General features: G+C 60.3%; 102 protein-coding genes and 2 pseudogenes (2 of these 104 cut by a window edge). 64 read left to right on the top strand and 40 right to left on the bottom strand.

Annotated features, from left to right (window positions below):
- Nucleotides 1–367: the 3' portion of a tetratricopeptide repeat protein gene (locus ASE04_RS15495; RefSeq protein ID WP_056818741.1), read on the top strand. 119 nt of this gene lie to the left of the window's left edge; the window shows 367 of its 486 coding nt (coding positions 120–486); its start codon lies beyond the left edge, outside the window; its stop codon occupies nt 365–367.
- A gap of 169 nt (nt 368–536) precedes the next feature.
- Here the strand turns inward: ASE04_RS15495 and ASE04_RS15490 are convergent, their stop codons facing one another.
- Nucleotides 537–2,195, bottom strand: a complete 1,659-nt coding sequence (locus ASE04_RS15490) for a phosphoethanolamine transferase (protein ID WP_056819117.1) — start codon at nt 2,193–2,195, stop codon at nt 537–539.
- A 300-nt stretch (nt 2,196–2,495) separates the two neighbouring features.
- Between ASE04_RS15490 and ASE04_RS15485 the strand changes: the two genes are divergently transcribed.
- A complete protein-coding gene (locus ASE04_RS15485) occupies nt 2,496–3,227 on the top strand; it encodes a phosphatase PAP2 family protein (protein WP_056818739.1) in 732 nt (243 codons plus the stop codon).
- A 153-nt stretch (nt 3,228–3,380) separates the two neighbouring features.
- Here the strand turns inward: ASE04_RS15485 and ASE04_RS15480 are convergent, their stop codons facing one another.
- Complete coding sequence (locus ASE04_RS15480) at nt 3,381–4,559, bottom strand: ROK family protein (protein ID WP_056818737.1); 1,179 nt, start codon at nt 4,557–4,559, stop codon at nt 3,381–3,383.
- A gap of 172 nt (nt 4,560–4,731) precedes the next feature.
- On the opposite strand from ASE04_RS15480, the gene ASE04_RS15475 reads away from it, so the two are divergent.
- The 6 genes from ASE04_RS15475 (at nt 4,732) to ASE04_RS15450 (ending at nt 13,226) form a co-directional block, all read left to right on the top strand.
- Nucleotides 4,732–6,006: an ABC transporter substrate-binding protein gene (locus ASE04_RS15475; RefSeq protein ID WP_056818735.1), complete on the top strand. Its 1,275-nt coding sequence runs from the start codon at nt 4,732–4,734 to the stop codon at nt 6,004–6,006.
- A 69-nt stretch (nt 6,007–6,075) separates the two neighbouring features.
- Nucleotides 6,076–6,960 (top strand): carbohydrate ABC transporter permease, encoded by an 885-nt coding sequence (locus tag ASE04_RS15470; RefSeq protein ID WP_056818733.1) that lies wholly within the window; start codon nt 6,076–6,078, stop codon nt 6,958–6,960.
- Nucleotides 6,960–7,811: a carbohydrate ABC transporter permease gene (locus ASE04_RS15465; protein ID WP_056818731.1), complete on the top strand. Its 852-nt coding sequence runs from the start codon at nt 6,960–6,962 to the stop codon at nt 7,809–7,811. Before ASE04_RS15470 ends, ASE04_RS15465 begins: the two co-directional genes overlap by 1 nt.
- A 52-nt stretch (nt 7,812–7,863) precedes the next feature.
- Nucleotides 7,864–9,006 carry an ABC transporter ATP-binding protein gene (locus ASE04_RS15460; protein ID WP_056818729.1) on the top strand — a complete coding sequence of 381 codons (1,143 nt, stop codon included), beginning with the start codon at nt 7,864–7,866 and terminating at the stop codon, nt 9,004–9,006.
- Nucleotides 9,003–11,162 carry a beta-galactosidase gene (locus ASE04_RS15455; protein WP_056818728.1) on the top strand — a complete coding sequence of 720 codons (2,160 nt, stop codon included), beginning with the start codon at nt 9,003–9,005 and terminating at the stop codon, nt 11,160–11,162. Before ASE04_RS15460 ends, ASE04_RS15455 begins: the two co-directional genes overlap by 4 nt.
- Nucleotides 11,163–11,210: 48 nt before the next feature.
- Nucleotides 11,211–13,226, top strand: a complete 2,016-nt coding sequence (locus ASE04_RS15450; RefSeq protein WP_056818726.1) for an aldo/keto reductase — start codon at nt 11,211–11,213, stop codon at nt 13,224–13,226.
- Between the two features lie 36 nt (nt 13,227–13,262).
- Here the strand turns inward: ASE04_RS15450 and xth are convergent, their stop codons facing one another.
- Both xth and ASE04_RS15440 read right to left on the bottom strand, forming a co-directional pair.
- Nucleotides 13,263–14,048: an exodeoxyribonuclease III gene (xth, locus tag ASE04_RS15445; protein ID WP_056818724.1), complete on the bottom strand. Its 786-nt coding sequence runs from the start codon at nt 14,046–14,048 to the stop codon at nt 13,263–13,265.
- Nucleotides 14,049–14,202: 154 nt separating this feature from the next.
- Nucleotides 14,203–14,646, bottom strand: a complete 444-nt coding sequence (locus tag ASE04_RS15440; protein WP_056818721.1) for an SRPBCC family protein — start codon at nt 14,644–14,646, stop codon at nt 14,203–14,205.
- A gap of 318 nt (nt 14,647–14,964) precedes the next feature.
- Between ASE04_RS15440 and ASE04_RS15435 the strand changes: the two genes are divergently transcribed.
- Nucleotides 14,965–15,492 carry an invasion associated locus B family protein gene (locus ASE04_RS15435; RefSeq protein WP_056818719.1) on the top strand — a complete coding sequence of 176 codons (528 nt, stop codon included), beginning with the start codon at nt 14,965–14,967 and terminating at the stop codon, nt 15,490–15,492.
- Between the two features lie 71 nt (nt 15,493–15,563).
- Nucleotides 15,564–17,848: pseudogene (gene bamA / locus ASE04_RS15430) on the top strand (outer membrane protein assembly factor BamA).
- A 42-nt stretch (nt 17,849–17,890) separates the two neighbouring features.
- Here bamA and ASE04_RS15425 read toward each other — a convergent pair.
- Entirely contained in the window at nt 17,891–18,775 is an 885-nt protein-coding gene (locus tag ASE04_RS15425; RefSeq protein WP_056818717.1) for an MBL fold metallo-hydrolase, read from the bottom strand.
- 198 nt (nt 18,776–18,973) lie between these two features.
- Between ASE04_RS15425 and ASE04_RS30735 the strand changes: the two genes are divergently transcribed.
- Entirely contained in the window at nt 18,974–19,120 is a 147-nt protein-coding gene (locus ASE04_RS30735) for a hypothetical protein (RefSeq protein WP_156408804.1), read from the top strand.
- A gap of 23 nt (nt 19,121–19,143) precedes the next feature.
- A complete protein-coding gene (locus tag ASE04_RS15420; RefSeq protein ID WP_056818715.1) occupies nt 19,144–20,463 on the top strand; it encodes a solute carrier family 23 protein in 1,320 nt (439 codons plus the stop codon).
- An 87-nt stretch (nt 20,464–20,550) separates the two neighbouring features.
- Here the strand turns inward: ASE04_RS15420 and ASE04_RS15415 are convergent, their stop codons facing one another.
- The gene (locus tag ASE04_RS15415) at nt 20,551–21,456 is read right to left on the bottom strand and encodes a DUF1003 domain-containing protein (RefSeq protein WP_056819116.1); all 906 of its coding nucleotides are present in this window, start codon (nt 21,454–21,456) and stop codon (nt 20,551–20,553) included.
- A gap of 171 nt (nt 21,457–21,627) precedes the next feature.
- Between ASE04_RS15415 and ASE04_RS15410 the strand changes: the two genes are divergently transcribed.
- The 3 genes from ASE04_RS15410 to ASE04_RS15400 all read left to right on the top strand — a co-directional run bounded on the left by ASE04_RS15410 (nt 21,628) and on the right by ASE04_RS15400 (nt 23,893).
- Entirely contained in the window at nt 21,628–22,053 is a 426-nt protein-coding gene (locus ASE04_RS15410; protein ID WP_056819114.1) for a GFA family protein, read from the top strand.
- Between the two features lie 131 nt (nt 22,054–22,184).
- The gene (gene chrA, locus ASE04_RS15405; protein WP_244490419.1) at nt 22,185–23,372 is read left to right on the top strand and encodes a chromate efflux transporter; all 1,188 of its coding nucleotides are present in this window, start codon (nt 22,185–22,187) and stop codon (nt 23,370–23,372) included.
- Between the two features lie 110 nt (nt 23,373–23,482).
- Complete coding sequence (locus ASE04_RS15400; protein ID WP_056818710.1) at nt 23,483–23,893, top strand: type II toxin-antitoxin system VapC family toxin; 411 nt, start codon at nt 23,483–23,485, stop codon at nt 23,891–23,893.
- Nucleotides 23,894–23,954: 61 nt separating this feature from the next.
- Here the strand turns inward: ASE04_RS15400 and ASE04_RS15395 are convergent, their stop codons facing one another.
- Nucleotides 23,955–25,433 carry an MDR family MFS transporter gene (locus ASE04_RS15395; protein WP_056818707.1) on the bottom strand — a complete coding sequence of 493 codons (1,479 nt, stop codon included), beginning with the start codon at nt 25,431–25,433 and terminating at the stop codon, nt 23,955–23,957.
- Between the two features lie 287 nt (nt 25,434–25,720).
- Here ASE04_RS15395 and ASE04_RS15390 point away from each other — a divergent pair, with 287 nt between their 5' ends.
- Both ASE04_RS15390 and ASE04_RS30120 read left to right on the top strand, forming a co-directional pair.
- Nucleotides 25,721–25,987 (top strand): hypothetical protein, encoded by a 267-nt coding sequence (locus ASE04_RS15390; RefSeq protein WP_156408803.1) that lies wholly within the window; start codon nt 25,721–25,723, stop codon nt 25,985–25,987.
- 16 nt (nt 25,988–26,003) lie between these two features.
- A complete protein-coding gene (locus ASE04_RS30120; protein WP_082597359.1) occupies nt 26,004–26,450 on the top strand; it encodes a response regulator in 447 nt (148 codons plus the stop codon).
- A gap of 45 nt (nt 26,451–26,495) precedes the next feature.
- On the opposite strand, the gene ASE04_RS15380 is transcribed toward ASE04_RS30120, so the two are convergent.
- Nucleotides 26,496–27,782, bottom strand: coding sequence for a GGDEF domain-containing protein (locus ASE04_RS15380; protein WP_056818700.1), 1,287 nt, complete (start codon nt 27,780–27,782; stop codon nt 26,496–26,498).
- Nucleotides 27,783–27,952: 170 nt separating this feature from the next.
- Nucleotides 27,953–28,963, bottom strand: coding sequence for a YeiH family protein (locus tag ASE04_RS15375; RefSeq protein ID WP_056818698.1), 1,011 nt, complete (start codon nt 28,961–28,963; stop codon nt 27,953–27,955).
- Nucleotides 28,964–29,065: 102 nt separating this feature from the next.
- Here ASE04_RS15375 and ASE04_RS15370 point away from each other — a divergent pair, with 102 nt between their 5' ends.
- The 4 genes and pseudogenes from ASE04_RS15370 to ASE04_RS31620 all read left to right on the top strand — a co-directional run bounded on the left by ASE04_RS15370 (nt 29,066) and on the right by ASE04_RS31620 (nt 34,019).
- Nucleotides 29,066–29,938 (top strand): LysR family transcriptional regulator, encoded by an 873-nt coding sequence (locus tag ASE04_RS15370; RefSeq protein ID WP_056818696.1) that lies wholly within the window; start codon nt 29,066–29,068, stop codon nt 29,936–29,938.
- Nucleotides 29,939–30,207: 269 nt separating this feature from the next.
- Nucleotides 30,208–32,187: a methyl-accepting chemotaxis protein gene (locus ASE04_RS15365; RefSeq protein WP_056818692.1), complete on the top strand. Its 1,980-nt coding sequence runs from the start codon at nt 30,208–30,210 to the stop codon at nt 32,185–32,187.
- A gap of 271 nt (nt 32,188–32,458) precedes the next feature.
- A pseudogene (locus ASE04_RS15360) lies at nt 32,459–33,471 on the top strand (aldo/keto reductase).
- A gap of 293 nt (nt 33,472–33,764) precedes the next feature.
- Nucleotides 33,765–34,019 carry a hypothetical protein gene (locus ASE04_RS31620; protein ID WP_082597376.1) on the top strand — a complete coding sequence of 85 codons (255 nt, stop codon included), beginning with the start codon at nt 33,765–33,767 and terminating at the stop codon, nt 34,017–34,019.
- A 3-nt stretch (nt 34,020–34,022) separates the two neighbouring features.
- Here the strand turns inward: ASE04_RS31620 and ASE04_RS15355 are convergent, their stop codons facing one another.
- Nucleotides 34,023–34,496, bottom strand: coding sequence for a hypothetical protein (locus tag ASE04_RS15355; protein WP_056818690.1), 474 nt, complete (start codon nt 34,494–34,496; stop codon nt 34,023–34,025).
- A 158-nt stretch (nt 34,497–34,654) separates the two neighbouring features.
- Between ASE04_RS15355 and ASE04_RS15350 the strand changes: the two genes are divergently transcribed.
- On the top strand, nt 34,655–35,416 hold the full coding sequence (locus ASE04_RS15350) for an exonuclease domain-containing protein (protein WP_056818687.1): 762 nt from the start codon (nt 34,655–34,657) through the stop codon (nt 35,414–35,416).
- A gap of 51 nt (nt 35,417–35,467) precedes the next feature.
- Nucleotides 35,468–35,947, top strand: coding sequence for a hypothetical protein (locus ASE04_RS15345; protein ID WP_056818685.1), 480 nt, complete (start codon nt 35,468–35,470; stop codon nt 35,945–35,947).
- On the opposite strand, the gene ASE04_RS15340 is transcribed toward ASE04_RS15345, so the two are convergent.
- Entirely contained in the window at nt 35,944–36,933 is a 990-nt protein-coding gene (locus ASE04_RS15340; protein ID WP_056818683.1) for a potassium channel beta subunit family protein, read from the bottom strand. The two genes, ASE04_RS15345 and ASE04_RS15340, sit on opposite strands and share 4 nt — an antisense overlap.
- A gap of 301 nt (nt 36,934–37,234) precedes the next feature.
- Between ASE04_RS15340 and ASE04_RS15335 the strand changes: the two genes are divergently transcribed.
- From ASE04_RS15335 to ASE04_RS15325, 4 genes are all read left to right on the top strand, one after another.
- Entirely contained in the window at nt 37,235–37,762 is a 528-nt protein-coding gene (locus ASE04_RS15335; RefSeq protein WP_056818680.1) for a hypothetical protein, read from the top strand.
- Nucleotides 37,763–37,838: 76 nt separating this feature from the next.
- Nucleotides 37,839–38,000 (top strand): DUF1328 domain-containing protein, encoded by a 162-nt coding sequence (locus ASE04_RS30110; protein WP_082597358.1) that lies wholly within the window; start codon nt 37,839–37,841, stop codon nt 37,998–38,000.
- Between the two features lie 255 nt (nt 38,001–38,255).
- A complete protein-coding gene (gene katG / locus ASE04_RS15330) occupies nt 38,256–40,439 on the top strand; it encodes a catalase/peroxidase HPI (protein WP_056818678.1) in 2,184 nt (727 codons plus the stop codon).
- A 333-nt stretch (nt 40,440–40,772) separates the two neighbouring features.
- Nucleotides 40,773–41,246, top strand: coding sequence for a YbaN family protein (locus ASE04_RS15325; RefSeq protein ID WP_244490418.1), 474 nt, complete (start codon nt 40,773–40,775; stop codon nt 41,244–41,246).
- 930 nt (nt 41,247–42,176) lie between these two features.
- On the opposite strand, the gene ASE04_RS31615 is transcribed toward ASE04_RS15325, so the two are convergent.
- Complete coding sequence (locus tag ASE04_RS31615) at nt 42,177–42,338, bottom strand: hypothetical protein (RefSeq protein WP_244490417.1); 162 nt, start codon at nt 42,336–42,338, stop codon at nt 42,177–42,179.
- A gap of 259 nt (nt 42,339–42,597) precedes the next feature.
- On the opposite strand from ASE04_RS31615, the gene ASE04_RS31610 reads away from it, so the two are divergent.
- A complete protein-coding gene (locus tag ASE04_RS31610; protein WP_244490416.1) occupies nt 42,598–43,368 on the top strand; it encodes an adenylate/guanylate cyclase domain-containing protein in 771 nt (256 codons plus the stop codon).
- Nucleotides 43,369–43,403: 35 nt separating this feature from the next.
- Here ASE04_RS31610 and ASE04_RS15315 read toward each other — a convergent pair whose 3' ends face one another.
- Complete coding sequence (locus ASE04_RS15315; RefSeq protein WP_056818674.1) at nt 43,404–44,591, bottom strand: ROK family transcriptional regulator; 1,188 nt, start codon at nt 44,589–44,591, stop codon at nt 43,404–43,406.
- 230 nt (nt 44,592–44,821) lie between these two features.
- On the opposite strand from ASE04_RS15315, the gene ASE04_RS15310 reads away from it, so the two are divergent.
- From ASE04_RS15310 to ASE04_RS15285, 6 genes are all read left to right on the top strand, one after another.
- On the top strand, nt 44,822–46,063 hold the full coding sequence (locus tag ASE04_RS15310; RefSeq protein ID WP_056818672.1) for an ABC transporter substrate-binding protein: 1,242 nt from the start codon (nt 44,822–44,824) through the stop codon (nt 46,061–46,063).
- A 62-nt stretch (nt 46,064–46,125) separates the two neighbouring features.
- The gene (locus ASE04_RS15305; RefSeq protein ID WP_056818670.1) at nt 46,126–47,025 is read left to right on the top strand and encodes a carbohydrate ABC transporter permease; all 900 of its coding nucleotides are present in this window, start codon (nt 46,126–46,128) and stop codon (nt 47,023–47,025) included.
- Complete coding sequence (locus ASE04_RS15300) at nt 47,022–47,888, top strand: carbohydrate ABC transporter permease (protein WP_056818668.1); 867 nt, start codon at nt 47,022–47,024, stop codon at nt 47,886–47,888. The genes ASE04_RS15305 and ASE04_RS15300 overlap by 4 nt, the downstream gene beginning before the upstream one ends.
- 2 nt (nt 47,889–47,890) lie before the next feature.
- On the top strand, nt 47,891–49,399 hold the full coding sequence (locus ASE04_RS15295; RefSeq protein WP_244490415.1) for an apiosidase-like domain-containing protein: 1,509 nt from the start codon (nt 47,891–47,893) through the stop codon (nt 49,397–49,399).
- 9 nt (nt 49,400–49,408) lie between these two features.
- Nucleotides 49,409–50,458 (top strand): ABC transporter ATP-binding protein, encoded by a 1,050-nt coding sequence (locus tag ASE04_RS15290; protein WP_056818664.1) that lies wholly within the window; start codon nt 49,409–49,411, stop codon nt 50,456–50,458.
- 417 nt (nt 50,459–50,875) lie between these two features.
- Entirely contained in the window at nt 50,876–52,477 is a 1,602-nt protein-coding gene (locus ASE04_RS15285) for an inorganic phosphate transporter (RefSeq protein ID WP_056818662.1), read from the top strand.
- 69 nt (nt 52,478–52,546) lie between these two features.
- Here ASE04_RS15285 and ASE04_RS15280 read toward each other — a convergent pair whose 3' ends face one another.
- Nucleotides 52,547–54,364 (bottom strand): chloride channel protein, encoded by a 1,818-nt coding sequence (locus ASE04_RS15280; protein WP_056818659.1) that lies wholly within the window; start codon nt 54,362–54,364, stop codon nt 52,547–52,549.
- 3 nt (nt 54,365–54,367) lie between these two features.
- Between ASE04_RS15280 and ASE04_RS15275 the strand changes: the two genes are divergently transcribed.
- From ASE04_RS15275 to ASE04_RS15265, 3 genes are all read left to right on the top strand, one after another.
- Complete coding sequence (locus ASE04_RS15275) at nt 54,368–54,898, top strand: MarR family transcriptional regulator (protein WP_244490414.1); 531 nt, start codon at nt 54,368–54,370, stop codon at nt 54,896–54,898.
- A gap of 106 nt (nt 54,899–55,004) precedes the next feature.
- A complete protein-coding gene (locus ASE04_RS15270; RefSeq protein WP_156408818.1) occupies nt 55,005–55,355 on the top strand; it encodes a MarR family winged helix-turn-helix transcriptional regulator in 351 nt (116 codons plus the stop codon).
- 136 nt (nt 55,356–55,491) lie between these two features.
- Nucleotides 55,492–57,900: a glucan 1,4-alpha-glucosidase gene (locus ASE04_RS15265; protein WP_244490413.1), complete on the top strand. Its 2,409-nt coding sequence runs from the start codon at nt 55,492–55,494 to the stop codon at nt 57,898–57,900.
- A 62-nt stretch (nt 57,901–57,962) separates the two neighbouring features.
- Here the strand turns inward: ASE04_RS15265 and ASE04_RS15260 are convergent, their stop codons facing one another.
- A complete protein-coding gene (locus ASE04_RS15260) occupies nt 57,963–58,757 on the bottom strand; it encodes a TIM barrel protein (RefSeq protein ID WP_056818651.1) in 795 nt (264 codons plus the stop codon).
- Between the two features lie 153 nt (nt 58,758–58,910).
- Between ASE04_RS15260 and ASE04_RS15255 the strand changes: the two genes are divergently transcribed.
- Nucleotides 58,911–59,564, top strand: a complete 654-nt coding sequence (locus tag ASE04_RS15255) for a glutathione S-transferase family protein (RefSeq protein ID WP_056818649.1) — start codon at nt 58,911–58,913, stop codon at nt 59,562–59,564.
- Nucleotides 59,565–59,587: 23 nt separating this feature from the next.
- Here ASE04_RS15255 and ASE04_RS15250 read toward each other — a convergent pair whose 3' ends face one another.
- Complete coding sequence (locus ASE04_RS15250; protein ID WP_056818647.1) at nt 59,588–60,499, bottom strand: helix-turn-helix domain-containing protein; 912 nt, start codon at nt 60,497–60,499, stop codon at nt 59,588–59,590.
- Nucleotides 60,500–60,551: 52 nt separating this feature from the next.
- Here ASE04_RS15250 and ASE04_RS15245 point away from each other — a divergent pair, with 52 nt between their 5' ends.
- Both ASE04_RS15245 and ASE04_RS15240 read left to right on the top strand, forming a co-directional pair.
- Nucleotides 60,552–62,111 (top strand): 4-hydroxyphenylacetate 3-hydroxylase N-terminal domain-containing protein, encoded by a 1,560-nt coding sequence (locus ASE04_RS15245; RefSeq protein ID WP_056818645.1) that lies wholly within the window; start codon nt 60,552–60,554, stop codon nt 62,109–62,111.
- 11 nt (nt 62,112–62,122) lie between these two features.
- Nucleotides 62,123–62,635, top strand: coding sequence for a flavin reductase (locus tag ASE04_RS15240; RefSeq protein ID WP_056818644.1), 513 nt, complete (start codon nt 62,123–62,125; stop codon nt 62,633–62,635).
- Nucleotides 62,636–62,724: 89 nt separating this feature from the next.
- Here the strand turns inward: ASE04_RS15240 and ASE04_RS15235 are convergent, their stop codons facing one another.
- A complete protein-coding gene (locus ASE04_RS15235; protein ID WP_056818642.1) occupies nt 62,725–64,203 on the bottom strand; it encodes an aldehyde dehydrogenase in 1,479 nt (492 codons plus the stop codon).
- A gap of 59 nt (nt 64,204–64,262) precedes the next feature.
- Nucleotides 64,263–65,714: an APC family permease gene (locus tag ASE04_RS15230; protein ID WP_056819112.1), complete on the bottom strand. Its 1,452-nt coding sequence runs from the start codon at nt 65,712–65,714 to the stop codon at nt 64,263–64,265.
- 276 nt (nt 65,715–65,990) lie between these two features.
- Here ASE04_RS15230 and ASE04_RS15225 point away from each other — a divergent pair, with 276 nt between their 5' ends.
- The 6 genes from ASE04_RS15225 to ASE04_RS15200 are packed head-to-tail and all read left to right on the top strand — an operon-like array spanning nt 65,991 to nt 72,328.
- Nucleotides 65,991–66,776 carry an IclR family transcriptional regulator gene (locus ASE04_RS15225; protein WP_056818640.1) on the top strand — a complete coding sequence of 262 codons (786 nt, stop codon included), beginning with the start codon at nt 65,991–65,993 and terminating at the stop codon, nt 66,774–66,776.
- A complete protein-coding gene (locus ASE04_RS15220; RefSeq protein WP_056818637.1) occupies nt 66,776–68,029 on the top strand; it encodes a Tm-1-like ATP-binding domain-containing protein in 1,254 nt (417 codons plus the stop codon). Before ASE04_RS15225 ends, ASE04_RS15220 begins: the two co-directional genes overlap by 1 nt.
- Nucleotides 68,026–68,685, top strand: a complete 660-nt coding sequence (locus ASE04_RS15215) for an HAD family hydrolase (RefSeq protein ID WP_056818635.1) — start codon at nt 68,026–68,028, stop codon at nt 68,683–68,685. The genes ASE04_RS15220 and ASE04_RS15215 overlap by 4 nt, the downstream gene beginning before the upstream one ends.
- A gap of 13 nt (nt 68,686–68,698) precedes the next feature.
- Nucleotides 68,699–70,060 (top strand): aspartate aminotransferase family protein, encoded by a 1,362-nt coding sequence (locus ASE04_RS15210; protein WP_056818633.1) that lies wholly within the window; start codon nt 68,699–68,701, stop codon nt 70,058–70,060.
- Between the two features lies 1 nt (nt 70,061).
- Entirely contained in the window at nt 70,062–71,345 is a 1,284-nt protein-coding gene (locus tag ASE04_RS15205) for an aspartate aminotransferase family protein (RefSeq protein ID WP_056818631.1), read from the top strand.
- The gene (locus ASE04_RS15200; protein WP_056818629.1) at nt 71,345–72,328 is read left to right on the top strand and encodes a phosphotransferase enzyme family protein; all 984 of its coding nucleotides are present in this window, start codon (nt 71,345–71,347) and stop codon (nt 72,326–72,328) included. The genes ASE04_RS15205 and ASE04_RS15200 overlap by 1 nt, the downstream gene beginning before the upstream one ends.
- Before the next feature lie 2 nt (nt 72,329–72,330).
- Here ASE04_RS15200 and hpaR read toward each other — a convergent pair whose 3' ends face one another.
- Nucleotides 72,331–72,810 (bottom strand): homoprotocatechuate degradation operon regulator HpaR, encoded by a 480-nt coding sequence (hpaR, locus tag ASE04_RS15195; protein ID WP_056818627.1) that lies wholly within the window; start codon nt 72,808–72,810, stop codon nt 72,331–72,333.
- Nucleotides 72,811–72,942: 132 nt separating this feature from the next.
- Between hpaR and ASE04_RS15190 the strand changes: the two genes are divergently transcribed.
- Genes ASE04_RS15190 through hpaI form a run of 7 tightly spaced genes read left to right on the top strand, consistent with a single transcriptional unit; the run spans nt 72,943 to nt 79,902 of the window.
- Nucleotides 72,943–73,335 (top strand): 5-carboxymethyl-2-hydroxymuconate Delta-isomerase, encoded by a 393-nt coding sequence (locus ASE04_RS15190; protein WP_056818624.1) that lies wholly within the window; start codon nt 72,943–72,945, stop codon nt 73,333–73,335.
- 53 nt (nt 73,336–73,388) lie between these two features.
- On the top strand, nt 73,389–74,903 hold the full coding sequence (gene hpaE / locus ASE04_RS15185; RefSeq protein ID WP_056818621.1) for a 5-carboxymethyl-2-hydroxymuconate semialdehyde dehydrogenase: 1,515 nt from the start codon (nt 73,389–73,391) through the stop codon (nt 74,901–74,903).
- A 56-nt stretch (nt 74,904–74,959) separates the two neighbouring features.
- A complete protein-coding gene (hpaD, locus tag ASE04_RS15180; RefSeq protein ID WP_056818619.1) occupies nt 74,960–75,940 on the top strand; it encodes a 3,4-dihydroxyphenylacetate 2,3-dioxygenase in 981 nt (326 codons plus the stop codon).
- A gap of 45 nt (nt 75,941–75,985) precedes the next feature.
- Entirely contained in the window at nt 75,986–77,392 is a 1,407-nt protein-coding gene (locus ASE04_RS15175; protein WP_056818617.1) for a pyridoxal phosphate-dependent decarboxylase family protein, read from the top strand.
- 9 nt (nt 77,393–77,401) lie between these two features.
- Complete coding sequence (locus tag ASE04_RS15170; RefSeq protein WP_056818615.1) at nt 77,402–78,277, top strand: fumarylacetoacetate hydrolase family protein; 876 nt, start codon at nt 77,402–77,404, stop codon at nt 78,275–78,277.
- Nucleotides 78,277–79,080, top strand: coding sequence for a 2-oxo-hept-4-ene-1,7-dioate hydratase (gene hpaH / locus ASE04_RS15165; protein ID WP_056818613.1), 804 nt, complete (start codon nt 78,277–78,279; stop codon nt 79,078–79,080). The genes ASE04_RS15170 and hpaH overlap by 1 nt, the downstream gene beginning before the upstream one ends.
- A 9-nt stretch (nt 79,081–79,089) precedes the next feature.
- On the top strand, nt 79,090–79,902 hold the full coding sequence (gene hpaI, locus ASE04_RS15160) for a 4-hydroxy-2-oxoheptanedioate aldolase (RefSeq protein WP_056818611.1): 813 nt from the start codon (nt 79,090–79,092) through the stop codon (nt 79,900–79,902).
- An 84-nt stretch (nt 79,903–79,986) separates the two neighbouring features.
- On the opposite strand, the gene ASE04_RS15155 is transcribed toward hpaI, so the two are convergent.
- The 8 genes from ASE04_RS15155 to ASE04_RS15120 all read right to left on the bottom strand — a co-directional run bounded on the left by ASE04_RS15155 (nt 79,987) and on the right by ASE04_RS15120 (nt 87,214).
- Nucleotides 79,987–81,138, bottom strand: a complete 1,152-nt coding sequence (locus ASE04_RS15155; protein WP_056818609.1) for a M20 aminoacylase family protein — start codon at nt 81,136–81,138, stop codon at nt 79,987–79,989.
- Between the two features lie 8 nt (nt 81,139–81,146).
- The gene (locus ASE04_RS15150) at nt 81,147–81,911 is read right to left on the bottom strand and encodes an ABC transporter ATP-binding protein (RefSeq protein WP_056818607.1); all 765 of its coding nucleotides are present in this window, start codon (nt 81,909–81,911) and stop codon (nt 81,147–81,149) included.
- 24 nt (nt 81,912–81,935) lie between these two features.
- Nucleotides 81,936–82,637: an ABC transporter permease gene (locus ASE04_RS15145; RefSeq protein ID WP_056818605.1), complete on the bottom strand. Its 702-nt coding sequence runs from the start codon at nt 82,635–82,637 to the stop codon at nt 81,936–81,938.
- Nucleotides 82,637–83,350: an ABC transporter permease gene (locus tag ASE04_RS15140; protein WP_056818603.1), complete on the bottom strand. Its 714-nt coding sequence runs from the start codon at nt 83,348–83,350 to the stop codon at nt 82,637–82,639. The genes ASE04_RS15145 and ASE04_RS15140 overlap by 1 nt, the downstream gene beginning before the upstream one ends.
- A 182-nt stretch (nt 83,351–83,532) precedes the next feature.
- Nucleotides 83,533–84,330: a transporter substrate-binding domain-containing protein gene (locus tag ASE04_RS15135; protein ID WP_056818601.1), complete on the bottom strand. Its 798-nt coding sequence runs from the start codon at nt 84,328–84,330 to the stop codon at nt 83,533–83,535.
- Nucleotides 84,331–84,360: 30 nt separating this feature from the next.
- Nucleotides 84,361–85,164 (bottom strand): dimethylarginine dimethylaminohydrolase family protein, encoded by an 804-nt coding sequence (locus ASE04_RS15130; protein WP_056818599.1) that lies wholly within the window; start codon nt 85,162–85,164, stop codon nt 84,361–84,363.
- Between the two features lie 40 nt (nt 85,165–85,204).
- Nucleotides 85,205–86,167, bottom strand: coding sequence for a citrulline utilization hydrolase CtlX (ctlX, locus tag ASE04_RS15125; RefSeq protein WP_056818596.1), 963 nt, complete (start codon nt 86,165–86,167; stop codon nt 85,205–85,207).
- 3 nt (nt 86,168–86,170) lie between these two features.
- The gene (locus tag ASE04_RS15120) at nt 86,171–87,214 is read right to left on the bottom strand and encodes an ornithine cyclodeaminase (protein ID WP_056818592.1); all 1,044 of its coding nucleotides are present in this window, start codon (nt 87,212–87,214) and stop codon (nt 86,171–86,173) included.
- 128 nt (nt 87,215–87,342) lie between these two features.
- Here ASE04_RS15120 and ASE04_RS15115 point away from each other — a divergent pair, with 128 nt between their 5' ends.
- Nucleotides 87,343–87,768 (top strand): Lrp/AsnC family transcriptional regulator, encoded by a 426-nt coding sequence (locus tag ASE04_RS15115; RefSeq protein ID WP_056818590.1) that lies wholly within the window; start codon nt 87,343–87,345, stop codon nt 87,766–87,768.
- Nucleotides 87,769–87,790: 22 nt separating this feature from the next.
- Here ASE04_RS15115 and ASE04_RS15110 read toward each other — a convergent pair whose 3' ends face one another.
- Genes ASE04_RS15110 through ASE04_RS15085 form a run of 6 tightly spaced genes read right to left on the bottom strand, consistent with a single transcriptional unit; the run spans nt 87,791 to nt 93,523 of the window.
- Nucleotides 87,791–88,678 (bottom strand): MurR/RpiR family transcriptional regulator, encoded by an 888-nt coding sequence (locus ASE04_RS15110; RefSeq protein ID WP_056818588.1) that lies wholly within the window; start codon nt 88,676–88,678, stop codon nt 87,791–87,793.
- Between the two features lie 24 nt (nt 88,679–88,702).
- The gene (locus ASE04_RS15105; RefSeq protein WP_056818586.1) at nt 88,703–89,770 is read right to left on the bottom strand and encodes an ABC transporter ATP-binding protein; all 1,068 of its coding nucleotides are present in this window, start codon (nt 89,768–89,770) and stop codon (nt 88,703–88,705) included.
- Nucleotides 89,767–90,513: a glycerophosphodiester phosphodiesterase family protein gene (locus ASE04_RS15100; protein WP_056819110.1), complete on the bottom strand. Its 747-nt coding sequence runs from the start codon at nt 90,511–90,513 to the stop codon at nt 89,767–89,769. Before ASE04_RS15100 ends, ASE04_RS15105 begins: the two co-directional genes overlap by 4 nt.
- A 24-nt stretch (nt 90,514–90,537) precedes the next feature.
- Nucleotides 90,538–91,347, bottom strand: a complete 810-nt coding sequence (locus tag ASE04_RS15095) for a carbohydrate ABC transporter permease (RefSeq protein WP_056818584.1) — start codon at nt 91,345–91,347, stop codon at nt 90,538–90,540.
- Nucleotides 91,337–92,206 carry a carbohydrate ABC transporter permease gene (locus tag ASE04_RS15090; protein ID WP_056818582.1) on the bottom strand — a complete coding sequence of 290 codons (870 nt, stop codon included), beginning with the start codon at nt 92,204–92,206 and terminating at the stop codon, nt 91,337–91,339. Before ASE04_RS15090 ends, ASE04_RS15095 begins: the two co-directional genes overlap by 11 nt.
- Before the next feature lie 57 nt (nt 92,207–92,263).
- Nucleotides 92,264–93,523: an ABC transporter substrate-binding protein gene (locus tag ASE04_RS15085; RefSeq protein WP_056818580.1), complete on the bottom strand. Its 1,260-nt coding sequence runs from the start codon at nt 93,521–93,523 to the stop codon at nt 92,264–92,266.
- A gap of 233 nt (nt 93,524–93,756) precedes the next feature.
- Between ASE04_RS15085 and ASE04_RS15080 the strand changes: the two genes are divergently transcribed.
- The 6 genes from ASE04_RS15080 (at nt 93,757) to ASE04_RS15055 (ending at nt 98,941) form a co-directional block, all read left to right on the top strand.
- Nucleotides 93,757–94,665 (top strand): DMT family transporter, encoded by a 909-nt coding sequence (locus ASE04_RS15080; RefSeq protein WP_056818579.1) that lies wholly within the window; start codon nt 93,757–93,759, stop codon nt 94,663–94,665.
- 152 nt (nt 94,666–94,817) lie between these two features.
- Nucleotides 94,818–96,044: an MFS transporter gene (locus ASE04_RS15075; protein WP_156408802.1), complete on the top strand. Its 1,227-nt coding sequence runs from the start codon at nt 94,818–94,820 to the stop codon at nt 96,042–96,044.
- Nucleotides 96,045–96,164: 120 nt separating this feature from the next.
- Nucleotides 96,165–96,581, top strand: a complete 417-nt coding sequence (locus tag ASE04_RS15070) for an ACT domain-containing protein (protein WP_056818575.1) — start codon at nt 96,165–96,167, stop codon at nt 96,579–96,581.
- A gap of 114 nt (nt 96,582–96,695) precedes the next feature.
- Nucleotides 96,696–97,274, top strand: coding sequence for a flavin reductase family protein (locus ASE04_RS15065; RefSeq protein ID WP_056819108.1), 579 nt, complete (start codon nt 96,696–96,698; stop codon nt 97,272–97,274).
- Nucleotides 97,275–97,503: 229 nt separating this feature from the next.
- Complete coding sequence (locus tag ASE04_RS15060) at nt 97,504–97,806, top strand: hypothetical protein (RefSeq protein ID WP_056818573.1); 303 nt, start codon at nt 97,504–97,506, stop codon at nt 97,804–97,806.
- A 103-nt stretch (nt 97,807–97,909) separates the two neighbouring features.
- The gene (locus ASE04_RS15055; RefSeq protein WP_056818571.1) at nt 97,910–98,941 is read left to right on the top strand and encodes a substrate-binding domain-containing protein; all 1,032 of its coding nucleotides are present in this window, start codon (nt 97,910–97,912) and stop codon (nt 98,939–98,941) included.
- A gap of 6 nt (nt 98,942–98,947) precedes the next feature.
- Here ASE04_RS15055 and ASE04_RS15050 read toward each other — a convergent pair whose 3' ends face one another.
- The 5 genes from ASE04_RS15050 to ASE04_RS15030 are packed head-to-tail and all read right to left on the bottom strand — an operon-like array spanning nt 98,948 to nt 103,990.
- Nucleotides 98,948–100,213, bottom strand: a complete 1,266-nt coding sequence (locus ASE04_RS15050) for an ABC transporter substrate-binding protein (RefSeq protein ID WP_056818569.1) — start codon at nt 100,211–100,213, stop codon at nt 98,948–98,950.
- Nucleotides 100,214–100,238: 25 nt separating this feature from the next.
- Complete coding sequence (locus ASE04_RS15045; RefSeq protein WP_056818566.1) at nt 100,239–101,078, bottom strand: carbohydrate ABC transporter permease; 840 nt, start codon at nt 101,076–101,078, stop codon at nt 100,239–100,241.
- On the bottom strand, nt 101,075–102,001 hold the full coding sequence (locus tag ASE04_RS15040; protein WP_056818563.1) for a carbohydrate ABC transporter permease: 927 nt from the start codon (nt 101,999–102,001) through the stop codon (nt 101,075–101,077). Before ASE04_RS15040 ends, ASE04_RS15045 begins: the two co-directional genes overlap by 4 nt.
- Nucleotides 101,994–103,157 (bottom strand): ABC transporter ATP-binding protein, encoded by a 1,164-nt coding sequence (locus ASE04_RS15035; protein ID WP_056818561.1) that lies wholly within the window; start codon nt 103,155–103,157, stop codon nt 101,994–101,996. Before ASE04_RS15035 ends, ASE04_RS15040 begins: the two co-directional genes overlap by 8 nt.
- Entirely contained in the window at nt 103,154–103,990 is an 837-nt protein-coding gene (locus ASE04_RS15030) for a metallophosphoesterase family protein (protein ID WP_056818559.1), read from the bottom strand. The genes ASE04_RS15035 and ASE04_RS15030 overlap by 4 nt, the downstream gene beginning before the upstream one ends.
- A gap of 244 nt (nt 103,991–104,234) precedes the next feature.
- Between ASE04_RS15030 and ASE04_RS15025 the strand changes: the two genes are divergently transcribed.
- Nucleotides 104,235–106,217 carry an ABC transporter ATP-binding protein/permease gene (locus tag ASE04_RS15025; RefSeq protein WP_056818557.1) on the top strand — a complete coding sequence of 661 codons (1,983 nt, stop codon included), beginning with the start codon at nt 104,235–104,237 and terminating at the stop codon, nt 106,215–106,217.
- 113 nt (nt 106,218–106,330) lie between these two features.
- Here ASE04_RS15025 and ASE04_RS15020 read toward each other — a convergent pair whose 3' ends face one another.
- On the bottom strand, nt 106,331–107,332 hold the full coding sequence (locus ASE04_RS15020) for an HAD family hydrolase (protein ID WP_082597356.1): 1,002 nt from the start codon (nt 107,330–107,332) through the stop codon (nt 106,331–106,333).
- A complete protein-coding gene (locus tag ASE04_RS15015) occupies nt 107,329–108,294 on the bottom strand; it encodes a formylglycine-generating enzyme family protein (RefSeq protein ID WP_056818555.1) in 966 nt (321 codons plus the stop codon). The genes ASE04_RS15020 and ASE04_RS15015 overlap by 4 nt, the downstream gene beginning before the upstream one ends.
- Nucleotides 108,295–108,507: 213 nt before the next feature.
- Between ASE04_RS15015 and ASE04_RS30105 the strand changes: the two genes are divergently transcribed.
- The 3 genes from ASE04_RS30105 to ASE04_RS15000 all read left to right on the top strand — a co-directional run.
- Nucleotides 108,508–108,735, top strand: coding sequence for a DUF1214 domain-containing protein (locus ASE04_RS30105; RefSeq protein WP_082597374.1), 228 nt, complete (start codon nt 108,508–108,510; stop codon nt 108,733–108,735).
- Nucleotides 108,736–108,767: 32 nt separating this feature from the next.
- Nucleotides 108,768–110,207, top strand: coding sequence for a DUF1254 domain-containing protein (locus tag ASE04_RS15005; protein ID WP_056818550.1), 1,440 nt, complete (start codon nt 108,768–108,770; stop codon nt 110,205–110,207).
- A gap of 1,147 nt (nt 110,208–111,354) precedes the next feature.
- On the top strand, nt 111,355–114,841 hold the 5' portion of the coding sequence (locus ASE04_RS15000; RefSeq protein ID WP_056818548.1) for a beta strand repeat-containing protein. It continues 1,241 nt past the right edge of the window; 3,487 of the gene's 4,728 nt are visible here — the first part of the coding sequence; the start codon lies at nt 111,355–111,357; its stop codon lies beyond the right edge, outside the window.

Genomic DNA, 114,841 nt, shown 5'->3' with positions numbered 1-114,841 from the left:
GGAAACCGGCAACGGGCCGGATCTCACGTCGGTGCGTGCCAAGATCGCTGCAAAGGACTACGCGGCTGCGCTCGACGAGCTGCGCGGCCTTGCCGAGGATAATCAGCAGGCGGATGTCTACAATCTGCTGGGTTACACGTTGCGCATGACGGGCCAATACGACACATCGCTCGCCTACTACAACAAGGCTCTCCAGTTGCAGCCGGATCACAAGGCGGCTCACGAGTACCTCGGCGAACTCTATCTGCAGACCGGCGATACGGCGAAGGCGAAGTTGCAGCTTGCCTCGCTCGAGCAGCTTTGCCCGGCCGGTTGCGAAGAGCTGAAAGACCTTGAGGAGGCGATCGCCGCGCATGGTGGCAATTGAGTAACGGTGCGGCAGGAGCGACCTTGCCGTGCCGAATGAGAGCGTCAACTTCGGAGCGCAGCGTCAGTCAGCCGACGCCACGCTTCGAGGCTATCCATCCGGCCCGTCTGGCTTACGTCCCATCCTCTGGTGAACACAGGGCGGCTCCGCCGACAACGGCGGAGCGACGTCATTTAATCGCTGCAGTTCTTGTCGTGGAATTTTCAGCAACGACGCCGGGAGTCCGGCAGGCAGCGAATACGTCGAGCGATCGGTCATATGCTGTGGTGGAAACGTCCATCAATCCCAGCACGCTGTGAAAGAGGTTGTCGTGGGAGACCGGTGCGGACGCGTTCTTGCTCATGCAGCTTACGTCGAAGCCGTTTGACTTCTGAACGTCGGGGGCAATCCAGGCAAGGAACGGAACGTGCGTCTGCTGGGACGGTGCGACAAGATAGGGCGCACCGTGCAGGTAAAGGCCATTTTCACCAAGAGATTCGCCGTGGTCTGAGACGTAGATGACGGATGCCGCGATCGACGTTTCCCGCGCTTTCAGCTTGTCGATAACCTGCGAAACCACGAAATCCGTGTAGAGGACAGTGTTGTCGTAGGCGTTTCGGATCTCTTCCTCCGAGCACTTGCCGAAGTCGTCGGCGCGGCAGTCCGGGACGAAGCGGCGGAATGCGTCCGGATAACGGGCGAAGTATGCCGGTCCATGGCTGCCGAGCTGATGAAGTACCAGCACGCTGTCGCCGTGGATATTGTTCAGCCACTGGTCCATCCTGTCGAGCAGGATTTCATCATGGCATTCGCCTCCGCTGCAGAAGCGCGGATCGGCCGACGGCGGCAGAAAATCATACGCGACCCTGTCTGTCACGTTGTAGCTGCCGGTGTCGTTGTCCAGCCAGGATACCGACACGTTGGCGTGCTTCAGGACATCGAGCAGGTTTTCCGTGGAAAGCGCCTTGTCGTGTGAATAGCTCTGCCTCGTGTAGATGGAGAACATGCACGGGAGCGACACCGCAGTCGACGTTCCGCAACTCGTCGTGTTCGGGTAATAGACGACGTCCCGCTTTTTCAGTTCGGGATTGGTGTCGAGCTTATACCCGCCGAGCGAGAAGTCTTCCGCGCGAGCGGTCTCGCCCGCGACGATGACGGTAACGCGTGGCTTGGCGCCGGCAACTCTGCGGGCATCCGTGCCAAGAGGCTCCGGCGCGCCACGCGGTCCCTTCATAACGGCAAGACCATAGCGAACCGCGCTCGTCATCGGAAAGAACGGTGTTAACGGCTCCATGATATCGGGGTGCGCGCGTCCGACGCCAGCGATGGTCTTGTAGTCGCCAATCGCGGAGCCCGCCAGAACGAGCAGGCACGCCACGATGATCGCGGTGTTGTGGAGAAGCTTCGACAGGACCGGGCGGTGAACGATGCGCACCCACAGGATCAGGGCGACCGGAAGAACACCCGTCAGAAGCAGATGAATCACGAACCGAAGCGTAATGAGATGGCCGGTTTCCGCGGCATTGGAATCCATCATGTTCCGGATCATCTCACGATCGACGATCACGCCGAACTGATCGGTGAACCATGATGCCGCAGAGGCTGTCAGCACGAAGACGATCAGGAACGCCTTCGTCACATACTTTGCGGAGACCATCGTCAGGATTGCAAGCGCACCTGCGGATATGCCCGTTATGAAGAGGATGAGGGCGAGGCGGTCGTTCCGAAAGTAGTCCGCTGCGCGCGTCCAGAATGTTTGGTTCGCGATCAGCAGAAGATACGCCGTTGTAATCGCACATATCGTAAAGCTGCCGACGCTCGGGCGGGATTTCCAGAAAGCTTGCTTCATTGCCTGATTGTATCTCTTGATGCTGGCCTGACGGGTTGCTCGGGCGAGTCTTTCAGACCGAGCCAGTTCGAACCGCATCGCTGATGAACCTGACAGCTACCTGAATAACGCCGACCCCTGTGGACACTGGAAAACAACCGGTACCGGCGTGCGAACGTTTTGGATGGCCTCTCATCAGGAGAAAACGACGGCTCTTGCGACCCGGTCGGCTTCCCCGCGCACTTCTTCCCCATGGCCGTTCAGGCCCCTGTCAGGGAAGGGCGGAATAAGGCCCGAGAGAATTTCATTGAAAGTTTCGAAATGACCACGTTATCCGCGGTTTCAAACCAGCGCACTTATGCAGACCGATTTTTCATCCTTGCCTCGCTATGGGCGCTGCTGTTGTCGATCTTCCATGCCTGGCCGATGATCGACGTCCGCATATCTGCATATTTTTTCAGTGGTCCTCTGTGTGTCGGCACCACGGCTGCTAAGCCCTGCGGTTACTTCGCCCTCAACCAGTTGCCATCGATCACGGCGCTTCGCTGGTTCCTTTACGCATTGCCTTTCGCCGCCGCCACGATCATCGTGGCATGCTTGATCGCGGCGCGCGTCTCGCGGCAGTTTCGCGATCGACTTGCAATCCGGCGACTGTGGCTGTCGCTGATAAGTCTGGTGCTTGGCACGGGACTGATCACCAACCTCATCTTGAAGGGCCATTCGGGCAGGCCGCGGCCGAGCGGAACCGACCTGTTCGGCGGTGGCAACCGGTTCATGCCGGCCGGGTCCTTCCACGGCACATGCCAGGCCAATTGCTCCTTTGTCTCGGGGGAGGCGTCCGGAGCAGGCTGGCTGATCTGCTTGCTCATACTGCTTCCGCCCCGCTACCGTGCCTGGATCGCCCCGCCAGCAATCCTTGCATCGCTTTCAACCGCATTTCTCCGGGTCGCGGTCGGTGCTCACTACACCTCCGACGTGGTTCTCGGGTGGCTCCTCTCGATCGTCATCTTCGCGGGTCTGCTTGCTCTCGAAGAGCATTTCACTGGCTGTTGAGGGCGATAGCTTGCGCTGTGCGATATGCCGATCACAAAGAAAACCCGCTGTTGAGGCGGGGACGCGTTAGGTGCGGACTTTAAACGAGAGCGAAGCAGTCTGTCGGATCAGTTGCCGCAGGTATCATTTCCTGGATGCTCTCTTCGCCGCTGCCTAACCGGCACTTGTGACACCGCCTGAGGATTCGAAATCGAACATGCGTTGGGTTACGAGTGCCGCGGCACCGCGCGCCCACGAATTGTCTTCCCAGTCCGGAAGGATCGCGGGGGGCGTGCGAAATGTGCGGCGGGCCAACGCTTCGCGTAGCGGTACCAGGAAGTGCTCCCCGAGGGAAACTGCTTCTCCGCCCGCCACGATGACTTCGGGGTCCGTCACGTTCACGAGATTGGCGAGCGCCGTGCCGATTGCGCGGCCGGACTCCTCGACGATCTTCACCGCGGTCGGATCTTCGGCGGCGAGCGCATGACGTAGGTCACGCAAACTGAGGTCCGGCCCTTCGCCATTCGCCTCGCGCCAGCGTCGCAGCATGGAAGCTTCGGAATGATAGGCCATCAGACAGCCGCGCTTGCCGCATTCGCACGGACGGCCATTCTCTTCGTAGAGAGTGTGCCCGAATTTTCCGGCTGCGCCGTTCGCGCCTCGATAGAGCTTGCCGTCGATAACGAGCGCGCAACTTATTCCAACGCCGACGGCCAAGACCGCCATGTCGCGATGCTGTCGTCCAAGGCCGAATAACTGCTGAGCAATCGCATAGGCATTCGTATCGTCCTCGAGCCAGACGGGAACATTGACGCGCGCCGCCAGCAGCGATGCCAGGGGCACGTCGTTCCAGCCGAAGCGGTGGCTTTTTATGCAGACGGTCTGCTCATGATTGATGACGCCAGGCATCGATATTCCTATGCCTGTGAGCCTTGCGTCCTGGCGCCCGGCGAGGGCGACGAGTTTCGGCACCGTTGTCGCAAGCAGATCGGCGACGTCATCGGGAGCCTTGCTCGGCATCGGAACCCTGAGGGCGGCGAGGGGATTTGTTGCGAGATCGGTTGCCACGCATTCCACGGTATCGGCCATCAGCTTGAAGCCGATCGCGAGCCCATGTCCGTAATTGATTTGCACGGGAATGGGCCGTCGGCCGGTATAGCCCGAAACGGCTTCGCCTTCGGTGACGACGCCTTCTTCCACGAGGTCGGCAACCACGAACGTCACGGCGGCCGGGCTCAGCCTCGTGATGATTGCCAGTTCCGCGCGGCTCTTGGGCCCGTCCTGACGGAGCAGGTTCAAGATCAGGCGGCGATTGAGAGCACGGGCAGTCGTTGGATCGCCTTTGAGCTTCACGACCGAGTTCCTTTATTTTGTAAATAAACTATTGCGACGTTGTTTGATCTATGCATAACTTCGCCCCGTCGATCAACTCGTAAAGACGCGATCGGCACGTTGAATGCTCGGTATCACCGTTTTGGAGGACGGTCGCCGAGACGTGTTGATCAGCTCAACTGGGAGGAGTTCAATGGCATATTTCAAGCAGTTCCCGGCGCCTACGCGCCGCAGTTTTCTGAAAGGCGCGGGCCTCGCGTCCGCCGCCGCTATCTCGGGAAGCTTTCCGATCCCCGCCATCGCGCAAGCTCAAGAGATCAATGTGATTTCCGCCGAGAGCAATGGCAAGGCGCTTGAGGCGCTGAAGAAGATCGCCGAGGATTTCAGCAAGGAGGCGGGCACCAAGGTTGTGATCAACAACATGGATCACGAGGCCCACAAGACCGCGATCCGGAATTATCTCGTGGCAGGAGCGCCGGATGTCTGCTTCTGGTTTTCGGGCAATCGCATGCGGGCATTCGTCAAGCGCGGTCTGTTCGACGACATCTCCGACCTGTTCGAGAAGGAGAAGTACAAAGACGTTCTCGGTGCAAGCGCGGGCGCGGTAACGGTCGACAACAGGCAATATGGTCTGCCGACAGGTGGGACGCTCTGGGGCATGTTCTACCGCAAGGATGTCTTCGATCAGAACGGGCTGACCGTGCCGACGAGTGCCGAGGAGTTCGGGGCCTATTGCGATAAGGCGAAGACCGCGGGACTGACGCCGGTCGCCATCGGCACCAAGGAACTGTGGCCGGCTGCCGGCTGGTTTGACCAGATGAATCTTCGCATCAACGGCCTTGAGAAGCACATGGCGTTGATGGATGGCCAGATGAGCTATCTCGACCCGGCACTGACACCGGTCTTCGATCAGTGGGAAGCCATGATCAAAAAGGACGTGTTCACGCAGAATCACACCTCCTTCGGCTGGCAGGAAGCGGCGGCTCTGCTTGCGCAAAAGAAGGCCGGGATGATGAATCTCGGGGCCTTCCTCCGGGCGGCCTTTACGGAGGCGGATCTGCCGCAGCTGTCCTTTGCACCATTCCCCATCCTCGATGCCAAGGTTCCAAGGTTCGAGGAATTCTCACTGAACTCGGTGCATATTCCGGCAAATGGCAAAAACAAGCAGGGCGCCCGCGAGTTCCTCGCGTATTTCTACAAGCCGGAAAACCTTGCAACATATCTGGAGCCGGGCGGCAACGTTCCGCCGCGCAACGACCTTCCGCCGAGCAAGGACCCGCTGGTGAATGCCGCGGTCGAATCGCTAAAGCAGGTCAAGGGAACCTCGCAATATTACGACCGCGACAGCGATCCGGATATGGCGCAGGCGGGCCTCGTCGGGTTCCAGGAGTTCATGGCAAAGCCAGAGCGACGCCAGGCGATCCTTCAGCGGCTCGAAGGTACTCGCAAGCGTACCTACAAGATCTAGCTCTCCTCCCGGCGACCGGGGAGCGGAATCGCGGTTCCGCTCCTTCTCCCCCATACGAGGTTCCGGACAATGTTGATGTTATGGCGCCGCCAGCGTTGGTGGCTCACCCCGACTTTGCTTATCGCTCCTGCTACTATCCTGTTCTTCACGGTCATCCTTCTGTCGGCCGTCAGAAGTCTTTGGATCAGTCTCCACGATTGGGACGGCTTTGGGCCGATGACATGGATCGGGTTCGGCAATTACGTCGAGCTTTACAATGACCCGCAGTTCTACACGTCACTTGAAAACAACCTGATCTGGCTCGTAATGTTCATGGCGGCGCCGCCGCTTGGATTGGCGATCGCATTGCTCGTCAATCAGAAGATCCGCGGCATGCGCTTTCTGAAGTCGCTGTTCTTCATTCCGCTCGTTCTCGCGTCCGTCACCGTCGGTGTGGTCTTCACCTGGGTCTACACGCCGGAGTTCGGACTTCTCGCGCTGATCTTCAAGGCCTTCGGAGCGGTTGCCCCCGCAGTGCTTTCGGACGAGCATTTCGTGACCGTCGCTATCGTCATAGCGGCGCTCTGGCCTCAGGTCACTTTCTGCATGGTCCTCTACCTCGCCGGCCTCAACAATCTTAGCGAAGAGCTTATCGGGGCGGGACGCGTCGATGGCGCGCGGGGATGGAACATGCTCTGGCATATCGTTCTCCCGCAACTTACGCAGGTCTCCTTCATCGCGATCGCTGTGACCGTCGTCGGTGCGCTCCGGTCCTTCGACATGGTGTCGGTGATGACACGCGGCGGCCCGTTCGGCTCCTCGTCGGTCCTTGCATACCAGATGTTCGAACAGTCGATCTTTTCCTATCGGTTCGGATATGGCGCGGCCATCGCATCGGTCCTGTTCGTGATCATGGCGGCATTCATCATCTGGTACCTGTCGCGGATCATCCGAACGGAAGAGAGGGGTGGCTGATGTATCCTCGTCCAATTCCAGAGGCGGCCATCTGGCGCCGCCGGTTCTATCTTCTTCTTGTGCTGGTCGTTCTGCTTCTTTGGCTCTGCCCGCTTTTCGCGATCATCATGACGTCCTTTCGCTCGACGGCCGACGTCATGGGCGGCAACCTGTGGGGATGGCCGACCGAGTTCGGCCTGATCGACAACTACAAGGCTGTCTTCACCCAGACGCCGATGACCCGGTATTTCATCAACAGCCTGACGATCACCATACCGTCAGTCCTTGGAGTCCTGGTGTTGAGCACGCTCTCGGGCTACGTCCTTTCACGCTATCGTTTTCCCGGCAACATGGTGATTTTTGCCCTGTTCGTCGGCGGCAATTTTCTGCCGCACCAGATCATGATGATCCCCGTGCGTGACCTGATGGTGCGGCTCGATCTGATCGATACGACAACGGCGCTGATCATCTTCCACGTTGCTTTTCAGACAGGATTTGCGACGCTCTTTATGCGCAACTTCATCGCAGCACTTCCCGACGAGTTGTTCCAGGCGGCACGGGCCGAGGGTGCAACGCCCTTCCAGACGCTCATCCACGTCGCGGTGCCGCTCGTGCGACCGGCTCTGGCGGCGCTCGCCATCCTGCTCTTCACTTTCATCTGGAACGACTACTTCTGGGCCGTGGTGCTGACAGTGAGTGACTCCGTCAAGCCGGTGACAGCGGGCCTTGCCAACCTCCGCGGCGAGTGGGTCTCGGCCTGGAACCTCATTTCCGCCGGCACGATCGTCGTCGCCGTGCCGCCCGTGGTGATGTTCTTCCTTATGCAGCGGCACTTCATCGCCGGCCTGACGATGGGAGCGGTCAAGGGATGAACACCGCCGGCTATTTCGAAACCAAACCTTCAAAAGCAGAGAGCCAGGAAGCATGACCAGCCTCGAACTGCGACAGATAAACAAGAGTTACGGTGCCTACCACGCGCTGCGCGGGATTGACCTCGCTGTCGAGGAAGGTGAGTTCATCGTCATGGTCGGTCCATCCGGCTGCGGCAAGTCCACTTTGCTCAAGACGATCGCGGGCCTGGAAGGGATTACGTCAGGTCAGATCCTCATCGACGGACGTGACGTCAGCCGGGAGGAGCCCGGCGATCGCGGCATCGCCATGGTGTTTCAGTCCTACGCCCTCTATCCGCATATGACCGTGGCCGAAAACATGGGCTTTGGTCTTCGTATGGCGAAGCGCCCCAAGGCCGAGATCGATGCGGCGGTTGAGCGCGCCGCTCGAATCCTGCGGATCACGGATCAACTGGAGAAGAGGCCGAAGCAACTGTCCGGTGGGCAGCGCCAGCGCGTCGCGATCGGCCGGGCGATTACACGCTCACCTGATGTCTTCCTGTTCGACGAACCTTTGTCCAACCTCGACGCGGCATTGCGCACACAGATGCGCGTGGAGCTCTCCAGTCTGCATGCCGAGCTTGGTGCGACCATGGTCTACGTAACGCATGATCAGGTCGAGGCGATGACGATGGCGAGTCGCATCGTGGTGCTAAACCAGGGCGTGATCGAACAGGTCGGATCGCCGCTGGAGCTCTATCGCAATCCGGACAATCTGTTCGTGGCCGGTTTTCTCGGCGCTCCGAGAATGAACTTTCTATCCGTAACCGTCGACGAGGTTTCCGGTCGTGCCGCGCGCGTGTCCGCGCCCGGTCTGGCGCCGGTCACGGTTGAGTTGTCACATCCGGGACCGCTGCAAAAAGGCATGACGGTGACGCTCGGCGTGCGCCCGGAAAACATCTCGGTCGTGACCGACGGTGCGGCCGGTGCGCTCAGCGGCGTAATCCGTCTCGTTGAACATCTCGGACGGGAAACGATCCTCTATGTGGATGCCGGCGACCTCAGGACGGTCGCTTCCGAAAGCGGCACCGGCAACATCACTGTTCAACTCAGCTATGTCGCGCCCTTCAAGCACGACCAATCGGTGACGCTGAAGCTCGACCCCGCTGAACTCTATCTCTTCGCGCCTGACGGCGGACGCACGATCAGCGCCCGCAAGGCAATCATCGACAAATGATATCAGGATTGACGACCGTGTCTGAACAGAAATCTGCGACCCTATCCGCCTGGAAGCCGATCAAGACCGACAGGTTTCTCGTTGGCGTTCCACACTATCCAGAGCATGTGGACGAAACCTACTGGGAACGAGATGCCGAGCGCATGGCCAAAGCCGGCTTCAACGTGGTCAGAATGGCCGAATTCGCCTGGCACATATTGGAGCCGGAACTTGGCCGCTTCGATTTCGACCTGTTCGACAGGGCGATCGCGGTCCTCGCGAGGCGCGGCATCGACACGATCATGTGCACCCCGACCGCCACGCCGCCACGCTGGCTGACCGTCGCTCATCCAGACGTCCTGCGGGTGGATGGCAAGGGACGGCCAATGAGCCATGGATCGCGCCAGCATTGCGATACGGCAAGTCCTGTCCTGCGAGAGCACAGCCGGCGCATCACCAAGGCGATGGCCGATCACTACCGTGGCAATCCCCACGTGGTCGGTTGGCAGACAGACAACGAACTCAACACCAGCATGCCCGAAAGTTTCTCGAAGGCGACGCTGAGCGAGTTTCAACTTTTCCTCGCCGAGAAATACGGGACGATCGACAAGCTCAATCATGCATGGGGTGGAGATTTCTGGGCAACCGCTTATCAGAGTTTCGACCACGTGGTGCTGCCGATCGACTTCGGCCCGACCTTTCCGAGCCCAGGACACATGCAGGACTACCATCGCTTCCTGGCTTTCGCGACGGCTCGTTTTCAGCACGATCAGGTCGAGATACTTCGCGCCGTCAAACCGTCGTGGTTCATATTCCACAATCTAGGCGGCTTGCGCGACATCGACTTTCGAGGACAGTTCACGACCGATCTCGATTTCGTCGGCTACGACATCTATCCCATGCTCTATGACGAGTTTCAGCGCATCGGCAACCATGCCAAGGTCCAGGCGCTTCACTTGGACATCTGCCGCGGCTTCTCCGGCAATTACATCATCCCCGAGCAACAGTCCGGATTTGGCAGCCAGCCAGGCTTTTGCACCCTGACGCCGGAGCCTGGAGAAATGCGACGCATGGCGATGTCGTCCGTTGCGCGCGGCGCCGACGGGTTGATGTTCTTCCGCTGGCGACCGGCGCATTTCGGCGCCGAGATTTACTGGATGGGGATCATCGATCATGACGACGTTGCGCGTCATCGCTACGAAGAGGCCACCCAGTTCGCGACTGAAATGACCGCGTTGCAGGATAAGATCCTCGGCACCTACGTGCGCATGGACGTCGGCATCGCGGGATCGGATTTCGACAACCAGGAAGCCCACAAGACCTATTCGATCGGGCTGCCAAGTCCGCAGGACGACGCGGTCTTGTTGCATCAGTACTGCTACGATCGCGGGATAGCCTGCGGGTTCATCCATCCCGAGGATGATCTTTCAAAGCTCAAGCTGCTTTACGTTCCGCATTGGGTAATGTGGAAGGATAGTTGGACCGAGCGATTGAAGGCTTTCGCGGAGCAGGGTGGAACCGTGGTGATCGGCGCCCGCACGGGAACGCGTGATGAGAACAATCACGTCATCCGGGAGACTGCGCCGGGTACGTCGCTGAGCAGGCTGACGGGTGTGCGGGTTGAGGATTTCGGCAGACTCGCGGCGCCCGGCGCCAAGGGGTTGTTCGACGTCATGGAGCGATCCGGCGGTCTCGTGGTTCCTCCGAACAGACCGGCTGAATCTCATAGGCGTGAGCGTCGCTTCAAGATTGGCAACCGCGAACTGACCGCTGGGCACTTTTACGAAAACCTGGCTATCGACAGCGATGTGGAGCCGATCGCCGTCTGGTCGAACCGCTATGCCGATGGTGTGCCGATGGCAACGTCCAGGAGCGTGGGCAAGGGTCGCGTCGTCTATCTCGGAACCTATCTGACGCCCGATCTGACGGCGGCGCTGTCGGAACGCCTGTTTGCCGAAGCCGGAGTGGAGGCGCTTGTCGCCGATCTGCCTGCAGGCGTCGAAGTGACAATGCGTATGAACGCCGAGCGACGCCTGCTCTTCATTCAGAATTACACCGATCAGCACGCGGAGCTCGCGCAGGTCCCCGCTGGCGTCAGTCTCCTCGATTCCGGAAGAGCGGTGGACGGTGTGCTCGCACTCGATGGCTACGGCTGCGCGGTGATCGAGCTTAGATAGAACACGCTACCGGCGGCAGTGGCCGGGGCCGACAGGCAGGAAAGCACTATGACCGATGAGAACAAAGTTCGCTGGGGCATCCTTGGCCCCGGCCGGATCGCCGATGACTTCTTTGCTGGCGTTGCCCAGTCGCGAACAGGGCGCGTGGAGGCGATTGCGACCCGCAATCCCGATAAGGCCGGCCTCGCAGAACGCTTTCCGGGCGCTCGCATACTCCGCGGCTACGAGGCACTGTTGGCGGATGAAAGCGTAGACGCCGTCTACATCTCGACGCCGCACCCGACCCATGCGGAATGGGCGATCAAGGCGGCAAAGGCCGGAAAGCACGTGCTTTGCGAGAAGCCGCTCGGCCTATCCGCCGCAGAAGCAGATGCGATGCAAACCGCCGCGCGGGCCGCCGGGACATTTCTCGGCGAAGCCTACATGTATCGGCTCCATCCATTGACTCTGAAGCTGATCGAACTCCTGAGCGACAAGGCGATCGGCGAGGTCCGGATGATCAAGTCAAGCTTCGGTTTTGCGAAGCCGTTTGACAAGGATCACCGGCTCTATGCCAACGACCTCGCCGGCGGCGGTATCCTCGATGTAGGCGGTTATCCCGTTTCGATGGCTCGGTTGATCGCTGGCGTTGGCCATGCCGGCGGCATTCTGGAACCCGATCAGGTTTTCGCTGTTGGCCATCTCGGCTCGACTGGGGTCGACGAGTGGAGTGCCGCAATCTTGCGTTTCCCGAATGGCATCGTCGCCGAACTCGCCTGCTCGGTCGCGCTCGCTCAGGACAATGTTCTTCGCGTTTTCGGGACTGCGGGGGCGATCGAGATCGATCATTTTTGGTTTGCCGCAGGCAAACAGGGCGGCACCGCCGTCATCCGGTTATCAGATGCGAGTGGGTTACGCAGGGATATTCCGGTAGAGGAGCCTCGGCACGTCTACTCGTTCGAAGTCGACGCTGCGGGGCAGGCAATAAGGGCAGGGCGGCGCGAGTTCGCCTATCCCGGCATGACGGCGGCCGACACGCTTGGCAACCTCAAGGTCATGGACAAATGGCGCGCTGGTATCGGGCTTGAATATGCCTTGGAAACACCCGCGGTTCGGACCAGGACGATCACGGGTGAAACCCTTCGGCGCGGGGAGCAGATCGTTCCTCAAGGACATATTCCGGGCATCGACAAGGAGACATCGATGCTGGCGCTCGGCATGATGCTCTTTTCAACCTTCCCGGCAGCTTCGATCGCTCTCGACGCGTTCTTCGAGGCAGGTGGCAATCTTATCGATTCAGCCTTCCAGTACGGTGGCGGGACGCAAGACCGTCTGATCGGCGAATGGGTCCGCAGTCGCGGTGTCCGAAACGACGTCGTGATCATCGAAAAGGGTGCCCACTCTCCTCTCTGCTATCCGGATGTTATCGCGAAACAGCTTACCACCAGCCTTGAGCGGATGCAGACCGACTATGTCGACGTTTATTTCATGCACCGCGACAATCCCGACATACCGGTTGGCGAATTTGTCGATGCGATGGACGCCGAAGTCAGGGCGGGACGAATCCGCGGTCCTATCGGTGGGTCGAACTGGACGCGTGAACGCATGGATCAGGCGATCGACTATGCTGAACGTACCGGAAAGACGAGGCCGAGCGTCCTTTCCAACAACTTCTCACTGGCGGAAATGGTCGATCCGGTCTGGCCGGGATGTATCGCCTCTTCGGATAGCGGCTGGAAGCAATGGCTGAAGGAGCGCAAGGTCGTCAACTTCGCCTGGTCCAGCCAGGCGCGCGGCTTCTTTACCGACAGAGCAGGGCCTGAAAAACTCTCGGACAAAGATCTGGCGCGAGCCTGGTACTCGGATCTGAATTTTCAGCGCAAGGCGCGCGCCGAAGAACTTGGGCGCCGCCTCGGCAAGGATCCGATCCAGATTGCCCTTGCCTATGTTCTCCACCAGCCATGGCCGGTTATCCCCCTGATCGGGCCGGCAAATCTCGGCGAATTGCGGCACAGTCTGGCAGCTTCAGCCATTCGCCTGTCGCCTGAGGACGTGCGTTGGTTGGAGGACGGAAAGCAGATGTAACGCAGTTGGGTTCTGACAGAAAATAACCGACCGGGCTCAACTGCCATCAACGTCGCCAAGTTCAATCCATACGGGAGCATGATCGCTGGTATGTTCCCACGCGCGCACATCCTTATCGACGCCTGCTGCCTTCAGGCGCTCGGCAACGGTCGGGCTGAGTAGGAAGTGATCGATCCGCAGGCCTGCGTCGCGGGCGAACGCGTTTCGGAAATACTTCCAGAATGTGTAGACGCGTTTGTCTCCCTTGAGGCTTCTGAGAGCGTCGGTCCAACCCTGGTCGACCAGCCCCCTATATGCCTTACGCACCTCGATGCGAAAAAGTGCATCGTCGCGCCATCGTTTGGGATCGTAGACGTCGATATCTGTCGGCATGACATTGTAGTCGCCGGCCAGGACGATGGGCACACCAAGGTCGAGGAGTTCGCCTGCGTATGCGTTGAGCCGACGAAACCAGCTGAGCTTGTATTCGAATTTGGGTCCGGGCCACGGATTGCCGTTTGGCAGGTAGAGGCACCCCACCAGGATCCCTTCGATCGCCGCCTCGATGTATCTGCTATGCGTATCATCGGGATCGCCGGGAAGCCCCCGCCGGGTGAGAATGGGCGTTGCGCCTTTGGCAAGGATTGCGACGCCATTCCAGGATCGTTGACCATGCCAGACCGCTCCGTAACCGACAGATTCAAGCGCCTTGACCGGAAACTTTTCATCGGGAGCCTTCAGCTCCTGCAGGCAGACGATGTCGGGTGAGGCTTCGCCGAGCCAGCGCAGCAGAACGGGAAGCCTGCCGTTGATGCCGTTGATGTTGTAGGTGGCTATCTTCATCAACACTGCCTGCGAGAAAACGCGTTGGCGAACAACTCGGATCTCGGTTTCCAGTTCTGCCTCTATGCGGACTTGCGGCAAGCATTCTATGCATGCCGCAAATTTGGGAAAGTGGGATTGCGGAGGGTGCTCGCACGGCGTTCCCGCAGGCGGGCTATTGGTTGATCTCCGGTTCGACAAGGCGTGCCAGGTTGCGCAGCGACTCCTGCCAGCCGAGATAGCATGCCTCCGGCGGGATCACGTCGGGGATGCCGGCCTGGACGATTTCAAGTTCCGTTCCGACCGAGACTTTCTTGAGCGTAACGGTAACCTCCATTTCGCCGGGCAAGTTGGGATCGTCGAACTTGTCGGTGTAGCGAAGCGTCTGGCCGGGAACGAGCTCGAGATAGCTGCCGCCGAATGCGTGGCTGTTGCCGGTCGTAAAGTTTCGGAAGGAAATCCTGTGGGTGCCGCCGACCGCCGCCTCCAGATGATGCACCGTGCAGGCAAAGCCGTTCGGCGGAAGCCATTTGGCCAGCGCATCCGGTTCCAGAAATGCTCTATAGATCTTGTCGGGGCTGGTCGTCAAAACGCGGTGAAGTCGAACTGTGCCTGGCATGGTCTTCTCCTTTGGCTTGAACACTACGAATGTGCCTAGGACGAACGGGTTCTTGTCAATCCTACAATCAATCGGATTCCAAGGGGAGAAAAGGCGTCTCGCCAGCGCCAACCATCAAAAATGACAGACGGGAAATAATTCGTAACGCGCCCGCCGGATTCTCGACGCGGTGCTACGGGATTTCGAAAACACAGATCCCCGCCGATCTGCGAGGGCTTGGGCGTCGCTACGGACGTTCGGTTTCTCTTCGTATCAGATAGCGCCCTTCCGGGCTAATGAGGTGCCGAGATGTTCGAGTTCACGTTACTGGCGATAGGGATGGCCACAACCTTCGCCGAGCCGGCGAAGACCTATTCGGTCGGTCTTGAGCGACCGCAGAGCGTAGTGTCCCAAAGGCAGGAGGACTACTACGATTGGCGCGTTTCATGCGTTGAGACAGACGGCGAAACGCGATGCATCCTGCAGCAGCAACTTCTCAACATGAAGACGAACCAGAGTATCCTTTCGCTCGAGCTTGAGATGCCTTCGCATGGGCCCGGCGAAGGAACCATCGTCATGCCGCTCGGCATGGCTGTTGATCGCGACAGTTCGCTGCAGATCGATGATGCGGAGGACTTGCGTCGCTTGAAAATCGAGACCTGCGTACCTGCCGGCTGCATCTCGCATTTTGAGATCGACGCGGATTTTATGCGCGCTATGCGGCGGGCGAGAACACTGAAAGTGCAGTTGTTTTCGGCAACGGTCGAGGGCCGCCAAGTCACCTTTCCGCTTTCACTGGAAGGCTTTCCGCAAGCTCTCGATCGGAGCGCGGCCCTGACAGCGCGTATCGACACCGATCGGCAATAGCCGGGCGGCCATCGGCTCAATTCCACTGTCTCAACGCGGCCGCTCGGCCTGCCTATCGTGAAAGTTCAAGCATGTCATTTCGATCCAGAGTCATTGCTGGAGGGCGGGCAAGCGCGCTCGCATTCTGGACCGCGGCGCTCGGCTCTCTGCCGGCCTACGCGGCCGAAGTGCACGACATTGAAATCCACGGCGCCCACAGGGTTTCGAAGGAATTCATCGAGGCGAACCTGACGATCTCGCGCAACAGGGAGTTCGACGGTGCCGAGATCGATGCATCAGTCAAGCGCCTCTATTCGGTCGGTCAGTTCGAGACGGTCAATATTCTCGTCTCGGGCGGCAGCCTCATCGTTTCCGTGAAGGAGACGAAGATGGTGAACCAGATTGTGTTTAACGGCAATCGCAAGATCAAGGATGACAAGCTCGCGGGCGTCGTCAAGACCAAGGCATCGTCACCCTATTCGAAGCCGCAGCTCGATGCCGATATCGCCGCCGTGAAGGCAGCCTACGCTGCAATCGGACGCGACGATGTCCAGATCCATGTGCAGCAAGTTCCGGTCGCCGACGATTTCGTCAACATTGCCTTCGTGATCGACGAAAGCGAGCGGACAAAGATCAAGTCGGTCGATTTCGAAGGAAACACCGCCTACAGCAGTTCCAGGCTCGCGGCCGTCATCAGCACCAAGAAGTCGAACTTCCTGTCCTTCCTGACACGCAAGGACGTTTACGGCGAGGAGAGACTGGCCGCCGACAAGGACGCTCTCCGCAAGTTCTATGTCGACCAGGGGTACGCGGACTTTCAGGTCACCGCTGCGGACGCCGTTTTCGATGCGGCGGATAAAAGCTACACGTTGAAATTCAGGTTGGTCGAAGGCTCGCGATATCGCTTCGGACCGGTCACGATCTCCTCGACCGTTCACGGTCTGGACGAGCTCTCCGTCGACAAGCTGACGGGGCTCGAGAGCGGCGCGGCCTATAGCGAAAAGAAACTGCAAAAAGCCGTCGAAACACTCTCCGACGCGGCAACCAATCGTGGCTTTTCGTTCGCACGCGTTCGCCCAAGAGTGACGCATAACATCTCGACCAAAGAGATCGAAGTCGAGTTCCAGATCGACGAGGCCGAGCGGCTCTACATCGAGCGCATCGTCATTCGCGGGAACAGCCGAACCAGAGACTATGTAATACGGCGTGAATTCGACGTCAGCGAGGGCGATCCCTATAACCAGCAGCTCATGGACAAGACCAAGCGCCGGCTGGAGGCGCTAGGTTACTTCAAATCGGTGAGCATCTCGACCTCCGCCGGCAGCGCGTCGGAGCGGGTTGTCGTCACGGTCGACGTCGAGGACGACTCGACGGGGAGTTTCGGTATTGGCGCGGGCGCTAGCTCGAGCGGGCCCGTTCTCGAAGCCTCGGGCGAGGCCAGTACATCAAACTTGCGGCAAGCGGGGGCTGGGATGACGACGATGATCGCAACTACAGCCTTGCTTTCACCGAACCCTACTTTCTCGGATATCACCTGGCCGCAGGTTTCGACCTTAATTACTCGCAGAGCTCGTACGACGACTACGATGTGGATCAGGCGGGAGCGACGTTCCGTATCACTGCACCGATCACGGATGATCTGGCGTCCACCTTCCGCTATAGCGTAACTCGGCTGAACTACAGCGGCGACAGTGACGACCTTTCGGCAACCTATGCCCATCTGGTGGACGATGGCCCATGGGTCAAGTCCGCCATCTCCAACACGCTCACCTTCGATTCACTTGATGATGCGAAGCAGCCGCATGGGGGCGTTTATGCCACGCTGACGCAAGAGGTCGCCGGGCTTGGCGGTGACTCGGAATACTACAAGATCAGCGGGAAGCTGCGCTACTATCAGCTCCTCAACGAGGACGCCGATCTCGTCGGCTCGCTCACGTTGGGCGGCGGACAGATGTTCGCCTTCGGCGACAGCCTGAACACGTTCGACCAGTTCACCCTTGGTGGAAATGAGATTCGCGGTTTCGAAAAGGGAGGGATTGGCCCACGGATTGCTGGTGTCGACGACCAGACGCTTGGCGGGACAAGCTATTTCTATGCCTCTTCCGAAGTCACCTTTCCATTGCCCGCCGTTTCTCGCGACTTCGGCTTGCGTGGTGCCTTCTTCGCCGATGCGGGCACACTGTTTGCGAACAAGGTCGATGTCCTGGGATCGGATGTGGCTGAAGGTACCAGCGGCTCCATCCGTGCCTCCGTCGGCGTCGGCCTAATCTGGGATTCTCCCTTTGGAGCGCTGCGCGTCGACTATGCCGTTCCGATTGCGTACGAAGAATCCGACGAGATCGAACGCTTCAAGATCGGTGTGAACAATCGCTTCTAGAATGGCGACGCGGCAGCAGAATGTGCGCCGCGTCGGTGTTGCTTACTTTCCGGAGCTCAGGGTCGGCTCCCACTTGAAGTGGTCGCCGTCGGCCTGGATGTGGCCGACACCCGGAAACGGAAAATGCGGCGCAAAGATTAGTTCGTTCGTCTGGGCGAGCTTCTTCAAGGTCTCGACGCGGTTCTTTTCCCCGCCGGTCGCGTCACCGTCGAAACCGACGGGCCATTCGGGCTTCGCGAGAGAAATGATGGAGCTGTGTACGGTATCGCCGATGTCGAACAGCTTTTCCTTGTCCGATACGATCTGATAGCCGACGTGACCCGGCGTATGGCCCTTCAATCCGACCGAGGTTATGCCGGAAGCGACCTCGGCGCCGGGCTTGAATGTCTTCACGTGGCCGTCGATCACTTTGACGATGCTTGCAAGCTGATCGTTCTTCTTGGCAAACGTCCACTCCGCCGCGGACATGCGAATGGTGGCCCTGGGGAAGGCCAGCTTGCCGTCCTTGACGAGGCCGCCCATGTGGTCCGGGTGCGAATGCGTAATCAAGATGTCGGTCACGTCTTCGGGCTTGTAGCCGGCCTGAGACAGAGACTGCTGGAGCGCGCCACCCACGCCCGTATCAATGAGGATCAGTTTCTTCGGCTCCTTTACCAGCAGCGCGTCGACGCTGAGCGTCACCGTATCCGTCGGAGCGCCTGCTGCCTTGAGCACGTCGGCGACTTCCTCCGGCGTGTGGCCGACGCCGAATATCTTGTTGTCGTTTGGCCTCACGAATTGGGCGTCATGGAGTGCGACGACGTCGAGTGAGCCGACCTTGAAGCTCCTGGAATCCGGCTGTTGAGGCGGCATCTGCGCCGATGCGGTGCCGGCCAGGGCAAAGGCGAAGATAGACAGGAGGGCGAGAGAGGCTTTGGGGGGAAGCATGGACACGGTCCTTTTTCATGTGGCGGATGAGTTCTACTTATTCCGACATTGCTTTCGCCGTCACATCGAATTCTTGTGAACGGCGGCGTGGCACCGGCTACGGACACCAACAGAGATACGCCAAGCAAATTGGTAGGATTGCCAGTCTCGGCAAGACAAAGCCCGGAATTACTTCTGAGTGTTGTGGAAAGCCGTCCGATGGCCATGACAGCAGCAACGGTTCGCAGTATCGACGGCGTTGGTGCCCGATACGAGGGCCGGCGGTCGCCGTCGAGCAAGTATTCGGGCGATCACAATTCAATTTACTCCTCCGACCTATCGGAAATCCTGAAGGTCGTGTGGTGAAATCAAAAGAAACGGGACGAGCGATGAGCGAAACGGGTGGGTATTTTCCGCGTTGGCGGCTGAAGACGGAAGGGCGCATTCAGCCCGACGAGCGGTTGCCGGCGGCACAGACGGTCGTGCTTGGTTTCCAGCACGTCGTGGCGATGTTCGGCTCGACCGTGCTTGCCCCGATGATCATGGGATTCGATCCGAATGTCTCGATCCTGTTTTCCGGCATTTCGACCCTAATTTTCTTTATTGCTGTTGGCGGTCGCGTGCCGAGCTATCTCGGCTCGTCCTTCGCTTTCATCGGCCCGGTTCTTGTTGCGACGGCCGCCTCGGCAGGCGCTCCCAATCCGAACATCGCTCTGGCGCTCGGCGGCATCATCGCCGCCGGCGCTCTCTACACCCTGATCGGCGTCATCACGATGCTCGCCGGACACCGCTGGATCGAGCGGCTGATGCCGCCGGTTCTGACCGGCGCGATCGTGGCTGCGATCGGGCTTGTACTCGCGCCGATCGCGATTTCCAGCGCCTCCGGCACGGGGGCCGCGAGCCCGGATGGCAGCCAGCTGTCGCGTTGGGTGGCACTGCTGACGGTTGCCGCGGTCGGCCTAATCGCCGTCTATGCGCCGGGAATGACGCGTCGCCTGCCGATCCTCCTCGGCGGGGCGCTCGCCTATGTCGCCTACCTGGTACTCGCGAACGGCTTCGGTTTCGGAACGCCGGTTGATTTTTCGGGCGTTACCGCCGCCAGCTGGTTCGGCCTGCCACACTTCACCTCGCCGGTGTTTTCGGCATCCGCGATCACTCTGATTGCGCCTGTCGTCGTCATCCTCGTTGCGGAGAACCTCGGACACATCAAGGCAATCGGCGCCATGACGGGGCGTAATCTCGATCCCTATCTCGGCCGAGCCTTCATCGGCGATGGTCTGGCAACGATGTTCTCGGGCTTCTTCGGTGGTACGGGCATGACCACTTACGCGGAGAACATGGGCGTCATGGCAGTCACGCGGATTTTCTCGACGCTTGTCTTCCTGGTCGCGGCCTGCGTCGCAATTCTTCTCGGGTTCTCGCCGAAGTTCGGTGCGCTCATCCAGACCATTCCGGGGCCGGTTCTCGGCGGCCTGTCGATCGTCGTCTTCGGCCTGATTGCCGCCACCGCAGGCCGCATTTGGGTCGAAAACAAGGTGGATTTCGCCGAGCCGCGCAATCTCATCACCGTCGGCGTCGCATTGGTCTTGGGTGCCGGCAACTTCAAGCTCGATGTCGCGGGCTTTACGCTTGATGGGATCGGCACCGCGACCATCGGAGCGATCGTTCTTTACCACGCGCTCGGTCTGGCCCGCCGTCAGACCGTTTGAGAGAGCTGAAAGACTTTCTCCGCACCACCTCATGCCAGGCCCCGTGAGAGCCACAGCGGCCTGGCATTTTGCTTTGTGCTGGTCCCCCTATTCGTCGGCCTCATCCGCCTTGGGGGTACCGAACAGGTTCTTCAGCGCGTTGGTCTTGGTCCTCTGCGCCTTGCTCATCTTCAATGCCCGATTGGCGGCTTTGGCCTGTTCGAGCATCATCTCGATCTGGATCTGCTGGATCTCGGTCAATCGTTCCCACTGCCGGTTCAACAGATGATCGACCTTTTCATGCAGGTGGCGGATTTCCAGTTCGGCCTTGAGGTTGACCTTGTAGTCATTGAGGGCCCGCAACCGATCCTTCGATTCCTGGCGCCGCTGGCTCATCATGATGATCGGCGCCTGAAGGGCGGCAATGGTCGAGAGGATGAAATTCAGCAGGATGAACGGATAGACGTCGAACGCTTCCCTCTCGCCAAGCACCATGTTGATCCCCATCCAGACGGCGAGGAACAGGCAGAAGGAGATGATGAAGGTCCAACTGCCGCCGAAGGTCGCGACGACATCAGCGACGCGGTCGCCGATCGAACGATGTTCCTCGTAGTCCTCTTCGATGTTTTCTGCGAGCGTGTCGTGGCTCTTCAGGCTTTCGACGACTTCGTCTTCGAGGTTCGACAGTTCGCCGCGTTCGTCGCGCAGAAGTTCGGCAATGTACTGGCCGCGATAGTCATCGACCACCTTGCGGCTGATGTAGTCGTCCGAACGAAGGCCGGGGTGTTTCTGACGCATGAAATCCGCGAGCGACGGGCGCATATCGTCAAAGTGGATCGCATCCTTTTTCTTCAGCGTGGCGCCAGTGATCGCGTCGACGAGCTTGACCGACTTCGCCTTGGCCTGCGCAAGGCTCCTGGTATAGTCGTCCATCTCGACGGTGGCGGCTTCTCCATGCCCGGCGTCGAAGTCGACGATCTCGCCTGCGAAATCCAGGGGCTTCTCTTCTGCCATCTGCTGATCCTCGTTCCCGATTTTCGCCGATCTAGCCGTCAATTCGAACAGGATTGTGACATTCAATTCGTGGCAAATCGAACCCCGTTTTGGGGATTGCCGCGCGAGTTATCGCCGCATTGTGGAGCGCGCTCGGCTTCGCTAATGATTGCTGAAACGAGCGAGGCGGTAATGAGCGATCAGAGACAGCAGCATGATGCAGCATGCCACTGCGGTGCCGTAAGGTTCCGCGTTCGGCTGGCGGACGAATTCAACACCATCCGTCGCTGTACGTGCTCCTATTGCCGGATGCGGGGTGCGATCGCCGCCTCGGCAGACCTGTCTGATATCGAATTTGTCCAAGGCGAAGATAATCTGACGCGTTATCAATTTCATACGGGCACCGCTAAACACTATTTCTGCAAGACCTGCGGGATCTATACCCACCATCAGCGCCGCTCGAACACGAGCCAGTTCGGTATCAACGTCGCTTGCATCGAAGGTGTCAGTCCCTTCGATTTTGCGGAGGTTCCCGTCTCGGATGGCGTCTCCCATCCTTCGGATACCGGCGCAGGCCCCAAGGTGGCGGGGATACTCCGGTTCGAGCGAACTGCTTGAGATCATTGGGCGGTGCTCCCGGTCGAGCTATGTCATGCGGTGTCATGATCGTGTCACGCTGCCGAAGAATAAGCTCCGCCTCAAGCGAAAGAGGAGATCGGGTGGAGACTGATGGCATACGGAGTGAGCGAGTGACGGCCGCGGGAAACCCTGGAGAAGTGTTCGGCGCCTTCCTCAAGCTTGGCTTGACGTCATTTGGCGGACCGATCGCGCATCTTGGATATTTCCGAGATGAACTGGTCATCCGGAGAAAGTGGCTGGACGAGAGAGGATATGCAGACCTCGTCGCGCTTTGCCAGTTTCTCCCGGGTCCTGCATCGAGCCAGGTTGGGTTCGCCCTCGGCTTGATGCGCGCCGGTCCACTTGGCGCACTTGCCGCATGGACGGCGTTCACGCTCCCATCCGCAATTATCCTGGTCGTGTTCGCGATGGCGGCGACTGCATTCAACAATCCCGTCGGACAGGGATTGCTTCATGGTTTGAAACTCGTGGCGGTCGCGGTCGTCGCGCAGGCGGTGTGGGGCATGGCGAAATCGCTCACCCCTGACCGGCCACGCGCGGCAATTGCCATAGTCGCCGTGTTTGCCGTCACCTTCGGCGGCGTTTTTGGACAATTGGCGGCGATTGTCGTCGGGGCATTTCTCGGTCTTCTGCTCTGTCGGCAAGTCGCTTCGCGACAGGGCGGAAGTGTTTCGTTCAACATATCGAGGTGGGTTGGCGCGATTTGCCTCGTGGCTTTTTTTGCGCTGCTGATCGCGCTTCCCGTCGTCGCCTCCTACGCCAATCTCCAGGCCATCAGCTTATTCGACGCATTCTATCGTTCGGGCTCGCTGGTGTTTGGGGGCGGTCATGTGGTGCTCCCGCTTCTGGAGGCGGAAACCGTCCAAAAGGGCTGGATTTCCAATAACTCGTTCCTCGCAGGCTATGGCATCGCGCAGGCCGTGCCTGGCCCGCTCTTCACATTCGCGGCCTACCTCGGAGCCGCCATGGACCCTTCTCCGAATGGCGTCCTTGGAGCTGCCATCTGTCTTGTTGCGATCTTTCTGCCGGGCTTCCTTCTACTCGTCGGAACGCTGCCGTTTTGGGGCGGATTGAACCGCTTTCCGCTTGCCCGGGCAGCGATGAGTGGTGCCAACGCCGCGGTGGTCGGAGTGCTTGCGGCGGCGCTCTATAACCCGGTCTGGGTCAGCGCGGTGTTGTCGCCCAAGGATTTCGCCCTCGCTCTGCTCGGCCTGCTTCTTCTCGTCGTCTGGAAGATGCCTCCGTGGACTGTGGTTATTCTCCTGGCAGGCGCGGGGACGCTTGAAGCTCTGATCTAGAGGTCACCGGATAGCGCATCGCTGAAGCGAAGAGGTTGGATTATCTAAGCGCGACGCTAGCTGACGCATTATTCGCGCAGCCGGATGATTGACTGCAGGAGGAGGGCCCAGTGAAGAAACGGTTTGCGATAACTGCCGATGTCGCGTTGCTATTGGCGAGGGACAAGGCAGAGGTGCCCGTAGACCACGCCCTGGTCGCTCCGACCCTCTTGCGCTCCCAGGTGTTGTCGCAGCTCTACTCAGCAGTTCGCAGCGGCGAGCTTGCGAAGAAGGAGGCTGATGTTCAGCTCGACTATCTTCGGGGACTGCAAATTCGGTTGCTTGGCGATCGTGTGTTGCAGCGGCACGCGTGGGAGATCGCCAGCAAGCTTGACTGGCAAGATACCTATAGCGCCGAGTACATCGCCGTGACACAGCTGCAGGCGGATGTTTTGGTGACCTTGGATCGCGATCTCGCTACAGCGGCGCGATCGTTTGTCGATGTTGCCTCACTTGAGGACTTGCTGGCCACGACCGCCTGACAATGGCGCCAAATGCGAGGACCAAGCCGACCGGCCGCAGCCGGTCGAAGCGTTCGTGCAGTCATTCGACCACGGTCGGAACATCGTTCTCGGCGCGGCCCCGCAGAGGCTTTTCCGGCATGAGGTGCAACACGAGGAGCGATAGCGCCATGGCTGCGGTACAGGCGAAGAAAATATAGGCGAAGGGCGCAGCCGACGTGGCAGTCGCCCCTGATGCCTGCAAGCTTTCGCCGCCGAGTGGCAGTCCGTTACCGAGAGCGATGGCGCCAAGAATGGCAACGCCCAGGGCACCGCCAAGTGACCGCAGGAACGTCAGCACACCAGTCGCGACGCCGAGATGGGCCTGATCCACCGCGTTCTGGACGGAAATGGTGGCGACCGGGAATGTCATGCCGGTCCCGAAGCCGGCACCGACGGTCAGGAGTTCAAGCACAAGCAACGACGACCGACCAGCCAAGAAGGCCAGCGCAGCGAGGCAGATCAGGCTGAAAAGGGCGCCCGCAATGGCGATCATCTTGTAGCGGGTGACACGCGGGATGCTGCGGCCGCTGACCGTGGCTCCAACAACGGTGCCGAGCAGCAGGCCAAGCATGGCAACGCCTGAACCACCGGCGGAAAGGCCGTGGAATGATTGCATGTAGACAGGAAGATAGACCGAGAGGCCAACGTTGGCAGCCTGCGCCGCGAACATCGATAGCGTCCCGTACCGTACGATCGGATTGGCAAGAACTTCCAGCGAGATCAGTGGTTCGACCGCTCGTCGCAGCCGCAAGCTGAATACGGCCCAGAGGGCGGCGGAAGCGCCCAGCAATCCTATTATCGTCGGGGACAGCCAGGAATAGCGGCTGCCGCCCCAGTTGAGCGCAAGCAGCAAGACGGCGGTCGCGACCACGAGGAGGACGGCGCCGGCGGCATCTATGCGGTGCTTGTGCGCAGCGATCGGCAGCTTCTTCAGCGGATTGTTGATGATCGCGAGCGCCACCAGCCCGAGCGGGAGGTTGATCCAAAAAATCAGGGACCAATGGAAATGCTCAGCGAAGGTGCCGCCCAACAGCGGTCCGGCGATGCTTGCCACCGCCCATGTTCCCGAGATCCAGGCCGCATATTTCGCGCGCTCGCGCGGCGGCACCAGATCGCCGATGACCGTTTGCGAAAGCGCGAACAAACCGCCGCCGCCAAGACCCTGGACAGCGCGGCCGATGATCAGCATCAGCATATTCGGCGCAAGCGCACTGATCAGCGATCCAATGAGAAAGATGATGATGGCGGCGAAGATGGTTGGGCGCCGTCCGCGCACATCCGAAATCTTGCCATAGAGCGGCGCCATGGCGGTCGCGGTCAGAAGATAGGCTGTCACAACCCAAGGAAGATACTCGGCGTGCCCAAGTGCCTTTCCGATCGTCGGCATGGCTGGAGCAACGATCGTCTGGTCCAGCGCTGCGAGCAACATGGAAAGAAGGACGCCCGCGATAATGACGTTCTTCTCCGACTCCGACAGCGCGGATGGCGTGACTGCTGTTTGACGGGATGCCTCGTTCATTTCTTCAGTCCCATCTTCCGTTCGCCTAGCCGAGACATCAGTCGCGACGAAGCCCTACAACGGCGGTGAGCGCCGGCCAAGCCTTTGTGAGCCTTCGTCGAACGGTTCGTGAAATTAATCCATCATCGGAGCGAGAAGTCTGCGTCACGAAATGGTTGCCCATCCAGCCTCTTTTGGCTGGGTCATGCTTTGCCATGCTTCCAGTCCTTTTGCGCCGTTTCGCAAGGGAACAATTCGGGTCAGCGATGATTGTGCTTCCGCTGAGCTTGATTACGGAAGGAGACGAGATGAGCTGGCTGATAGGCATCATTCTTGGCCTTCTTCTGCCTTGGCTGATAAGGCGGCATGCGTTGTTGCATGCCTTCTCCTTCTTCGGTGTCGGCGCCGGGTGCACGCTTTGGGCGATCATCTGCATCGTCACTGTCCCGATCATGATCTCCGGCTCCAAGGCCGCAGCGGTGCTCACCATGGTCGATATCGCATTTTCGCTCTGCGGAACACCTGTCGGGTTCGAAGTGTTACCTCCTAACCGGAGCACAACGGAGAAGATTTAACCAGCGGAGAAAACCTATGTCCTTCAATGTATTAATAGTAGAAGATCAGCCTTTGGTCGCTCTCAATCTGCAAGATACCGTCGAGGAACTTGGGCACCACGCTGTTGGCATCGCCAGCAATATGTATCAGGCCCTGTTGCTCGCCGATCACGTGGACATGGCACTTGTCGACGTGAATCTCGAGGGTGGACCCACCGGCCCGATCGTCGGGCGAACATTGGCGGAGGCGGATGTGACCGTCTTGTTCATGACCAGCGATCCAGGGGCTCTCAGAGGCGGCGTTCCGGGCGCATTGGGCGTCCTTCAAAAGCCGGTCCTTGATCTCGAACTGATCGAAGCCATCCAGTTTGCAGCCGATCGTCGTGCCGGGCGGACGGACATCCACCCACCGAGAGGTCTGTTGGAATTTCCCCAGGACGTGCCGGGCGCAAATGGAACACCTCCATTGGGGTTCTCGTCCTGATAGAGCCGCATTCAACGCCTGGAATTGCCGAAGAAACAAACGATATCAACGTTGTATCTCTCGCGCATCGGCGGGATACATAACCACGCGGTTGCGACCCGCTCTCTTCGCGAGATACAACGCCTTGTCGGCTTGGCGCTGGAGCATCTCGGACGAGACGGGCTCGCCGCCACGTTTGTACGCGGCAAGGCCGATGCTGACGGTGACATAAGGGCCAAGGGCGGAACTCGGGTTGGCCAAGGATGCAGCCTCCACCCGGCTTCTTATCTTCTCGGCGACGATTGACGCATCCTGTCCGTCGGCGTCCGGAAGAAGCACGAGGAATTCCTCCCCACCATAGCGCGCCACGTGATCATGCTCGTCCCGCAGGCTGCTTTGTATGATCCCTGCGACCTTCACCAGGCAGCGGTCCCCTTCGCCGTGGCCGAGGCTGTCATTGAGCTGCTTGAAGTGATCGACGTCGCACATCAGGATTGCAACACCTTTCATCGGCTCAAGATCCTCGCTCCAGGCCCGGTTGAGGGTTTCCATCATCCATCTGCGATTGGCGATGCCAGTGAGAGGATCGGTTCGGGCAAGCAATTCCAGGCGCGAATTGGCATCCGTCAGTTCTGCGAGGCGTGCGCGATCGCGCAGCTCAAACAGGAATGTCTTGTGGGCCAGAATATTTGCCGTTCGACGGGCGACCAGCGTCGCAATCACGCCGCTCGCGAAAAACAGCGCGCCTGCAAGGGCACTCCCTGTTCCAATGTCCGGATTTCGCAATTGGAAGACCAGATAAAGGCCGAGCGCGAAAGCCGCGATCGACATCGACCATTTGAAGGGGATGGGAAAGATGATGATCGCCGTCACCGCGACAAAGATCATGATCGTCAGGTGTCGCTCGTAATATTCGCCCCCGGCATTGACGGCAACCAGAGCGACTGACAGCAGGATCAGGAACATGCCCAACTGGATAGCGACGCCCTGCATCCACAGAGGGCGCTGCTTCAGGAATACGGCGCCGACCGCGAGTGCGGCGGGAGGCAAGATCGAAGCCGGCGCCAGCATAGGAACAACCGAGCCGGGCGATAGCAGCACTGCGTTGACGGCCAATGTCAGCACGTCGAGAACGATGACCCAGGCCATCCAGGCGCGGATGATTTTCGCTGTCGACGACCATGATCGGGCGCGGAAAAGTTCGGCGAGATCGGTGCTCAGGCGTATATCGCGCGTGCGCCCCGCGAGAAGGCGATCAACTTCGCCAACGATCGCGGGCGTCAACCGTTGAAAGGTCTTTTTCGCGGAAGTTTTGATCGTGTCCGAAGAGCTAGCTACTCGGTCAGTGTCCATCCGTTGAGATTTAGGGGCGAGCTGAGCGGAAGCAAGCACGTTGCGATGAGCGGCGATGATGTTGAGGGCGTTATCTTAACGAGTCGTGCCGCGACCACAGGCGCATAGGACGCTGTTTCATGGCGGGACGGATCGGGCGCGGCAGGAACGTCTGCGTGCGTTAGCATCGCTCAGTTCGCATGCAGGATCATCAATCCAACCACACTCATGGTGGCAAGCGCCAACATGGAGAGAATGCCGGCAAGAAGCACGCGACCGCCGGATGCGAAAACGGTTCTCATGTTCACGGACAGTCCGAGCGCCGCCATGGAGACAATGGTAAGGTAGGTCGATCCGGCCTTTGTAATGGTGAGAACGGTGGCTGGGATGAAGTCGAGACTGCGTAGAACCATCATCCCGAAGAAACCGACTATGAACCACGGCACAAGATGTGCGAGCGACGGTCGGGCTGCGCTCTGATTGCCCTTTTTCAGCCTCAACAGCAGCACGACCGGTCCCAGCATCAGCACCCGCATCAGCTTCACCAGAGTGCCGATCTGCACGCTTGCGGCCCCGATTGGCGCGGTGGCGGCAAGCACCTGCGGAACCGCGTAAACCGTCATGCCGGCCAAGACGCCATACTGCCATTCGCTGAGGTGACTGGCAGGAAAAAGGGGAGGCAGCACGAGGACGACGACGATCCCGAGCGCGGCCGTAAACGCGATCGAAGCAGCGACGTCGTCGGAGCGCGCGCCGATCACCGGAGCGGCGGCGACAATGGCCGAGTTCCCGCAAATCGAGTTTCCACAGGCGACCAGCGTGGCAAGTTGGTCATGCAGCCCAAGCAGTCTGCATATGCCGTAGCTTATCATCAGCGACAACAACACGGTTCCGACCACAACGAGGATCATCTTCGATCCAGCGTCGGCGACTGTCGAGACGCTCACGGAAGCGCCGAGAGACACGATTGCAAACTCCAGAAGAACCTTGCTCGAAAACGCAACGCCGGGCTTCAACGACGGCCGCAGGCCAAAGACTGTATGCCAGAGGGTGCCCAACAGGATAGCAATCACGAGCCCGTCAAGTAGCTCGAAACCGGTCAGGGTTCTTTCTCCGAAGACCAGGAGTTGGGACACGACAGTTACCGCGATAGCAGCAATTGTGCCGGGAACAATCTCCGGCAATTTCGAAAAGGTCGACATGAAAGCTCCAATGCAATCAGCATCTGAAGGCTATTCTTCCATTCCATTTCGATCTATCGAATAATAATGCATGGTTTATTCTGAAAATGAGAACGATTTCGCATGACGTTTGAACAGTTGACCATTTTCGTGGCGGTCGCCGAACGTGAGCATCTGACCCAGGCCGCCGTTGCGCTGCGGCTGACGCCCTCAGCAGTCAGCGCCTCGATCAAGGCGCTTGAGAACTTCTATTCCGTCGTGCTCTTCGACCGCGTTGGCCGCGGCCTCCGGTTGACCAGGGAGGGGAGGGTGTTTCTGCGCGAAGCAAAGGAAACGCTCGCCCGCGTGAAGACGACGGAGGCCGTTCTTGCCGAGTTGGGTAATCTCAGCACCGGACAGTTGGATGTTCATGCAAGCCAGACGATCGCCAATTATTGGCTGCCGCCGCTGCTTCTCGGGTTCTCCCAAGCCTATCCGGGCGTGAACGTCAATCTTACGATCGGCAACACTTCGACCGTCGCAGCAGCGGTAATCAGTGGTGACGCGGAGCTCGGCTTCATCGAGGGGACGCTGGACGAACCGGCACTTTCCAGTTCCACCATCGCCAACGATCGGCTGGTGGTGGTGACTGGTGCCGCAAATCGAAATGAGGTCCTCATCGAAGACCTCGCGCGAGAATGCTGGATCATGCGTGAGGCCGGATCGGGAACACGGTCGGTACTTGAACAGGCGCTTCGTGGCATGGGCATGGATTCCGCCGCGCTCAACGTGTCCCTTGTTCTTCCATCCAATGAGGCGGTGTTGTCGGCCGTTCGCAGCGGTACCTGCGTGACGGCGCTCTCGGAGACCATCGTGACGCCGTTTGTCGAGAACGGCCAGTTGCGCGTGCTCGACGTCGAGTTGCCACCACGGCGGTTCACGCTGCTGCGGCACAAGGAAAGGCATCGCACTGCGCCGGCCCGAGAGTTCGAGGCTTTTTGCCGGGCGCACGCCTGACCGGTTGGCTCAGACATACATCGCCATTTCATGCCAGCTCATGCCGCCATATTCATATGGAGATGGTCTGACGTGGCGGTACTCGGCGGTCTCTACTCATCTGTCTCATTTGTTGCTTCAGGCTCTACCCGCACAGCTGAAATGGCAGATCTGACTCATCAGAACTATGGGTGCAGGTTTGGACCCCGTTAAACTTTAGACTGTTACGCACGGGTACCCCTTTGGCCATGACGGCTGCATTCCGCCAACTGAAAATATCTGGAGTTCATATGAGAATCCGTGGCAAGATCTACGCGATCGTGGCCGTCATGGCGCTCGTCGCACTGCTGATCGGCTCGATCGGCATCTACACAATCAATGTCTACGACGACCGCGTCGGTGCGCTGGAAAACATTTCCCTGCGAAGCAAGATGGGCGAGAAGCTCAACCGGCTGGTGACAGCAGTCGTCATGGACCTCAGGGGCGCCTACGCCGCCGAGTCCACCCAGGCTGCACAGACCTATGCCGATGGTGCGTCGAAGTCGCTCGCCCAGATGAATGATCTTGTTGCTACCTGGAAACCCGCTGTTCCGGACTGGGAGAAAACCGAGTTCGCACAGCTCGAACAAGCTGCGCAGGCGTTCACGGTACTTCGCACGGAAACCGCGCGGCTCGCCGTAACTGAAGGTCCCGCTGCCGCTAGCAAGCAGGGCAACACCGACGAGAACCGCGCCAACCGGAAGTCGTTCCAGAAAGAAATCGACGACATCGTCGCCGCAGACGAGGCTCGTCTTCAGGAAGTAACCGAGGACCTCCGTTCTTTCCAGCAGAACGTCATGATCGTCACGCTCCTTGCGACCTTCGTCGGTATCCTCGGCGGTGTCGGCCTTGCCTTCTATATCGCGACGCATCAGGTCAGCCGGCCGATCGGCCGCGTGACCGCGACAATGAAGTCGCTCGCCGATGGAGACTATTCCACCGAGGTGCCGTATGTCGGCCGCCCGGACGAGATCGGCGACATGGCCGCCGCAGTTGAGGTGTTCAAGCGTAACGGCATTGAAGTGCAGCGCATGAATGCGCAGGAAAATGCAATGCGTCAGAAGAGCGACAACCTTCAGGCCGGACTCGCGACGGTCGTGTCGTCGGCTGCCGACGGTGATTTCTCGCGCCGCATCGACAAGACCTACGACGATGAGAACCTCGACGCCTTCGCGCGCAACGTCAATGCACTCGTGTCTTCCGTCGAGATCGGCGTCGGCGAAACGAACCGGGTAGTGAGCCTGCTGGCCGACGGCGACCTTACGCACACCATGCACGGCGATTTCAAGGGCGTCTTTGCTCAGCTGCAGCGCAATGTGAACAACACGATCTCGCGCTTGCAGGACACCATCTCCGACATTCGTTCCGCAAGCGATACGCTGAGTGGCAACAGCGCCGAACTGCGGGCGTCTTCCGACAACCTGTCGAAGCGCACCGAGCAGCAGGCTGCCGCTCTCGAGGAATCTTCTGCTGCACTCGATGAAATCACCGCCGTGGTGAAGAACTCGACGGACCGGGCGAAGGAGGCGAGCCGTATGGTCTCTAATGCGAGAGACCGTGCCGGCGAATCCGCACGCATCGTTGCGAGCGCGATCGAGGCGATGGGAGCCATCCAGCACGCCTCGCAGGAAATCACGCAGATCATCAACGTCATTGACGAGATCGCTTTCCAGACGAACCTGCTGGCGCTCAACGCCGGCGTCGAAGCAGCGCGCGCCGGTGAGGCGGGCAAGGGCTTTGCTGTCGTCGCACAGGAAGTGCGAGAACTCGCGCAGCGTTCGGCGACTGCCGCGAAAGACATCAAGACGCTTATCAACAAGTCGGCGGAAAGCGTCGGCTCCGGTGTGCAGCTTGTCGAACAGACCGGAAGTGCCCTTGGCGAGATCGAGAACTATGTTGTCGAGATCAACGAGCGCATTCAATCCATCGCCACCGCATCGCAGGAGCAGTCGACGGGTCTTGCGGAAGTGAACACGGCCGTGAACCAGATGGACCAGGTCACGCAGCAGAACGCCGCGATGGTCGAAGAGACCTCGGCTGCCACGCACAAGCTGTCGTCGGAAGCTCAGAACCTCGCAAGACTGGTATCGCAGTTCAAGCTCAGGCAGGTTGCTGCGCGGCTCGCTGCCGCGTCCGATCGCCAGGCCGAGACGCCTGCGGTTCATCGCCTGACGGCTCGCGTCGCCAAGGCCGTAAACGGCCGCGGCTCCGACAGCTGGCAGGAATTCTAAGGAAATCTGCTTGAACAACGGGAGGCGGTTGCAAACATTCGAAGCCGCCTCCTGAACGATCTGCCCAGATAGAAATGGTCGAAGGCGTAGCCCGTGTGATCCGGCAGTTCGTCCTTCTCGTGAGGCTTCCACCTAACAGCTTGACCATCTGTGAATTTCCTTCTCATATCCTGCGAACCTTCACCGGCTACCGCCGCTGCCACCTGCATTCTATCTCTTCTTTCAACAGGGGCCGGCCCTGGTCACGTCGCCGGCACGAAAGGATAAGATAATGACTCTGAAGGATATTCTGCCGAGCAAGCTCGGTTTCGGTGCCGCTCCGCTTGGCAACATGTTTCGCGACATTCCGGAACCGGAAGCGATCGAAACAGTCGAGGCTGCATGGAAGGACGGCATCCGCTTTTACGACAATGCGCCCTTCTACGGCGCCGGTCTCGCCGAGATCCGCATGGGCGAGGCGCTCGCGGACAGCCCCGCGATCAATATGTCATCGGCACCAAGGTCGGCAGGGTCATTCTCGATGAGATCGAGGACGTCAGCGCGCGCGATCTAGGCGAAAAGGGCGATGTCTTCAAGTACGGTCGCCCCAACAAGATCGTCAACGACTACTCGGAAGATGCCACCCTGCGCTCGATCGAGGACAGCCTGAAGCGGCTGAAGACGGATCGTATCGAGATCGCCTGGGTTCATGACGTTGCCCAGGATTTTTATGGCGACGAGTGGCTCAGTGTGTTCGAAAGTGCGCGCAAGGGTGCCTTCAAGGCGCTGGACCGGTTGCGCGACGAAGGGGTGATCAAGGCCTGGGGCCTCGGCGTCAATCGCGTCGAGCCTATCGAGTTGCTGCTTGCACTTGACGGTCCTCGTCCGGATGGTTTCCTGCTGGCGGGCCGCTACACGCTGCTCGATCACGATCGAGCGCTTCAGCGCCTCATGCCTCAGGTTGCCGAACGTGGTCTCGGCATCGTCGTTGGCGGCCCGTATAGCTCGGGCGCGCTGGTAGGCGGCCCGAATTTCGAATATGCGCCGGCGACACCTGCAATCCTCGACAGGGTGGCACGGATCAAGGCGATCGCGGATCGTCACGGTATCAGCATGAAGGCAGCGGGCCTGCAATTCTCGCTTGCGCATCCGGCGGTCGCGGCCGTCATCCCCGGCGCCAGCAAGCCTGGGCGCATCGCGGAGGATCGGGCGGCTCTGGACGAGGTTGTTCCCGCCGATTTCTGGCGCGAAATCCGTCAGGCCAGCCTCGTCAACCCGGATGCGCCTCTGCCGTTCCTGGGCTGACAATAAAAGCCCCGTTCACCTTTGTGTGGGCGAGGCTTTACCGTGAAATCGAGGTAGGCGCACGCGCCGGCATGAATTGCGTACCGCGATAGAGTGGATTGGGTCACAGCAGGTACATGGCGTCCGAATTCCTTCAGCCAGGAAGGGAAATCAGGTGCGACAGCAAAGCACTATGACGACGGGTTCTGAGGCGTATTGTAGGTAGACTGCACCGTTGAACTTCCACGTCGAAGCAACGATGGCGTCTTGAGGACGAGGAGGCGGGTTCGATGGCACGCCGAGCGCGAATTGAGATGGCAATTGTAATCGCAGCGTTGGCGGCTGGAGCTGCCGGCTGTACCACTTCATCCGCAGAAATCCAGCCCCTGCCAGGTAGTCTGACATACAATGGCAGGGTAATCCATTCTCCTTACAGGCCGGGTGCCGTGGTAAAGCACACCTTCCTCGGAAAATTTGGTTATCGGGTATCGGAACGCTATGTCGTTCAGCCCGATGGGACTCTCAAGCTGACCTACCAAAACGTTGGTCAGGACTATTATATCGAGTAGCGACTAGTTATCGCTCGCGAAATCGACAGACGAGATTTCGACCGACCATTCCAGATCTTTTGGCGACGGCCCGCCTGGTAGTGTTTCAAGACCTCTATAGTGGTTGAGAGCCCAGCATGTTCCGTAGGTTCCACGAGGCTCGATGATCTTGTAGCTGGTGAGATAGTCGGAATATGCCTCGATGCTGAAGCCCGGGCGTTTTGCGAGCAACCGGAAACGTATCACATTCGCCTGACGTTCGGAGCCGTTGGTGAACTGAACAAAGACAGGCTTCGCTGGATCGAGGCAACCGTCGGTCCCCTTGCTCGTACCCACGACCAGGCTAGCCGAGTCGTTGCGGTCGGATTGCTGCAGATAGACATATGTCGCGACGACGGCTGCCACGAAGATAACGACGATCAGGGCAAATAACGTTGGGCGGGGAAACAGGAAATAGCATACCAGCACGATCGGAACTGCGAGTAACAAGAGGATCATTTGGCCTGCTCCATTCCAGTCATGAGCTAATGCACGGATCGTCCGCATGCAAGGTCGGCGGGTCGTGGTCGTGCTTTTGAAGGTGTTTGGTTCGGCTTTTTTCGGGAAGATGGCACGCCGGCGTGCGCTATCGCGCCTGGCGCACTACATAACTCGTCATGCTGAGCACGACCGAAAATCCACGCATACGCGTTATCGATCTCGAAACCGGCGGAAACGGCGCGAACGACGTTTGCGAGATCGGGTGGCAGGATGTCGCCCTTGGTGCAGATGGACGCTGGCAGGTCGGCGAGGATCGCGGCGCGCGGTTCGTCAACCCGGGTCGTCCGATCTCTCCGGATACGATGGCGGTACACCACATCCTCGACGAGCAGGTCGCAGACGCACCACTGTGGAAGCAGGTCGCTCCGAGTGTGCTTCGACCGGTCGGCGGCGTTACGGCCCTGGCGGCCCATCGCGCAACGTTCGAACAGCGTTACTGCAGACCGAGCATGACCGGAGGGTCTCCGTGGATCTGTACATGGAAGTGTGCGTTGCGCGTATGGCCCGATCTTCCCCGCTTCTCGAACCAGATGCTGCGATACCAGCGCATGCCGGTCGGGCTGGTGCACGAGATCGGTCTTCCAGCGCATCGTGCGATGCCTGATGCGTATGTAACTGCCCATCATCTGCGTGACCTTCTGAATGAGGCGTCACTTGAGCAACTGCTTGCCTGGAGCCTCGAGCCCGGATTGCTGCCACGGGTGCCATCCGGACCAGACCGCGGAAGATCGTGGGATCGGCTTACGTCGGATGCCTTGATCGAGTTCACCCGGAACAAGGACATTGATGTCAGGTTCTCGGCGAACAGCGAACTTCGCCGTCGTGGTGAAAATGTTTCCGGACAAGCGATTGAGGTGGTGCAGGACCGACTTCTGTGATTGTGCTGCGCTTTCAATAGTGGCGGGAATGCCAATGGAGAACAAAGAGCGATGACACCGGCACCAAGTGAAGCTGAACTGGCGACAGCCCCGATCCTTGAAGGGTGGCTGCTGGAACAGCCCGCAGACAGCGAGCCGTGGCTGTACGCGTGGTTCTTCGGTGATCCTGATGTCGAGGATGGAGACCATAGTCATACATCCGCTGTGCTCAAGATCGACGGGAGTTCTCCGCCAGCCTGGGCGAGGACCGAATATCGGCTCTATCGTCTGGGCGCTTGGTATCCTCCAGCCGAGCGAGAAATCCGTTACTGGGCGCAGAAGCTGCGACAGCGACGTGCCCTGCCATTGGGAGATGCTCCCGGAGGCGGCGACGACATCGATGAGATGATTGCCTTCATCCGGGAGGAGAGGCCCTTGCCGGAGCGAAGGTTGATGCGCATGGAGCGCGCGTATCGGGAAGAGTGCGAGCGATTGACCGAAGTCGATGCGCTACGCGCTCCTGTCCCGACCGCCGAGATTCCGATCCGTTAGAAGCGCTGCGGTGCCGCAGGCTTGTTGCCGACAATGGCGTCAATCCGCGCGAGCACGTCCGCAGTGACCTTTTCCTTGTTCGCCAGTGCAGCCAGATTGTCTTCCAACTGGCTTTTCCGCGATGCGCCGAGGATGACGGTCGAGACACGGGGGTTCGCCAGGCACCAAAGCAAGGCAAGATGCGTGATGGAAACTCCGATCTCATCGGCGAGCTTCGCGAGCTGACGAACATGCTCGAGTTGAGTACGGCCCGCCGGGCTGGACAGTTTTTCCTTCAGCCATTCGTAGCCGGGAAGGTTCATGCGGCTGCCATCGGGGACGCCGCTGTTATATTTCCCGGTCAGGACGCCTGATGCGAGCGGCGACCAGATCGTCGTTCCCAAGCCGAGCAGGTCGTAAAGGGGCAGATAATCGGCCTCAACTTTCTGGCGCTCGAAGATGTTGTACTGCGGCTGCTCCATCGTCGGTGGGGTGATGCGCAGGTCACGCGCCACCGCGTAGGCTTCTGTCAGCTGCTGCGCGGACCACTCGGATGTTCCCCAGTAAAGAACCTTGCCCTGCGTCACGAGATCGTGCATTGCCCGCACGGTTTCCTCGATCGGAGTGTCGATGTCGGGGCGGTGGCAGAAGTAGAGATCGAGATAGTCGACCTGCAATCGCTTCAGAGCGGCGTGTGCGGCGTCGGTGACGTGCTTTCGCGAAAGCCCGCGCTGCGTCGGTTTTTGTCCTCCCCAGAAAACCTTGCTCGAGACGATATAGCTGTCGCGGCTCCATCCGAGCGTCTTGAGCGCATTGCCCATGACGACCTCCGAATTGCCGCTTTCATAGCCCTCGGCATTGTCGAAGAAGTTCACGCCGTTGTCATAGGCGAGTTTCATCAGCTCGACTGCATCCCCGCCATCGACCTGCTTGCCGAAGGTCACCCACGAGCCAAATGAGAACTCACTGACCTTGAGGCCAGATTTTCCGAGACGACGATATTCCATGATGAAACCTCCATAAAACAAATCAGCTAAAACGGTTGATTGGGTCAATCTAGGAGTCTGCAGCGACTGCGCAAGCCCGATCTGCATGCTGAAGCATGATGGAAATGCGTCGCCCCAAAACGTCGCTAAGCATTAACCCCAGTCGCTGGCGCCCTTTTGGGGACGTCCGCTCCGGAAGCTGAAGGTGCTTCGGATGCGCCCGGTCGCCAAAACCTTGCGCAGGTTCCAAAACGATCGACCGCGCCACGCTCATGCCGGAATTGTCTGGTTGTTAGCCGCGCGGGCGAGCGAAGGGCACGTTATGGAATTCATCAATCGTTTTGTTGATCAGCCGATGCTTCAGGCAGCGTCGTGGATGCTTCAGGTCTGGCATCGGCGAAGCGGTCGTTCTCCTGAAGCGCTTGGGCCGATATGGAACCTCGTGGTTATCCTGTTCCTGCTTGGCGTGAGCTGCTGGTTTCTTCCCGGAACACCGGGTCTGCTCGCCGCCGGTGCGCTCTTGATGCTGTCGTTTCCGCCTGCGTGGAAACTTCTGACGAAACCCGAGAGCGGCGAATATGACGCGCGCAAGTATCGAGCCATGGCCGCGCTTGCGATCAGAAAGCGGGAGACCGAGTGGGTCGTGCGGATGATCGTGCTCATGATCTCCGCCTGTCTGCCCATGCTGGCCGGCGGTGGCGATGAGGTCGGCCAACTGTTCGTGGTTGGCGCCGGGCTCTGGTTTTCCTTGACGGTTCCCGCGAACGCCTACCTTGCCGCGGCGGAGCCGCCGAATCCCTATGATGGCGACAGTGCATTCACACGCCGCCGCGCGGTCGCAGCGACCTAGCGACGCTTCCGGGACCTGTCTCGGAACCAATCGCCGGCCTCCCCGTTTCCCTGTGGTCAGAATGACGGAGGTGGAAATGCTTTACTATGCTCTCGTATTCCTAGTGGTTGCACTCATTGCCGGCGTGCTCGGTTTTGGCGGTATCGCCGGTGCATCAGCATCAATCGCCCAGATTCTGTTCTTCATTTTCCTGGTTCTCTTTGTCGTGTCGTTGGCTATGCGAGTTCTCAGGCGCTAACGCGGCGGCATCCAAAAAGTCTATGCGGAAGGCGTCGCCCAATGGCGGCGCCAATTTTTTGCCTGCAACTTACATCGACGATAGCTTTAGCTTATCGCCTTGATCAGTAATTCCAACTTAGAGTTATGGTCCGCATCGGTTATGAAGATGGAAGTGGAGGTCGCGGGTCCGCGGTGTCTGGGGATTGCCTTGTGATCCAGGGCTGACCGGCATGTCCTCCCGCTTTCGACGCATCAAGAAACCGAGGAGAAAACAATGGACCAGAAACCCGATAGCGCCGGCAAATGTCCCGTGCCCCATGGCAATACGCCTCGCGGCAGAGGGAACCGTGACTGGTGGCCGGATCAGCTGAACATTCAGATCCTGCACCAGAATTCAGGTCTTTCCGATCCGTTGGGGGCGACCTTCGATTATGCCGAGGAATTCAAGACGCTCGACCTCGATGCGGTCAAGCAAGACCTTCATGCGTTGATGACGGACTCCCAGGATTGGTGGCCGGCCGACTTTGGACACTACGGCGGCCTGTTCATTCGCATGGCATGGCACAGCGCCGGTACCTATCGCATCACCGACGGCCGCGGTGGCGCGGGGCAGGGTCAGCAGCGTTTCGCCCCACTCAACAGCTGGCCTGACAACGTCAACCTCGACAAAGCCCGCCGCCTTCTCTGGCCGATCAAGCAGAAATACGGCAACCGCATTTCCTGGGCCGACCTTTTGATCCTGACCGGTAACGTCGCGCTCGAATCCATGGGCTTCAAGACCTTCGGCTTCGCCGGCGGTCGGGCCGATGTCTGGGAGCCGGAAGAGCTTTATTGGGGTCCCGAAGGCACATGGCTCGGCGACGAGCGCTATAGCGGCGAGCGCGAGCTAGCAGAACCGCTCGGCGCCGTGCAGATGGGCTTGATCTACGTCAATCCCGAGGGGCCGAACGGCAATCCAGACCCGCTGGCCTCAGCCCGCGACATCCGCGACACCTTCGCCCGCATGGCGATGAACGACGAAGAAACCGTCGCGCTCATTGCCGGTGGCCATACGTTCGGCAAGACGCATGGCGCGGGAGATCCGTCCTTCGTCGGCGTCGACCCTGAAGGCGGAGAGATCGAGGCACAGGGCCTCGGTTGGTCCAGCAAGTTCAACACCGGCGTCGGGGGCGATGCGATCGGCAGCGGCCTGGAAGTGACCTGGACGACGACGCCCACAAAGTGGAGCAACAACTTCTTCTGGAATCTGTTTGGCTACGAATACGAGCTGGAAACCAGTCCGGCTGGTGCAAAGCAGTGGGTCGCAAAGGGCGCCGGCGAGACGATCCCGGATGCCTTCGACCCTTCGAAGAAGCACCGGCCGAAGATGCTGACCTCCGACCTCGCCCTGCGCTTCGATCCTGTCTATGAGAAGATTTCGCGCCGGTTCATGGAAAATCCGGATCAGTTCGCCGATGCGTTCGCCCGTGCCTGGTTCAAACTCACCCATCGCGACATGGGTCCCAAGGTACGCTATCTCGGTCCCGAGGTGCCTGCCGAAGATCTTATCTGGCAGGATGTCATCCCGGCCGTGGACCACGCGCTGGTCGATGACAAGGACGTGGCAGCCTTGAAGGCGAAGGTGCTGGCGTCCGGTCTGACGGTGCAGGAGCTGGTCTCTACAGCCTGGGCCTCTGCGTCGAGCTTCCGCGGTTCGGACAAGCGCGGCGGTGCCAATGGCGCGCGCATCCGGCTGTCGCCACAGAAGGACTGGGATGCCAGTCAACCGGCGCAGCTGGCGAAGGTGCTCTCCGTTCTCGAGGGAATCCAGAAGGACTTCAATGCCGCGCAGACGGCGGGCAAGAAGATCTCGCTCGCGGACCTCATCGTGCTCGCCGGCGATGCCGGCGTCGAGAAGGCAGCGGGTACCGGCGCAAGCGTTCCGTTCACGCCAGGCAGAATGGACGCGACCGAAGCCCAGACCGATGCTGCGTCTTTCGCTGCGCTGGAGCCACGCGCTGACGGTTTCCGCAACTATGTGAACGCCAACCGCCGACAGTTCCTGAAGCCCGAGGAGGCGCTTGTCGACCGCGCTCAGCTGCTGACGCTGACAGCGCCTGAAATGACGGTCCTAGTCGGCGGCCTGCGCGTGCTGAAGGCTGGCCAGCCGGAGCATGGCGTCCTCACCGACAAGCCCGAGACGTTGACGAACGACTTCTTCGTCAACCTGCTCGACATGGCAACCGTATGGACCCCGGCGGCCGGCAAGCAGGGCGTTTACGAAGGCCGCGACCGCAAGACGAACGCCTTGAAGTGGACCAGCACTCGCGTTGATCTGATCTTTGGATCGCATGCGCAGCTCCGCGCTCTTGCTGAAGTCTATGGCTCCTCCGACGCCAAGGACAAGTTCGTGCGGGACTTCATCGCTGCCTGGACAAAGGTGATGAACGCCGACCGTTTCGACCTTGCTCGGCGGTAACAGATGACAATTGTGCCTGGGCGCCCTTTGCAAGGCGCCCAGGCTAAATCGAGATTGCTGTGGATACCGTCGACCCGCAGCGGCGCTTCGCGCTGGAGGCCGGCGTCGGTCAGCGGACGACGCTATGGCACGACGATCGCTACCGATGTCGAGGGCTTGATCTTCTCGGTGATGGGTCGGGTCGAACGCTGCGTTGTTCGACCAACAGAAAGAATGAGTTGGGAGGGTGACCCGCGACACTGGAGGCGTTAGATTGAGAGCGTCGGCGTGACGGGGGCTGCGTGTCTTTCGCGTCATATCGAGGCTGGCCGCGCTCGGGTGTCGGATTGCAGTGTGAGAAGGTTCCTATCTAGTCCGATGATCGATCCTGCTCAACCCGATATCTCCGTAACCCCGACGTCAGGCCAACCGCATTGGGTGGTGAGAGCCATTTATGTCGCGCTAGGGTGCCTCATGGCGGCGCTCGGCATCATCGGCGCAATTGTCCCTTTGATGCCGACAACGATCTTCCTTATCCTTGCTGCCTGGTTCTTCGCGCGGTCGTCTCCTCGGTTCGAGGCCTACCTTCTCAATCACCGTTGGTGCGGTCCGCCTTTGCGGGCCTGGCGCGAAAATGGGGCGATCCCGTTGAAGGCGAAGATTCTTGCGGTGTTGGGGATGTCGGGTGGCTACATCGCCTTCTTCCTCGCCGCTTCTCCAGGTGTCTGGCTTGCGCTCCTTGTCGGGATTTTGCTTTGCGGATGCGCCGCCTATGTCGTTTCCCGACCGACTGCGCGTCGATCTACAGCCGCCGAATCTGGCAACTGATGTCACGAACCGTCCATACAGCCTGTTTTAATTCTGACATCCAGTCGGCGCCACCGCTCTCTCAGAGAAACTGCGCTTGACCGGATCACTGCCTATTCGGTTATCTAGCCAATCAGCCACCAGCGCGGGATTAAGTGAGCGCGCTTGCGAGGCGTGGGCAAAGGCGGGGAGCCTATGGGGCAGGGGTATTGGAGGACGCTGAGGGGGATCTTGGTCACCTGGGCCATGCCCTTACGGCTGCATCTCAGCGTTATCATTCTCGGGCTGTTGGCCTGTACCTCGCTGCCGCTGATATTCATCACCTATAGCCAAGGAAAGTTCGCTGCAGTCTCAACGGGCGAAGGCCAGATGCGGCAGCTAGGGTTGAGGGTCATCGAGGATTACCGCAACGTCTTCCGGGAAGGCTATTCGGCAATCGTCGCGGCGTCAGCCGTACCGGAGATGACGACGCCACCTTCGTATGACGTGGATACCAAGGAAGCGTTTCTGCTGAACGTGCTCCGATCCTCTTTTCGCGTCGATAATCTCTATGCGGGTTATCCCGACGGCAGCTTTGTTCAGGTCGTTGATGCGGCTGACAATGCCGAATGGCGCAGCGACATGAATGCGCCTGCCGAGGCGGCCTACGCGGTGCGGACGATCGACCGGTCGAATGGCGGTCCCAACGCCGTCTGGACGTTTTATGGCAAGGATATGCGGCTGCTGAGAAGGGCGGCGGATCGCGATGATATCTTCGACCCACGCACCAGGCCCTGGTACACGGCCGCTGTCGGCGTGAGCAAGGCGATCTCCGTCGGCCCCTATATCTCGGCATCAACCAATTTCCTGACGATGACAGTCGCAACGCCAACGGCGGCGAACCGACACGTGGTGATCGGAGCAGACGTGATGCTCGTTACGCTTGGAGATATCGTCGATATCAGTGCCGTCTCAGAGCACGCCCGGGCATATGTTTTCGATCAGGATGTTAAACTGATGGTTCATTCGGACCGAGACCTGATGAGCGAAGTCAGGGGAAGGCTCCGTCGTGGCAGGGAGGTATCCTTGGCTGACTTCGCTCACGTCGATCCAGCCCTTCCTGCTGTTGCGCATCTGATCGAATCCGGCCGTGCGGAGGTAGGGACTGTCACTCATTTTCAGGCAGGAGCGCGCGAATATCTTGCCGAGGTCTTTCATGAAGCGGTGGCCGGGCTCGGACGAAAATACACGGTCGCGATCGTCGCGCCGTTGAGCGACCTGGTAGGACCAGTCGAACAGAGATTGACGCGAAATCTCGCGATCGCCGCAGCCTGTCTTGCGTTGGGCATCCTGGCGGCGGTCTTCATCTCGCGCCTCGTCAGCCGATCGCTTTATGATGCTCGCCGAGGAGGCGACGCAGTTGGGAAAACTGGAGGTTCGCGAAAGCCGGATCGTCCATTCGTGGATTTCCGAGGTGAATGCGCTCGCGAAAGCGCTGCGGTCGGCACGACATGCGATCAGTACCTTCTCGCTTTATGTGCCCCGGGAACTCGTACGCAGGATCGTGATTGCAGGTCAGGCGAATGTCGGCGCCGCGGTCCGGCAGGATGTCACCGTGCTTTTCACCGATATCCGCGACTTCACGACCATCTCGGAAGAGAATTCACCCGAGGAGGTCGTTGCATTGTTGTCGGAATATTTCGAGGCCCTCAACAAGATCGTCGAGCGTCACGGCGGGACGATCGTGCAATACATGGGCGATGCCATCCTCGCCATGTGGAACGCTCCCTTGCATGATCCTGATCACGTCGAACACGCATGCCATTGCGCGCTCGCCATGAAGCAAGCGGTGGATGCAATGAACCACGCGAATAGTGTGAGCGGACGCCCCGTGCTCATCACACGGTTCGGACTGCACACCGGCGCTGCGGTGGTGGGAAGCGTCGGCGCCGAGGCGCGGCTACAGTACACCGCGATCGGCGACACGGTGAACATTGCCTCCCGTCTCGAGGGACTCAATCGGCAGTATGGAACGTCGATTCTCGTCAGTGGCGCGATCCGGGATACCGTCGGCCAGCTTTTCGAACTCGCTCCGGTTGGCGTCGTCAGCGTCAAGGGCCGAAGCGGGCAGACGGAGTTGCTCGAACTCAGAGGCGCGATCTGAAGGCGGTCGTAGATTGGCGTCTGTCACTCGGTTGCTTATGGCGTGGGGCTGACGATTCGTCCGTGTTGTCGCAGCACAAGCGCGACAGCGCCCATGACTGTATCGTCATTCCCGAGGAATTTGGCCACGACGAAGCGCGGGGCGCTGACGCCGGGAAGATCGGGATGCTGCAGCGTGTGGCGATTGAAGCTCCGCTCCAGCGGTTCCAGGAAGGCTTTGCCGATCGTCGCGAGCTTGCCTGCGATGACGAAGAGCGGCGGGTTGAGGATCGACGACGTGATGCCCATGCCCCAGCCGGCCTTTACGGCAGCATCCTCGATGAAGCGCCTGTAGCCGATCCGGCCCTCGCGGGCGCGCTCCACGAACTGATCGATGGTTACGGGTTGGCCGCTGAATTCCTCGGCGCGGCGGATCAGATGGTAACCGCCGACATAGGTCTGAAGGCAGCCGCGATTGCCACAACGACAATAGGCACCTTCCGGGTCCAGGACGATGTGACCGAATTCGGCCGCGCTGCCGCTGACGCCGCGGACGACTGCGCCGTCACGCACGATCGCGCCACCGACGCCGAGGTCGAACTTGTAGAGGATGAAGTCGCTTTCGCCGACCGTCGAGCCCCAGGTCATCTCGGCGAGCGCACCGCAATGGCTCTCGTTTTCGGCATGCAGTGGGCAATCCAGCCGCGTCGAGAATATTTCCGCGAGATCGACGCCGGCCCATGTTGGCAGGACGTCGCCATTCAGCACCTTGCCGTCGTAGCTGAGTGGCGCGGAAATCGCCACGCCAACGCCGAGGAGGTCGGCGATGGTGATGCCGAGCGATTGGCATTGCGTTGTCAGGCTATCTCTAACCTGGTCGGCGGCCTCTTCCGGCGTGTAGTCGCGGCGGATCGGAATCCAGACGTCCGATAGCACCGCATGCGTCATGTCGCAGATGACAATGCGTATTTCGCCGAGGCCCAGCAGAACGCCGGCGCAGCGGCCTGATCCTGGGCTAAGCGAAAGCAGCTGAGACGGCCGCCCGAAGCCGCTGGCCTTGGCATCGACGTCTATGACGATGCCGGTGTCCCTCAGTTCGGTCAGCGCGGTTGAAACCGTTGAGCGGCCAAGACCTGTCGATTTTGAAAGCTGCCCCGCTGTCGCCGCGCCGAAGGCGGCGAGCCCTCGAACGAGCCGGCCGGCCGGCGAATCGTGGTCGAGGAAGAGTTCGTTGATATTTTGCATGAGCCGCCTCCTTCTTGCGTTTTGAACTGAACTCGCGCGTCGAGTCAACTTTTTTCAATCGGCGGAAATGGCCGATACGCACAATGCATTATGATGTACAGGTGAATTAAGTCAGGCGAAATAATAGGCGATGACCGCATAGTTAATTCTAAAATGACAAAAGTAATTGACAGTTTTGAACGCGTTTGGTTGATTGTGGTGGCGGCAGAGGACCGCTCAGGGAGGCTTCGATGAAGAATGGTTTGACCGCCACGCTGTCTGCGTTGGCGATGAGTGCAGCGCTTGTTGCGGGCGCCGCCAATGCGGGTGAGGTGAAAATCTGGACGCTCACCTTTGACAACAACTCCGCCAATGTGGCGTGGGACAAGATCATCAAGGAATTCGAAGCCGCCAACCCCGGCGTCACCGTTACGCGGGAAGGCCGCTCCGTGGACGAGCACAAGGCAGCGCTTCGCGTTGCCGCGCAGTCCAGCCAGGGGCCGGACATCTACTTCATGTGGGCAGGTCTCGGGTTGGGCGGCGAATTCGTCAAGGCGGGCCTGTCGAAGCCGTTGGACGAAGCTTACACGAAGTACGACTGGGATAAGCGTCTCGTCGGCACCGCCGGAAGCTTCTCCAAGATCTATCCCGGCGGACGTAATGGCGTGCCGTACACCTTTCACGGCGAAGGAATCTATTACAACAAGGAGCTGTTCGCCAAGGCCGGCATCGCCGCGCCTCCGACGACCTATGACGAGTTGAAGGCCGACGCTGCCAAGCTCAAGCAGGCCGGGATTCCGGCGATGACATTCGGCGGCACGGTCAACTGGCACCTGATGCGCCTGATGGACGTCATCCTTGAAGCCAAGTGCGGCGCTGAAAAGCATGACCAACTGATGGACATGAAGCTCGATTGGGGCACGGAAGCATGTGCTGCCGCAAGCTTCCAGGAGCTGAACGACTGGTCGCAGAACTACATTCTCAAGCCGTTCATGGGGATCGACAACTCGCAGAGCTTCAATCTCTTCCTTGCCAATCGCGCGGCGATGATGGTCGAGGGCGATTGGCTGGTCAGCCAGTTGGCAGAGTCCAAGAAGATCGACAATTTCGATCTCTTCCCGTTCCCGACAGGAACCGACCGTCTCTACGGCTTTGCTGAATATCTTTACGTTTCGGCGAAGAGCCCCAATTCCGAAGATGCGACAAAGTTCCTCGACTATCTGCTCTCCGACAAGGTTCAGCAGGAGAATCTCGGCGCGTTCGGCTCGATCTCCGTCAACGCGAACGTCAAGTACTCGAACGTCTCTGCGCTCGACCAGAAATGGATGGATATCTTCGGCAAGTACACGAAGATCTACATGAACGGCGACCAGGCATTCCCGCTCGACGTGACCACGGAATATTGGCGCGTCATCAATGAAGTGGCGTCCGGCAACATCAAGCCTGACGACGCGGGCAAGACCCTGCAGACCTTCATCGCCAATCGAGGATAACCTCCCAAGGCCGAGGCTCCGCGCGTTTCAGGCGGAGCCTCACATAAGGTTTGGAAGAAGAAATGTCGAAAGCGCGCCAATCTATGGGGCCGCAGATGCAGGGCTATGTCCTGCTCGCGCCCGCTCTGGTGGTCTACCTTCTATTTGCCGTCTATCCGATGTTCGACGTCATCCGCATGTCGTTCTCGTCCTGGAACGGCCTCAGTCCGGACGCGAAGTTCGTCGGCCTGGCGAACTATCGGGCGATCATGACGCAGGACCCGGTGTTCTGGGGTGCGCTCACGAATACCATCCTGTGGACGGCCTTTGCCGTGATCATCCCCAACCTTATCAGTTTCTGCCTGGCGCTTGCGCTCAATCAGAACATCCCCGGAAAATCGGGCCTGCGGGTAATCTTCTACCTGCCCGTCATCATTGCCTCGATCGCCGTCGCGACGATCTGGAAGTGGATGTACGACCCGTTCTTCGGTCTCTTCAACAGTCTGCTGACGAGCTGGCATCTGGACGGCTGGATCATGGATTGGCTAGGCGACAAGCAGATTGCCCTCTGGTCGGTCTTCGTTGCGCACGTCTGGCAATCCGTGGGCTTTTCCATGGTGTTGTTTCTCGCCGGTCTCCAGAGCGTCTCGACAACACTCATCGAAGCCGCTCGCATCGATGGGGCAGGGCGCTGGGGAGTTTTCCGTTATGTCACTTTTCCGGCGCTTGTGCCGACCATCACGGTGGTCTTCGTGCTTTCTCTGATCAACTCGCTGAAGGCGTTTGACATCGTTTACGGCATGACTGGCGGCGGGCCGGCCCAGTCGACCCAGATGCTGGCGATGTGGGCCTATACGCAGTCCATGCAGCTTGGCGTTTTCGGCCGCGGCGCCGCCGTTTCCGTCGTTCTGCTGCTGATCACGCTGGTGATTGTCCTGCCTTACATGCGGTGGATGTTCCGCCGCGAGGAGATGGTGCGATGAAGATGTTCTCGCAAGCCTTCCGGCCCGTCGATTCCGCAAAGGTCGACCCCGTTCTCGTCGCGCTGTGGATCGCGTTCATTCTGCTGGCGCTCATCTGGATCACGCCGTTTCTGTTCATCGTCTTCACCTCCCTGAAGTCGAATTCCACGGTGATGGGCTCGAGCGCCTTCATGCCGCCGACCGAACTTGCCCTCGACAATTTCGTCGCGGCCTGGAAACGCGGCAATTTCTCGACCACGGCCTTCAATGGCGTGGTGATCACGGTGATTAAGGTGCCGCTTGGTCTGTTCATCTCGGCGATGGCAGCCTATGCGCTCGCCAAGGTTCCGATGCGGATGAACAAGGCGCTCTTTGCCCTCTTCCTGTTCGGCACCATGCTTCCGTTCCAGGTCATGCTGGCGCCGATCTTCCGGCAGGTGAACGCATTCGGCCTGATCAATACCTATCCCGGGATCATCCTGCCCTACCTTGCCTTCGGCATTCCCTACCAGGTGTTCATTCTCCACGGCTTCTTCTCGGCCGTGCCGAAGGAGCTCTCGGAGGCTGCGCGCATCGACGGCGCTTCGCATTTCACCATCTTCCGACGGATCTTCCTGCCGGTGTCGCTGCCCGTTCTTTCGGCGCTGCTGATCCTTGATTTCGTTGCGACCTGGAATGAGTTCGCCATGGCGCTTGTCATCCTCCAGGATCCGAAGATGTGGACCCTTCCGCTCGGCTTGATGAGTTTCCAGAGCCAGTTCTCGAGCGACTACGGCGAGCTTAACGCCGCCATCATCATGACGGTGCTGCCAGCAGCCATCGTCTACCTCATGTTCCAACGTTATTTCGTCGCCGGTCTGACGACCGGGGCCGTCAAGGAATGATCATGACCCATCTCTTCGATATCTTTGAAGCCCGCCTCAAGGCGCCGGCTAAGGGCAACCCCTATCTTGATGTCACGCTGCATGCGCACTTCAAGCAGGGCAATCGCTCGGTGCGTGTCACCGGTTTCCATGACGGCGGCGACGAGTATGTGATCCGCTTCATGCCTGATGCGCTTGGCGAGTGGACCTACGTTACGACGTCCAACGTCGCCGACCTCGATGGCCGCGAAGGGAAACTGACCGTGATGGATGCGCGAGATGGCGTGCACGGACCGGTCCATGTCCGCAATCGCTTCCATTTCGCTCATGCCGATGGCACGCCTTATTTTCCATTCGGAACGACCTGCTACGCCTGGACGCATCAGCCGCTCGATATGCAGGAGCAAACTCTTGCAAGCCTCGAAAAGAGCGGCTTCAACAAGATCCGCATGGGCGTTTTCCCGAAGGACTATCCATTCAATACCAATGAGCCGCTGCAGCCGATGTTTCTGCAGAAGAGCGACGGTGGGATCGATTTCGATCGTCCCAACCCTGCGGCCTTCCAGCATCTGGAAAAGCAGATCGCCCGGCTGGGTGACCTTGGGATCGAAGCGGACCTCATTCTTTTTCACCCCTATGACCGTTGGGGCTATGCGACGATGACCGAGGCGCAGAACCTGCGCTACGTCGAATATGCCGCAGCTCGCCTCTCCCCCTTCCGCAATGTCTGGTGGGCGCTGGCGAACGAGTACGACTTCCTGCTCGACACCATTCCGGTCGAGACCTGGGATCGCTTTTGTCACATCCTCGAAGAGAACGATCCGGTCCAGCACCTTCGGTCGATCCACAATGGCGATCAGAACATGAACTTTGATCACCGCAAGCCATGGATCACCCATGTCTGCATCCAGAACTGGGATGTGAAGCGGACGCCGGAATGGCGGCTGGCGTATGGCAAGCCTGTGGTCAACGACGAGCCGGAATACGAAGGCAACATCATCTACTGCTGGGGCAATATCAGCGCCGAGGAACTCGTTCACCGCTTCTGGATCACGGTGATGCGCGGCGGTTATGCCGGCCACGGCGAAACCTACGTCGATCCCGACGATTTGATCTGGTGGGCCAAGGGCGGCGTTCTTCACGGCGAGAGCTGGAAGCGGATCAGCTTCCTTCTGAAGCTGATGCAGGACGACAAGCTCGAAGGCCTGGAGCCGATGGGCATGCATGACCAGTGGCCGTGGAGCCGAATTTCGGGCGCCCGGGACCTCGGTGGTAAGGTGTCGTACCTCTATTTCGGCGAGCACCAGCCGAACCAGTGGACCACCGGTCTGCCGACGGACGATGGTCGCTACGAGGTCGATCTCATCGACACGTGGAACATGACGGTGACGCCCGCCGAACGGATTGAGGCCTTCGTTCCGCATCCGCAGCGGCATGGAAACATCACGCGAGGCGGCAAGGCGGACGCGGCCTTCGGCATCGAACTGCCGGGACGTCCCTATCTCGCACTGCGCGTGCGCAAACTCGATTGAGGTGAGCCAATGGCATCCGTCGAAATCTCCAATGTGAAGAAGTCCTACGCCGCGGTTGCCGTCATGCATGGTGTCGACGTGTCGATCAAGGATGGCGAGTTCGTCATTCTCGTCGGCCCGTCGGGCTGCGGCAAATCGACGTTGCTGCGCATGATCGCGGGTCTCGAAACAGTCACCTCGGGTGATATCTCGATCGACGGCAGACGGGTCAACGACCTCGAACCCAAGGATCGCGACATCTCCATGGTGTTTCAGAACTATGCACTCTATCCGCAGATGACGGTTGCCCAGAACATGGGCTTCGCACTTGAGCTTGCCGGTAAAAGCAAGGCCGAGATCAAGGCGGAGGTGGACAAGGCGGCCGATATCCTATCGCTTACGCCGCTTCTGGAACGCAGACCCGCTCAACTGTCGGGCGGACAGCGTCAGCGCGTCGCGATGGGCCGGGCGATTGTTCGCCATCCAAAGGTCTTTTTGTTCGATGAACCCTTGTCCAATCTTGACGCGAAGTTGCGCGTCAAGATGCGCGCGGAGATCAAGGCACTCCACCAGCGCCTGAAGTCGACGATCGTCTATGTCACCCATGATCAGATCGAGGCCATGACCATGGCTGACAAGATCGTTGTGATGAATGCAGGCCGCGTCGAGCAGATCGGCACGCCACTCGAGCTCTATGATCGTCCGGCCAATCTCTTCGTTGCCACCTTCATGGGGAGTCCCGCGATGAACATCCTGCCGGCCAAGGCAACCCAGGCAGGCCTGCTGGTCGCAGGTATCGCAACCGTGCCGAACACGGCGGAGTTGCGTGACGGAACCGACGTTTCGTATGGAATTCGGCCGGACGATATCGTCATCGGCAAAGACGGCGGGGTGCCTGCGGAGGTTTTGGTCGTGGAGCCCACGGGATCGGAAACCCATGTTACGGCACGCCTTGGCGATCACGAGATCACAATTGTCTCGAAGGACCGCCTCAGCATCGATCCGGGCCAGATGATCTCTGTCAGTTTCATCTCCGAGCGAGCGCACGTCTTCGATAACGGCAGCGGGCGACGTATCTGATATCAGCAGACGGGAGGATGTCGATGTAGCGCTGGGCAGGGCACTACAGTTCGTGGACGGCCGCGACCGCCAGCGGAAGCCGTCCAGCCATTTGGCGAAGCGCCGCCGTCAGCCGGTGTGTGGCCGGGCGGCTCAATTCCTGCGACGTAGTCTGAACGTTGCGTTTGGTCCACTTGCAATCGGGCGGACCAGTTGCCCTTCCGTCATGCGGAGGCCGCAAAGGTTGACGTTTCAACGCTTCCGGCGATGAGGGAATAGCGGTGCCCACGGCGGTATCAGCTTGGTCGCCTCCCGTATTTGGGGCGCCGGCGTTGTCATCTCTGGCGCACCGCAATGGGACGACGAATTGACAACTGTCATGAGAGGTTCACGCAGCAGGCATAACTCGAAGGGACGGCTTCTGAGAGAGGAACTGAGATGGCTGACGTCACCAACGAGACTATTCGCCGGGATCACGAAAGCCACCCGTTGCACGGGGCGAGCTCGAAAAAGTGGTTTCTTCCAGTGATCATCCTGCTGCTTGTCGCCGGTCTCGGCTATGTCGCCTACGCGCTTGGGCGCGATCTCACCAGCGTTGTTGCTGTTCCCTGGATCATGCTTGGCCTGGCGCTGCTCATCGCGCTCGGTTTCGAATTCGTCAATGGCTTCCATGACACCGCGAACGCCGTCGCAACCGTGATCTATACCCGCTCCATGCCGGCCGAACTCGCCGTCATCTGGTCGGGCTTCTTCAATTTCCTCGGCGTCATGATGTCGAGCGGCGCCGTCGCCTTCGGTATCCTGGCGCTGCTTCCCGTCGAGCTCATCCTGCAGGTCGGCTCGGGTTCGGGCCTCGCCATGGTCTTCGCGCTGCTGATCGCCGCCATCTTGTGGAACCTCGGCACCTGGTATCTCGGCCTGCCCTCGTCGAGCTCGCACACGCTTGTCGGCTCCATCATCGGCGTCGGCCTCGCCAACCAGTTCCTGGCGCCTGTTGGCAGCGCCACCAGCGGTGTCGACTGGTCGCAGGCAACCAATATCGGCCTGTCGCTGCTGATCTCGCCGCTGATCGGCTTCGGCCTCTCGGCCATCCTGCTTCTGGTCATGAAGGTGCTGGTGCGCAACAAGGCGCTCTACGAGGAGCCGAAAGGCAACAATCCGCCGCCGCTGTGGATCCGCTGCCTCTTGATCTTCACCTGCACCGGCGTGAGCTTCGCCCACGGATCGAACGACGGCCAGAAGGGCATGGGCCTGATCATGCTGATCCTGATCGGCCTCGTCCCCACCGCCTTCGCGCTCAACCGCACCCCAGACGTCAATTACCTCGAAGCCTACAAGAGCGCGTCCGCCCAGGTGGAAATCGCTCTCGGCAAATATGTGAAGCAGGGTGCCACGGCCGGCGACTTCCGCGTCGAAGTCAGCAACGCCGTTAAAAACAAGGTCTGGACGGACGCGACGACGCCCGCCTTGCAGCAGTTCATCCACGCGACAAGCGCCGAAGTCGCCGCCTTCCCGACTCTGGAGGCCGTTCCCACCCATCTGGTCAGCAACGTCCGCAACGACATCTATCTGATCGGCGAGGCGCTGAAGCTGATCGACAAGCAGAAGCTTCTCGCCATGGAGCCGGCCGATCTGCAGGCCGTCACCGCCTATCACAAGGCCGTCGACAACGCGACCAAGTTCATCCCGCTCTGGGTCAAGATCGCGGTCGCCATCGCGCTCGGCCTCGGCACCATGGTCGGCTGGAGGCGTATCGTCATCACCGTCGGCGAGAAGATCGGCAAGACCCACCTGACCTACGGCCAGGGGGCTGCGGCTGAGGTCGTGGCCATGGTCACCATCGGCGCGGCCGACCATCTTGGTCTGCCGGTCTCGACCACGCATGTGCTGTCCTCCGGCGTTGCCGGAACGATGGCGGCGAACGGATCGGGCCTGCAATGGTCGACGGTGCGCAACATGCTGATGGCCTGGATTTTGACGCTGCCGGCCTCCATCGCCATCGCCTTCGTGCTCTTCGTCATCCTTCGTCAGGTGTTCTGAAGCCCGATTCCAAGAATGTCGATAATGGCGGCCGCATAATGCGCGACCGCCATTACTGTTTCAGATCAATCAGATGGCGTCGGCTTGAACGTCGCGGCCGCGTCCGAGGAATGGTTGGCGCTCGGTCTCCGTGACACGCAGCGAGTGCCGAAGGCGAAGCAGGTCCTTGCGTGCGACAAGGCCGAGGAGCTTGCCGGTTTGCGGATCGACGATCGGAATGCGCCCCGTATCCGCGGCAAGCATCAGGTCCGCGACGTAGCCGACGGTATCGTCGGGGTGCGCGGCGGGTGCGGAGCTATCCGAGGTGAGTTCGTCCAAGGTCTTATCGAAGAGGGTGACATCCTCCTGCCACCGCAAGGCCTCGGCGCGTGAGACCATTCCCTTGACGACGCCTGCGGTGTCTACGACCGGATAAACCCGGTGGGTGTGCGCGGATGTCGCGAAGAACGAGCACGCATCTCCAACTGTCATCTCGGCCGGAAGGGTGTCCACCTTGTCGATCATGATGTCTCTTGCGCGCGTCAACTCGAAGGGATCGATGCCGTATTCGCGCGTGATATGGCGCCCGCGTCTGGCGATCTTTTCGGTCAGGATGGAACGCCGAAGCAGCAAGACCGTGACGGCATAGGCGCTGACGGTGGCGATGAGGATCGGTACGATCATCGAGATGTTGCCAGTCAGTTCGACCGCGAAGAATGTCCCGGTCAGCGGTGCTCGCATCGTTCCGCCCATCATCGCAGCCATGCCGAGCAACGCCCAGAAGCCGGGTTCGCCTGGAAGTGCCAGTCCAATCAGCCATCCGAGAGCCCCGCCGAAGATGAGCAGCGGCGCGAGAACGCCGCCTGACGTCCCCGAGGACAGCGCGACGAGCCAGATTGTTGCCTTGACGATGAGGATGACAAGGACGGCTTGCGGAAGCAGCGTGCTGTGCAGCAGCCCGTCGATGATATCGTAGCCGACACCCATTGCCCGAGGTTCGATCAAGCCGCCGAGGCCGATGACGAGCCCGCCGATCGCCGGGCACCACATCCAGTGAACCGGCAGCGCTTCGAAGAGGTCCTCTACCTTGTAGAGGAGGGTCGTCAGAATGCCGGACTGCAGGCCAGCCACGATCCCCATCGCCGCGCAAAGCGCCATGCCCCACCACGGAAGCTCCGTGTGGAACGAGACCGGAAAGAGCGCGCCCGATTCGAACAGGAAGGGCCGCCAGCAGATCGAGACGCAAGCCGCAACAGCGACCGGAATGAAAGACCTCGGCTTCCATTCGAAAAGCAGCAGTTCGACCGCGAGCATCACAGCTGCAATCGGGGAGCCGAAGATTGCCGTCATGCCGGCGGCTGCGCCGGCGACGAGCAGGGTCTTGCGTTCGGCCGAACTCATATGAAAGCACTGCGCGAACAGCGAGCCGATGGCGCCGCCCGTCATGATGATCGGGCCTTCTGCACCGAAGGGGCCGCCGGTCCCGATCGAAATCGCTGATGAAAGCGGCTTCAGGATCGCCACCTTCGGTGACATCCGGCTGCCGCCGATCAGGATCGCCTCGATGGCTTCGGGAATTCCGTGTCCGCGGATTTTTTCGGATCCGAAGCGCGCCATCAAGCCGATGACCAATCCGCCGAGAACCGGGATTGCAACCGTCCAGAACGAGCGCGGTGCTTGAGCGATGGAAACGGCCGCGATGCTCAGTCGACCGAACCAGACGAGATTGGTCACGAGCGAAATCAGGCTGACGAGAACCCAGGCCGCAAAGGCGCCGCCGGTGCCAACAAGGAGCGCCATGGCGATGAGCGCGAGAACGCGTCTGTCGGTGGTGAAATCGCCCGCCTCGCGACGGGAGAGGCCCCCTGTGAAATCATGTGGGCGTTGAGTGATCCTGGGATGCGGCATCGCTTGTCCTTGCTTGAGGCTTCCGTTCGACCTCGCAAATATATCGTGATACGATATAAATCAACATGCAATCGCGGAGGTACTGCTGTGACGACAAAATTTAATGGATTGTCCGACCTGGACTACGAAGCATTGGCCAATCTCAGATACCGGATCCGCAAGTTTCGCCAGTTCAGCCTCAAGGCCGCCGGGCAGCTTGGCATTACTCCTCAACAACATCAGGCGCTGCTGGTAATCCGTGGGCTTGGTGTCAACGGTCAAATGAGCATCGCGTCGCTTGCCGAACGATTGTTCGTGCCGGTTGACGCCGCGCTCGAGCTGGCACGCTCGCTGGAGGCGCAGGGGAGCGTTGTCATCGAGGTGAAAGCGCGGCGAAAGCCGGTTGTCCGGTTGACAGAGGAGGCACAAGGAATATTGCGGCAGTTGACGCCTGCGCATCTCCACGAGATTCGAGAGATGGCGCCGGAGCTCATGCTGGCCCTGCGTGTCCTGCAGGATCATCGAAGAATGGAAATGGCTGCGTGGATGCAGTAGCGCACGAGGCAATCAGGGGGCAGGTTCATTGACGAAGAAGTCCGAAGGACTGACCGCTGCGGATTATGAAGCTCTGTCGAATTTGCGCTATACGCTGCGCCGCTTCATGGATTTCAGCAGCTCGGCTGCGCAACATGAGGGTCTGCCGACCCAACAACACCAGGCGCTTTTGGCGATCAAAGGTCACCCGGCGGAAGAGCCGATGACGATCGGCATGCTCGCTGATCGCCTGTTGATCGCACCGCATTCGGCGACCGAACTCGTCGGCCGGCTGGTGGCGGCCGGCTACGTATCGCGGCGGGCGGACGAGAACGACAGGCGTCGGCAAACAATCGAACTGACAGACAAGGCAGAGGACGTCCTGATGCGGCTCACAGCCATTCACCTTACGGAAATCAGAGAAATGGCACCGAAGCTGATCGATCTTCTGAAGAGCCTGCAGACCGACAAGGGGTGACTGCGGCGCGATCGGGTAACAGGGGCAGCGATGCTGCCGAGAAGCTGGAAACTCGCTGCTCTATATGACGTACGCTTGATTTCACCGCGGGTATGGCTCACTGATGAGGCCAGCCATCTGGGCGGAGGATCAGCAAGTGGCCGTTCCGACAGTAGCATCACGTTCCATCGTGCCGCCGGGTGCGCCCGGGATCGAGCCCCGCTGGACATCCAGTGACAAGAGCGCCGTTGGCACCGCCGTCAGCCCGGCAAGCCGCGTCTGGTTCACGACAAGCCACGGTATTCTCAACGAGATCTATGCGCCCCGCCTCGATATGGCCTGCGTGCGCGATTTCGGTTTCCTCGTTACCGCAGCCGGTTATTTCTCCGAGGAGAAGCGGGATGCGGATCATTCGGTGCAGGCAATCGAAGATGGTGTTCCGGCGTTTCGCCTCGTCAATACGGCAAGGGACGGTCGCTATCGGATCACCAAGACGGTGTTTGCGGATCCCGATCGAGAGGTCGTCCTTCAAGACCTGCACTTCGAAGCATTGGTCGGGTCCTTGTCAGACTACCAGCTCCATGCGCTCGTCGCGCCGCATCTGGTCAACGGCGGCGCCGACAACACTGCGTGGTATGGGGACTTCAAAGGCAGGCCAATGCTTTTTGCGCAAGGCTCCGGCCGCTCGCTTGCCGTCGCATCGACGGTTCCGTGGATTGCGCGATCGGCAGGCTATGTCGGCATGTCCGACGGGTGGCAGACGCTCTCACGCGGCCAGGGCCTGAACCAGGAATACCGCCTGGCCACATCCGGTAATGTCGCTTTGTCCGGCACACTCGACATGGAGGCGGGAAAGGGGCGGGCGCTGGTCGCCATTGGCTTCGGTACACAGCCGGAGGAGGCGGCGTTTCGGGCCGTCCTCAGCCTCGATCAGGGGGGAGTGCCGGCGCTGAAGCGTTATCGCAAGGGCTGGCGTGAATGGCAGGCAACCCTGCTTCCGCTTGACGAGCCGCATGATCCTGAAACGCTAAATCGATACCGGGTCAGCACGGGCGTGCTTGCCACCCACCGCGACGACACGTCGGGTGCAATTATCGCCAGCCTGTCCGTGCCGTGGGGTTTCAACAAGAGCGACGACGATCTTGGCGGCTATCATCTGGTCTGGACGCGCGATCTGGTCGAGACCGCAGGCGGGCTGCTTGCAGCCGGCGCGGAAGCGGATGCCCGTTCGGTGCTCGATTATCTTCTGGCCATCCAGGAGGCCGACGGTCATTGGGTGCAGAATGCCTGGCTCGACGGACGTCCGTACTGGAACGGTATCCAGATGGACGAGACGGCCTTCCCGATCCTGCTTTACGATATGCTCCTTCGCGCCGGCGTGATTGAGGCGTCGTCGAACGGCCGCTATCTCCAAATGATAGAGGCCGCCGCCGCCTATATCGTTCGTAATGGACCGGCGACCCAACAGGATCGCTGGGAGGAGGACGGTGGCTACTCTCCCTTCACCCTGGCAGTCGAGATTTCAGGACTGCTTGCTGCAGCGGATGCGCTGGAAGCGGCCGGACGCATGGCGCAGGCGCTATACCTGCGTGAGGTCGCGGATGGCTGGAACGAGTCCATAGAAGACTGGACATACGCCAGCGATACGGAGCTCTCCCGGCGTCTCGGCATCGCCGGCTACTACGTTCGTATCGCATCCGACAGCGATGGTTGCCCGTCTCTTGGACGTGATTTCATTCCGATCCGCAATCGTGACGATGGTGGCGAAGTTATGGAGGCGGACTTGCTGCTGAGCCCGGATGCACTGGCCCTCGTCAGGTTCGGTTTGAGAGCGGCCGACGATCCTCGCATCGTTGACACAGTCACGGCGATCGACTCCGAACTCCGGCGGGATCTTCCGACCGGAGCCTATTGGTATCGCTACAATGGTGACGGCTATGGGGAGCGCGACGACGGCCGCCCCTTTGCAGGAAGCGGTATCGGCAGGCTCTGGCCGCTGCTGACGGGGGAGCGCGCCCATTACGAACTGGCTGCCGGTCGTCCCGACGAGGCGCGGCGCCTGCTCGCCGCACTCGAAGCTTCGGCAAGCGACGGCGGTCTTCTTCCCGAGCAGGTATGGGATAGTGCGGATTTGCCGGCTCGCGAACTGTTTCTCGGTCGCCCGTCAGGCAGCGCAATGCCTTTGGTCTGGGCGCACGCCGAGCACATTAAACTCCTGCGCTCCATCCGCGACGGCGTGGTCTTCGACATGCCGCCACAAACCGTTGCTCGCTATATCGCCGGAACTCCGCCGTCTCCTCCGCTTTCCTGGCGCCCAACCGCGAAGCGGACGCGCATGGCGTCCGGTCGCGTCTTGCGCATCGAACTTCCTGAGCCCGCGCTAGTGCATTGGTCGAAAGACGGTTGGGTCACGACGGCGGACGCGGCGACGCATGATACCGGCTTCGGCACGCATATGTGCGACCTGCGAAGCGAGGGCGTCACCAACGGATCTATCGACTTCACGCTTTTCTGGACTGAGCTTGAGGAGTGGGAGGGAACCAACTACCGGGTCGAGATCATCTGAGACCCGTGGCCTTCCAGCGGCGCCTCCGCTTGATTTGATGCGTTGTCCATCGGGGAGAAACGTCAAAGAGTGAAAGCGGCTCGGAAGGCTTCGAGGGCAACGACCGGATCGCCCGCAGCCCAAGCTTCCATGCCGATTGGGCCAGCGTAGCCCATGGTTGCCAATGCCTTCGCTATCCCGTTCCAGTTAACTTCGCCGGTTCCAGGTTCGCAGCGACCGGGAACGTCGGCAACTTGAATTTCCCCGATCCAGGGCAGGCATGTCCGACAAAGCTCGATCAGGTTCCCTTCGCCGATCTGGGCGTGATAGAGGTCGAGGTTGAGGCGAAGTCTCGCATGGTCGATGCTGGAGACCAAGGCCAAGGTATCCTCAGCGCGTGCGAAGGGAACGCCAGGATGGTCAACGGGGAGATTGAGGTTTTCGAGCGTGAAGACGACGTCCTCTTCCTCGGCCATGTCGACGATCCGATTGAGCGTGTCTCGTGCCTTCAGCCACATCGCACCCGTGACAGCATGAACCGGCTGCACCGGCAGTCCGCGGTCGCCGAGGCCGGTGCCATGAAGGTTCAACCTCTGTACGCCGAGGCGTTTTCCTACTTGCACGGTTTCTCGCGCGGTTTTCATAAGTTCGGCTGCTCCCTCGTCGTCGGTGAGGCGACCGGTAAGGTAGCCGTTCATGATGGTGAAGCTCGCGCCGGTTGCCTCGAGCTTTGTCAGATCGTGCTCGGGCCAGTTCCAGAGGCCGACGCCGAACCCCATTTCCTTCAAACGGGAGGCGCGCCACTCGATCGGCTTGTCCTGCCACAGCATTTCAGCGCAGGCGGCCAATGCGAACGGTGAATTGCTGGTGTCGCTCATAGGATGATGTCCTCCCTGTACATGTCCTCCAGCGAATTCAGCATCTGTCACCTTCAAAATCTAGTCACTCCTGGCAAAGAATTTCGAGATAAGGGAATGTCGGAATCCAGGCCAGCCGATCGTCTTCAAGGCAGACAAGCGAGGAGAGAAACCATGGCCATTACGATTACTGCCTTCGAGCGATCCCCCGATCGCGGCAGAGGGCTTGCGCGGGACATGCGCGTCCGCTGGGCGCTCGAGGAAGTCGGTCAGCCCTACGACGTGCGTCTGGTCTCGTTCGAGCTTATGAAGCAGTCCGAGCATCTCGCTCTGCAGCCATTCGGCCAAATTCCGACCTATGAGGAAGGCAATCTTACCCTGTTCGAATCCGGGGCGATCATCCTGCATATCGCGGAACGCCATACCGGCCTGCTGCCCGATGATGCGGACGCCAAGGCGCGCGCTGTTGCGTGGATGTTCGCCGCGGTCAGCACGATGGAGCAGCCGATCGTTGAACTTGAGGTCGCCAACATCCTGGAACGCAATGAACCCTGGTACGAGAAGCGGCTGCCGGCCATCCTGGGACGTATCCACACTCGGCTCGGTCAACTCTCCCACCGGCTCGGTAGTGCGGAATGGCTCTATGGGGAGTTCAGCGCCGGCGATCTTGAGATGGTGTCGGTGCTGCTCAGGCTGAGAGGGCCGGGGATACTGAAGGAATATCCAACGCTCGATGCGTATGTCGCCCGCGGCGAAGCGCGGCCCGCCTACAGACGGGCGTTCGAAGATCAGTTGGCAATCTTCAAAGCCGCAAATCCGACCCGTTGATGGCCGGTTCTCGGCCTCGCCCGTCAGTGGCGAGGGTACTGTTCGCGCCATATGCTTGGCGGTTGACCGGTATGGTGTTTAAAGAAACGCGAGAAATACGCCGCGTCCTTCAGGCCGACTTCGTAGGCGATGTCCTCAAGCGAGCGCACCGTGAACAAGAGAAGTCGCTTGGCCTCAAGCAGTCGACGCTCGCTCAGGAACTCCTTGACCGATAGGCCGAATGCGGACTGGCAGGCCTTGGCAAGCAGATGCGGTGTCGCGCCGAGTTCATCGACATAGCGCTCAACGGGCCAGTTCTCCCGGAAATGGCGATCGACCAGCTGCCGGAATTGTGACGCCAGGACTGTCTGCGCCGGACGAAAATCACCTGTCCGTTCCGATCCAAAACGAGCGATCTCGGTTAGCGCGACGGTGGCGAGCGCCGTCAGGGCCATCTCCATGCCCGGTCGCCCTTCCCGATATTCGTCGGACATCTGCTGCATGATCATCGAAAGCCGTCTCCAACTTGCGGGATCGCCCGTATCGGCAACCATCACAGGCGCATCGATTGGCAGGATCGTGCGCTCGCCGAGCGGCGCCAAAGCGCTGTCGGCGATAGAGACGACGATCGCGTCCGTCTCGCTCGGTTCGACCGTGAAGCCGTGCACCACTCCACTCGGTACGAAGCTGACGGCTGGCGCCAAAAAATCCAATCTCTGCTCTTCGATGAAATAGGTGCCATGACCTTTGGTCCAGAAGGTGATTTGCGCCATCCGCGCATGGCTGTGGGCATCGACACGGCCGAGATGGACATTTTTCCGCGCCATCACCGTTTCGACGTGCATGAAGCCCGGCTCGAGCGGTCGGTCCGGCTCGCCATACACGAAGAAGCTGGGAACGGAATTCGCCATCAAGAGCACCAGAAAAAGTCCAAGCGATTTTGCAATTCTGTCCATGGAAGCCGCGCAGCGCAAGGCCTAGGCTTGGTGAAAGTCAAAGGAGGAGACAATGAATATCCAAACCCGTAGCAGCGTCCTTGCCGAGGACTGCCGCGCCGACAAGACGCGCCCGTTCACGGGGGCGGAATACATGGCGTCCCTGCGCGACGGTCGCGAGGTCTATATCAATGGGGAGCGTGTGGAGGACGTCACCACCCATCCGGCCATGCGAAATTCGGTTCGCTCGCTGGCTCGGCTCTACGATGCACTGCACGATGAAAAGACCAAGGAGCGCCTGACTTCACCGACCGACACCGGCAACGGGGGATATACGCACAAGTATTTCCGTGTCGCGAAGTCCTCCGCCGAACTCGTCGCTCAGCAAGGGGCGATCGCCGATTGGGCGCGCATGTCCTATGGCTGGATGGGCCGCACGGCCGATTACAAGGCCGCGCTGATGAACACGCTCGGGGCCAACGCGGATTGGTATGGGCCGTTCAAGGAAAACGCGCTTGCCTGGCACAAGCGCGCTCAGGAATCCGTGCTCTTCATGAACCACGCGATCGTCAATCCGCCGATCGATCGTCACAAGCCAGCGGATGCCGTCAAGGACGTCTTCGTTCATATCACCAAGGAGACGGATGCAGGCATCTTCGTGTCCGGGGCGAAGGTGGTGGCGACCTCGTCGGCCCTGACGCACTACAATTTCCTGGCCCAGAGCTCCGCGACGGTGACGGAGGATCCCTCGCTGTCGGTGATGTTCATCGTTCCGATGAACGCGCCCGGTATCAAGATGTTCTGCCGCGTTTCCTACGAGCAGACTGCCAACACCGTTGGTCACCCGTTCGACTACCCGCTTTCGTCTCGCTTCGACGAGAACGATGCAATCCTCGTGCTCGACAATGTTTTCGTCCCCTGGGAGGATGTGCTGGTGTTGCGGGACGCCGCAAAGATCCTGTCCTTCCATCCTGCCTCCGGCTTCATGCACGGCTATTGCTTCCAGGGCTGTACCCGCTTTGCCGTGAAGCTCGACTTCCTGGCGGGGCTGCTTTCCAAGGCTCTCCGCGCAACCGGCGGCGATGCCTTCCGGGGAAATCAGGCGGCGCTCGGTGAAGTCATCGCTCTCAGGCATATGTTCTGGAGCTTTTCGAATGCGATGGCCTACAATCCGCAGCCGTGGGCCAACGGCGCAGTGCTTCCGAACATGGAAGCAGCCTTGAGCTACCGGACTTTCATGTCCGAAGCCTATCCCCGCGTGATCGACACCGTTCGCAAGGTCGTCGCTTCAGGCCTCATCTACCTCCCGTCATCGGCAAAGGATTTCGGCAATCCGGAGATTGATCGCTATCTCGCCCAGTATGTTCGTGGTTCCAACGATATGGGCCATATCGAGCGCATCAAGATCATGAAGCTGCTCTGGGACGCCACCGGCACGGAATTCGGCGGGCGCCATGCGCTTTACGAGCTGAATTACGCCGGGGCGCCGGAAGAGGTGCGTCTGCAGGTGCTGAAAGGCGCCGAGAGAGGCGGGCGCCTTGCCGAAATGGAGCGGCTCGTCGATACATGCATGAGCGACTACGACGAAAACGGTTGGACCGGCGACACCTGGTTGCCGCCGCTGAATAGCTAAGGAGGACTGCAATGGAGGAGGCGGTTTCCAAGCCTGAGTTTCGCAATGCGATGGCGCGTGTCTGCGCGTCAGTCAATGTCATAACCTCGAATGGACCGGCCGGGCGCGGTGGCTTTACCGCGACCGCGATGTGCAGTGTTACGGACGAGCCACCCACCTTGCTTGTCTGCATGAACGGCCGGTCGGCGCAATGCGCGCTTTTCCTTGAGAATCGCCGCTTCTGCGTCAATGTTCTGGCGGATGACCACCAGGAGCTTGCGGGCTATTTCGCGGGCCGGCAGGCCGATATGGCGGCGAGATACGCAGCCGCGAAATGGGTGGACCTGCCGTCGGGCAGCCAGGCGCTCGCAGATGCCATGGTCTCCTTCGACTGCGAGTTGATAGAGGCGCGGCTCGTTGGCACACACCATATCTTCCTTGGGCAGGTCGTCGGTATCCGGTCGCGTACGGATGGCAATGCTCTGCTCTATTTCGACAGGGCCTACGTCAACGTGCCCTCGCAGGTGGGCAGCTTCGGAGGCTAATCAGTCGGCGGAGTATCACAGAAGAAGGGGCCGCCATCTCGTGGGAGTGGCGGCCTTCATGTACGGAGACGTCGATGGACTGCGGTTCTTCAGAGCTGGATCCAGGCTGTCTTCAAGTTCACGTATTTGTCGAGCGCATGCAGGGATTTGTCGTGGCCGTTACCGGATTGCTTGACGCCGCCGAGCGGCACGGTGTTGTCGGCGCCGCCATAGGTGTTGATGTGGACGACGCCCGCCTGGATGCCGCGCACCATGCGATGGGCACGAGAAAGATTAGCCGTCCAGACCGCCGAAGCGAGGCCGTATTCGGTGGCGTTGGCAATGCCGAGCGCCTCCTGCTCGGTCTCGAACGGAATGATCGACAGGATCGGCCCGAAGACCTCTTCGCGCGCCAGCGTCATGTCAGGCGTCACGTCGAAAACTGTTGGCCGCATGTAGAAGCCGCCGGTCTCCTGACGAATGCGCTCGCCGCCGGTGCGCAAAACCGCGCCTTCCGATAGCGCCTGCGCCACGTGCCCAAGGTTGTTCTTCAGCTGGATTTCGCTTGAGATCGCGCCGGCCTCGGTCGTCACCTGCAACGGATCGCCGACCTTCATTGCGGCGGCAATCTCCGCTACCTTCTTGGAGAATTCTTCGTGGATTGATCGCTCGACGAGCAGGCGTGATCCCGCCACGCAGACCTGGCCGGAATTGCGAAAGATGCCGTAGGCTGAAACCTTGGCCGCATGATCGAGGTCCGGTGCATCGGCGAAAACGATGTTGGGGGACTTGCCGCCGAGTTCCAGGTAGATCCGCTTGAGATTGGAGCGGGCGGAGTATTCCAGCAGGCGACGGCCGACGGGACCGGAACCGGTGAAGGCGAGAACGTCGATATCCATATGAAGCCCGATTGCTTCGCCCGTGATGGCGCCGCGGCCCGTAGCGACGTTCAGCACACCATCAGGCAAACCGGCCTCTGCGCACAAAGCGGCCAGTTTCAGGAGTGTCAGCGACGCGCCTTCGGCGGGCTTCAGGACGACGGAATTTCCGGCCGCGAGCGCGGGCGCAATCTTCCACGCGCCGATCATCATCGGGAAGTTCCATGGCACGATCGCTCCGACGACGCCAACGGGCGCGCGATGAACGAGGCCCAGGATATTGTCCGCCGTTGGCGCGATCTCACCATAGACCTTGTCGATCGCTTCGGCGTAGTAGCGGAATGTGCCGACCGCGCTGCCGGGCTCGGCCTTCAGGGCCATCGAGATCTCGGTGCCATTGTCACGGACCCCGAGAACAGCGAGCTCCAATGCGTTCTTCTCGATGAGATCAGCGATCTTCAGCAGGACTTTCTTGCGCTCGGCCGGTGCAGCCCTCGACCATGTGCCCTCTTCGAAGGCGGTGCGTGCAGCCTGCACCGCGCGATCGATGTCGCGCGGACCGGCGTCCGCGATCGTCGTCAGCCGTTGGCCGTCGATCGGCGAGATGACGTCCAGCGTCGCCGCACCCTCGGCCGCCTGCCATGCGCCTCCGATGAAGAGCGCCTGCGGTGCGACGGTTTGGCTACGCAGCTGGTCGATCTTTTCCTGCATTCTTCTGTCCTCGAAACAAAATGGCGGGCTGGATAGCCCGCCATGAGATCGTTCTTAAATCAAGCTTCCTGGCCGGCGCCAAGCCGGGCGAAGCCGATCGCGTCGACGGACTTCAGGCGCGCGGCGGCGATGAAGCCAATGATGGCTGCGACGACCACCAAGCCTGGCAGCAGCACAGCAAGGATGCCGTTGGCGCCGGCGATGGCTCCGAAGTTAGCCGAGATGTAGAAGACGAGCGCCAGCAGGATCAGACCGGTAATCACAGGCAGGATCTTCGTCACCAGCACGTTCGGCTCCAGGTACGGATTGCGTCCGAAGAAGGCGACAATCGCAAAGGCGGTGAATGCCATCAGCAGGATGATTGCGAGCGTACCGACATTGGTGAGCCACGAGAACAGGGCAAGGACCGGGTCCTGTCCGGTGAAGGCGAAGAGGGCAACGACGATTACCGCGATTACCGTCTGGATCATGGACCCGACGTGCGGGCTCTGGAACACCGGATGGGTCACGCCAACCGCTTTCGGTAGCAGGCCTTCGCGACCGGCGACGTACATGTAGCGGGCAACGCCGTTGTGGAACGCGAGGACGCCGGCAAAAAGGCTGGTTATGAAGAGGATACTCATGACCGCGGCAATCCAGTGTCCGACATACTGCTCGGCCAAGCCGAACAGGAAGGTGGTGGGATCCTGGAGGCTCTGCAGCTGCGGTACCAGCTTGTCGGCGCCGGCGCCGATGACCATCAGCCACGACGTCAGCATATAGAAGAGGCCGATGATGAGGACGGAAATGTAGGTGGCGCGAGGAACGGTCTTGTGCGGTTCGCGCGCTTCCTCGCTATAGATCGTCGTCGCTTCGAAGCCGATAAAGGCGGCAAAGCAGAAAAGGATGCCGATGGCAGGCGTTCCGCTCATGAATGCGGAGGGCGTGAAGGGCGTGGCGGACAGTCCGGCGTCTCCACCCTTCACGAAGATTGCCGCATCGATGACGAGCACGACGAGATATTCGAGGATCACGAGCACCGTCAGCACCTTGGCGGAAAGATCGACCCGCCGGTAACCGAATATGGCGACAGCCGCGATCCCGATATAGGTCCAGACCCACCAGGGCAGATTCAGGCCATAGCCTGCGAAGAAGCCTGAGGTTGCTGCGCCGAACATTCCGAAGACGCCGATCTGCATGGCATTATAGGCAAGGATGGCAACAAGGGCGGCTGCGCCCCCCATCAGGCCACCCAGACCCCGTGCGGTATAGGCATAGAAGGCGCCGGCGTTGCGGATGTGGCGGGCCATCGCGACATAGCCCACTGCAAATAGCAGAAGGATGGCGGTGACCAGGGCGAAGGTCAGTGGAATGCCCGGGCCGTTGCCGAGCAGCATGGAAAGCGGCACGCCGCCGGCCACCGCGGTTAGCGGCGCGGCCGCGGATACCACGAGAAACGTAACCGCCCCGACACCGAGGCTGTTCTTGCGCAGCTGGTTTTCCCCGCTGCCTGAAGTCGATGAGGTACTCATATCGCGCTTGCTCCCCTTTAGGCGTTGCGACTTTTCCGCCTCGGTCGGCGGTTCCCAGTAATCCTTCCGCGCGCAGATTTTGTTCTTGTGTTGCTTGCGGAACGGTAGTTCAGTTCGGTTCATTATTTGAACCAATGCTTCAAATATAGACTTGCAAACACATTGGGTTCCTGTCAAGTTATTTCGCATGTTAAGTATCTCGGTGCGGCCGAGATAGTCTTGATAGGTGGGAAACCACCCCGGGCAGGAGGTCGTCCGGTTCAGTGAGGAAGAAGAATGGGAACGATCAGCAAAGCGCTGGGATTGCTCGATACCTTGTCGCTCATGACCGAGGATGCGGGCCTTACGGAAATCGCCCAGGCGTGCTCGCTGGACAAGGCCACGGCTCGCCGCTTCCTTGTCGAGCTCGAACGTCACGGTTTCGTCGAGCAGCTGCCGCAGTCGCGGAAGTACCGTATCGGCTCTGCTCCGGTGCGTCTCGGGCGCATTCGGGAAGCACGCTATCCATTCCTGCGTACGGCAGCGCCGTTCGCGCGGGAGCTTGCCGATCAGGTCGATGAGACAGTGCATCTGTCGGAGTTCAGCGGCGGCCGCCTTTCGACCGTGCATGTCGAGGATTCGACCAAGGCCCATCGCGTGTTCGTGTCTGTCGGCACGGTTCTGCCGTTCCACGCGACGGCCTCTGGCATTGCTTTTATTTCGTCTTGTCCGCACGCCGAATTCGAAGCGGCCCTGCATGGACCGTTGCCGAGGTTCACCAGTCACACGCCGCGCGAGCCGGATAGCTTTCGCCGCCTCGTCGACGAAGCGCGGGCAAACGGCTTTTCAATCAATCGCCAAGGGTTTGAGGCAGGCGTGATCAGCGCGTCGGCGGCGATCAAGGCACCGGGTGCACGGCCGATCGGCTGCGTCACGATCGCCGCGCCGCTCGTCAGGACCGACGACGAGCGAATCCGCACGCACGGTCTTGCCGCGATCGAAACGGCGAAGCGAATTTCAGACGCATTTTTCGGCGCGGACCTGCGGAAGCGGGCCGAACCGTTGTCACGGAGGAGTGCTTGATGGGGGCAATGGCTCGCTTACCCAGGATTTTGGTGATCGGCACTGGCGACACCAAAAGCGAGGAGCTTCAGTTCATGGCGGAGATCATCGGCCAAGCCGATGCTCTGCCTGTGATGATCGACGTCAGTGTGCTGGGGGATCCCTCTTATCCGCCGGACTATTCGCGCCACGACATCGCGGCCGCCGCCGAAACCACGGTTCAGGCCATCATGGACAGCGGTGATGAAAACTCGGCGATGGCGTTGATGGCCAAGGGCGCTTCCCGTCTTGTCGCCAGCCTTTATGAGAAGGGTGAGGTCGATGGGATGATCGTTCTCGGCGGGTCGATGGGAACCGACCTGGCGTTGGAAGTCGCGTCGGTGCTGCCGCTCGGCGTCCCCAAGTTCATCATCTCCACCATAGCCTACTCACACCTTCTGCCGCCTGAGCGCATCGCTCCGGATCTGATGATGATCCTTTGGGCCGGCGGTCTTTACGGTCTCAATCCGATTTGCCGGACAGTCCTGTCGCAGGCCTGCGGCGCTGTTGTCGGGGCGGCGAAATCGAGCGTGCGGCCAGATCAAGGTCGGCCGCTGATCGGCATGACGTCGCTCGGGTCCTCCTGCCTCAAATATATGAAGTACCTCAAGCCGGAGCTTGAGCGGCGCGGCTACGACGTCGCGGTCTTCCACTCCACCGGCATGGGCGGGCGGGCATTCGAGGCGATTGCGGCGCAGAAGGGCTTTGCCGCAGTCTTCGATCTCTGCATCCAGGAAGTGACCAACCATCATCACGGCACGGTCGTCACCTCAGGTCCGGATCGCCTGGAAAACGCGGCGCGGGCCGGGATCCCGCAGATTGTCGCGCCGGGAGCCATCGACATGGTCGATCTGCCGGCATGGCAGCCGCTGCCGGAGCGCTTTGCCGGTCGCCCGTATCACGCCCATAATCGCTTGCTTGGCTCCATCACCATTCCGTCCGAAGGCCGTCGCGAGGTCGCTCGCGTGGTAGCGGGTAAGCTGTCGACAGCCACCGCTCCGGTTGTCTTGATCCTTCCATCCAGAGGCATTCAGGAGTGGGACCAGGAGGGTGAACCCCTTCACGAGCCGTCGGCGCTCGATGCCTTTCTCGACGAAATGCGCGCGGTTGCCCCGGAAACGATCCAGCTCGAGGAGGTGGATACGCACATTAATTCCAGCGAGTTCTCGGCCAAGGCGCTGGAGATCTTCGATCGATGGGTCGCGGAGGGTGTCGTGCCCAGGGGGCGGGCATGACTATCCGCAATGCCGACAAGGCGTTGATCCTTGATTTCGGTGGCGTTGTCACAAGAACGCTGTTCGAGACACACGATGTCACGGAACGAGCGCTCGGCCTGAAACCCGGCACGCTCACATGGCGAGGTCCATTCGATACTTCGACAGACCCGTTATGGGTCTCCATGCAGAACCGGGAGATCACCGAGCGCGATTACTGGACGATCCGGACGCGCGAGGTTGGGACGCTCGTTGGCGAAGACTGGAGCGACATGAAGACCTTCGTGCAGCGGGCGAGAGGTGCCGAGGCCGAACTCGTTCTCAGACCGGAGGCCCGTGATGCGATCCTGCGCACGAAGGCCGCAGGGCTGAAGCTTGCGATCCTCTCGAATGAACTCGATCTCTTCTACGGCGTGGAATTCCGCAAGCGCTTCCCCCTGATCGATCAGTTCGATGTGATCGTCGACGCCACCTACACGAGGATTCTGAAGCCGGATCCGCGAGCCTACGAACGGGTTCTGGATGAACTCGGGCTTGACCGCGCCAACTGCGTTTTCGTCGACGATCAGAAGAAGAATATCGAAGGGGCCGTCGCCGTCGATCTGCCGCATGTGCATTTCGACGTCACGCGTCCCGCACAAAGCTATGCACAGGCCCTTGAACAGCTTGGCCTTTGAAAGGAACCATCCGATGCGCGAAACCAATTTCCTCGTTGAGAACAATGCCCGGCATGTCTGGCACCCGATGGCGCACCCGGCCGAGATGCAGGCGAACCCGCCACGCATCGTGCATGCCGCTGACGGCGTCGAGATCACCGACGTGCACGGCAAGAGAGTGCTCGATGCGGTTGGAGGACTGTGGAACGTCAACCTCGGCTATTCCTGCGCACCGGTGAAGGCCGCGATCCGCGACCAGCTCGATGACCTGCCGTATTACTCCGCCTTTCGCGGCACGACGACTTCGCCACTGATCGAGCTTTCGTATGAGCTTGCCGAATGGTTCAAGGAAGACGGTCTCGTTCGCTCGTTCTTCACGTCGGGCGGTTCGGATTCGGTCGAGACGGCGTTGCGCCTGGCCCGCCAGTATCACAAGATCAACGGGCAACCGGAGCGCACCAAGTTCGTGGCGCTCAAGAAGGGCTATCACGGCACCCATTTCGGCGGCGCTTCGGTCAATGGCAACGCCAATTTCCGGCGCAACTACGAGCCGCTTCTACCGGGTGTCATCCATCTTGCCGCACCCTACGCCTATCGCAACCCGTTCAACACATCGGATCCGGCTGAGATCGCACAGGCGATCGCCCGCCAGTTCGAGGATGAGGTCGCGTTCCAGGGGGCGGATACGATCGCGGCCTTCATCATGGAACCGGTGTTGGGATCCGGCGGCGTCATCGTTCCGCACGAGGCTTTCATGCCTCTCATGCGCGCGATCTGCGATCGCCATGGCATCCTGATGATCGCCGACGAGGTGATCTGCGCCTTCGGTCGGACAGGAGCCTGGACCGGCTCGCGTCTATGGGGAGTCAAGCCGGACCTGATGTGCACGGCCAAAGCCATCACCAACGGTTATTTCCCGTTCGGCGCCGTGATGATCTCCGAAAAAGTCGCCAGCGTCTTTGAAAACAACAAGAGCCCGTTCGGCTCGATCGGTCATGGTTATACCTACTCGGGTCATCCCGTTGGTGCTGCCGCCGCACTGGCGACGCTCAGGGAAACGACGCGCCTCAACGTTGCTGCCAATGCCGCGGCGCGCGGCGCGGAACTTCTGGAGGGACTCAATAGTCTGCAGGCGAAGTACGAGCTGATCGGCGACGTGCGCGGTATCGGTCTGATGGCGGCGTTGGAACTCGTGTCGGACCGAGCCAAGAAGACGCCTGCCGGCAAGGAGACCATCGCCACGGTTTATGATGCGACCTATGAGGCCGGCGTGATCGTGCGCACTTCGGGCGCCAACGTCATCATCTCGCCGCCGCTGGTGATTACTCCGGCTGATGTCCAGCGTATTGTCTCCGCCCTCGATGCCGGCTTTGCCGCCGCAACGGGAGGCAAATGAGATGCCTGAAAATGCGGCGTTGCTGGCAAGACGTGAGAAGTTGCTCGGCAAGAATATGTCGACCTTCTATCGGGATCCCGTCCATTTGGTGAAAGGAGAGGGCGTCTGGCTGTGGGATGCCGCAGGCAAGCGCTATCTCGACTGCTACAACAACGTGCCGCATGTCGGCCATTGCCATCCCCGCGTGGTGGAAGCGATCGCGCGCCAGGCCTCGACGCTCAATACTCACACGCGCTACCCGCATGAAGGCATTCTCGACTATGTCGAGCGGCTAACCGCGACGTTCGACGATAGCCTCGATACCGCCATTCTGACCTGCACGGGCAGTGAGGCCAATGATGTGGCGCTCCGCATGGCGCAGGCCGTGACAGGCAAGACCGGTATGATCGCGACCGATCATACCTATCATGGCAACACGACGGCGGTATCGCAGTTGTCGACCAGAATGCCGCCCGTCGGAGGCTTTGGCGGGCACGTCCGGCATGTGCCGGCGCCCGATGGCTATCGTCCACTGGGTGGAATTCCGGGCGAGGCCTTCACCGCAGCCTGGGTGACGGCACTGGAAGAGGCGATAGCATCGCTTGAAGCGAGCGAGTTTGGTTTCTCGGCGCTCATCATCGATCCGTTTTTTGCCAATGAAGGGTTTCCCGATCTGCCGGACGGCTTCCTGCAGAAAGCAGCGGCGATCGTCCGCAGGGCAGGCGGCCTTCTGATCTGCGATGAGGTTCAGCCGGGCTTCGGGCGGACGGGCTCTCACATGTGGGGCCATCAGCGCGCCGGTATCGTGCCCGATGTCGTCACCCTCGGCAAGCCGATGGGTAACGGCCATCCGATCGGCGGTGTCATTGCCAATTCCGAGACATTGAACGCGTTTCGCCAGGCATTCCGCTACTTCAACACCTTCGGGGGAAATCCGGTGTCCTGCGCGGCCGGCATGGCGGTGCTTGATGTCCTCGAAGATGAAGGTTTGGTCGAGAACGCCCGCACCGCCGGGGAATACGCCCAGGCGGGGCTGCGCGATCTTGCCGAGAAGCACGATCTGATCGGCAATGTCAGGGGTAGCGGCCTGTTTTTCGGTTGCGAGCTTGTGCTTGATCGGCAAACCAAGGAACCCGCCTCAGAGATAGCCACGAGAGTGATCAACGAGATGCGGGAGCGTGGCGTCCTGATGGGGAAGCTTGGAATCCATCAAAACGCCACGAAAATCCGCCCGCCGATGCCATTCAGCAAGACGAATGCGGATCTCATGCTTTCGACGCTCGATGATGTGTTGGCGGCGCTCTGATGACATCCGCCGACGCTGATCTGCACGGCAGGGCCCGACAGGCGCTTGCAGCCTTCGGCCTGCCTGACCAGGCACCGGAACTCCTGAAATTCCGCGAGAATGCTGTCTTCAAGGTCCGTCTGCGCAGTGGTGAAATGGCCGTGTTGAGATTGCATCGGCCCGGTTACCATTCGCGAGCTGCGTTGCAGTCCGAACTACTGTGGATGGATGACTTGCGTCGTAACGGCATCGCCGTGCCACAGCCGATCGCAACTGACAGCGGAGATTTCCTTGTGCAAATTGCAGGCGAGGAAAGCCAGCACGCTGACTTGATCGGATGGGTGGCAGGGCAGCAGATCGGTGAAACCGGCAGGCCGTTTCGTCATTCGGAGCGCGAGATCGAACGGATCTATCGATCGGTCGGCGTCGCCATGGCCGAGGCGCATAACGCCGCCGATCGCTGGACCATCCCGGCTGGTTTTACCCGACATGCCTGGGACAAGGATGGTCTGCTCGGAGAAGAGCCACTCTGGGGTCGGTTCTGGGATTGTTTGGTTCTGGCAGCGGAGGACCGACGCTTCCTGACAAAGCTGCGCTTCGATCTGCAGGAACGGATCGATGCCCTGGGGGCGCTGGATTATGGCCTGATCCACGCCGATCTCGTTCGCGAGAACGTGCTTGTCGACGGAGACAATGTCGCTTTGATCGACTTTGACGACTGCGGCTACGGTTATCGCCTTTTCGATATCGCGACGGCGCTTCTTCGGAACAGACATGAGCCCCACTACGACATGCTCAGGAGCGCTTTGGTCGAGGGCTATAGAGAACGGCGTCCGCTTGGTGACGGCGCACTCAACAATCTGCCGCTGTTCCTGCTGCTGCGCAGTGTCACGTACGTTGGTTGGGCGGCCGCAAGGCTGGACCTTCCCGATGCCTCCAATCGCCTGTCGCGCTACGTCAGGGACGTGCGAGAACTGGCTGCGGCGCTCCGGAGCGATATCTGATGTCAGTCGTTTCCATTGAAGGCGGCGACTTCATCCAGCATGTCGAGCAGGAGTTCGATCCGCTCGCGTCCGAAGCGCTTCTCGAGACGGTCGTAGATCAGCCGGCTCTCGGGCGCCACTTCTTCGATAATCGCCAGACCGGCGGGGGTTATCTTCAGCAGCACTCGACGCCCGTCATTGTCGTCTTTGGCCTTGTCGATGATGCCGCGCTCTTCGAGCGAGCGGATGATGCGTGTCAGGCTTGGCGCCAGAATGAAGGCGCGGTCGGCCATGTCGGAGGCGTCGACAGTGCCCGCCTCGGCGAGGATGCGGATAACGCGCCACTGCTGCTCGGTAATGTCGTGCTCGGCAAGCATCGGCCGGAAATGGCTCATCAGCGCTTCACGCGCTCGCAAAAGCGCAATCGGAAGCGAGCGCCGCGTATTGCGGGGCAAAAGCGCATCCTGCGGGATCTTGGGCTTGGTCGCGGCGCGGTCGGTCATCGTCGATGCTATGGTCCATTTACGCTGAGTTTGCAATTGCTGCCGCCCTCAAGCCGTTCGCTGAGGGCTTGACAACGGATGCTATGTCATTAACATGTTAAATAAATAAAGGCAAAGCTTCGGGAGGAAAGGATGCCGCATTTCACGATGGAATATTCGGCCAACCTGGATGGCCGGGTGGACTTCGCCGCGCTGTGCAAGGCTGTGCACGCGACGATCATGGCAACCGGCCTCTTCGAACTCGGCGCGCTGCGTGTGCGCGCCATTCGCTGCGATTTCTATGCCGTAGCCGATCTGCTGGCAGAAAACGCCTTCATCGACATGTCTTTCCGTGTCGGTGTCGGACGAAGCAAGGCCGAGCGCAAGGTAACGGGTGACGCCATCTTCGCAACGGTCACGGAATTTCTGGCACCTCTTTTCGAAGCCCCGCACTTTGCCCTGACCCTCGAAATCCGCGAGATCGATCCGGATCTCAGTTGGAAGAAGAACGCGATCCATCCGCGGCTCCGAGCCGCGAGCGCCTGACAACCCACTGACCGCAACGATCCGAGAAGTGCGTCCCGCACCATGGAGCTGATATGTCGAAACTCGACGAAAACATTGCCAAGGCCAGAACCTATCTGTCTCAGTTCGAGAACGGCGTTCTCAATCGTATCGGCGGGGAAGACCTCCCGGCTGCCGAGGGCGCCACATTCGAGACCATATCGCCGATCGATCTGAAGCCGCTGGCGCGCGTAGCGCGAGGCGGCGGCGCCGATATCGATCGCGCCGCCAAAGCGGCAAAGGCGGCGTTTCCGGCCTGGGCGGCGATGGATGGAGATGCGCGAAAGAAGCTCTTGCATAAGATCGCCGACGCGATCGTGGCGCGTGCCGAAGAGATCGCTTTTGTCGAGTGCATGGACACCGGGCAATCGCTGAAGTTCATGGCCAAGGCCGCGCTGCGCGGTGCTGAGAATTTCCGCTTCTTTGCAGACCGTGCGCCGGAAGCCCGTGACGGCAGAACCCTGCGAGGGCCCGGGCAGGTCAACATGACCACGCGTGTACCGATCGGCCCGGTGGGCATCATCACGCCGTGGAATACGCCCTTCATGCTGTCAACCTGGAAGATCGCGCCAGCACTTGCAGCCGGTTGCACCATCGTACACAAGCCCGCCGAATTCTCACCGCTTACGGCACGCTTACTTGTCGAGATTGCCGAAGAAGCCGGGTTGCCGAAGGGTGTGTGGAACCTCGTCAACGGTTTGGGCGAAGATGCCGGCAAGGCGTTGACGGAGCATCGCGACATCAAGGCAATCGGCTTTGTCGGCGAAAGCCGAACCGGGTCGATGATCATGAAGCAGGGTGCCGACACGCTGAAGCGCGTGCACTTCGAACTGGGGGGCAAGAACCCGGTCGTGGTTTTCGCCGATGCCGATCTGGAGCGTGCCGCCGACGCAGCGGTTTTCATGATCTATTCGCTGAATGGCGAACGCTGCACCTCATCGTCGCGATTGCTGGTGGAAGAGAGCATCTACGACAGGTTCACCGCGCTCGTCGCCGAGAAGGCCAAGCGCATCAAGGTCGGGCATCCGCTCGATCCCGAAACTATCGTCGGCCCACTGATCCATCCGGTCCATGAAAAGAAGGTGCTGGATTATATCGGCATCGGCAGAAGCGAGGGAGCGACGGTTGCCGCCGGCGGCGAGAAACTCGCTGGCCCGGGCGGCGGCTGCTATGTCTCGCCGACCCTCTTCACCGGCGCCAACAACAACATGCGTATTGCCCAGGAGGAGATCTTCGGTCCGGTGCTGACCGCGATCTCGTTCAAGGACGAGGAAGAGGCGCTCAACCTTGCCAATGACGTGCAATACGGCCTGACCGGCTACCTTTGGACCAATGACATCACCCGAGCCTTCCGTTTCACCGATGCGCTGGAGGCGGGGATGATTTGGGTGAACTCCGAAAATGTCCGCCATTTGCCAACCCCGTTCGGCGGGGTGAAGAGCTCCGGTATCGGGCGCGATGGCGGCGACTGGTCCTTTGATTTCTATATGGAAACCAAGAACATCGCCTTCGCCAACAAAGCGCACGCGATCCAGAAACTCGGCGGCTGACGCAACCGTCGCCCCGGATCAGAATTGCCTGCACTGCAGGTCTCGTGGAGGAAAGAATGCCCCTGCCGAAGCCAAATCTCTATCCGCCGTTCAACATCGTTCGCCTGAGCCACGTTGAACTGGCGGTGACCGACCTTGCCAAGTCGCGCGCCTTCTATGTCGACACCCTCGGACTTCAGGTCACCGATGAGAGCAACGACACAATTTATCTCCGGGCATTGGAGGAGCGTGGTCATCACTGCATCGTCCTGAAGAAGGCGGAGAAGGCCGAAGCCCGTGACCTCGGCTTCAAGGTGTTTTCCGACGAGGATCTCGACAAGGCCGAGCACTTCTTCAAGAGCAAGGATCTGCCGGTCGAGTGGATCGAACGGCCGTATCAGTCGCGCACCTTCCGCACGCGCGACCCGCATGGCATTCCGCTCGAGTTCTATTCGAGGATGGATCGCCTGGAGCCGATCCATCAGAAATACGCCCTGTACAAGGGTGTGAAGCCGCTACGCATCGATCACTTCAACTGCTTTTCGCCAAATGTGGACGAAAGCGTGGCCTTCTATAACGAGATCGGCTTCCGTGTGACTGAGTACACGGCAGACGAGGAAACGGGACGGCTGTGGGCGGCGTGGACACATCGCAAGGGCGGCGTGCATGATATCGCTTTCACCAATGGTCGGGGCCCGCGCCTCCACCACACCGCGTTCTGGGTGCCGACACCCCTGAATATCATCGACCTACTCGATCTGATGTCGACGACAGGCTGGCTCGCCAACATCGAGCGTGGCCCGGGTCGCCACGGCATTTCCAATGCCTTCTTCCTCTATATTCGCGATCCTGACGGCCATCGCATCGAAATCTACTGCTCTGATTACCAGACAGTGGATCCGGATCTGGAGCCGATCAAATGGGACCTCAAGGATCCGCAGCGTCAGACGCTCTGGGGAGCGCCGGCGCCGAAATCCTGGTTCGAAGAAGGCAGCCTGTTCGCCGGTGCCGAACCGCGAGACTCTGTACTGAAGGCTCAACCGATCGTCGCGCCCTGAGGGCGGGGCGAGGTAGACAATATGGTGCGGTTAAGGGAGTGAGACATGGACAACGAAGCCTTCCGCCAGTGGTCGCGAACGGCTGCCGATTGGGGTGCGGACTATCGGGCAAACCTGCGCGAGCGGCCAGTTCGCGCGCAGACGAAGCCCGGCGATATCATCGGGCAGATCGCTGACGCCGCCCCCGAGGCGGGTGAAGAGATGGAGGCGATCTTCGCCGACTTCGAGCGCATCATTCCCGATGGCATGACCCACTGGCAGCACCCGCGCTTCTTCGCCTATTTCCCGGCCAATGCCGCGCCGGTTTCCGTCATAGCCGATTATCTCGTCACCTCCGTTGCTGCCCAATGCATGCTCTGGCAGACGTCGCCGGCAGCGACGGAACTCGAGACACGCGTGGTCGACTGGCTGCGCCAGGCGCTCGGTCTGCCGGATGGTTTTGCCGGTGTCATCCAGGACTCCGCTTCGACCGCGACGCTTGCTGCCGTCCTGGTCATGCGCGAGAAGGCGCTTGGGTGGAAAGGCAACAGCGAGGGGCTTGCGGCGCATAGCGCCGTGCGGGTCTATGCCTCCAAGCAGGTCCATACATCCATTGACCGGGCAATCTGGATCGCCGGTATCGGTGAGGCCAACCTGGTGCGGATTCCGACCATGGGACCGCTGAACGGCATGGATCCGGAAGCGCTGGATGCTGCTATCAGAGCCGATCTCGAAAGCGGTCACATACCCGCGGGTGTTATCGCCTGCACCGGCGGCACGTCGATTGGCGCGTGCGATCCGATCGCCGAGGTTGCCGCAGTCGTCAAGGCACACGGGTTGTACCTGCATGTCGATGCCGCCTGGGCCGGTTCCGCAATGATCTGCCCGGAGTTCCGGACGCTCTGGAAGGGTGTCGAGGAGGCCGACTCCGTTGTCTTCAATCCGCATAAATGGCTGGGCGCCAACTTCGATTGTTCGGTGCAATTCATCAGAAGCCCCGAGGATCAGGTGCGCACTCTCGCCATTCAGCCGGAATACCTGAAAACCCATGGGCATGATGGCATCATCAACTATTCGGAATGGTCCGTTCCGCTAGGTCGTCGCTTCCGCGCGCTCAAACTCTGGTTCCTGTTGCGCTATCATGGGCTGGAAGGCCTTCGCACCATGATCCGCAACCACGTGACGTGGTCGGAGCAACTTGCGGATCGGATTGCCGCCGAGGCGGATTTCGAGATCGTCAGCGAGCCGGTTCTCTCGCTCTTCTCCTTCCGTCACAAGGGCAGTGGCGACAGCGACCAGCACAATATCGCACTCGTCAATGCCATCAACGACGACGGTCGCATCTACCTGACGCAGACACGCGTCGACGGCCGCATCGCCATCCGCTTCCAGGCGGGTCAGTTCGAAATGATCCGCGACGATGCGGATGCGGCTTTCAGTGTCATCACCGAGATCGCCCGGACGTTGAAATAGGAGACCGCCGTGACCGAACGCCTTCGCTTCGCCAGTTTTTCAAACGGCGGCACATCGAAATACGGCCTCGTGAAGGCCGATGGCATCGTCGATCTCTCGGCACGCTACGGCGAGCGCTGGCCGAGCCTTCGCGAGGTCATCGAGGCCTATGCTTTGGGCAGACTGAGTGACGAGAGTTCGGCTTTGCCCGTCGACTACGCGCTCGACGACATTGCCTATGAAATCCCGATACCGTCGCCGGAGAAGATCATCTGTGTCGGCGTCAACTTTCCCGATCGCAACGAGGAGTACAAGGATGGGCAGGTGCTGCCGTCCAACCCCTCGCTGTTCGTACGGTTCCCGCGTTCGTTCACCGGCCACGGGCAGCCGTTGATCCGTCCGCCGGAAAGCCCACAGCTCGACTATGAGGGCGAGATCGTCATTGTCATCGGCAAGGGCGGACGGCGTATCGCCGAGGCCGATGCGTTGGGTCATATTGCGGCGCTGTCGCTCTGCAACGAGGGCACGATCCGGGATTGGGTGCGTCACGCCAAATTCAACGTCACGCAGGGCAAGAATTTCGACAAGACGGGTTCCATTGGTCCGTGGCTGGTGCCCTTCACGGATGAGGATCAGCTGGCCGATATCAAGCTGGAAACGCGGGTTAACGGCGAGGTGCGCCAGAGCGACCGGACGAGCCGGATGACCTTCTCGTTCCGAAAGATCATCAATTACATCTCCACCTTCACGACATTGGTGCCCGGCGACGTCATCGTCTGCGGGACGCCGACCGGTGCCGGCGCTCGCTTCGATCCGCCAATTTGGCTGGAGCCCGGGGATGTGGTGGAGGTCGAGGCCGAAGGACTCGGCATACTTCGGAATACGATCGCCGACGAGGTGTTCTGATGTTGACCGCCGCAGAAATCGAAGCCGCCGCCGAGAGCCTGGATCAAGCCGAGCGGACCCATATGCAGACCGGACTGCTTTCCCTCAAGCATCCCGATATGAACATGGACGATGCCTATGCCGTCCAGGGCGCCTGGGTGAAGAAGAAGATCGCAGACGGCCGGAAGGTGATCGGCTGGAAGATCGGTCTGACGTCGAAGGCCATGCAATATGCCCTGAACATCGACATTCCCGACTCCGGGGTGCTGCTCGACGACATGGTGTTTGAGGATGGTGCTGCTATCCGCAAGGACCGCTTCATCCAGCCGCGCGTGGAGGCCGAAATCGCCTTCGTCATGAAGCACGCCCTGCGTGGATCCGGCGTAACCGCCTTCGATGTGCTCAACGCCACCGACTACGTCACGCCGGCGCTCGAAATTCTCGATACGCGGATTTTCCGGACCGATCCGGAGACCAAGAAGGCCCGTAACATCTGCGACACGATCTCGGATAACGCCGCGAATGCTGGCATCGTCTGGGGCGGGCGGGCGGTCAAGCCTGACCAGATCGATATGCGCTGGATGGGCGCTATCGTCAGCCGAAATGCCGAGGTCGAGGAGACGGGCCTGGGTGCCGGTGTCCTGAACCAGCCCGCGCGCGGCGTCGCGTGGCTCGCCAATCGGCTGGCGCAATATGGAGATGGCATCGAGGCCGGGCAGATTATCCTGGCGGGTTCGTTTATCCGACCGGTCGAGGCGCGGCATGGCGATACGATCGTCGGTGACTTCGGGCCCTATGGCACCGTAAGTCTGTTCTTCGAGTAGACCTTCGGAATGGCCGCGCCCAGGAACACATTCAAGGAGGCGCTGCGTGCCGGACGACCGCAGATCGGCCTCTGGCAGGCACTCGCCAACAGCTACACCGCCGAGATTTGCGCGGGCGCCGGCTATGATTGGCTTCTTTTCGATGCTGAACATGCTCCGAACGACATCCCCTCGCTCGTCCAGCAGCTTCAGGCGGTTGCGTCATACCCAGTGCATTCGATCGTCCGACCGCCGATCGGCGAGGCCTGGCTGATCAAGCAGATCCTGGATATCTGCGCCCAGACGATCCTTGTCCCCATGGTCGAAAGCGGCGCACAGGCCGAGGCGATGGTGCGGGCCGTGCGGTATCCGCCGGACGGAACCCGAGGTGTGGGCGCTGCGCTCGCTCGCGCCTCGGCATTCAATCGGACGCCGGATTATCTTCGAACGGCGAATGACGAAATCTGCCTTTTGCTGCAAGTGGAGAGCCGGGCGGGCCTGTCCAATCTCGATGAAATCGCAGCAACTGAAGGGGTGGACGGCATATTCGTCGGACCGGCCGACCTCGCCGCCGATATGGGCTTTCTCGGAAAACCAGGGGCTGCCGAGGTGCAGGAGGCGGTCGAGGACGCTCTCGCTCGCATTCAGGCCCATGGCAAGGCGGCGGGAATACTCATAGCCGATCCCGTCCTTGCGCGCCGCTATCTGGACCTTGGCGCCACCTTCGTTGGCATAGGCTCGGATGTCGGGTTGCTGGTAAACAGCACAACCGGGCTTCTGGCCAATTTCCGATCCGGTCGAGATCCGAAGCTGGGGACGACAGCTAGAGACAGCGTGTGCTGAACCTTGGGTCGTCTTTGATGCGGAAGCGGTCGATATTGTCCGACGGCTCGCGTTTGGGCGCGAGCCGATATTGGATGCGGGGGATTAGGCGAGATGGTCCTTTGCCAGGTGGTAGAAGAACATCGCGCCTCGTTCGAGAATACCGTCGTTGAAGTCATAGGTCGTCGTATGCAGGCCGGAACTCTCACCATTGCCAATAAGGACATAGGCGCCGGGTACCTTTTCAAGCAGAAACGAGAAATCCTCGCTGCCCATTAGCGGCACAGGGAGCCTGGTCGAGGCTGCGTCACCGAAATGAGCCGCAATTGTCGCTTCCGCGACGCGGACGGCCTCGGGATCGTTGATCGTCGCCGGATAGCCCATCTGCCAGTCGAATTGCACGTCGGCGCCGAAACTCTTTGCCTGGAACGTGGCGATCTGCTCGACGCGCTCGCGGATTTCTTCTCGTACAACAGGATTCATCGCCCGCATGCTGATCTCCAGCACAGCCGTGTCTGGGATGATATTGGAGGCGGAGCCTGCCTGAAACGCACCGACCGTGACCACGGCGGGTTCATGCGGCGAGGCGTTCCGTGATACCAGAGTCTGGAGCGCCATGACGATGCTGGAGCCGACGACCACGGGGTCGACCGTGATCTCAGGCTGTGCGCCATGACCGCCTTTGCCTTTGACTGTCACCGTTACAACATCGATCGAGGCTGCGATCGGACCGGAGCGGGTGGAGAATGTGCCCAGGGGAATGCCCGGCCAGTTGTGTAGAGCAAAAATCTGATCGCACGGAAAGCGCTCGAACAAGCCGTCATCGATCATCAACTTGCCGCCACCAAAATTCTCCTCGGCGGGCTGAAAGATGAAATGCACGGTGCCCGAGAAGGATTTGTCACGCGAGAGCGCCCACGCTGCGCCAAGAAGCATGCTCGTATGGCCGTCGTGTCCGCAGGCATGCATTGCGCCGGGGTGCTGGCTTGCGTGGGGCAGGTTCGTTTCTTCGTGCATCGGCAACGCATCGAAATCTGCCCGAAAGCCGATAGCGCGGTTGCTACTACCGGCACGAAGCGTCGCGACGATCCCCGTGGTTGCAAGGCCGCGCGTGATCTCGAAGCCCCATTTCGTCAACTGCTCCGCAATGAAGTCGGAGGTCTTGAACTCGGAGAGGCCGATCTCCGGCATCTGGTGCAGCTTGTGCCGGATATTGACGAGGTCGGGAAGAAAGTCCTGGAAACCGATATCGCTCATTGAAGCCCTCATGCAAGCTGGAGGAATTGCCGAAGGCGCGCTGATTGCGGATCCTTCATGATGTTGCCGGGCGCACCGCGCTCTTCGACCAGACCCTTGTGAAGAAAGATCACCTCGCTCGAAATGTCGCGGGCCAGCGCCATTTCGTGGGTAACCATCACCATGGTGCGCCCCTCTTCGGCGAGCTTCTTGATCACTTGCAGCACTTCGCTAACGAGCTCAGGATCGAGAGCGGAAGTTGGCTCGTCAAAGAGCATGACCTCGGGCTTCATTGCCAGAGCGCGGGCAATTGCCGCGCGCTGTTGCTGGCCGCCCGACAACTGCATCGGGTACTGATCGCGCTTCGCCGTGATGCCGACCTTTTCCATCAGCGTTTCCGCTTCGGCGATCGCGTCCTTGCGTGACACGCCGAGGACATGGATCGGCCCCTCGATGATGTTCTCGAGGATCGTGCGGTGAGACCACAGATTGAAGCTCTGGAAAACCATGCCAAGACGTGTGCGGATGTGTTCGAGCTGCCGTGGGTCGGCGGCATGCATCTTTCCACCCTGCGACGGGCTGGTCTTGATCACCTCGCCGGCCACCGAGATCTCGCCCCTGTCCGGCGTCTCCAGATAGTTTATGCAACGCAGCAGGGTGCTCTTGCCCGAGCCGCTGCTTCCGATCAGGGAGATGACGTCACCTTTGCGGGCTTCGAAGGAGATGCCCTTGAGAACCTCGACGCCACCGAAGCTTTTGTGGATGTCTTTTACCGAGAGTGCTGTCTCGACCATTTCAATTCCTCCCGAGGCTAAGGCTCACGTCCGCGCCGCGCGGTAGCGCGTCATGCGGAGTTCGACGACGTTCATGATGCGGGTCAGGATGAAGACCACGGCGAAATAGATGATGCCGGCGGCAATCAGTGGCTCGAAGATCTGCAACGATTGACGCTGCAGCATCCGCGCCGTCCCCATCACCTCAAGAATGGTGATCGTGGAGGCGAGCGACGTTGTCTTCAAAAGGATGATCAGATCGCTGGTCAGCACCGGCAGGCACTGTCTGAATGCCTGAGGCAAGGTGACACGACGAAGGATCGTCCATGGCCGCATGCCGATCGACAGAGCGGCTTCGATCTGGCCGCGTGGGATCGCCTGAACCGCACCGCGGATGACCTCCGCATTATAGGACGCCTGGTTCAGGCTCAGCGCCGCGATCGCATACCAAAGCCCGTCACGCAGATAGGGCCACAGGAAGCTGTGCCGAACCCAGGTTCCCGGCAGGATCTGACCAAGGCCGTAGTAGATCAGGTAGATCTGTACCAGCAACGGCGTGCCGCGAAAGGCGAATGTGAAGGCGAAGGCGGGCCATGCCAGCAGGCGATGGCGAGAGAGCCGGGCAAGTGCCGTCAGCGTGCCGATGATCAGGCCGAAGATTCCAGCCGTTGCCGTAAGAAGCAATGTCAGCGGCGTCGCCTTGATCAGGGCAGGGAGGAAGGAAATGACGTTGGTGATCGTTTCCATCAGCGATGCCCCCTGTTCAAATGCTTCTCAAGGCGGCTGATAGCGAGAACGGATACCAATGTGATCAACAGGAAAAGCAGCGCGGTCAGGCCGTAAAAGAGAATGTACTGCTTGGTACTCGCCGCTGCGCGGTAGCCCGTATAGAGCAGTTCGCTGAAAGAGCCGAGAACGGAGATAATGGCGCTTTCCTTGGTAATGGACAGCCAGAGATTGCCCATGCCGGGCACCGCGTGACGCATCATTTGCGGGATGACGACGCGGGTTACGATCTTGCGCGGCCGCATGCCGATCGAGACTGCCGCCTCGAGCTGGCCGGGTGGAATTGCGAGGTAGGCGGACCGGAGGACCTCGGTCATGAAGGCGCCTGAAACGAAGGCAAGCGCAACGATCGCGGCCCAGAAGGGGCTGAACTGGAAGCTGTCTTCGACGAAGCCTGCGTATTTCAGAAGGCGTTCAGCGCCGCTGGCGACCGAGAAATAGAGAAGAAGGATAACCAGCAGTTCGGGGAGCGAGCGCACGACGGTCGTGTAAAGGCCGGAGATCAGACGCAGCGATCGATGTTTCGAAAGCTTGCCGGCAGCTCCGAGAAAGCCGAAGATGACGGCTACGATGTAGGAGATGATCGATACCTGGAGGGTCATCAACAGGCCCCAGGCGAAATCGTCGCCCCAGCCTTCCGCACCCCAGCCAAGCAAGCGCCAATATGAGTCCATGCGTTGTACCTGCTCGATCCGGCTTGATTTTGGCGGTCGGCCGGACGGCCCTTGGTTTTGCCGATAGTGAGGAGATCAACTGCGAGGCCGCGATGAGTCCGTTGGGCGATCTGGGGGGAAGCAGTCGGGCAATTGAGTTGACAGCTGGACGCGGCCGTAGCCGGCGCCCAGCTGTCACGCGATTACTTGCCGAAGATCCACTTATCGACGATCTTCTGCAGCGTGCCGTCCTTCTCGAGATCGGCTAGAGCAGCGTTGACCTTGCCGAGGGTATCGGCGTCACCCTTGCGGGTCGCGTAGGCAACGCCTTCGCCAAGCGTGGTGTTCTTCGGAACCTCGAGCTTCACTTCGTAGTCGGCGCCGGCGTCCGTCTTCAGGAAGGTCTGGATGTAGAGATCCGGGATGAGGACATAGTCGACGCGACCGGCCACGAGATCGGCGACGGAATTGTCGGCGGTGTCATAGCTCTTGGCTTCGGCGCCGGCCAGGTATTTGCCGACATAGGCGGCCTGGACGCTCGAGGTCTGCACGCCGACGATCTTGCCGGAAACGATTGCCGGGTCGACGATTTTGCCCGAACCATCGGGAGCATCGACCGTGGTGATCTTGGTGCTGTCGGATTTGGCGCCAACGAAGGACGTGCCTTCGGTGTAGTAGGGCGTGCTGAAATCCACAACCTTGCGACGGTCATCGGTGATCGAGAAGGCGCCGATGATGAAGTCGACCTTCTTCTCGTTCAGTGACGGAATGAGACCATCCCATGCCATCTGCTTGATGTCGCACTTGGACTGCAGCTTTGCGCAGACCGCGCGCGACAGGTCGGCTTCAAGGCCTTCCCATTCGCCGGCGGCGTTGACCTGCGTGAATGGCATGTAGGGCTCGGGCGTCATGCCGAGGCGGATCGTATCCTCGGCATGTGCGAGACCTGCGGACAAAAGAAGCGCTACACCGGCGACAATCTTCGTTGAGAAGCTGTGCATACTGTTCTCCCTGTTTTTTTGTTGAGGTTGTTATCGGCCGTTGCGGTACCAGCGCAGCGACATGCAGGACAGGCCCGCATCAATCTTTCCGATCTGCGTTGTCTTCATCGGCACGACCTTGTAGCCGAGCTTGTCGAGCATCTCGATCGTGCGCGGGAAATCCGAGCCGACCATGACGACGTCATTGACGCGCAGTGCGTTGGCGGCCGGCTCTTCGCCTTCCGGAATGATGATCTGCTTGAAGTCCTTGAAGACGCCGGAGCGGGCGAGGCGTGCCGTCGAAAGCACGCTCTCGTCGTCGAGCAGCGAGCAATCGGTCTTGAAGTGCAGAACGCCTTCAGGCGTTGCAACGATCTCAGCCTTGCGACCGAGCTTCTCGATGCAGGCGGAGAGAGCCTCGGCACCGACCTTGTCGGTACGCGCAGAAAGGCCGATCATCACGCTCTTCGGTGTGGTCAGCACGTCGCCGCCGTCCGCAAAGCCAGGGGTCGGCAGATCAAGAACGGTCTCGAACATGTCGCGGAGGGTCGGAGTGATCTCGGCGGTTTCGCCGACGCGGCTTTCGGCACCCGGACGAAGCAGGATCGCGCCTTCCGTAAAGACGAGCGCGGGGTCTTCTACGAAGATCGAGTCCGGAAAGGCTTCGAGCGCAGGAAGGATCGTCACCTCGACGCCGGCGTCGCGCATGGCGGCGATGTAGGCATCATGTTCAGACTTCACGCCTTCATAGGTGGGATTGCCGCGATCGTCGGCGCGAAGGCCGTTGACAACGGTCCGCGACGGCTCGCGCACGATGATGGAGTTGAACTGAAAAACTGATCTGGCTTGCGACATTTCCGAGTACCTTTATTTTCGTAGGGCTTCTCTATCCGGCTCAACCGGCTGCGTAAAGCAATTGTGTGGCTGCCGGTTCGCGACGCGACAGGTGGATGCCAGCGAGCATGCAGCGGACCGATCCGCCGGCCAGTTCGATCGTCGAAACATCGAATGGCAGCAGCTTCGTCGTCTCCCCTATCGCCTCGACCTGCGCCGAATCCAGAGCAGCGAGGGCTCTTGCCGACAGCACGACCAGTCGGCCATCCCGTCCGTCGAGTTCGATCGCGTTCCCGGCGAAGTTCTCGATCTGCTCGATCGAAAGCTCGGTGACCTTGCGGCCGGTTTCTTCGAGGCGGGCGACGATTTCGCGTCGGCGGTTCTCATCCTTGATCATCCCGGATCCAAGGAGAGCGAAGTCAGTCCCGATGCACATCAGCACGTTAGTGTGGTAGATCGACTTGCCGTGGCGGTCGACGGCGTCGAACACCATCGGCTCGAAATTGAAGTGCGTGCAGAAGCGCTCGAGAGCGACCTCGTTGGTGCGGTTGGAGCGGACCGCATAGGCAACCCGGCCGATATGGTCGAGTACCATGGCGCCTGTGCCCTCGAGATAGACATGGTCCTTCTCGAGACCCGAATAGTCGATCACGTCCTGGACGCGATAGTCGGTCTTCAGCATTTCGATCACGTCCGAGCGACGTTCGGACTGACGGCTGGCGGAGTACATCGGGTAGATGGCCACATGGCCGCCGGAGTGCGTGGAAAACCAGTTGTTCGGAAAGACGGAGTCGGGTGTGGCAACCGTCTCATCCTCGAACACATGGACAGTCACTCCGGCCGCAGCCAGGCCCTCGGCCATCCGTGTCACTTCACCGAACGCGGCGGATGCGATCGCTGCTGCCGCCCGCTTTTCGTCGCTGGACTGAAACGAGTTGTCGTTGGCGGTCATCGGATTCGGCGTGAAATGATGGGGCCGGATCATCACGACGGATTTCGGAGCCTGTACGGAAAGTCTCTTCATGGCTCAGGCAACGCTCCGCTGCAGGACGGTCTCGGGCTGGCGAAACAAGCCGTAGAGGTTCCGTGGATCCTCAGGCTGGGTAGTGAGATCGAGATCCGTGTAGAAGGCCGTTCCCTGCACGATATCGCGGAGGTAGCGCAGCGCGGAGAAGTCCTCGGTCGCAAATCCCACGGAATCGAAGATCGTGATCTGCTCGTCGGAGCGACGACCGCTCGCTGCGCCGGTCATGACCTGCCAAAGCTCCGTAACCGGGAAGTCCGGTGCCATCTGCTGGATTTCGCCCTCGATGCGGGTCTGTTCCGGGAATTCCACGAAGACATCGGCACGCCGCAGGATATCGCCCTGCAGCTCGGTCTTACCGGGGCAGTCGCCGCCGACAGCGTTGATGTGCACGCCGCCGCCGACCATGTTGTCCGAGAGGATGGTCGCATTGCGCTTGTCGGCCGTGACAGTGGTGATGATGTCAGCACCGGCGACAGCCTCTTCGGCTGTTGTAGCAACGAGGACGTCGAAGTCCTTATCGCCAATGTTGCTCAGGAACTTCGACACGGCATCGGCGTCGATATCGTAGACGCGCAGGCTCTTGATGCCCAGAAGAGCGCGAAACGCCAGCGCCTGAAACTCCGACTGGGCGCCGAGGCCGATGATCGCCATCGTGCGGGAGTTCTTGCGGGCGAGATATTTCGCGGCCAGTGCCGAGGTCGCTGCGGTGCGAAGGCCCGTCATCAGCGTCATTTCCGATACCAGGCAGGGATAGCCCGTGCTCACATCGGATAGCACACCGAAAGCGGTCACGGTCTGGAGGCCGGCGCTCGGGTTTTTGGGATGGCCGTTGACATACTTGAAGCCGTAATGCTGACCATCGGAGGTCGGCATCAGCTCGATCACACCCATCTGGGAATGACTGGCAAGGCGAGGAGTTTTCTCGAACTGTTCCCAGCGCCGAAAATCCGCTTCGATATAGTCTGCGAGACCAAGCAGGAATGCCTCGATGCCGACGGATCGGACCAACTCAACGACATTGCTGACGCCTACGTATTGAACCACGCTTACAGCTCCTCAGGACATTTGTTAGGGAGCAGCGTAGGTACACATAGCGCGAGTTAAAATTCGAAAATCGCGGAAAGTTGAACAAAAAATCTGGCAAAATGCTAGGTGAAGCTGTACAAATTGCCATGCACATTTTCGACGATCTCGATCACCAGCTGATTTCCATTCTGCGCGAAGACGGACGGGCGCCGCTTTCGAAGCTCGCGACCATTCTGGGTGTCTCTCGCGGCACGATCCAGGCAAGGCTCGACCGGCTCCTGCAGTCGGGTGCCGCGCTCGGATTTACGATCCGGGTTCGTCAGGATTACGAGGACGGTTCGATACGGGCGATCATGATGATCGAGGTGCAGGGCCGCTCGACCACCAAGGTCATCAAATTCCTGCGCGGCCTGCCGGAACTCTATGCACTGCATACCACCAACGGCTCATGGGATCTCGTCGCGGAAATCCGGGCAAACAGCCTGCATGATTTCGATCGCGTGCTCAGGGAAGTTCGCACCGTGGAAGGGGTCCTCAACAGCGAGACGAGCATATTGCTGAGCAGCGTCTAGCCGTCACCGACAGGTTCCGGGCCTAGAGGAGGACCTGAGACAATCCGCCGTCCCCTCTGAAGGCCTTGAAGGCACCGAGCGATCGCAGGGAGCGGCCATCGTCGATTGCCGCGAGGTCCAGGATGATCGTATTGGCGATCGTCATCGGAACGACGAGCGATTGCGACTCGCCAGCCCCGCCGCGCGATACGGAGATCCGATGGTGCGGGGCAGGGTCGATCCGGGCGCTGCGAAGATCGGTGAGCGCTAGGACCTTCGCATCCTTCTCCGCCGCGACCTTGCGGATTTCTTGAATGAGCGGGGATACCCGTCTGAAGGCCAGCAGCCAAACGACGTCGTCCTGCCTCAAGGTGGCCAGCAGTTCGGGCAGTTGGTGCATCTGGTTGCCGAGATCGATCGCCTCGTAGCCGGAGCGATTGAGCCGCAGGGATATGAGCGAGGACAGCGCGGCCGAATGCCCGCGCCCGAAGATCAATACCCGCCGGCAATCCCGCAATGCTTCGGAAAATACGCGAATCTCGGCGTCGGACACGGCGTTACGTACCTGCTGCAGGGCTGCGATTTCACTGTCGAGCACGGAAGCAAGCAACGACCCTTCCTCGGCGCGAACAAGGCGCGCGGCCATGCGCGCCGCCGGGTTCTCAAAATCCCCGCCGCCCTCCATAAGGTTCGCCTGGAGAAATCCCCTGAACTCCGGATAGCCCTTGAAACCAAGCCGACGAGCGAGGCGGACCGCCGAGGCGGGGTGGACGCCGGCACGGGAAGAGACATCCTTGCCGTTCTCCATAGCCGCCCGGATCGGATCTCGTATCAGGACATCGAGGAGCCGGGTATCAGCCTCCGTCAGCTTGGTCGAGTTGCGAGCAATGAGATCGCCGAGGAGTTTGGGCATGTGGTCCTGCGTGGTCATGTCTTCCCTTGCCTGCTCCCGGTATCAGCGTCCGGCGACGCGCATGGATGCGCCAACGTCCTGAGCACCCAGATCGACCCTGTTTCCACTCTCGCTGTCGAAAAAGACCGCACGCTCAAGATCGCATGTCACCCAGAATGCATCGGTGTTGCGCGGAACATTGCTGCGTTGACTGGTGAGCGTCAAACGTCCGGCCGGGCTGTCGCAGTGGAGGATGATGTCCGAACCGGTCATTTCTGACAATGCGAGTTTGACCGGTATGGCCGGTCCGGCCGGTTCTCCGACGTGGACCGTCATGCTCTCCGGACGCAGGCCCGCTGTCAGGTCCCGTCTTCCCTGCCAGCCGGGCAACTTTTCGACGGGAAGGAAGTTCATGGCGGGAACGCCCAGAAAGCTTGCGACGAAGCGATTGTGGGGGCGATCGTAGATCGTGTAGGGCGTATCAAATTGCAGGAGGTTTCCGTCTTTCATGACGGCGATCCTGTCGGCGAGGGACAAAGCTTCGGTCTGGTCGTGTGTCACATAGACGATGGTCGCCCCAAGCTGGCGATGCAGTTCCTTGATCTCGGTGCGCATCGCGACGCGCAGCGAGTTGTCGAGATTTGACAGCGGCTCATCCATCAGGAAAATCGAGCTGTTGCGCGCCATAGCGCGTCCCATCGCAACGCGCTGGCGCTGGCCGCCCGACAGTGCGCCCGGTTTTCGATCGAGGTAGGGCAAGAGCTGAAGGGTTTGGGCGACAGTTTCGGCGCGGGCGTTACGTTCTCTTTTCGGCATGCCACGCAGCTCGAGGCCGAAGGCAATGTTCTCGCGGACCGTCATATGAGGATAAAGCGCGTAGTTCTGGAAGATCATCGCGATATCTCGGTCCTGGGGAGCAAGGTCGTTTGCCCGCCGACCGGCGATTTCGATGTCGCCCTGCTCGCAGCGTTCAAGCCCGGCGATCAAACGCAGGAGCGTTGATTTTCCGCATCCCGACGGGCCGACAATGACGATGAATTCGCCGTGCCTGATATCCATCGACACGCCGTGCAGAATTTCCGCTCCGCCGGGATAGGACTTCCTGACGTCCCGCAGTCTGATGCCGCTCATTGTGCGGTCTCCTGACGAAGATCGCGGATTGCGATAGCGAGGCTCGGACGATCGGTGGTGAAGACCTTAGCGTTCAACGACAGCGCACTTTTGATCTGGGCGGCGTTGTGGGCGCCCCAGCAACCGAAATCGATGCCGACATCATTGACCATCCGCGCCAGTTCGACATCGGCGGTGTCAACGTGGACCCCGATCTCGGGTATCGCGTGGCTCTGGGCGAGGCGGACGACTGCCTTATCCCCGACTTGGCGCAGAACCGGCGGGCTCACAAGCCATAGCCGTGGGCGATCCGTTGCCGAGGCAAGCGCGTCCAAGGTCGCGACTTGGAAGGAGGAGAAGACTGTTCGCTCCAACATCCCGTTGTTCGCTAGGTGCTCCACGACGCGAGGCACGAAGTCCGCATAGGGCCGCCCCTCGGCGTCGGGTTTGATTTCACAGCGAAAATCGACCTTGCTGCCGGCATAGATCGCGCACAATTCGTCCAGCGAAATCGGATGCCCACCGGCGCCGTAGTTGATGGTGGCGGCGCGGACTTCGGCCTCGGTCAGCTTGCAGATTTCGCCGCTGCGGTCCGTGGTGCGATCGAGCGTCGCGTCGTGATGGACCATGATCGCGCCATCGGATGTGGGATGCAGATCGAACTCCAGCTCCTCCAGCGGCATCAGTGCCGTTGCCCGGAAGCCTTGAGGGGTGCTGTCGCCGAACTCGAGCGTTCCGCCGCGGTGAGATGCGATGCGTGTCATCGTATGCTTGTCCTTGTTCATTGATTACTTGACCGCGCCCATGGTGATGCCGCGCACGAGGTGACGTTCGACAAGCAGAAATCCGAGAAGGACCGGTAGAATGGTAAGGGTGGATGCGGCCATGACCAGCGGCCAGTCGATCAGCCCTTCGCCGGGGTTGATGCGATAGAGGCGCGCGAGCCCGATCTGCAGGGTGTAGAGATCTTCCTTGCCGACAGCGACGAGCGGCCAGATGTAGTTGTTCCATTCGGTAATGAAGATATAGAGCCCCATCGAGAAGATCGCGGGTTTCGCAATTGGAACGATGACCCGCCAGAGCACCTGCAACGGTGTCGCCCCGTCCATGTAGGCGGCCTCGTCCAGCGCTTTCGGAATACCCTTGATGTACTGGCGCAGGAAGAACGCGGCGAATCCGTTCGAGACGGATGGCAGTATGAGGCCGGCGTAGCTGTCGAGAAGGCCGGCCTTGGCAAGCGTCAGATAGTTCGGGATCAGGCTGATGTGGCTCGGGATCATCAGTGTTGCCACCGTTGCGCCGAACAGGAGATTGCCGCCGCGAAACTGGAAGCGCGCGAAGGCGAAGGCGGCCATGGTTGCAATCGTGATGCCGAGCAGGGTGACTATCCCCGATACGATAATGCTGTTCAGCAGGTACCGCGCGAAATTGTACTCGGCGACCGCCCGCAGATAATTGCCTGCCGTGAACTCCACGCCACCGGCGTAATAGGCATGCGCCGTCTGGAAAGACATCCAGATCGAATAGAGGACCGGCAACAGGAACAGGAGACCGGCAGCCAGCGCCAGACCTGTCAGGAAAGGATTGTTATGCTTCATAATGCACCCTGCGACCGATGATGCGGGATTTGATCAGCGCCAACACGATCAGGAAAATGAACAGCAGAACGGCGAGCGCCGAGCCTCTGCCGATATCGAAAAGCTCGAAGCCGACGCGATAGAGCAGGTTTACGAGCATGTCCGTTGCGCCTGCCGGGCCGCCATGCGTGATGATGTTGACGATGGTGAAGACCTGAAAGGCCTCGATCACCGAGATGACCAGCAGGAAGTAGGTCGTTGGCATCACGAGCGGTATGGTGATGCGCCGGAAGACATGGAAGCGCTTGCCGCCATCGACGGCAGCAGCGTCGTAGAGTTCCTGCGGCACGGCCTGCAGTCCGGCGATATAGATCACGATATCGTAGCCGAGCTGCTTCCAGGTATTGACGAAGATCAGGACGCAGAGGGCCAGCTGTGGGACCTGTAGCCAGGCGACTTTTCCGAAGCCCAACCATGTTAGAACCGAGTTGACCATCCCGTAGTCGGTGGAGAACACCCATGAGAACACGACGGCGATCGATACCGCTGATGTCACCGAGGGGAGAAACAGTGCACCTCGAAGCAGGCGGGATGGCAGCGTTTCTCTAACCAGATAGGTGGCGATCACAACTGCCAGACCGAGCCTCAGCGGTACGGAAATGAGTGCAAAGATCGCCGTGACGGTCAGCGCGTTCCAGAAGTCGCGGGACGTCAATAGCAGCCGGTAATTCTCCAGCCCGACGAATGGCATGTCCGAGGACAGGAAATCCCAATGTCGAAAGCTGAGGTTCACGCTTTCGAAGATCGGAACGTAGGTAAACACCGCGATGAAGGCGATCAGCGGTGCGACAAGCATGTAGGGTGTAAGGATACGAAGCATGGGATCGATCTATGAGGACGGCATGCCCAAACGGGCACACCGTCCTGCCGTTGGAACTCAGTTGCTGGCGCGTTTGGCTTCGTCGCGGGTCTGCGCGGCGAAGTCTTTTATCGTTTCCTCAACACCGCGCTGGCCGAGCGCCATGGCTTCCCACATCTTGTATTCGGTGGTGCGCATCCAGGTGACGACGGGCGGACGAGCGCGGCCATGGGCAAACTCGAGCTGCTTGATGGCGACATCGATGCCGGGCTGCGTGGCCAGCGCATCGACGGCAACCGGCAGGGCGGCGCTCTTCTTGTTGATCGGCAGGTAGCCGGTCGCGGCAAACCAGATCGCATTCGCTTCCGGCGAGGCGGCGTAGCTGATGAACTTGTAAGCGGCGTCCTGAACGTCTTTCGAGGATGTCGACAGGATGCCGATGCCGGCGCCGCCGATGGGAACCGAGCAGGTCTTGTTGCACGGCATCGCCCGAACCGCGAGCTTGTCGCCGAGCGCCTTCCTTGCGCCGCCGTAATCACCCGTCGAGTTCAAGGAAATGCCGACCTTGCCTGCATAGAAGGCATCGCGACCGACATCTTCGTCGGTGACGCCATCGGGCGAAGCGACCTTTTGTTCATGCACCAGCGAAGCCATCCACTGGTAAGCCTCGATGGTGTTCGGCTTGTCGAGCAGCACCTCGTCGGTCTTTGCATCGAGGAGTTCGCTGTCGTTCGACATCACGAGGCCCCAGCGCGCAAACTGCCCAGGCGCCGCGATGCCACTGATGCCTTCCGATCCTAGCTTCTCGGTGATCGTCTTCGAAACGGCGAGAATGTCGTCAAAAGTCTTTAGCGAAGGCTCGCTCGTGTAGCCGGCGCGCGCAAGGATATCCTTGTTGTAGTAGAGCACGGGCGTCGAGGAATTGAACGGCACGATGTAGTTTTTGCCCTTGTAGACACCGACCTCACGCGCATAGTCGTAAAGGTCGGCCTTCAGGGGATCGGCATCGAAGTAGGGTGTCAGGTCGATGAGAACGCCGCGATCGGCGAACAGTCCGTAACGGGTGACCTCCATGATGACGGCATCGGGCGCGCGGCGCGCAGGGATAGCTGCCTGCAGTTTGGTGACGATGTCGTTGTAGTTTCCGATGAATTCGGCCTCGACGTGAATCTCCGGATTGGCGGCCTCGAAATTGCCGATAATTTGCTCGAGCGCCTTGCCGTTCGCCTTGCTAAAGCTGTGCCAGAACTTGACCGTGGTCTGCGCTTGAGCCGAGCCGACGACCGAGAACAGCGCGACAGCGCTTGTGGCGATGATGGTTTGCAATCTTGATGGCATCAAAATTCTCCTCTGCAAAAGAAATTGCACAACGTTCGTCATGCAAATAGGCCGAGGCTGAGACAGTTTTTTGAATGGGACGTGAAGCTTTGATGACAATGGGCGCCGAGGGGCCGGTGATTAGAATCCCTCCAGGGTACCGGATCGGAGACTTCTGACCTTGAGAGAGGGGATCGGGTGGCCTAGTTGCTTGTCTGTGCAGGCTTGGCGTCTGCCATGCCGGAGGAACGTCGATCTTCAAGGACAGCAAAAAAGCCAGCGGGTATGCGTTCACGCTGCTGGCGGTGTTCATCTTCGCGATCCAGGACAGTTTCTCGAAATATCTCGGCGAGCGCTATTCACCGATCTTCATCACGATGATCCGATACTGGGTTTTCGCGGCATTCGTTATCCTGCTCGCGTCGCGACGCCCCGGGGGCATTCGCGCGGTGGTGGCAACGAAGCGGCCGGTTCTCCAGATCGCGCGGGGTGTGCTGCTGGTCGCGGAAATCGCGATGTTCGTTTACGGCCTTGCCCACACGGGGCTTGCCATCACGCAGGCGATCTTCCAGGCGTCACCCCTGATCGTCACGGTACTTTCGATCCCGTTTCTCGGCGAACATGTTGGTTGGCGTCGATGGCTCGCCGTCCTAGCAGGCTTGTTCGGCGTGCTGCTGATCATCAATCCGGCAGGCAGCCAATTCAGCATCTTTCTGCTGCTACCGCTGACATGTTCATTCATGTTCGCCACCTATAGCGTCGCGACACGGGCCGTCAGCCGGCATGATCAAGCCGTCACGAGCCTTTTCTATACGGCCGTTGGCGGCGCCGTCGCCATCTCGCTGATTGGTCCATTCCATTGGTCTCCGATCGCGCCGTCGGATTGGCTGGTCGTTGGAGCGCTGGGTCTCTGCGGCGCTGTCAGCCACTATTGCCTCATCCGCGCCTACGACACCCTGCAAGCGTCCGATGTCCAGCCGCTCACCTACCTGCAGCTCGTCGTCGGCGCGGTCATCGCCGTGCTGTTCTTCAATGAAACGCTGAGCTGGAACATGCTGCTTGGAGCAGCCATCGTCGTGAGCGCCGGATTGTTCACGATGTGGCGAGAACCGCGCGCGCACTCCAAGAACAACCCCGCCAGCCGGTCAGGCATGATGCCCTGAGGCCCAAGCTTTTCACGATCGCGTGAGGCGGCGGGCTTTCGCCAGGCAGGCGACGGCAAATGCGGGATCGACCCTTTGTTGAGCCGCGCGTTTGGTCTAGACGCGAGTTAATTCCCATACGCAGGCCCAGCCTCGGGCCGATGAAAGCCCCCATGCATAGCGTTCATACCGACCAGGAAAGTGTCCTGCGTCATCCCGGATACCTCAATTTCGCTGCATCGCGCGTCCTGTCCTCGCTCGCTTTTCAATCGATGGCCGTGGCGATGGGCTGGATGATCTACGATCAGACGGGAAGCGCCTTTGCACTCGGTCTGGTCGGATTCTGCCAGTTCCTGCCGATGGTCATATTGACCTTCGTGGTCGGCCAGGTTGCCGATCGCCTCGATAGACGCCGTATCGGCCTCGTCTGTCAGGTGGTGGAAGGTGTAACCGCGCTGGTACTGGCGCTTGCTGCCTGGCAGAATATGCTGAGCGCGACCGGCATTCTCATCGCCGTCGCAATTCTGGGCACAGCCCAGGCCTTCGAGCGGCCGACAATGGCGGCGCTGCTTCCGACGGTAGTCCCCGCGAACCTGCTGCAGAAATCGATTGCGACCACGACATCGATGATGCAAACCGCCCTGGTCATCGGACCATCGCTCGGTGGTCTTCTCTATGGCATCGACGCGGTTGCACCCTTCGCGCTTTCCTTCGGACTATTCCTGATCGCGAGCATCAACGTCATATCGATCAAAATGGAGCGGTTGGCGCCGGTTCGTCAGCCGGTCACCCTGCAATCGGTCTTCGCAGGCGTGTCTTTCATCCGAAGCAAGCCCGTCATCCTCGGCACGATTTCACTCGATCTCTTTGCCGTGCTCCTCGGTGGAGCGACGGCCCTGCTGCCCATGTTTGCCCGCGACATCCTGCATGCGGGGCCGTGGGGGCTTGGTCTTCTCCGCGCGAGCCCGGCAATCGGCGCGGTCGTCATGTCGATCTATCTCGCACGCCATCCCCTGAAGACAGGCGCCGGCCGTAAGATGTTCCTGGCCGTTGCCATATTCGGCGTCGCGACCATCGTCTTCGCGCTGTCGCAGAATATCGCGCTGTCGATCGGGGCTCTTTTCGTTGTCGGCGCGTCGGACACGATCAGCGTCGTCGTTCGCAGTTCGCTCGTGCAACTGCTGACGCCGGACGACATGCGCGGCCGCGTCAATGCCGTCAATTCGCTGTTCATCGGCACCTCGAACCAGTTGGGTGAATTCGAGTCCGGCATGCTCGCGGCACTTCTCGGGCCTGTCATGACGGGTGTCGTCGGGGGACTGGGCACGATCATTGTCGTGCTTCTCTGGATCAGGCTTTTCCCGGATCTTGTCCGGGTCAAAACTTTGACGGGCGAATAGGGTATCATCCTTGGCCGACCGCCCTACAAGCGTGGATTTCATCCATCGAGACTGTTATCTGTTCGATGGTTGCGGCTCCGATCAGAGAGGGCGACACCGTCCTTTCACGAGGTAGGTATCATGTCTGGCGTGACGGACCTGCAAACTCTGCTTGCGACCCTGGAACCGAAGCTTCTTCAAGGCGAGTTCGTCTTTGCGGCAGCGCCGCCAGATTCAATGGAAGCCTGCATCCTACTTAAACCTCTCGGCGTCTTCGCAGAGGCGGAGGGGCTGACCGTTATACTACCGACCGACGTCGGCGCGAAGACAGGCTGGCCGCTCAGTTCTCCCTGCCGATGTATCTCCATGACGGTGCATTCGTCCTTGGAGGCTGTTGGCCTGACGGCTGCGATGGCCGGGGCGCTTGCTGCCCAGGGCATCAGCGCCAACGTGATCGCTGGCTATTACCATGACCATATCTTCGTGCCAGCCAAGGATGCGGAGCGGGCAATCGCGACACTCCGCGCGCTTGCCCAAGACGCTGCCGCCACGCGATGACACCTCCCTGACACCGGCATTAGATGGCTGCTGCATCGTCTTTCCGCGTTGACCACAATGCCGTGGCGAGGCAAACCGTTCGGCACGCGCGCAATCGAACGGAACCACCAGGACATGAACAGCCACATCAAGCCGGTCGAACTCTCAAAGGCTGGCCGCCTCGTCAATCACGGTCCGACGGTGCTGGTGTCGGCTCGTCACCAGGGCGTCGACAACGTGATGGCGGTCGCATGGTGCTGCGGTCTGGATTTCGATCCGCCGAAGCTGACTGTCGTGCTCGACAAGATAGCTCACACCCGCAGCCTTATCGAAGCCAGCGGCGCCTTCGTCGTTCAGGTGCCGACGTTCGAACAGGTCGGTTTGACCAATGATGTCGGCACGCTCAGTCTCCGCGCGGAGCCGGATAAACTGACCCACGCCAAAGTGCCTTTGTTTGAAATGCCCGGTCAGAATATGCTCTTCGTCGAGGGATGCTCCGCCTGGCTCGCCTGCAAGGTGATCAACGAACCTCACGTCCAGCAAGAATATGACCTCTTCGTTGCCGAGGTCACCACAGCATGGGCCGACGACCGGGTTTTCCACGGCGGGCGGTGGCATTTCGAAACCGCAGAGCAGAAATGGCGTAGCATCCATCATGTTGCCGGCGGGCATTTCTATGCAATCGGCGAAGCGGTGAACGCCAAGACCCGGTGAGCGCGTGGTTCCGATTTGTCGTGTTCGGCATCCGTCGTCAATCCTAGGTAGCAAAAGGCGCCAACTCGACGATTGGTCCTGGCAGCAACGGCAACTTCTCCTCACCGGGCTCCGCCTCGCTGGGCATACTCCAATGATCCCGTTGCCCTACACTATTTGAAGTGGGACCTAAGTCCGTGGCCGGAACTGCCAAATTCTGCTAGCTATTTCGGACAACAGGGAGGACGCCATGACTGCAGCTCGCGAATTCGAAATCGCACGTGCACGCAGCCTGACGGTGGAAGACAGACGCTGTCTGATAACCCGCATCTTGCAGCAGTTGGAAACCTACAGGGACGTGACGCTCCGGGATGTGCCCGCGGAAAAATGCATATGGATCGATCGGCTGATCGCATCCGTTTCTGCAAGGCTGCCGGAGATCGTTGCCATGGAGGAAGAGGAACTCCAGAACATACTGCGCGGTTTCCAGAAGCTACTGGCGACGTTGAATGACATCTCACAGTCTGAGGGGATACCCCCAACGAGGCATTGAAAGCGTCCGCTGCGTCGTTCTTCTCGAATGCCGTCATCGTTCCATGACAAGCCGTGTGTATTGATCCGCCCCAACTTATCTTCCGAGAAGAGGGCGACGATCGATGGCAACTCTAAGACAGGTTGCGTTGCGGGCAGGGTGCTCGTCAGCGACCGCGAGCCGGGTCCTGAATTTGAGCGGGCCGGTCAGCCAGGCGACCGCGCTTCGGGTGCGGCGGGCGGCAGCGGAGATCGGTTATGGGTTCGGCGCTCCCTTCACGCGCAATACCCGACGCCCCGTTATCGGTGTCCTGGTGCCGAGCGTTACCAATCCGGTCTTCGCTTCTTCTCTTTCAGGCATACAGAACCGCATGTTGGCCGCCGGCCATAGTGTTCTGATTGCCCAGTCGAACTATGACCCAGACCAGGAAGCGCATGCTGTCACCAGTTTGCTGGGCGAGCGACCGACCGGTCTCATCCTCACGGTCTGCGACGGCGGCACCAGTCTTGCGGCCGAGCGCGACCTGCCACCGACCGTGCTTCTCGGCAGTTCACCAAGCGAGCGCTTTCCCGCGGCGGTGACCGTCAACAACTACAGGGCAGGGCACCGGCTGACCGAATTCCTGCTGTCGAAAGGGCATAGAAGAATTCTCTATGTCTCCGGCAACTTCGCCGCCTCTGATCGGGCGCTATTGCGATATCACGGATATCGGAAGGCGATGGAGGAGGCGGGGGTAGGGCCGCTCGCTGCGATCGAGACGTCCTTCGTCAGCGGCTACGACCAGCTGGATCTCGGTCGCGCCCTGCAGGCCCATCGACCAACTGCGATCATCGGCTCGAACGATCTGATCGCGCTTAGCGTCATCGGCGCGGTACGGCGCGAGGGGCTTTCCGTTCCAGGCGATGTCTCTGTCGCGGGGTTCGACGGCATCGCGATCGGCAAGCTCATCGATCCACCGCTGACGACCATCGAGATGCCGGACGCCATCATGGGGACGACGGCAGCGTCGCTCCTGCTCGATATCGCCGAAAACAATGCGCCGCGCCGGCATCTCGAGCTCTCCTATGCCCTGCGTGAAGGAGGCACCGTGCGAACCCTTGAGCAAAGCGAAACCGCCGCAACCCTCTGGCGCGGCGGTCCCCGGTATCATGCGTGATGCGTCTTAGCTGCGCGGCAGCATGCCTTCGACATCGGCCGCTGCGTCGTCAAGCGCTTCCTTCGGTTCGGCCGAGCCGTCGACGATGCGGGACAGGTTGTCGACGATGGTCTGGGTAACCTTGACGCCATTCGATCCCGGGAAGGCATACCACGGAATCATCCGCGGCATCTGGCTGAGGCCGGCCTGGAAAAGCGGGTTCTTCTTGTAGAAGTCACCGAGATATTCGGCCGACTTGGCGGCGAGCTCGTTGTTCGGGACGTAGCCGGTGCCAGGCACGACGACCGAAGCGCCGTAAGGACCGGCGGCGAACTTCGCGAACTTCCAGGCGGCTTCCTGCTTTGCGGTGTCATGGGTCAGGATGACGACGGCGTTGCCCCCCGTCGGCAGGTGGCCCTTTTCAGGATCGATCAACGGGATCTTCGCGGTGCGCAGGTCGAACTTCTTGCCGACATTCTTGATCGTGTTGACGAGCGCGCCAGTCGTCTGGAACTCGAACCCAACCTTGCCGGCGGCAAAAGCCTGCTCGCCTGCCGGCTTCGTGAACACCGGCATTCCACCTTCCTTGACCATGCGGGCGATCAGGTCGACGGCCTTCTGGCCTTCGGGACCGTTGAAGGCCACCTTCTGTTCGTCGGGGCTCAGCATCGATCCGCCGGCGCCGAAGAGCAGCGCCGAGAACATCCAGTCGTCGCCCTGCCAGCGGAAATCGATACCGTCGACGCCATTGCCGAGGGCCTTGATCTTGCCACCGAGCGCGATGACTTCGTCCCAGGTCCTCGGCGGGGTATCAGGGTCGCCACCGGCAGCCTTCACCAGATCGGCGTTGTAGTACATGATCGGGTTCGAGGTCGCGAAAGCGAGTCCGACCTGCTTGCCGTTGACCTGGGCGAGCTTGAGAATGGTGTCGGAGAAACCCTGCTCGGCCATGTTGCCCTCTTTCTGGACAATCGGCGTCAGGTCGACAGCGACATTGCGCGCGTCGAGCATGCGAAGGCGGTTCAGGCCGATGAAGGTGAGGTCGGGCATTTCCGAGGTGCCGGCCTGGCGCAGGATGAGCTGGATGCCATCCTCATAGGTCGCGGACGGGGCGGCGAACTGGATCTTGATGTCCGGGTTTTCTTCCATGAACTTCTTCGAGACCGTGTCCATCACGTCCTTGAAGAAACCTGGCATGGGATAGTGCACGGTCAGCGTTGTTTCGGCATAGGCTGGCAGGGCCGCAGCCATCGACAGCGTAGCCGCTGCGAGGAACTTGGTGAAATGCTTCATCGCTGGTTCTCCTGGGTTCGACCGGTCAGCCTTTGAGACCGGTCATGGTTATGCCTTCGACGAAGCGCTTCTGGGCGAACAGGTAGGCTGCGACGAGAGGGATGGTGATGATGATGGTGGCCGCCATCAGCGCCCCGTAGTCGTCACCGGCTTCCGCGGCGCGGAAGTTCATGAGACCAAGCGGCGGCGTGGCGAATTGCGGCTTGCTGATCACGATCAGCGGCCAATAGAGATCGTTCCAGTGCGCGACGACCGAGAAGATCGCGAATGCGGTGACCGCCGGCCATGCGTTCGGCACGATCACGCGGGAGATGATGCCGAGTTCCGACATGCCATCGAGCCGCGCGGCATTGATGAGATCGTCAGGCATGGCGCGGAAGAACTGCAGGAACAGGAAGATCGCGAAAACCGAAATCGTGAACGGCGCGACCAACGCGGTATAGCTGTTGAGCAGCGAGAGCTTTTCGAAGCCGACATAGAGCGGCAGCGCCGTGGCGTGGATCGGCACAAGAAGCCCCAGCATGACGAGCGCCATCATGGTGCGCGCGGCGCGGAAACGCAGCTTGGCCATGGCGTAGGCACACGGAATGGCGACGACCACCTGAAAGAAGAAGATCAGCGCGCAGACGAGCACGCCGTTCCACAAGAGCCGGCCCATATCAACCTTCTCGAGCGCCTTGCTGAAATTCTCCAGGTAACGGAACTGCTGCGGGATCAGCGACAGGGCAGCGGTAAAGATATCGTCCTGCGCCTTACCGGCCGTGGATATCATGAAGATGTAGGGGGCCAAAAAGACGATGGCGCCGAGGATCAGGAGCGCCAGGCGCAACACGCGACCGGGCGTCGGGCGAGACTGTGTTCTCATGTGTAGTGCACCCGCCGGTCGAGGATACGGTACTGAAGGAACATCAGCACGACGAGAATGGCGAGAAAGACCATGGTCATGGCGGAGGCATAGCCGACCTTCATGTACACGAAGCCTTCCTGGTAGATGGTGAAGAGCAGCACCTCGGAGGCATGGTTCGGGCCGCCATCCGTCAATGTCTTCACGGTCTCGAAGGTCTTCACGGCATTGGTGATGCTGATGATGACGACGAAAAGCGTCGTCGGCCCGAGCATCGGCCAGGTTACGAGCCGGAAGCGGTCCAGCGGCGATTTCGCGCCGTCGATTTCGCCTGCGGCATAGAGCTCCCGCGGGATCGCGGTCAGTCCGGCAAGAAACAGCACCATGTTGAAGCCGATCGACTGCCAGATGCCGATGATGGCAAGGCTGTAGAGCGCGGTGGATGAGCTGCCGAGCCAGTTAAGCTTGGGAAGGCCGACGAGGCCGGCCAACGCGTTGATCGGACCGATGGTCGGATGAAACAGATACTGCCAGACCGTTGCCATCGCGACGATCAGGGAAACGACCGGCAGGAAATAGGCGGTACGGAAGAAGCTCTTCCCCCAGCCTTCGCTTTCGATCAGCATCGCCACGCCAAGGCCGAGCAGGATCGAAACAGGCGCGACGATCGCAGTGTAGAGCGTCGTGTTCCAGAGCGCCTTGCGGAAGATGCGATCGCTGAAGAGATGGGCATAGTTTTCGAAGCCGACGAAGCGGATGTTGCCGACGCCGAGTTCGAAATCCGTAAAGCCGAGGATCAGCACGGCAACGACGGGAAGCAGCACGAACAGGACAAGGAGCACGATTGCCGGCGCCGCGAGCAACCATGCAGTGCGCGCCTCGCTGCGTTCGTGCTGGACAGCGGCCGAAACCGATGCCGCGTGACTGATGGCGATGCTAGCCATGGGCTTTCTCCCGCGAGGCATCGGCCATCAACGGCAATGTACGCAGTCGTCGACCATCTTCGGCGAAGACCAGTGCCTTGTCCGAGACGAGCGAAAGGGCGATCTGCATGCCGGTGGAAAGACCTGCGGCTTCGGCCGGTGCGAGCTTGGCAACGATTGCTTCCCCGATTGCGTCCAGGCGGCAAAAGAGCAGGACTTCCGAGCCGAGAAACTCCGTTCGTTCGATCCGCGATGACAGAGCTCCCTGCCGATCGCCGGCGAGCTGCACAAATTCCGGACGAATCCCGAGCGTCACTTCGGAGCCGGCGAAGCCTCTGTCATCGAGCGCCAGCCTGATATCACCGAAAGCGACCGTGCCGTTCTCGACGCGGGCCGGTAGCAGGTTGATGCGCGGCTGGCCGACGAAACGAGCAACTTCGACATGGGTGGGATCGTCGTAGATCGTCTGCGGTGCTGCAAGTTGCAGCAATTCTCCGCCGATCATGACCGCGACACGGTCGGCCATCGAAAGCGCTTCGGCCTGGTCATGCGTGACGTAAACGGTCGGCACGCCGGCGCGGCGGTGAAGCTCTACGATCTCGCCGCGGGCATGAACGCGCAGATTGGCATCGAGGTTGGAGAGTGGCTCGTCCATCAGGAAGACGCTCGGATGACGCACCATTGCACGGGCCAATGCGACACGCTGGCGCTGGCCGCCCGACATCTGCGCCGGTTTGCGATCGAGCAGATGATCGATCTTCAGCGCCTTCGCCGTTTCCTGCACATCGCGTGCGATGCCGGAACGGATCGCGCGGTGGCCGGGCATGAGCGGTCCGACGAACGGAAACCGCTGTGTCCGGCTAAGCCGGCGCATCGCGAGCGGCACGGCGATGTTCTGGCCCGCCGTCAGGTGGGGATAGAGCGCGTAGGACTGGAAGACCATGGCGATGTTGCGGTCTGCCGCCACGACGCCCGACATTTCGCGGCCGTCGATGCTGATCTCGCCGTTATCAGCATGGTCGAGGCCGGCGAGAATCCGAAGGAGCGTGCTCTTTCCGCAGCCGGAAGGGCCGACGAGTGCGATGAACTCGCCCGGCTGAACATCCAGGCTGATGCCCTTGAGAATGGCGTTGGCACCGTAGGATTTCGAAATGCCCTTGAGGGAGAGCGCGCTCATTGCGCCGGCTCCTTCTGCACCTTGTGAGCCTCGTGCGGATAGACCTCGGCAACGATGTCATCGAGCACATGTGCCACCATGCCGGGAATAGCGACGATCTGGCTGGTCACGCGCTGATCGAGCTCGTGAACGACAGCACCGATAAGCTTCTCGCCCGGCATGTCGCGTTCCATGCCGCCGAGGATGAAGGCGGCGGACGGCCCCCAGACGAGCGAGGTGTCGAGGTGCCGTCCAGCCCATGCCCAATGCAGGTGGCCACTGGCGAACAGCGCAACGTCGTTGGCTGCGATCAGATCGAAGAGCCTTCGGCGCTGTGCGGGACGAACGCTCCAGTAGCCGGTGTCGCCCTCATCGGGCGCGTCGACGAAAAGCGGCTTGTGGGCGAACATCGCGACGCGCCGGCCGGAGCGCTCGGCGAGCGTCTTTTCCAGCCATTCGAACTGCGCTTCTTCTTCGGCGTCCTCGAAGCCGAGGAGCAGGCTGTCGATGCCGATCAGCCGCCAGTCGGCGATATCCTCGGCCCAATAGTCCGCCCCGACCACGCTGCGCCAGCGCCCTAGCCGGACTTGATCGACCGGTTGCAGGGAGCCCGGAAGATGTCCGACGTCATGATTGCCGGGCACGAGCAGCATGGGAATGGAAACCTGCCGCATCAGATCCATGCAGAAGCGCAGATCTTCTTCCTTGTCGGCACCATCGACGGAGAGATCGCCAGTATGCACGATCAGGTCCGCACCGCTCTTCTCAAGCCATTCCTTCAGAGGCTGCCAGTTGCCGTTGAAATGCGGCTTTGACGGGCTGAAATGGGTATCGGTGATCTGAACAATCTTCACGGCGGGGCTCTCCAGTTCGATGCGCCCCGCCGGAAAACCGGCGCAGCGCTTTAAGCTGCCGCCTCTTTAGTGCCCCCGAATGTCAGGCCGGTAACAACCGTTTCCACCGCTCTTCCAATTGTGTCATCGGATCGTCACATGGCCGGCGGCGGGAGCTGGTTACCGCTCATGGGACCGAAGTCCCGTATGTCGTTTCCAGCCGATGCGACGTGAAACCTTTCCATTTTTGAGCCGTTGTCGTGTTATGATCGACACTGAATTGGGTCCGAAATCGGTCAAGGGTGCCAAGCCCGGCGACGCCGAGAGCTTGCGCCGAGACAAGCCATCGACGGCCGAAGCAGAGCCGCCCCCAGAGGGTATCGAGCCTGATCCTCAATGGACGCCCGAAGAAGCTGAGCAGGCGCGGAAGAAGTATCTGCTGACGCGCTTCTGGATCAGTGCACGGGGATATTGGACCCGTCACGGAGACAAGCTGGCCTGGCCATGCACGATCGCGCTGCTCGCACTGATCTGCATCAATGTCGGCTTCCAGTATGGGATCAATGTCTGGAATCGAGCGATTTTCGACGCTCTTGAGCAGCGCAATGCGGATACGGTGTATTATCTCAGTGCTGTCTTCCTGCCGCTCGTGCTTGGCAGTATCGCGTTGGTCACCACGCAGGTCGCGCTGCGGATGGCAATCCAGCGCCGCTGGCGTTCCTGGCTTACCACAGCAGTTATCGCCCGCTGGCTGGCAAACGGCCGATACTACCAGCTGAACCTCATTGGCGGCGACCACAAGAACCCAGAGGCACGCATCGCCGAGGACCTGCGGATAGCGACCGAGGCGCCTGTCGATTTCGTCGCCGGTGTTATCGTTGCATTTCTGTCGGCTTCGACCTTCATCATCGTACTCTGGACCATCGGCGGCGCCCTGCACCTGACGATTGCAGGTTCCACTGTCACCATTCCCGGCTTCCTTGTCATTACCGCGGTCATCTACGCCGGCATCACCTCCAGCTCGATGGCGGTGATCGGCCGGCATTTCGTCCAGGTGTCCGAGGTCAAAAATCAGATCGAGGCGGAATTTCGATACACCCTGACGCACGTGCGTGAGAACGGCGAAAGTATCGCCCTTCTCGGCGGTGAGGAGGAGGAACGAAACGATCTCGAAAAGACCTTCGGTAACGTAATCAAGCAATGGGCGCTGCTCGCACGCCAGCACATGCGCACAACGCTTGTCTCGCAAGGATCGAGCCTGTTTGCGCCTGTGGTCCCTGTTCTTCTCTGTGCGCCGAAGTTTCTCGAAGGCAGCATGACGCTTGGGCAGGTCATGCAGGCAGCCTCGGCTTTCGCCATCGTTCAGGGTGCGTTCGGGTGGCTGGTCGACAACTATCCACGCCTTGCCGATTGGAATGCCTGCGCCAGGCGTATTGCTTCGCTCATGATGTCGCTTGACGGCCTCGAGCGCTCAGAAAAGAGCGATGCCTTGGGGCGCATCAGACGCGGCGAAACCGAAAGCGACGTGGTACTCAGTCTCAATGATCTCTCGGTGTCGCTCGACGATGGCACCGCCGTGGTCAAGGAAACCCAGGTCGAGATCGAACCCGGCGAGCGCGTGTTGGTGGCCGGTGAATCCGGCACCGGCAAGAGCACGTTGGTGCGTGCCATCGCGGGCCTCTGGCCCTGGGGTGGCGGCAGCGTCAATTTTCACGCCGACCGGCAATTGTTCATGCTTCCGCAACGACCCTATATCCCTTCAGGAACCCTTCGGCGTGCGGTCGCCTATCCCGGGGCTGCGGATAGATGGGCGTCGGAAAAGATCAAGGAAGCACTCGACAAGGTTGGGCTCAATTACCTGGCCGACAAGATCGAGGAGGATGCGCCCTGGGACCAGACATTGTCCGGGGGCGAGAAGCAACGGCTCGCATTCGCGCGTCTCCTGCTCCACAATCCCGATATCATCGTGCTGGATGAGGCGACATCGGCGCTGGACGAGAAAAGCCAGGACAGGATGATGCAGATGGTGATCCGCGAATTGCCGAAGGTCACCATCATCAGCGTAGCACACCGAGCCGAGCTGGAAGCCTTCCACAGCCGTAAAGTCACCTTGGAGCGGCGTGAAGGCGGCGCGAGGCTTGTCAGCGACGTTGATCTGGTTCCGCACAAGAGAAAACGGAACTTGCTCCTGCGGCTTGTCGAAAAGCCTCTTCCGAAAGGTAACGGATCGCGTTCGCCGGTGAATTGACTGAACTGACGTTGCTGTCGTGATCGCCACCGCATCATTACCCACAGTGAGATGAAATGGAATTTCAACCGGCCCAGACGTCCGACCTTGTCGAGGGAGCGTCAACGGCTCACCTAGGGTTCGAACGCGAACACCTTCCTCCAATCCTCCTTCATGTCCACAACGAGCCAGTTTCGTCTGGTCGCTTCATCTAGAGCCTTGTCGAGCTTTCCGAACGGGGATTGCCGATCGTAGGCGTATTCGCGATCGGCGTCCGTGTGATGAACGATCATCGCGAACCCGTGTCCTTCGGCGGCTGTCACCCAGCGAAGCATCTCATAGTCGCCGTCGGAGTTGCCCGCGACGAAAATCGGTCTACGGCCAATGAATTTGTTGATGCCCACGGGTTTTCCCGGGCCGTCATCGATGAAGTCGATCTTCGGCAATCGCCGCAGGACCGGAACATCGTCGACGATCGCATATTGTGTCGTTATCGTACTGCCGACGACCTGCTGCGGCGGAATTCCATAGAGCTTCTCCGTCACGGGCCGCATGAACTCCACCCCGCCGCCGGAAACAATGTAGGTCGCAAACCCATTGGCGCGCAGATAGTCGAGGAGCTCCCGCATCGGGAGAAACGTCATCTCAGTGTAGAGCTTGCCGGTTTTGGGGTGCTTTGCGGTTATAAACCACTCGGTGACGATCTTGTTGAATTCGTCGGTGGTCATCCCGGCATGCGTTGCCATCCCCATCTCGACGATGCCCTTCTCGCCGCCTTTGGCAATGCCCTTCAGGTCTCCGGCGAGTATGCTCTTGAACGGCTCCTTCGTTTTCCACTCCGGATGCTCGGGCGCAAGCGCCTTGACGCGGTCCAGGATGAAGCCGAGCTGGATGTAGAAGGGCTGTTCCGTCCACAACGTGCCATCATTGTCGAAGACGGCGATCCTGTCCTGTGGCGCGACGTAACCGTTTCCGCCCTCGGTCGTCGTGGCCTTCACAAAGTCGATGATGCGCTGTTTGGCGGCGGTATCGTTCCAGGATGGAAGCGTTTCCTGGCTTGCGGCGGGCCCTGACAGGGCGATCACCGAGAGGAAAGCGGCGCATGCTATTCCTGTTAGCGTCCGCAAGGCTTTCATCGCGGTTCTCCCTGGCTCGAAACTCTCTTCACGCAGCGGAATCCAACATGGCTGGTCGACGTATCCTCAGGCTCCGCATGCCGCGCGGCGGGCCGGTATCGCCGGCAGTAGTTGGGCGCGCAGAGATGCGAGCCCCCTTTGAGGACGCGACGCGCAATCCTGATATCCGGCTGGCGCGGGTCATAGCTCGTTTCTGCTTCGCCGCCGCGGGGATTGGAGGGAATGCAGCAGGAATGCTTCGCGGGCTCCGGATGTCGTGTCGTCCAGTAATCGGACGTCCACTCCCACACATTTCCGATCATGTCGTAAAGGCCATAGCCGTTTGCCGGAAAGGACTTCACGGACGAGGTGCGCTCAAGGCCCTTTGCCTTGGTCGACCGTGTCGGAAAGATGCCCTGCCAGGTGTTCGCCATAGCCTTGCCATCGGGCATGAATTCGTCACCCCAGGCGAATTCACTATCCGATCCGCCGTGTGCGGCGAACTCCCACTCCGCTTCGGTCGCAAGGTCCAGTCCCGCCCAGTCCGCGTAGGCCTTGGCGTCCGACCATGCGACGTGGACAACCGGATGGTCGAGCTTGCCGCGCAAGTCGCTCAGGCCGCCGAGCGGCTTGCGCCAGCTTGCGCCGAATTTGAAGGTCCACCATTGGGAAATATCCGGGCCGTCAACGCTTTTCGGCTGCACGAAAAGCAGGGAGCCAGCGCGTAGCATTTCCGGAAGAGCGCCTGGATAATCCTTCGGATCCGGCGCCTTTTCCGCCACCGTCACATGCCCGGTTGCCTTGACGAATTCCATGAATTTTCGATTGGTGACGGGCGTCTCGTCGATCCAGAAGCCATCCACACTGACCGGATGAGCCGGCGCTTCCTCCGGATAGTGGCGATCCGATCCCATCACGAAGGTGCCTCCGGGGATCCAGATCATGTCGTTGGGCGCTTTACTGTCGTCGAATGCCAATGCCATGCTTGCTCTCCGAAACAGATCGCAGAATGCTACAGCGCCGCGCGGCGCCTGATAAGTACGCAACAGTAAACGCCGCGGTCATTTACGTTACAGGACGTCTACGGCGGCCCCTCCTAAGCACCCGTCCGCGCATCGCGCGCAACAGTAAATTTACGTTCGCGCGGAGCGGCATTTACCGTTGCGTACTTATGCTCGGGAACGGCTTCTGCTTCCCTGCGGACCGACCAACACTTTCCAAGCCTTTTCAGCAAAAAGGACCTGACGAAGAACGCCGACGGCTCGACCGACATCGTCTTCTCGCCGACCAAGCCCGGCGACAACCCCAACTGGATCCAGACAATCCCCGGCAAGTCCTGGTTCACGATCTTCCGTCTCTATGGCCCGCTCGAGCCGTGGTTCGACAAGTCGTGGAAACTAGAAGACTTCGTCGAAGTGAAGTGAAGCCGCCATCTATTGAGAACTCGGAGATTGGAATGAAGAACCGCATCGTCATGGCAGCCGTTCTGGCTGCGCTGCTCGCGTCCACCGCCGCCGCGCAGGACGCCGTTACATACAAGTTCGAAAACGGATATCCGACCGCGGCAGCGACAAAGAGCGCGCAGGACGACGCCGACCTGCAGCGGGCGCTGGTGGCATACCGCTTCTGGTATCCGACGGTCTCGGTCGAAGGCATTTTCAACGGCAACCGCTCGGCCGGGATCAACGACAACGAAGCCTATGGCGGGGCGGCTGCGGGGCCGCGTCAGGTTGGCTTCACGCTGAACTCCGACACTCCCTACGGCTCCGCTACCCTTGATGTCTCCAAGGGGCCGATGGTCGTGGAGTTGCCGGCTGGCGCCTACATTGGCCTCGTCAACGACCATAATCAGGGGTGGGTTCTGGACATGGGCATTCCGGGACCGGACGCGGGGAAGGGCGGCAAGCACCTGATCGTCGGGCCTGATTACAAGGGCAAGATCCCGAAGGGATACCTCGTCGGCAAAACGCCGACCTACAAGAACCTGCTTGCAGTCCGCGCACTGCCCGTCGGCGGCGATCAAGATAAGGCCTTGAAAGCCCTTGAAGCGATCAAAATCTATCCGCTGGCGAACCCGAAGCAACGTCTCAAGTTCGTCGATACGACCAAGATGGACATGGATAGCACGTCTCTCAAGTGGGAGGACAACATCCAGTTCTGGCAGAAACTGAACGAGATCATCCAACAGGAACCGATCGTCAGCAAGTTCGAGCCGATGTACGGACTTCTTCAGGCGCTCGGTATCGAAAAGGGCAAGGACTTCAAACCTGACGACAGAATGACGGCCATTCTGGAGAAGGCGGCACGTCAAGGCCGCGACCAGTTGCTGGTCTCGGCATTCGACACGGCGCGGACCGACAAGCTCGCCTGGCCCGATCGCAAATGGGAGTGGGTTGGGCTCGTCCCGGGAAGCGCGCAGTTCGAGACGGCCTCCGGCATCGACCTCGAGGCCCGCGACCGTTGGTTCGCGCAGGCAATCGTGACGTCTCCGGCCATGTTCCGACGCACGGCCGGGGCAGGATCGCTCTACTGGCTTGGCTCCCGCGACGGGACTGGGGCTTGGCTCGATGGTGGCAAGACCTACAGGCTTTCCATCCCGCAGCCCGTTCCCGGCAAGCTCTTCTGGTCCGTGACTGCCTATGACGCGCAGACCCGCTCCGAAGTTCAGACCGATCAGGACAAGGCCGCCCTTCGTTCGCTCTTCGAATTGAAGGATGTCAGCAAGAGCGAACCGACCGAGCTCTATTTCGGCCCGACCGCACCTGCAGGGCAGGAAGGCCGCTGGATCAAGACCGTGCCCGGTCGCGGCTGGTTCGCCTATATCCGCATTTACGGGCCGGACAAGCCTGCCTTCGACGGCAGCTGGAAGCCCGCCGACTTTGAAGAGGTGAAATAAGCAACGGTGCCCGGGATCGCTTATCTAGCTCTCTTGACGGGACTTACGGGAGCGGCCCTCGCAGGGCCGGTCCCCGAGAAGTCCGTGAGCCCGGGCGCAGCTATCGACGGAGGGGTTCAGGACGAAATAATGAAGCCCCAACCTTATGCGAAGCAACTTTCCGCACCTTCCAACGCGATCGACTGGTGGCTGCGACTGCCCAGGCGGGATTTCGAAAAATCGCCTCCCGGCTGGTCGGCTCAGCCGAAGGGAGATCGACAGAGATAATCCTGGACTATCTCGCGCTCGCCATCAGCCGGGGTGCGATCCGTCCAGAAGTTCATGGCCGCCGGGGAGCTACAACCCTCGGGAACATTGCTGAAGGCATCCTTCGGCTCCGGGCGGGTGATTGTCACCATCGAGCCGCTGGATGATCCTTCCGGCTATGAACGCCCGGGAGTGGCGGCCGTCGAGCCTTACTAATGGCCATGCTATACCGCCCGGATCCCGATGAAGGCTTTCCGTTGGTCTGGCTCTCAGTGCGACCAAGGTAACGTGTGGTTGTGATGCGGATTCGATTCGCTCGAGGGCGCAGTGCGGACGCGACTCCTCTAAGAAAATAGGGAGTCAATTGTTTCTGAATTGTAACAAATCTGCACGGTTGAGCGCGCAACAGTTTCGCAATTGTAACGTCGGCTGGCGGTGTCTTGACCGTTATTTGCCGCTCAGCACACTGCAAGCGTTCAGGCGGCAGAAAGCCGTCGCGGCGGCGGCGATATGAGATCCTCTACGAAAACACCTAGATGACGCCGGTTAATGCCGGATTAACGAGGGGCAATCTCAGCCGACAGCCGAGAAAAGAATGCGGGGAGTGCGGATGAGCCGCTCTTCCTTTCCGATCCGAGACGAGTCCGGTCTCGCACCAGCTAGCCATGCTTAAGGTAGGCTGATGGAAGTTTCCGACAGTCATGTCGGGTCTTCATTCCGGCATGTTTGTGTCTCCCCCAGGGATCGTTTGATTGCGCATTTTTAGAAACACTTCAGACAGCGGCCGGCATGTCGGACGTTCTTGTGCACCTGCAGCGCTGATCTTCGCGCCGCAGAGTTGGCGAGAGCGATCTGTTCGCCACGGCCGTCGTTCCACTCAATTTCTCAACGGATATTAAGTATGACCTCGATCGTCTCGTCTCTCAGCGTCAACGCGATCAAGTCGCTCTCGAATGCGACAATCGCGGCTTGGACGTCTGAGGATATCGCCGCCCTTTCGACAACGCAGATCAAGGCTCTGTCGGCGAGCCAGGTTTCCGCGCTGGAGACGGAAGATCTGGCGGTGTTCTCGAACACGCAGTTGGGCGCGATCTCGGCAGCGTCGATCACCGGCCTGACAGTCGACCAGCTGGCCGTCCTCTCGAGCGCAAAACTCGAGAGCCTGTCGGCGAGCCAGATCAAGGGGCTGACGACCAACCAGTTGCAGGCGCTTGACCTCAGCCAAGTCGAAGCGTTGACGACCGCGCAGGTCGCGGCTCTTAGCGCAGCGCAGTTGGCCGCCTTGAGCCCCGAAGACATCGCCACCTTCCTGCCGGCCGAAGTCGCAGCGATCAGCACGGTTGCCCTTTCAGGGCTCTCATCCGCCAGCATCGCGGCTCTCAGCGCCGACCAGATCGCGGCCCTCAAGACAGCCCAGATCGCCGCACTGAAGACAACGCAGATCGCCGCCATCACGCCCGGTCAGGTGTCCGCACTCGGGACCGCCCAGATTGCAGCGCTGACGTCATCTCAGGTCAAGGCGCTTACCACGGACAGTCTTGGCGGCCTGGCGTCCACCCAGATCGCGGCTCTGAATGCCAAGTCGATCGCCGGATTGACGACGTCCCAAATCGCCAGCCTCTCGACCAGCCAGGTCGAGGCGCTGACAACGCAGTTGATCGCGGCGATGAGCGCATCCCAGATCGCGGCGATGACTGCTGATGACATCGCGACATTCCTCCCGGAGGAAGTGGGTGCGATCGGTAGCGCTGCCCTGGCAGGGTTGAGCGCCTCAAGCATAGCCGCTCTCAGCAGCGAGCAGATCGCCGCCTTGAAGACCGCCCAGATCGCGGCGCTGAAGACGAACCAGATCGCGGCTCTGACCTCTACTCAGGTGGCGGCGTTGACAACGGCGCAAATCGCGGCGCTCAGCGCGTCGCAGGTCAAGGCTCTGTCCAGCGACGGTCTCGCTGCGCTGACGCCGGCGCAAATAGGCGCGGTCAGCACCAAGGGAGTGACGGGTCTTACGACGGGTCAGATCGCGAGCCTGTCGACCGATCAGATCGAAGCCCTGACCGTTAGCCAGGTTGCGACGCTGACCGCTGTGCAGATCGGCGCCATCACATCGGAGGGGCTGGCCACATTTTCGACCGGCGAGCTTGCGGCCATCAGCACCCTCGGCATTGCAGGCCTCTCTCCGGCAACGGTCGCGGCCCTCAGCGGCGATCAGATTGCCGCGCTGAAGACCGCCCAGATCGCGGCGCTGAAGACGACGCAGATCGCGGCGCTCACGAACGATCAGGTCAGCGGAATGACCACTGCGCAGATTTCAGCGCTGAGTGCTTCGCAGATCAAGGTGCTGACCGGTGATGCCCTCTCCGGCTTTTCCGAAGCCCAGATCGCGGCCATCAGCACCAAAGGCGTCACCGGTCTGACGTCGGCCCAAATTGCCGGCCTTTCGGTCAGTCAGATCGAAGCCATGACGACACAGATGATCGCGGTGCTCAACACGACACAGATCGCGGCGATTTCTGCTGCTGATATCGCGACGTTCCTGCCCGATGAAATCGCGGCGATCAGCACGGCGGCTCTTTCGGGCCTGACCTCTGACGCGTTTGCAGCGCTTAGCCCGAGCCAGGTTGCGGCAATGAAGACCGCCCAGATCGCGGCACTGAAGACGACGTTCATCAACGGTCTGTCGAACGAGCAGGTCGAAGCGCTGTCGACGGCGCAGATTGCGGCGCTGAATTCGTCGCAGGTGCGTGCCCTGTCTGATGCCGGTCTCGCGGCCATGGAACCATCGCAGATCGCGGCACTCAGCATAAAGGCCGTCTCCGGCCTGGGATCGGCACAGATCGCCGCGCTTTCCGTCGATCAGGCGGAGGCGTTGACGGCGGCACAGGTGGCTGCCTTGACCGCGGGGCAGATGGCCGGGTTCACGACAGCGGACCTTGCGACGTTCCTGCCGAGTGAACTGGCCGCGATCAGCGTTGCCGCTCTGAGCGGGCTGGCGCCAAGCACCATCGCAGCTTTCGACGCCGACCAGATCGGCGCGTTGAAGACGAACCAGATCGCTGCCTTGAAGAGCGACCAGATCGCGGCCCTGACGCCGGGACAGGTCGACGCTCTGAGCACCGCACAGGTCGCGGCGCTGACCGCGACGCAGGTAAAGGTGCTGGCGAGTGACAGCCTCGCCGCGCTTTCGGCCTCCCAGATCGCTGCGTTAAGCGCCAGCGCTGTCGCGGGGCTGAGCAGTTTGCAGATCGGAGCGCTCTCCACGGCCCAGGTCGAGGCTCTGACGAGCCTCATGGTCAGCAGCCTTAGCGGCACGCAGATCGCAGCGATCACCCCGGCCGATATTGCAACGTTCTTGCCGGAGGAAGTAGGCTCCATCAGCACGAAGGCGATTGCCGGGCTGACGACCGCTACCATCGCCGCACTTTCTGCCGACCAGCTCGAGGCACTGAAGACGAGCCAGATTGCGCTGCTGACTTCCGACCAGATTGCTGCCCTGAGCCCGCTCCAGCTGGCCGCATTGACAACCGCTCAGATCGCCGCGCTCTCCAGCTCGCAACTGAAATCGCTTTCCAGCGACACGATCGCAGCTCTTACTCCCTCGCAGGTGGCGGCGCTGAACACGAAGGCGCTTGCGGGCCTGTCTTCCCTGCAGATTGACGCGCTGTCGACCGACCAGGTCGAGGCTTTGACTTCGGCGCAGATTGCGGCACTCTCCTCCGCTCAGCTCGGTGCGTTGAGCAGCGCGGATATCGCCACTTTCCAGCTGGATGAAATCGCAGCGATTAGCGCTGCGGGTATTGCAGGTCTTGGGACGGACGTTCTCTCCGGATTCGACGCCGACCAGTTGGCGGCGCTCAAGACCGCGCAGATTGCTGCTCTGTCGTCCTCACAGATCGCGGCCCTGACGCCGAGCCAGATCGGTGGCCTGACTGTGGAGCAGGGGGCAGCGCTGACATCCGCGCAGGTCGGCGCCCTGACGGCTGAACAACTCGGCGCGTTGTCGACCGCGGATTTGGCCGCCTTGACGACAAAGGCTCTTTCGGGCCTGACCTCGTCGCAGATCGCATCGCTGTCTGCCGACCAGATCGCGGCGTTGTCTTCGGCGCAAATCGCTGCACTCAGCTCCGCCCAGGTCGGTGCTCTCAGCCCAGCGCAGCTGTCGGCGCTGACCGACGAGAAGATCGCCGCACTTTCTTCGTCCGCGATCACCGGACTTGGCTCGACGGCGATCGGCGCTTTGTCGGCCGCGCAGATCGCCGCGCTGAAGACAAGCCAGATCGCGGCGCTCTCCTCGTCACAGGTCGCAGCCCTGTCGACCGGACAGTTCGGGCTTTTGACCTCGGAACAGATCGGCGCCTTAAGCGCCGGCGCGGTCGGAGGCATCTCCGCTG

Origin of the sequence: Rhizobium sp. Root708 (assembly GCF_001429725.1) — a bacterium.
In the GTDB taxonomy this organism is placed as follows: domain Bacteria; phylum Pseudomonadota; class Alphaproteobacteria; order Rhizobiales; family Rhizobiaceae; genus Rhizobium.
The sequence above is the reverse complement of the archived record's forward strand: the minus strand, read 5'-3'. Positions and strand labels throughout refer to the sequence as shown.

Excerpts from the sequence above, each read along its gene's own strand:
- ASE04_RS15490 (WP_056819117.1), bottom strand. The coding sequence starts at position 2,195 with ATGAAGCAAGCTTTCTGGAAATCCCGCCCGAGCGTCGGCAGCTTTACG.
- ASE04_RS15485 (WP_056818739.1), top strand. The coding sequence starts at position 2,496 with ATGACCACGTTATCCGCGGTTTCAAACCAGCGCACTTATGCAGACCGA.
- ASE04_RS15475 (WP_056818735.1), top strand. The coding sequence starts at position 4,732 with ATGGCATATTTCAAGCAGTTCCCGGCGCCTACGCGCCGCAGTTTTCTG.
- ASE04_RS15470 (WP_056818733.1), top strand. The coding sequence starts at position 6,076 with ATGTTGATGTTATGGCGCCGCCAGCGTTGGTGGCTCACCCCGACTTTG.
- ASE04_RS15465 (WP_056818731.1), top strand. The coding sequence starts at position 6,960 with ATGTATCCTCGTCCAATTCCAGAGGCGGCCATCTGGCGCCGCCGGTTC.
- ASE04_RS15460 (WP_056818729.1), top strand. The coding sequence starts at position 7,864 with ATGACCAGCCTCGAACTGCGACAGATAAACAAGAGTTACGGTGCCTAC.
- ASE04_RS15455 (WP_056818728.1), top strand. The coding sequence starts at position 9,003 with ATGATATCAGGATTGACGACCGTGTCTGAACAGAAATCTGCGACCCTA.
- ASE04_RS15450 (WP_056818726.1), top strand. The coding sequence starts at position 11,211 with ATGACCGATGAGAACAAAGTTCGCTGGGGCATCCTTGGCCCCGGCCGG.
- xth (WP_056818724.1), bottom strand. The coding sequence starts at position 14,048 with ATGAAGATAGCCACCTACAACATCAACGGCATCAACGGCAGGCTTCCC.
- ASE04_RS15440 (WP_056818721.1), bottom strand. The coding sequence starts at position 14,646 with ATGCCAGGCACAGTTCGACTTCACCGCGTTTTGACGACCAGCCCCGAC.
- ASE04_RS15435 (WP_056818719.1), top strand. The coding sequence starts at position 14,965 with ATGGCCACAACCTTCGCCGAGCCGGCGAAGACCTATTCGGTCGGTCTT.
- ASE04_RS15425 (WP_056818717.1), bottom strand. The coding sequence starts at position 18,775 with ATGCTTCCCCCCAAAGCCTCTCTCGCCCTCCTGTCTATCTTCGCCTTT.
- ASE04_RS30735 (WP_156408804.1), top strand. The coding sequence starts at position 18,974 with ATGGCCATGACAGCAGCAACGGTTCGCAGTATCGACGGCGTTGGTGCC.
- ASE04_RS15420 (WP_056818715.1), top strand. The coding sequence starts at position 19,144 with ATGAGCGAAACGGGTGGGTATTTTCCGCGTTGGCGGCTGAAGACGGAA.
- ASE04_RS15415 (WP_056819116.1), bottom strand. The coding sequence starts at position 21,456 with ATGGCAGAAGAGAAGCCCCTGGATTTCGCAGGCGAGATCGTCGACTTC.
- ASE04_RS15410 (WP_056819114.1), top strand. The coding sequence starts at position 21,628 with ATGAGCGATCAGAGACAGCAGCATGATGCAGCATGCCACTGCGGTGCC.
- ASE04_RS15395 (WP_056818707.1), bottom strand. The coding sequence starts at position 25,433 with ATGAACGAGGCATCCCGTCAAACAGCAGTCACGCCATCCGCGCTGTCG.
- ASE04_RS15390 (WP_156408803.1), top strand. The coding sequence starts at position 25,721 with ATGAGCTGGCTGATAGGCATCATTCTTGGCCTTCTTCTGCCTTGGCTG.
- ASE04_RS30120 (WP_082597359.1), top strand. The coding sequence starts at position 26,004 with ATGTCCTTCAATGTATTAATAGTAGAAGATCAGCCTTTGGTCGCTCTC.
- ASE04_RS15380 (WP_056818700.1), bottom strand. The coding sequence starts at position 27,782 with ATGGACACTGACCGAGTAGCTAGCTCTTCGGACACGATCAAAACTTCC.
- ASE04_RS15375 (WP_056818698.1), bottom strand. The coding sequence starts at position 28,963 with ATGTCGACCTTTTCGAAATTGCCGGAGATTGTTCCCGGCACAATTGCT.
- ASE04_RS15370 (WP_056818696.1), top strand. The coding sequence starts at position 29,066 with ATGACGTTTGAACAGTTGACCATTTTCGTGGCGGTCGCCGAACGTGAG.
- ASE04_RS15365 (WP_056818692.1), top strand. The coding sequence starts at position 30,208 with ATGAGAATCCGTGGCAAGATCTACGCGATCGTGGCCGTCATGGCGCTC.
- ASE04_RS31620 (WP_082597376.1), top strand. The coding sequence starts at position 33,765 with ATGGCAATTGTAATCGCAGCGTTGGCGGCTGGAGCTGCCGGCTGTACC.
- ASE04_RS15355 (WP_056818690.1), bottom strand. The coding sequence starts at position 34,496 with ATGATCCTCTTGTTACTCGCAGTTCCGATCGTGCTGGTATGCTATTTC.
- ASE04_RS15350 (WP_056818687.1), top strand. The coding sequence starts at position 34,655 with ATGCTGAGCACGACCGAAAATCCACGCATACGCGTTATCGATCTCGAA.
- ASE04_RS15345 (WP_056818685.1), top strand. The coding sequence starts at position 35,468 with ATGACACCGGCACCAAGTGAAGCTGAACTGGCGACAGCCCCGATCCTT.
- ASE04_RS15340 (WP_056818683.1), bottom strand. The coding sequence starts at position 36,933 with ATGGAATATCGTCGTCTCGGAAAATCTGGCCTCAAGGTCAGTGAGTTC.
- ASE04_RS15335 (WP_056818680.1), top strand. The coding sequence starts at position 37,235 with ATGGAATTCATCAATCGTTTTGTTGATCAGCCGATGCTTCAGGCAGCG.
- ASE04_RS30110 (WP_082597358.1), top strand. The coding sequence starts at position 37,839 with ATGCTTTACTATGCTCTCGTATTCCTAGTGGTTGCACTCATTGCCGGC.
- katG (WP_056818678.1), top strand. The coding sequence starts at position 38,256 with ATGGACCAGAAACCCGATAGCGCCGGCAAATGTCCCGTGCCCCATGGC.
- ASE04_RS31615 (WP_244490417.1), bottom strand. The coding sequence starts at position 42,338 with ATGCGCAACAGCAGGAAGGGCTGGATCGACGTGAGCGAAGTCAGCCAA.
- ASE04_RS31610 (WP_244490416.1), top strand. The coding sequence starts at position 42,598 with ATGATGCTCGCCGAGGAGGCGACGCAGTTGGGAAAACTGGAGGTTCGC.
- ASE04_RS15315 (WP_056818674.1), bottom strand. The coding sequence starts at position 44,591 with ATGCAAAATATCAACGAACTCTTCCTCGACCACGATTCGCCGGCCGGC.
- ASE04_RS15310 (WP_056818672.1), top strand. The coding sequence starts at position 44,822 with ATGAAGAATGGTTTGACCGCCACGCTGTCTGCGTTGGCGATGAGTGCA.
- ASE04_RS15305 (WP_056818670.1), top strand. The coding sequence starts at position 46,126 with ATGTCGAAAGCGCGCCAATCTATGGGGCCGCAGATGCAGGGCTATGTC.
- ASE04_RS15300 (WP_056818668.1), top strand. The coding sequence starts at position 47,022 with ATGAAGATGTTCTCGCAAGCCTTCCGGCCCGTCGATTCCGCAAAGGTC.
- ASE04_RS15295 (WP_244490415.1), top strand. The coding sequence starts at position 47,891 with ATGACCCATCTCTTCGATATCTTTGAAGCCCGCCTCAAGGCGCCGGCT.
- ASE04_RS15290 (WP_056818664.1), top strand. The coding sequence starts at position 49,409 with ATGGCATCCGTCGAAATCTCCAATGTGAAGAAGTCCTACGCCGCGGTT.
- ASE04_RS15285 (WP_056818662.1), top strand. The coding sequence starts at position 50,876 with ATGGCTGACGTCACCAACGAGACTATTCGCCGGGATCACGAAAGCCAC.
- ASE04_RS15280 (WP_056818659.1), bottom strand. The coding sequence starts at position 54,364 with ATGCCGCATCCCAGGATCACTCAACGCCCACATGATTTCACAGGGGGC.
- ASE04_RS15270 (WP_156408818.1), top strand. The coding sequence starts at position 55,005 with ATGGATTTCAGCAGCTCGGCTGCGCAACATGAGGGTCTGCCGACCCAA.
- ASE04_RS15260 (WP_056818651.1), bottom strand. The coding sequence starts at position 58,757 with ATGAGCGACACCAGCAATTCACCGTTCGCATTGGCCGCCTGCGCTGAA.
- ASE04_RS15255 (WP_056818649.1), top strand. The coding sequence starts at position 58,911 with ATGGCCATTACGATTACTGCCTTCGAGCGATCCCCCGATCGCGGCAGA.
- ASE04_RS15250 (WP_056818647.1), bottom strand. The coding sequence starts at position 60,499 with ATGGACAGAATTGCAAAATCGCTTGGACTTTTTCTGGTGCTCTTGATG.
- ASE04_RS15245 (WP_056818645.1), top strand. The coding sequence starts at position 60,552 with ATGAATATCCAAACCCGTAGCAGCGTCCTTGCCGAGGACTGCCGCGCC.
- ASE04_RS15240 (WP_056818644.1), top strand. The coding sequence starts at position 62,123 with ATGGAGGAGGCGGTTTCCAAGCCTGAGTTTCGCAATGCGATGGCGCGT.
- ASE04_RS15235 (WP_056818642.1), bottom strand. The coding sequence starts at position 64,203 with ATGCAGGAAAAGATCGACCAGCTGCGTAGCCAAACCGTCGCACCGCAG.
- ASE04_RS15230 (WP_056819112.1), bottom strand. The coding sequence starts at position 65,714 with ATGAGTACCTCATCGACTTCAGGCAGCGGGGAAAACCAGCTGCGCAAG.
- ASE04_RS15225 (WP_056818640.1), top strand. The coding sequence starts at position 65,991 with ATGGGAACGATCAGCAAAGCGCTGGGATTGCTCGATACCTTGTCGCTC.
- ASE04_RS15220 (WP_056818637.1), top strand. The coding sequence starts at position 66,776 with ATGGGGGCAATGGCTCGCTTACCCAGGATTTTGGTGATCGGCACTGGC.
- ASE04_RS15215 (WP_056818635.1), top strand. The coding sequence starts at position 68,026 with ATGACTATCCGCAATGCCGACAAGGCGTTGATCCTTGATTTCGGTGGC.
- ASE04_RS15210 (WP_056818633.1), top strand. The coding sequence starts at position 68,699 with ATGCGCGAAACCAATTTCCTCGTTGAGAACAATGCCCGGCATGTCTGG.
- ASE04_RS15205 (WP_056818631.1), top strand. The coding sequence starts at position 70,062 with ATGCCTGAAAATGCGGCGTTGCTGGCAAGACGTGAGAAGTTGCTCGGC.
- ASE04_RS15200 (WP_056818629.1), top strand. The coding sequence starts at position 71,345 with ATGACATCCGCCGACGCTGATCTGCACGGCAGGGCCCGACAGGCGCTT.
- hpaR (WP_056818627.1), bottom strand. The coding sequence starts at position 72,810 with ATGACCGACCGCGCCGCGACCAAGCCCAAGATCCCGCAGGATGCGCTT.
- ASE04_RS15190 (WP_056818624.1), top strand. The coding sequence starts at position 72,943 with ATGCCGCATTTCACGATGGAATATTCGGCCAACCTGGATGGCCGGGTG.
- hpaE (WP_056818621.1), top strand. The coding sequence starts at position 73,389 with ATGTCGAAACTCGACGAAAACATTGCCAAGGCCAGAACCTATCTGTCT.
- hpaD (WP_056818619.1), top strand. The coding sequence starts at position 74,960 with ATGCCCCTGCCGAAGCCAAATCTCTATCCGCCGTTCAACATCGTTCGC.
- ASE04_RS15175 (WP_056818617.1), top strand. The coding sequence starts at position 75,986 with ATGGACAACGAAGCCTTCCGCCAGTGGTCGCGAACGGCTGCCGATTGG.
- hpaH (WP_056818613.1), top strand. The coding sequence starts at position 78,277 with ATGTTGACCGCCGCAGAAATCGAAGCCGCCGCCGAGAGCCTGGATCAA.
- hpaI (WP_056818611.1), top strand. The coding sequence starts at position 79,090 with ATGGCCGCGCCCAGGAACACATTCAAGGAGGCGCTGCGTGCCGGACGA.
- ASE04_RS15155 (WP_056818609.1), bottom strand. The coding sequence starts at position 81,138 with ATGAGCGATATCGGTTTCCAGGACTTTCTTCCCGACCTCGTCAATATC.
- ASE04_RS15150 (WP_056818607.1), bottom strand. The coding sequence starts at position 81,911 with ATGGTCGAGACAGCACTCTCGGTAAAAGACATCCACAAAAGCTTCGGT.
- ASE04_RS15145 (WP_056818605.1), bottom strand. The coding sequence starts at position 82,637 with ATGGAAACGATCACCAACGTCATTTCCTTCCTCCCTGCCCTGATCAAG.
- ASE04_RS15140 (WP_056818603.1), bottom strand. The coding sequence starts at position 83,350 with ATGGACTCATATTGGCGCTTGCTTGGCTGGGGTGCGGAAGGCTGGGGC.
- ASE04_RS15135 (WP_056818601.1), bottom strand. The coding sequence starts at position 84,330 with ATGCACAGCTTCTCAACGAAGATTGTCGCCGGTGTAGCGCTTCTTTTG.
- ASE04_RS15130 (WP_056818599.1), bottom strand. The coding sequence starts at position 85,164 with ATGTCGCAAGCCAGATCAGTTTTTCAGTTCAACTCCATCATCGTGCGC.
- ctlX (WP_056818596.1), bottom strand. The coding sequence starts at position 86,167 with ATGAAGAGACTTTCCGTACAGGCTCCGAAATCCGTCGTGATGATCCGG.
- ASE04_RS15115 (WP_056818590.1), top strand. The coding sequence starts at position 87,343 with ATGCACATTTTCGACGATCTCGATCACCAGCTGATTTCCATTCTGCGC.
- ASE04_RS15110 (WP_056818588.1), bottom strand. The coding sequence starts at position 88,678 with ATGACCACGCAGGACCACATGCCCAAACTCCTCGGCGATCTCATTGCT.
- ASE04_RS15105 (WP_056818586.1), bottom strand. The coding sequence starts at position 89,770 with ATGAGCGGCATCAGACTGCGGGACGTCAGGAAGTCCTATCCCGGCGGA.
- ASE04_RS15100 (WP_056819110.1), bottom strand. The coding sequence starts at position 90,513 with ATGACACGCATCGCATCTCACCGCGGCGGAACGCTCGAGTTCGGCGAC.
- ASE04_RS15095 (WP_056818584.1), bottom strand. The coding sequence starts at position 91,347 with ATGAAGCATAACAATCCTTTCCTGACAGGTCTGGCGCTGGCTGCCGGT.
- ASE04_RS15090 (WP_056818582.1), bottom strand. The coding sequence starts at position 92,206 with ATGCTTCGTATCCTTACACCCTACATGCTTGTCGCACCGCTGATCGCC.
- ASE04_RS15085 (WP_056818580.1), bottom strand. The coding sequence starts at position 93,523 with ATGCCATCAAGATTGCAAACCATCATCGCCACAAGCGCTGTCGCGCTG.
- ASE04_RS15075 (WP_156408802.1), top strand. The coding sequence starts at position 94,818 with ATGCATAGCGTTCATACCGACCAGGAAAGTGTCCTGCGTCATCCCGGA.
- ASE04_RS15070 (WP_056818575.1), top strand. The coding sequence starts at position 96,165 with ATGTCTGGCGTGACGGACCTGCAAACTCTGCTTGCGACCCTGGAACCG.
- ASE04_RS15065 (WP_056819108.1), top strand. The coding sequence starts at position 96,696 with ATGAACAGCCACATCAAGCCGGTCGAACTCTCAAAGGCTGGCCGCCTC.
- ASE04_RS15060 (WP_056818573.1), top strand. The coding sequence starts at position 97,504 with ATGACTGCAGCTCGCGAATTCGAAATCGCACGTGCACGCAGCCTGACG.
- ASE04_RS15055 (WP_056818571.1), top strand. The coding sequence starts at position 97,910 with ATGGCAACTCTAAGACAGGTTGCGTTGCGGGCAGGGTGCTCGTCAGCG.
- ASE04_RS15050 (WP_056818569.1), bottom strand. The coding sequence starts at position 100,213 with ATGAAGCATTTCACCAAGTTCCTCGCAGCGGCTACGCTGTCGATGGCT.
- ASE04_RS15045 (WP_056818566.1), bottom strand. The coding sequence starts at position 101,078 with ATGAGAACACAGTCTCGCCCGACGCCCGGTCGCGTGTTGCGCCTGGCG.
- ASE04_RS15040 (WP_056818563.1), bottom strand. The coding sequence starts at position 102,001 with ATGGCTAGCATCGCCATCAGTCACGCGGCATCGGTTTCGGCCGCTGTC.
- ASE04_RS15035 (WP_056818561.1), bottom strand. The coding sequence starts at position 103,157 with ATGAGCGCGCTCTCCCTCAAGGGCATTTCGAAATCCTACGGTGCCAAC.
- ASE04_RS15025 (WP_056818557.1), top strand. The coding sequence starts at position 104,235 with ATGATCGACACTGAATTGGGTCCGAAATCGGTCAAGGGTGCCAAGCCC.
- ASE04_RS15020 (WP_082597356.1), bottom strand. The coding sequence starts at position 107,332 with ATGAAAGCCTTGCGGACGCTAACAGGAATAGCATGCGCCGCTTTCCTC.
- ASE04_RS15015 (WP_056818555.1), bottom strand. The coding sequence starts at position 108,294 with ATGGCATTGGCATTCGACGACAGTAAAGCGCCCAACGACATGATCTGG.
- ASE04_RS15005 (WP_056818550.1), top strand. The coding sequence starts at position 108,768 with ATGAAGAACCGCATCGTCATGGCAGCCGTTCTGGCTGCGCTGCTCGCG.